This window comes from Maribacter dokdonensis DSW-8, from assembly GCF_001447995.1.
Lineage (GTDB): Bacteria > Bacteroidota > Bacteroidia > Flavobacteriales > Flavobacteriaceae > Maribacter > Maribacter dokdonensis.
Map to the genome: position 1 here is coordinate 1 of NZ_LDPE01000005.1, position 115,343 is coordinate 115,343.

At 36.3% G+C, this 115,343-nt stretch carries 107 protein-coding genes (1 of these 107 running past the window's edge); 62 read left to right on the plus strand and 45 right to left on the minus strand.

Going from position 1 to position 115,343, the window contains the following annotated elements; translation table 11 throughout:
• The 8 genes from I600_RS15740 to cls all read left to right on the plus strand — a co-directional run.
• Nucleotides 1-1,113: glycoside hydrolase family 5 protein (locus I600_RS15740; RefSeq protein ID WP_058105525.1), on the plus strand; the 1,113-nt coding region annotated here is incomplete at its 5' end.
• 224 nt (nucleotides 1,114-1,337) lie between these two features.
• The gene (locus I600_RS15745; RefSeq protein ID WP_236973430.1) at nucleotides 1,338-1,733 is read left to right on the plus strand and encodes a hypothetical protein; all 396 of its coding nucleotides are present in this window, start codon (nucleotides 1,338-1,340) and stop codon (nucleotides 1,731-1,733) included.
• Between the two features lie 93 nt (nucleotides 1,734-1,826).
• Nucleotides 1,827-6,212, plus strand: a complete 4,386-nt coding sequence (locus I600_RS15750) for a CusA/CzcA family heavy metal efflux RND transporter (RefSeq protein ID WP_058105526.1) — start codon at nucleotides 1,827-1,829, stop codon at nucleotides 6,210-6,212.
• Nucleotides 6,213-6,217: 5 nt separating this feature from the next.
• Nucleotides 6,218-7,405, plus strand: a complete 1,188-nt coding sequence (locus tag I600_RS15755; protein WP_058105527.1) for an efflux RND transporter periplasmic adaptor subunit — start codon at nucleotides 6,218-6,220, stop codon at nucleotides 7,403-7,405.
• Between the two features lie 9 nt (nucleotides 7,406-7,414).
• The gene (locus I600_RS15760) at nucleotides 7,415-7,831 is read left to right on the plus strand and encodes a Fur family transcriptional regulator (protein WP_058105528.1); all 417 of its coding nucleotides are present in this window, start codon (nucleotides 7,415-7,417) and stop codon (nucleotides 7,829-7,831) included.
• 34 nt (nucleotides 7,832-7,865) lie between these two features.
• Nucleotides 7,866-8,228: a DUF3703 domain-containing protein gene (locus tag I600_RS15765; RefSeq protein ID WP_058105653.1), complete on the plus strand. Its 363-nt coding sequence runs from the start codon at nucleotides 7,866-7,868 to the stop codon at nucleotides 8,226-8,228.
• A gap of 13 nt (nucleotides 8,229-8,241) precedes the next feature.
• Nucleotides 8,242-10,254 carry a heavy metal translocating P-type ATPase gene (locus I600_RS15770; RefSeq protein ID WP_058105529.1) on the plus strand — a complete coding sequence of 671 codons (2,013 nt, stop codon included), beginning with the start codon at nucleotides 8,242-8,244 and terminating at the stop codon, nucleotides 10,252-10,254.
• A gap of 348 nt (nucleotides 10,255-10,602) precedes the next feature.
• On the plus strand, nucleotides 10,603-12,012 hold the full coding sequence (gene cls / locus I600_RS15775; RefSeq protein ID WP_058105530.1) for a cardiolipin synthase: 1,410 nt from the start codon (nucleotides 10,603-10,605) through the stop codon (nucleotides 12,010-12,012).
• An 11-nt stretch (nucleotides 12,013-12,023) separates the two neighbouring features.
• Here the strand turns inward: cls and I600_RS15780 are convergent, their stop codons facing one another.
• From I600_RS15780 to I600_RS15795, 4 genes are all read right to left on the minus strand, one after another.
• On the minus strand, nucleotides 12,024-12,662 hold the full coding sequence (locus tag I600_RS15780; protein WP_058105531.1) for a hypothetical protein: 639 nt from the start codon (nucleotides 12,660-12,662) through the stop codon (nucleotides 12,024-12,026).
• A 314-nt stretch (nucleotides 12,663-12,976) separates the two neighbouring features.
• Nucleotides 12,977-13,816, minus strand: coding sequence for a universal stress protein (locus I600_RS15785; RefSeq protein ID WP_058105532.1), 840 nt, complete (start codon nucleotides 13,814-13,816; stop codon nucleotides 12,977-12,979).
• A gap of 64 nt (nucleotides 13,817-13,880) precedes the next feature.
• On the minus strand, nucleotides 13,881-14,729 hold the full coding sequence (locus tag I600_RS15790; RefSeq protein ID WP_058105533.1) for a universal stress protein: 849 nt from the start codon (nucleotides 14,727-14,729) through the stop codon (nucleotides 13,881-13,883).
• A 5-nt stretch (nucleotides 14,730-14,734) separates the two neighbouring features.
• On the minus strand, nucleotides 14,735-15,568 hold the full coding sequence (locus tag I600_RS15795; protein WP_058105534.1) for a universal stress protein: 834 nt from the start codon (nucleotides 15,566-15,568) through the stop codon (nucleotides 14,735-14,737).
• Nucleotides 15,569-15,681: 113 nt separating this feature from the next.
• Here I600_RS15795 and I600_RS15800 point away from each other — a divergent pair, with 113 nt between their 5' ends.
• A complete protein-coding gene (locus I600_RS15800) occupies nucleotides 15,682-15,981 on the plus strand; it encodes a thioredoxin family protein (RefSeq protein WP_082643004.1) in 300 nt (99 codons plus the stop codon).
• 27 nt (nucleotides 15,982-16,008) lie between these two features.
• Here the strand turns inward: I600_RS15800 and I600_RS15805 are convergent, their stop codons facing one another.
• The 3 genes from I600_RS15805 to I600_RS15815 are packed head-to-tail and all read right to left on the minus strand — an operon-like array spanning nucleotide 16,009 to nucleotide 18,579.
• Nucleotides 16,009-16,848, minus strand: a complete 840-nt coding sequence (locus tag I600_RS15805) for a universal stress protein (protein WP_058105536.1) — start codon at nucleotides 16,846-16,848, stop codon at nucleotides 16,009-16,011.
• A 23-nt stretch (nucleotides 16,849-16,871) separates the two neighbouring features.
• Nucleotides 16,872-17,717, minus strand: coding sequence for a universal stress protein (locus I600_RS15810; protein ID WP_058105537.1), 846 nt, complete (start codon nucleotides 17,715-17,717; stop codon nucleotides 16,872-16,874).
• A gap of 16 nt (nucleotides 17,718-17,733) precedes the next feature.
• A complete protein-coding gene (locus I600_RS15815; RefSeq protein WP_058105538.1) occupies nucleotides 17,734-18,579 on the minus strand; it encodes a universal stress protein in 846 nt (281 codons plus the stop codon).
• 141 nt (nucleotides 18,580-18,720) lie between these two features.
• On the opposite strand from I600_RS15815, the gene upp reads away from it, so the two are divergent.
• Nucleotides 18,721-19,380: a uracil phosphoribosyltransferase gene (upp, locus tag I600_RS15820; protein WP_058105539.1), complete on the plus strand. Its 660-nt coding sequence runs from the start codon at nucleotides 18,721-18,723 to the stop codon at nucleotides 19,378-19,380.
• A gap of 24 nt (nucleotides 19,381-19,404) precedes the next feature.
• Here the strand turns inward: upp and I600_RS15825 are convergent, their stop codons facing one another.
• Complete coding sequence (locus I600_RS15825) at nucleotides 19,405-19,863, minus strand: pyridoxamine 5'-phosphate oxidase family protein (protein WP_058105540.1); 459 nt, start codon at nucleotides 19,861-19,863, stop codon at nucleotides 19,405-19,407.
• A gap of 208 nt (nucleotides 19,864-20,071) precedes the next feature.
• On the opposite strand from I600_RS15825, the gene I600_RS15830 reads away from it, so the two are divergent.
• From I600_RS15830 to I600_RS15910, 16 genes are all read left to right on the plus strand, one after another.
• Nucleotides 20,072-22,330 carry an alpha-L-fucosidase gene (locus I600_RS15830; RefSeq protein ID WP_082643005.1) on the plus strand — a complete coding sequence of 753 codons (2,259 nt, stop codon included), beginning with the start codon at nucleotides 20,072-20,074 and terminating at the stop codon, nucleotides 22,328-22,330.
• A 267-nt stretch (nucleotides 22,331-22,597) separates the two neighbouring features.
• The gene (locus tag I600_RS15835) at nucleotides 22,598-24,745 is read left to right on the plus strand and encodes a VIT and vWA domain-containing protein (protein ID WP_058105541.1); all 2,148 of its coding nucleotides are present in this window, start codon (nucleotides 22,598-22,600) and stop codon (nucleotides 24,743-24,745) included.
• Nucleotides 24,746-24,981: 236 nt separating this feature from the next.
• A complete protein-coding gene (locus tag I600_RS15845) occupies nucleotides 24,982-25,539 on the plus strand; it encodes a hypothetical protein (RefSeq protein WP_058105543.1) in 558 nt (185 codons plus the stop codon).
• 24 nt (nucleotides 25,540-25,563) lie between these two features.
• The gene (locus I600_RS15850) at nucleotides 25,564-26,457 is read left to right on the plus strand and encodes an SH3 domain-containing protein (RefSeq protein ID WP_058105544.1); all 894 of its coding nucleotides are present in this window, start codon (nucleotides 25,564-25,566) and stop codon (nucleotides 26,455-26,457) included.
• A gap of 9 nt (nucleotides 26,458-26,466) precedes the next feature.
• Nucleotides 26,467-27,495: a hypothetical protein gene (locus tag I600_RS15855; protein ID WP_157490917.1), complete on the plus strand. Its 1,029-nt coding sequence runs from the start codon at nucleotides 26,467-26,469 to the stop codon at nucleotides 27,493-27,495.
• A gap of 43 nt (nucleotides 27,496-27,538) precedes the next feature.
• Nucleotides 27,539-30,571, plus strand: coding sequence for a sensor histidine kinase (locus I600_RS15860; RefSeq protein WP_157490918.1), 3,033 nt, complete (start codon nucleotides 27,539-27,541; stop codon nucleotides 30,569-30,571).
• 6 nt (nucleotides 30,572-30,577) lie between these two features.
• The gene (locus I600_RS15865) at nucleotides 30,578-31,327 is read left to right on the plus strand and encodes a LytR/AlgR family response regulator transcription factor (RefSeq protein WP_058105547.1); all 750 of its coding nucleotides are present in this window, start codon (nucleotides 30,578-30,580) and stop codon (nucleotides 31,325-31,327) included.
• Between the two features lie 121 nt (nucleotides 31,328-31,448).
• Nucleotides 31,449-31,898, plus strand: coding sequence for a hypothetical protein (locus I600_RS15870; RefSeq protein ID WP_157490919.1), 450 nt, complete (start codon nucleotides 31,449-31,451; stop codon nucleotides 31,896-31,898).
• A 321-nt stretch (nucleotides 31,899-32,219) separates the two neighbouring features.
• Entirely contained in the window at nucleotides 32,220-33,860 is a 1,641-nt protein-coding gene (locus I600_RS15875) for a TldD/PmbA family protein (RefSeq protein WP_058105549.1), read from the plus strand.
• A 25-nt stretch (nucleotides 33,861-33,885) separates the two neighbouring features.
• On the plus strand, nucleotides 33,886-35,202 hold the full coding sequence (locus I600_RS15880; protein ID WP_058105550.1) for a TldD/PmbA family protein: 1,317 nt from the start codon (nucleotides 33,886-33,888) through the stop codon (nucleotides 35,200-35,202).
• Between the two features lie 94 nt (nucleotides 35,203-35,296).
• Complete coding sequence (locus I600_RS15885) at nucleotides 35,297-35,917, plus strand: DUF4159 domain-containing protein (RefSeq protein WP_058105551.1); 621 nt, start codon at nucleotides 35,297-35,299, stop codon at nucleotides 35,915-35,917.
• Nucleotides 35,918-35,929: 12 nt separating this feature from the next.
• Nucleotides 35,930-36,934: an AAA family ATPase gene (locus I600_RS15890; protein ID WP_058105552.1), complete on the plus strand. Its 1,005-nt coding sequence runs from the start codon at nucleotides 35,930-35,932 to the stop codon at nucleotides 36,932-36,934.
• A gap of 21 nt (nucleotides 36,935-36,955) precedes the next feature.
• Complete coding sequence (locus tag I600_RS15895) at nucleotides 36,956-37,855, plus strand: DUF58 domain-containing protein (RefSeq protein ID WP_058105553.1); 900 nt, start codon at nucleotides 36,956-36,958, stop codon at nucleotides 37,853-37,855.
• A gap of 1 nt (nucleotide 37,856) precedes the next feature.
• Nucleotides 37,857-39,152: a BatA domain-containing protein gene (locus I600_RS15900; RefSeq protein WP_058105554.1), complete on the plus strand. Its 1,296-nt coding sequence runs from the start codon at nucleotides 37,857-37,859 to the stop codon at nucleotides 39,150-39,152.
• Nucleotides 39,152-41,389, plus strand: a complete 2,238-nt coding sequence (locus I600_RS15905) for a hypothetical protein (protein WP_058105555.1) — start codon at nucleotides 39,152-39,154, stop codon at nucleotides 41,387-41,389. Before I600_RS15900 ends, I600_RS15905 begins: the two co-directional genes overlap by 1 nt.
• The gene (locus tag I600_RS15910) at nucleotides 41,382-43,130 is read left to right on the plus strand and encodes a hypothetical protein (RefSeq protein ID WP_058105556.1); all 1,749 of its coding nucleotides are present in this window, start codon (nucleotides 41,382-41,384) and stop codon (nucleotides 43,128-43,130) included. Before I600_RS15905 ends, I600_RS15910 begins: the two co-directional genes overlap by 8 nt.
• A gap of 13 nt (nucleotides 43,131-43,143) precedes the next feature.
• Here the strand turns inward: I600_RS15910 and I600_RS15915 are convergent, their stop codons facing one another.
• The 5 genes from I600_RS15915 to I600_RS15935 all read right to left on the minus strand — a co-directional run bounded on the left by I600_RS15915 (nucleotide 43,144) and on the right by I600_RS15935 (nucleotide 47,155).
• Nucleotides 43,144-43,557, minus strand: coding sequence for a DUF6691 family protein (locus I600_RS15915; protein WP_058105557.1), 414 nt, complete (start codon nucleotides 43,555-43,557; stop codon nucleotides 43,144-43,146).
• Nucleotide 43,558: 1 nt separating this feature from the next.
• Nucleotides 43,559-44,119 carry a YeeE/YedE family protein gene (locus tag I600_RS15920; protein WP_058105558.1) on the minus strand — a complete coding sequence of 187 codons (561 nt, stop codon included), beginning with the start codon at nucleotides 44,117-44,119 and terminating at the stop codon, nucleotides 43,559-43,561.
• Between the two features lie 66 nt (nucleotides 44,120-44,185).
• A complete protein-coding gene (locus I600_RS15925; RefSeq protein WP_058105559.1) occupies nucleotides 44,186-45,205 on the minus strand; it encodes a cytochrome d ubiquinol oxidase subunit II in 1,020 nt (339 codons plus the stop codon).
• Nucleotides 45,202-46,515: a cytochrome ubiquinol oxidase subunit I gene (locus I600_RS15930; protein WP_058105560.1), complete on the minus strand. Its 1,314-nt coding sequence runs from the start codon at nucleotides 46,513-46,515 to the stop codon at nucleotides 45,202-45,204. Before I600_RS15930 ends, I600_RS15925 begins: the two co-directional genes overlap by 4 nt.
• Nucleotides 46,516-46,627: 112 nt before the next feature.
• On the minus strand, nucleotides 46,628-47,155 hold the full coding sequence (locus I600_RS15935) for a DsrE family protein (RefSeq protein WP_058105561.1): 528 nt from the start codon (nucleotides 47,153-47,155) through the stop codon (nucleotides 46,628-46,630).
• A gap of 178 nt (nucleotides 47,156-47,333) precedes the next feature.
• On the opposite strand from I600_RS15935, the gene I600_RS15940 reads away from it, so the two are divergent.
• Nucleotides 47,334-48,368, plus strand: a complete 1,035-nt coding sequence (locus I600_RS15940; protein ID WP_058105562.1) for a c-type cytochrome — start codon at nucleotides 47,334-47,336, stop codon at nucleotides 48,366-48,368.
• A 4-nt stretch (nucleotides 48,369-48,372) separates the two neighbouring features.
• Nucleotides 48,373-49,710, plus strand: coding sequence for an OprD family outer membrane porin (locus I600_RS15945; RefSeq protein ID WP_157490921.1), 1,338 nt, complete (start codon nucleotides 48,373-48,375; stop codon nucleotides 49,708-49,710).
• A gap of 42 nt (nucleotides 49,711-49,752) precedes the next feature.
• On the opposite strand, the gene I600_RS19010 is transcribed toward I600_RS15945, so the two are convergent.
• Nucleotides 49,753-49,959, minus strand: coding sequence for a YgaP family membrane protein (locus tag I600_RS19010; protein ID WP_071342453.1), 207 nt, complete (start codon nucleotides 49,957-49,959; stop codon nucleotides 49,753-49,755).
• Between the two features lie 238 nt (nucleotides 49,960-50,197).
• Here I600_RS19010 and I600_RS15950 point away from each other — a divergent pair, with 238 nt between their 5' ends.
• The gene (locus tag I600_RS15950; protein WP_058105564.1) at nucleotides 50,198-51,094 is read left to right on the plus strand and encodes a sterol desaturase family protein; all 897 of its coding nucleotides are present in this window, start codon (nucleotides 50,198-50,200) and stop codon (nucleotides 51,092-51,094) included.
• Nucleotides 51,095-51,107: 13 nt separating this feature from the next.
• Here the strand turns inward: I600_RS15950 and I600_RS15955 are convergent, their stop codons facing one another.
• The 4 genes from I600_RS15955 to I600_RS19015 all read right to left on the minus strand — a co-directional run bounded on the left by I600_RS15955 (nucleotide 51,108) and on the right by I600_RS19015 (nucleotide 54,499).
• Nucleotides 51,108-52,517: an MBL fold metallo-hydrolase gene (locus I600_RS15955; protein WP_058105565.1), complete on the minus strand. Its 1,410-nt coding sequence runs from the start codon at nucleotides 52,515-52,517 to the stop codon at nucleotides 51,108-51,110.
• Nucleotides 52,518-52,599: 82 nt separating this feature from the next.
• Nucleotides 52,600-53,400, minus strand: a complete 801-nt coding sequence (locus tag I600_RS15960; RefSeq protein ID WP_058105566.1) for a sulfite exporter TauE/SafE family protein — start codon at nucleotides 53,398-53,400, stop codon at nucleotides 52,600-52,602.
• A 69-nt stretch (nucleotides 53,401-53,469) separates the two neighbouring features.
• The gene (locus I600_RS15965) at nucleotides 53,470-54,102 is read right to left on the minus strand and encodes a Crp/Fnr family transcriptional regulator (RefSeq protein WP_058105567.1); all 633 of its coding nucleotides are present in this window, start codon (nucleotides 54,100-54,102) and stop codon (nucleotides 53,470-53,472) included.
• 7 nt (nucleotides 54,103-54,109) lie between these two features.
• A complete protein-coding gene (locus tag I600_RS19015) occupies nucleotides 54,110-54,499 on the minus strand; it encodes a DUF983 domain-containing protein (protein ID WP_082643006.1) in 390 nt (129 codons plus the stop codon).
• Between the two features lie 185 nt (nucleotides 54,500-54,684).
• Between I600_RS19015 and hemN the strand changes: the two genes are divergently transcribed.
• Both hemN and I600_RS15980 read left to right on the plus strand, forming a co-directional pair.
• Nucleotides 54,685-56,046, plus strand: a complete 1,362-nt coding sequence (gene hemN, locus I600_RS15975) for an oxygen-independent coproporphyrinogen III oxidase (protein WP_058105569.1) — start codon at nucleotides 54,685-54,687, stop codon at nucleotides 56,044-56,046.
• Nucleotides 56,047-56,083: 37 nt separating this feature from the next.
• Nucleotides 56,084-56,905 carry a universal stress protein gene (locus I600_RS15980; protein ID WP_058105570.1) on the plus strand — a complete coding sequence of 274 codons (822 nt, stop codon included), beginning with the start codon at nucleotides 56,084-56,086 and terminating at the stop codon, nucleotides 56,903-56,905.
• 85 nt (nucleotides 56,906-56,990) lie between these two features.
• Here the strand turns inward: I600_RS15980 and I600_RS15985 are convergent, their stop codons facing one another.
• The 10 genes from I600_RS15985 to I600_RS16030 all read right to left on the minus strand — a co-directional run bounded on the left by I600_RS15985 (nucleotide 56,991) and on the right by I600_RS16030 (nucleotide 68,081).
• A complete protein-coding gene (locus I600_RS15985) occupies nucleotides 56,991-58,445 on the minus strand; it encodes a vanadium-dependent haloperoxidase (protein WP_058105571.1) in 1,455 nt (484 codons plus the stop codon).
• A gap of 65 nt (nucleotides 58,446-58,510) precedes the next feature.
• Complete coding sequence (locus I600_RS15990) at nucleotides 58,511-59,002, minus strand: hypothetical protein (protein WP_058105572.1); 492 nt, start codon at nucleotides 59,000-59,002, stop codon at nucleotides 58,511-58,513.
• 27 nt (nucleotides 59,003-59,029) lie between these two features.
• Nucleotides 59,030-59,734 (minus strand): sulfite exporter TauE/SafE family protein, encoded by a 705-nt coding sequence (locus I600_RS15995; RefSeq protein WP_058105573.1) that lies wholly within the window; start codon nucleotides 59,732-59,734, stop codon nucleotides 59,030-59,032.
• A 3-nt stretch (nucleotides 59,735-59,737) separates the two neighbouring features.
• The gene (locus tag I600_RS16000; protein ID WP_058105574.1) at nucleotides 59,738-60,184 is read right to left on the minus strand and encodes a FixH family protein; all 447 of its coding nucleotides are present in this window, start codon (nucleotides 60,182-60,184) and stop codon (nucleotides 59,738-59,740) included.
• Nucleotides 60,185-60,292: 108 nt separating this feature from the next.
• Nucleotides 60,293-61,711, minus strand: coding sequence for a cytochrome c oxidase accessory protein CcoG (ccoG, locus tag I600_RS16005; protein ID WP_058105575.1), 1,419 nt, complete (start codon nucleotides 61,709-61,711; stop codon nucleotides 60,293-60,295).
• 47 nt (nucleotides 61,712-61,758) lie between these two features.
• The gene (locus I600_RS16010; protein ID WP_082643007.1) at nucleotides 61,759-62,715 is read right to left on the minus strand and encodes a cbb3-type cytochrome c oxidase N-terminal domain-containing protein; all 957 of its coding nucleotides are present in this window, start codon (nucleotides 62,713-62,715) and stop codon (nucleotides 61,759-61,761) included.
• Nucleotides 62,712-62,903 (minus strand): cytochrome c oxidase subunit IV, encoded by a 192-nt coding sequence (locus I600_RS16015; protein ID WP_058105576.1) that lies wholly within the window; start codon nucleotides 62,901-62,903, stop codon nucleotides 62,712-62,714. The genes I600_RS16010 and I600_RS16015 overlap by 4 nt, the downstream gene beginning before the upstream one ends.
• Nucleotides 62,904-62,908: 5 nt before the next feature.
• The gene (gene ccoN, locus I600_RS16020; protein WP_058105577.1) at nucleotides 62,909-65,113 is read right to left on the minus strand and encodes a cytochrome-c oxidase, cbb3-type subunit I; all 2,205 of its coding nucleotides are present in this window, start codon (nucleotides 65,111-65,113) and stop codon (nucleotides 62,909-62,911) included.
• Nucleotides 65,114-65,218: 105 nt separating this feature from the next.
• On the minus strand, nucleotides 65,219-65,398 hold the full coding sequence (gene ccoS / locus I600_RS16025) for a cbb3-type cytochrome oxidase assembly protein CcoS (protein ID WP_058105578.1): 180 nt from the start codon (nucleotides 65,396-65,398) through the stop codon (nucleotides 65,219-65,221).
• Nucleotides 65,399-65,687: 289 nt separating this feature from the next.
• On the minus strand, nucleotides 65,688-68,081 hold the full coding sequence (locus I600_RS16030) for a heavy metal translocating P-type ATPase (protein ID WP_058105656.1): 2,394 nt from the start codon (nucleotides 68,079-68,081) through the stop codon (nucleotides 65,688-65,690).
• A 118-nt stretch (nucleotides 68,082-68,199) separates the two neighbouring features.
• Here I600_RS16030 and I600_RS16035 point away from each other — a divergent pair, with 118 nt between their 5' ends.
• The 19 genes from I600_RS16035 (at nucleotide 68,200) to I600_RS16125 (ending at nucleotide 90,327) form a co-directional block, all read left to right on the plus strand.
• Nucleotides 68,200-68,889: a Crp/Fnr family transcriptional regulator gene (locus tag I600_RS16035; RefSeq protein WP_058105579.1), complete on the plus strand. Its 690-nt coding sequence runs from the start codon at nucleotides 68,200-68,202 to the stop codon at nucleotides 68,887-68,889.
• Between the two features lie 80 nt (nucleotides 68,890-68,969).
• Complete coding sequence (locus I600_RS16040) at nucleotides 68,970-69,824, plus strand: universal stress protein (protein WP_058105580.1); 855 nt, start codon at nucleotides 68,970-68,972, stop codon at nucleotides 69,822-69,824.
• Nucleotides 69,825-69,994: 170 nt separating this feature from the next.
• Nucleotides 69,995-70,672 (plus strand): ribose-5-phosphate isomerase RpiA, encoded by a 678-nt coding sequence (gene rpiA / locus I600_RS16045; RefSeq protein WP_082643008.1) that lies wholly within the window; start codon nucleotides 69,995-69,997, stop codon nucleotides 70,670-70,672.
• Between the two features lie 375 nt (nucleotides 70,673-71,047).
• Nucleotides 71,048-73,078, plus strand: coding sequence for a transketolase family protein (locus I600_RS16050; RefSeq protein ID WP_058105581.1), 2,031 nt, complete (start codon nucleotides 71,048-71,050; stop codon nucleotides 73,076-73,078).
• A 57-nt stretch (nucleotides 73,079-73,135) separates the two neighbouring features.
• Nucleotides 73,136-73,789 carry a fructose-6-phosphate aldolase gene (gene fsa, locus I600_RS16055; RefSeq protein ID WP_058105582.1) on the plus strand — a complete coding sequence of 218 codons (654 nt, stop codon included), beginning with the start codon at nucleotides 73,136-73,138 and terminating at the stop codon, nucleotides 73,787-73,789.
• Nucleotides 73,790-73,931: 142 nt separating this feature from the next.
• Nucleotides 73,932-74,879, plus strand: a complete 948-nt coding sequence (locus I600_RS16060) for a glycoside hydrolase family 43 protein (RefSeq protein ID WP_058105583.1) — start codon at nucleotides 73,932-73,934, stop codon at nucleotides 74,877-74,879.
• Between the two features lie 189 nt (nucleotides 74,880-75,068).
• A complete protein-coding gene (locus tag I600_RS16065) occupies nucleotides 75,069-75,791 on the plus strand; it encodes a hypothetical protein (RefSeq protein WP_058105584.1) in 723 nt (240 codons plus the stop codon).
• 308 nt (nucleotides 75,792-76,099) lie between these two features.
• The gene (darT, locus tag I600_RS16070) at nucleotides 76,100-76,690 is read left to right on the plus strand and encodes a type II toxin-antitoxin system toxin DNA ADP-ribosyl transferase DarT (protein WP_058105585.1); all 591 of its coding nucleotides are present in this window, start codon (nucleotides 76,100-76,102) and stop codon (nucleotides 76,688-76,690) included.
• Between the two features lie 5 nt (nucleotides 76,691-76,695).
• Entirely contained in the window at nucleotides 76,696-77,733 is a 1,038-nt protein-coding gene (darG, locus tag I600_RS16075) for a type II toxin-antitoxin system antitoxin DNA ADP-ribosyl glycohydrolase DarG (protein WP_058105586.1), read from the plus strand.
• A 219-nt stretch (nucleotides 77,734-77,952) separates the two neighbouring features.
• Nucleotides 77,953-78,432: a hypothetical protein gene (locus tag I600_RS16080; protein ID WP_157490922.1), complete on the plus strand. Its 480-nt coding sequence runs from the start codon at nucleotides 77,953-77,955 to the stop codon at nucleotides 78,430-78,432.
• Nucleotides 78,433-78,851: 419 nt separating this feature from the next.
• Nucleotides 78,852-79,304, plus strand: a complete 453-nt coding sequence (locus I600_RS16085; protein ID WP_058105588.1) for a hypothetical protein — start codon at nucleotides 78,852-78,854, stop codon at nucleotides 79,302-79,304.
• Nucleotides 79,305-79,610: 306 nt separating this feature from the next.
• The gene (locus tag I600_RS16090) at nucleotides 79,611-79,922 is read left to right on the plus strand and encodes a hypothetical protein (RefSeq protein ID WP_244745151.1); all 312 of its coding nucleotides are present in this window, start codon (nucleotides 79,611-79,613) and stop codon (nucleotides 79,920-79,922) included.
• A gap of 247 nt (nucleotides 79,923-80,169) precedes the next feature.
• Nucleotides 80,170-80,745, plus strand: coding sequence for a GrpB family protein (locus I600_RS16095; RefSeq protein WP_058105590.1), 576 nt, complete (start codon nucleotides 80,170-80,172; stop codon nucleotides 80,743-80,745).
• 155 nt (nucleotides 80,746-80,900) lie between these two features.
• Nucleotides 80,901-81,509 (plus strand): hypothetical protein, encoded by a 609-nt coding sequence (locus I600_RS16100; RefSeq protein ID WP_058105591.1) that lies wholly within the window; start codon nucleotides 80,901-80,903, stop codon nucleotides 81,507-81,509.
• Nucleotides 81,510-81,926: 417 nt separating this feature from the next.
• The gene (locus I600_RS16105) at nucleotides 81,927-82,895 is read left to right on the plus strand and encodes an MBL fold metallo-hydrolase (protein WP_058105658.1); all 969 of its coding nucleotides are present in this window, start codon (nucleotides 81,927-81,929) and stop codon (nucleotides 82,893-82,895) included.
• Nucleotides 82,896-83,005: 110 nt separating this feature from the next.
• Nucleotides 83,006-84,139, plus strand: coding sequence for an amidohydrolase (locus tag I600_RS16110; protein WP_058105592.1), 1,134 nt, complete (start codon nucleotides 83,006-83,008; stop codon nucleotides 84,137-84,139).
• A gap of 35 nt (nucleotides 84,140-84,174) precedes the next feature.
• Entirely contained in the window at nucleotides 84,175-85,728 is a 1,554-nt protein-coding gene (locus I600_RS16115; RefSeq protein WP_058105593.1) for an arylsulfatase, read from the plus strand.
• A gap of 224 nt (nucleotides 85,729-85,952) precedes the next feature.
• A complete protein-coding gene (locus tag I600_RS16120; protein WP_058105594.1) occupies nucleotides 85,953-89,144 on the plus strand; it encodes a glycoside hydrolase family 2 TIM barrel-domain containing protein in 3,192 nt (1,063 codons plus the stop codon).
• A gap of 49 nt (nucleotides 89,145-89,193) precedes the next feature.
• Nucleotides 89,194-90,327, plus strand: a complete 1,134-nt coding sequence (locus tag I600_RS16125) for a formylglycine-generating enzyme family protein (protein ID WP_058105595.1) — start codon at nucleotides 89,194-89,196, stop codon at nucleotides 90,325-90,327.
• A gap of 13 nt (nucleotides 90,328-90,340) precedes the next feature.
• Here I600_RS16125 and I600_RS16130 read toward each other — a convergent pair whose 3' ends face one another.
• On the minus strand, nucleotides 90,341-91,036 hold the full coding sequence (locus tag I600_RS16130) for a LytR/AlgR family response regulator transcription factor (RefSeq protein WP_058105596.1): 696 nt from the start codon (nucleotides 91,034-91,036) through the stop codon (nucleotides 90,341-90,343).
• A 221-nt stretch (nucleotides 91,037-91,257) separates the two neighbouring features.
• On the opposite strand from I600_RS16130, the gene trxB reads away from it, so the two are divergent.
• The gene (gene trxB, locus I600_RS16135; RefSeq protein ID WP_058105597.1) at nucleotides 91,258-92,235 is read left to right on the plus strand and encodes a thioredoxin-disulfide reductase; all 978 of its coding nucleotides are present in this window, start codon (nucleotides 91,258-91,260) and stop codon (nucleotides 92,233-92,235) included.
• A 70-nt stretch (nucleotides 92,236-92,305) separates the two neighbouring features.
• Here the strand turns inward: trxB and I600_RS16140 are convergent, their stop codons facing one another.
• The 7 genes from I600_RS16140 to I600_RS16170 form a co-directional block, all read right to left on the minus strand.
• Entirely contained in the window at nucleotides 92,306-92,752 is a 447-nt protein-coding gene (locus I600_RS16140) for a hypothetical protein (RefSeq protein WP_058105598.1), read from the minus strand.
• Nucleotides 92,753-92,883: 131 nt separating this feature from the next.
• Entirely contained in the window at nucleotides 92,884-93,924 is a 1,041-nt protein-coding gene (locus I600_RS16145; protein WP_058105599.1) for a pyridoxal phosphate-dependent aminotransferase family protein, read from the minus strand.
• The gene (locus I600_RS16150) at nucleotides 93,924-94,937 is read right to left on the minus strand and encodes a dipeptide epimerase (protein ID WP_058105600.1); all 1,014 of its coding nucleotides are present in this window, start codon (nucleotides 94,935-94,937) and stop codon (nucleotides 93,924-93,926) included. Before I600_RS16150 ends, I600_RS16145 begins: the two co-directional genes overlap by 1 nt.
• A 90-nt stretch (nucleotides 94,938-95,027) precedes the next feature.
• Nucleotides 95,028-95,750, minus strand: coding sequence for a head GIN domain-containing protein (locus I600_RS16155; RefSeq protein WP_058105601.1), 723 nt, complete (start codon nucleotides 95,748-95,750; stop codon nucleotides 95,028-95,030).
• A 107-nt stretch (nucleotides 95,751-95,857) separates the two neighbouring features.
• Nucleotides 95,858-97,651, minus strand: a complete 1,794-nt coding sequence (locus tag I600_RS16160) for a PspC domain-containing protein (protein ID WP_058105602.1) — start codon at nucleotides 97,649-97,651, stop codon at nucleotides 95,858-95,860.
• A gap of 2 nt (nucleotides 97,652-97,653) precedes the next feature.
• Complete coding sequence (locus I600_RS16165) at nucleotides 97,654-97,989, minus strand: PadR family transcriptional regulator (protein ID WP_058105659.1); 336 nt, start codon at nucleotides 97,987-97,989, stop codon at nucleotides 97,654-97,656.
• Nucleotides 97,990-98,200: 211 nt separating this feature from the next.
• Nucleotides 98,201-98,683: a DUF4870 domain-containing protein gene (locus I600_RS16170; RefSeq protein ID WP_058105603.1), complete on the minus strand. Its 483-nt coding sequence runs from the start codon at nucleotides 98,681-98,683 to the stop codon at nucleotides 98,201-98,203.
• 194 nt (nucleotides 98,684-98,877) lie between these two features.
• On the opposite strand from I600_RS16170, the gene I600_RS16175 reads away from it, so the two are divergent.
• From I600_RS16175 to I600_RS16190, 4 genes are all read left to right on the plus strand, one after another.
• Nucleotides 98,878-99,339: a DUF4442 domain-containing protein gene (locus I600_RS16175; protein ID WP_058105604.1), complete on the plus strand. Its 462-nt coding sequence runs from the start codon at nucleotides 98,878-98,880 to the stop codon at nucleotides 99,337-99,339.
• A gap of 5 nt (nucleotides 99,340-99,344) precedes the next feature.
• Nucleotides 99,345-99,854 carry a hypothetical protein gene (locus tag I600_RS16180; RefSeq protein WP_157490923.1) on the plus strand — a complete coding sequence of 170 codons (510 nt, stop codon included), beginning with the start codon at nucleotides 99,345-99,347 and terminating at the stop codon, nucleotides 99,852-99,854.
• Nucleotides 99,855-99,922: 68 nt separating this feature from the next.
• Entirely contained in the window at nucleotides 99,923-100,720 is a 798-nt protein-coding gene (locus tag I600_RS16185) for a TIGR00266 family protein (RefSeq protein ID WP_058105606.1), read from the plus strand.
• Between the two features lie 279 nt (nucleotides 100,721-100,999).
• A complete protein-coding gene (locus I600_RS16190; RefSeq protein WP_058105607.1) occupies nucleotides 101,000-101,653 on the plus strand; it encodes a DUF2461 domain-containing protein in 654 nt (217 codons plus the stop codon).
• On the opposite strand, the gene I600_RS16195 is transcribed toward I600_RS16190, so the two are convergent.
• Nucleotides 101,654-103,222, minus strand: a complete 1,569-nt coding sequence (locus I600_RS16195; protein WP_209439207.1) for a M81 family metallopeptidase — start codon at nucleotides 103,220-103,222, stop codon at nucleotides 101,654-101,656. It abuts the gene before it with no gap.
• 182 nt (nucleotides 103,223-103,404) lie between these two features.
• On the opposite strand from I600_RS16195, the gene nudK reads away from it, so the two are divergent.
• Nucleotides 103,405-103,986: a GDP-mannose pyrophosphatase NudK gene (gene nudK, locus I600_RS16200; protein ID WP_058105608.1), complete on the plus strand. Its 582-nt coding sequence runs from the start codon at nucleotides 103,405-103,407 to the stop codon at nucleotides 103,984-103,986.
• 23 nt (nucleotides 103,987-104,009) lie between these two features.
• Complete coding sequence (locus I600_RS16205) at nucleotides 104,010-104,510, plus strand: peptide-methionine (S)-S-oxide reductase (protein WP_058105609.1); 501 nt, start codon at nucleotides 104,010-104,012, stop codon at nucleotides 104,508-104,510.
• On the opposite strand, the gene I600_RS16210 is transcribed toward I600_RS16205, so the two are convergent.
• Complete coding sequence (locus I600_RS16210) at nucleotides 104,511-105,779, minus strand: D-alanyl-D-alanine carboxypeptidase/D-alanyl-D-alanine-endopeptidase (protein ID WP_058105610.1); 1,269 nt, start codon at nucleotides 105,777-105,779, stop codon at nucleotides 104,511-104,513.
• Nucleotides 105,780-105,924: 145 nt separating this feature from the next.
• Between I600_RS16210 and I600_RS16215 the strand changes: the two genes are divergently transcribed.
• Nucleotides 105,925-106,122, plus strand: a complete 198-nt coding sequence (locus tag I600_RS16215; protein WP_058105611.1) for a hypothetical protein — start codon at nucleotides 105,925-105,927, stop codon at nucleotides 106,120-106,122.
• Between the two features lie 73 nt (nucleotides 106,123-106,195).
• Nucleotides 106,196-106,618: a hypothetical protein gene (locus I600_RS16220; RefSeq protein ID WP_156894513.1), complete on the plus strand. Its 423-nt coding sequence runs from the start codon at nucleotides 106,196-106,198 to the stop codon at nucleotides 106,616-106,618.
• 98 nt (nucleotides 106,619-106,716) lie between these two features.
• On the opposite strand, the gene I600_RS16225 is transcribed toward I600_RS16220, so the two are convergent.
• The 5 genes from I600_RS16225 to I600_RS16245 form a co-directional block, all read right to left on the minus strand.
• Nucleotides 106,717-107,652, minus strand: coding sequence for a LysR substrate-binding domain-containing protein (locus tag I600_RS16225; RefSeq protein ID WP_058105613.1), 936 nt, complete (start codon nucleotides 107,650-107,652; stop codon nucleotides 106,717-106,719).
• Between the two features lie 80 nt (nucleotides 107,653-107,732).
• Nucleotides 107,733-108,152 carry a DUF2141 domain-containing protein gene (locus tag I600_RS16230; protein ID WP_058105614.1) on the minus strand — a complete coding sequence of 140 codons (420 nt, stop codon included), beginning with the start codon at nucleotides 108,150-108,152 and terminating at the stop codon, nucleotides 107,733-107,735.
• A 137-nt stretch (nucleotides 108,153-108,289) separates the two neighbouring features.
• Complete coding sequence (locus I600_RS16235; RefSeq protein WP_058105615.1) at nucleotides 108,290-108,775, minus strand: DoxX family membrane protein; 486 nt, start codon at nucleotides 108,773-108,775, stop codon at nucleotides 108,290-108,292.
• Nucleotides 108,776-108,877: 102 nt separating this feature from the next.
• A complete protein-coding gene (locus I600_RS16240; protein ID WP_082643011.1) occupies nucleotides 108,878-109,375 on the minus strand; it encodes a CIA30 family protein in 498 nt (165 codons plus the stop codon).
• A gap of 96 nt (nucleotides 109,376-109,471) precedes the next feature.
• A complete protein-coding gene (locus I600_RS16245) occupies nucleotides 109,472-110,083 on the minus strand; it encodes an FMN-binding negative transcriptional regulator (protein ID WP_058105616.1) in 612 nt (203 codons plus the stop codon).
• Between the two features lie 130 nt (nucleotides 110,084-110,213).
• On the opposite strand from I600_RS16245, the gene I600_RS16250 reads away from it, so the two are divergent.
• Nucleotides 110,214-111,047 (plus strand): alpha/beta fold hydrolase, encoded by an 834-nt coding sequence (locus I600_RS16250; RefSeq protein WP_058105617.1) that lies wholly within the window; start codon nucleotides 110,214-110,216, stop codon nucleotides 111,045-111,047.
• Between the two features lie 77 nt (nucleotides 111,048-111,124).
• A complete protein-coding gene (locus I600_RS16255) occupies nucleotides 111,125-112,261 on the plus strand; it encodes a M23 family metallopeptidase (protein ID WP_058105618.1) in 1,137 nt (378 codons plus the stop codon).
• 83 nt (nucleotides 112,262-112,344) lie between these two features.
• On the opposite strand, the gene I600_RS16260 is transcribed toward I600_RS16255, so the two are convergent.
• Together I600_RS16260 and I600_RS16265 are read right to left on the minus strand one after the other, a co-directional pair.
• Entirely contained in the window at nucleotides 112,345-113,193 is an 849-nt protein-coding gene (locus tag I600_RS16260; RefSeq protein WP_082643012.1) for an endonuclease/exonuclease/phosphatase family protein, read from the minus strand.
• On the minus strand, nucleotides 113,183-115,210 hold the full coding sequence (locus tag I600_RS16265; protein WP_058105620.1) for a S9 family peptidase: 2,028 nt from the start codon (nucleotides 115,208-115,210) through the stop codon (nucleotides 113,183-113,185). The genes I600_RS16260 and I600_RS16265 overlap by 11 nt, the downstream gene beginning before the upstream one ends.
• A 127-nt stretch (nucleotides 115,211-115,337) precedes the next feature.
• Between I600_RS16265 and I600_RS16270 the strand changes: the two genes are divergently transcribed.
• Nucleotides 115,338-115,343, plus strand: partial view of a glyoxalase superfamily protein gene (locus I600_RS16270; protein WP_058105621.1) — the 5' portion only. It continues 375 nt past the right edge of the window; only the first 6 of its 381 coding nucleotides appear in the window; the start codon lies at nucleotides 115,338-115,340; its stop codon lies off the right edge, out of view.

Here is a 115,343-nt window from a genome sequence, read left to right on the forward strand (position 1 = left end):
TTTTTAATTGGATGCTCTTCTTCAGAAAGTCAAGTCAAAGAAAGCTCAGCTGAAACTACAGATACCGTTGAAACACCCGAAGAAAATATAGTACAAGAAGAATCCATCAACGGAATTATGCGAGAAATGTCGCCAAAAGAATTTGTGTTGGACATGGGTTCTGGTTGGAATTTAGGCAATACTTTAGATACTGAGGATGTAGACGTAACAGCGTGGGGAAATCCTTTGACCACACAGGCTATGATAGATGAGATCGCTGCAAAAGGATTTAAAACATTACGATTACCGGTTACTTGGAGATTTCATATCGGTGCAGCACCAGATTATTTGATAGAGCCAGATTGGTTAAATAGCGTAGAAGAAATTGCAAATTTTGCTCTAGGTAATAATATGTACGTCATCATAAATATTCATCATGATGATGAGTGGATTGTGCCTACCTATGAGAATGCCCCTTCTGTAAAAGATAGGTTGATAAAAATATGGACACAGATAGCTAATAAATTCAAACCTTATGGAGATTATGTAATTTTTGAAACATTGAATGAGCCCCGTCATGAAGGATCTCCCGAAGAATGGGAAGGTGGTACCGCAGAAGGGCGAGATGTTGTCAACCAATATCATCAGGTAAGTGTAGATGCAATTAGAGCAACTGGAGGTAATAACGCTGTTCGAAAAATTATGGTTTCTACCTATGCAGCTGGAACCGGTGAAAATGTTCTAGAAGATTATGTAATACCCAATGATGATGAAAATATTATTGTATCTATTCATAGCTATTCTCCTTATTTATTCAGTCTTGCAGGAACTGATCCAACATGGGGTACAGATGAAGATAAGACGCAGTTAACCGAAGAATTTAATATAATTCAAGCTAAGTTTGAAAGAGAAGGTAGGGCAGTAGTTATGGGTGAATGGGGATCTACTTTTTCTAATAATGAGAGTGACCGTTTGGCTCATGCCGAATATTATGCAAACCTATGCGCAGAACGCGGTATTTGTCCCATTTGGTGGGATAATGGTAATGCCAGTGAATTTGGTATCTTCAATAGAAACACATTAGAATGGGTCTATCCGGAAATTGCAGATGCTATTGTTGATGCTACGAAGTGACACAAATAGAAAGTAATAGGGAAAATGCCCACAACAACATGCCAGTTTTTCTATAAGTGTGAAAATTATTAAGTATTGCTAAAGCCTAAGGAAGGGTATTGTTGTGCTTATTGTCCTTATGGAAAGGTTAAATGCCCGTCAATTCAGAAAAAGGAAAATGTCTGCGGATGATTCTTATGTTTGCACAACAGTTGCATTAATCAATTTGTAGTTTTGTAAAAATTATGAAAACACTTTTTTCTATATCTATGTCCTTTTTATTCCTTTTTCAAGGAATTAGCTTAGATATGGACTTTTGTGGACCTATCAAAGAAATTTCAAGCATTATAAATCATTTTCAAGAGCATAAGATATATGGTGACTCATTTATTGAGTATGTAGTGGAAGATTATTTGGATAATGATGTGAAAAACGAAACGCATCATAATGATAAAGATAATGATGATATACCAGTGCACTCACATCATCAATGTTGTCATCCGTTAGTTCTATTTGTTGCAAATGAAAATATAGTTACAACAAATAGGTTAAAGTTTGAAGAAGTAAAACAATTTAGCTTATATAAAGTAAATTTCAATTCAAGATTTCTGGAATCCCTTTTCCAACCTCCCAGAATTTAATAAAAATCTGCAAATGCAGATAATAATATTTACAGCTGTATAATAAACTAGTATATAGCCACTTCCTTATTTTAAATTTAACAATACTTTTATATGCTTAATAAAATTATTAGGTACTCTATAACCCATAAATTGGTTATAGGGCTACTCACATTGGCATTAATAATTACAGGAATATATTCCTTAAATCAACTTCCTGTAGATGCTGTGCCAGATATTACCAATAATCAAGTCCAAGTTATTACCAATTCGCCAACCCTTGCCGCACAAGAGGTGGAACGCTTAATAACCTTCCCCATTGAAATTACCATGGCAACCATCCCACAGATTGATGAAATTCGTTCGTTTTCTCGGTTCGGTTTGTCGGTTGTCACTATTGTTTTTGAAGAAGATGTTGATGTGTACTGGGCTCGGCAACAGGTAAGTGAACGTCTTGCAGAAGCACAATCTCAAATACCCGAAGGCATAGGCAAACCGGGTATTGCACCTTTAACAACTGGTCTGGGTGAAATATACCAATATGTTGTCACTACAAAACCGGGTTATGAAGATAAATACGATGCCATTCAATTGCGTACCATCCAAGACTGGGTTATTAAAAGACAACTTTTAGGAACCAAAGGTGTTGCTGATGTAAGTAGTTTTGGTGGCTATTTAAAACAATATGAAATAGCCATTCGTCCAGAACGTTTGAATGCAATGCAGGTTTCTATTTCCGAAATTTTTTATGCCTTGGAAAATAACAATCAAAATACCGGAGGTGCCTACATCGAAAAAAATGATAAAGCGTTATTTATTAGAAGTGAAGGGTTGGTTGGTTCTGTTAACGATATTGAAAATATTCTTATCAAACAAACAGAAAATGGAATCCCTATTCTGGTTAATGATGTTGCGAAAGTGCAAATAGGCTCTGCCATTCGGTATGGTGCAACAACTCGTAATGGTGAAGGTGAAGTGGTAAGTGCCATTGTGATGATGTTGAAAGGAGCAAATTCTGCACAAGTCATAACTGATGTTAAAGATAAAATTGAAATTATAAGTAAAACTTTACCAGATGGTGTTGTTATTGAGCCTTTTTTAGACAGAACGAAATTGGTGAATAGTGCTATTGGAACGGTGACCACAAACCTTGTTGAAGGTGCACTCATTGTAATTTTCATTTTGTTGTTATTATTGGGGAATTGGCGTGCGGGATTGATAACGGCATCCGTTATACCATTGGCTTTATTATTTGCCTTTAGTATGATGCACCTTTTTGGTGTTTCGGCAAACCTAATGAGCCTTGGAGCCATAGATTTTGGGTTGATTGTAGATGGCGCTGTTATTATTGTAGAAGCCACTTTATTCCATTTAGGGGCTCTAAAAATTTCGAGAAAGCTTACACAGAAAGAAATGGATGAAGAGGTCTACCAATCTGCTAGTAAAATTAGAAATTCGGCAGCTTTTGGAGAAATTATTATTCTTATTGTGTACTTGCCAATTTTAGCATTGGTTGGCACCGAAGGAAAAATGTTCGGTCCCATGGCGCAAACCGTGGGTTTTGCCATTTTGGGTGCTTTTATATTATCCTTGACCTACATTCCTATGGTATCTGCATTGGTGTTAAGTAAAAACACAGTACACAAAAAAAATATTTCTGATAGGATAATGGGTTTCTTATACCGTATTTACCAACCTATCCTAAAGGGGGCGATGCAAATTCGAATTATTGTTCTTGGAATTACTATTACACTTTTTGTTATTGCTTTTATGGTATTCAGGAGTTTGGGTGGTGAGTTTATACCAACCCTCGAAGAAGGCGATTTTGCGGTTGAAACCAGAGTCATGACCGGAAGTTCATTAAACAATACGATAAAGGCAACCACAAAGGCAGAAAAAATATTATTGGATAATTTTCCTGAAGTTTTACAGGTTGTTTCTAAAATTGGTTCGGGTGAAATTCCAACAGACCCCATGCCTGTTGAAGCTGCAGATTTAATGATTATTCTCAAAGACAAATCGGAATGGACATCAGCTTCAAACAGAGAAGCGTTGGCCAATAAAATGGCTGAAGCTTTAGAGGTGATTCCAGGCGTTACTTTCGGTTTTCAGCAACCCATACAAATGCGTTTTAATGAGTTGATGACGGGTGTACGTCAAGATGTAGCTGTTAAAATTTATGGAGAAGATTTAGACCAATTATCCTATTATGCCAACCAAATTGGTAAAATAGCTGGTACAGTAGATGGCGCAGTAGATGTTTACATTGAAGAAGTTACAGGCATACCACAAATAGTAATTGATTATGACCGAGGGCAACTGGCAAAATATGGTTTGGATATAAAATCTGTGAATAATACCATTCAAGCAGCGTTTGCTGGTGCATCATCTGGGTTGGTTTATGAAGGGGAAAAGCAATTTGATTTGGTTGTACGTTTGGAAGGCGACCAAAGAACTTCTCTTTCCAATGTCCAAAATTTATACATCAATGGCACTAAGGGACAACAGATACCGTTGCAGCAAGTTGCGAAAGTTTCCATTATAGATGGTCCCTACCAAATACAACGTGATGATACTCGCAGAAGAATCATCACAGCATTTAATGTTCGAAATCGCGATGTTGAAAGTGTTGTAGATGAAATCAGTAAAAAAATCGAGAGCCAGATTAATTTTGCACCTGGTTATAGTGTGAGCTATGGTGGACAATTTGAAAATTTGGTTGAAGCAAGACAACGCTTGTCCATTGCTGTACCAATGGCGTTATTGCTTATTTTCATTTTGTTGTATTTCACTTTTGGTTCTATTAAGCAAGGTGTTCTTATTTTCACTGCTATTCCATTATCTGCTATTGGAGGTGTTTTTGCACTTTGGCTGCGTGGTTTACCATTTAGTATTTCGGCAGGAGTAGGGTTTATTGCCTTGTTTGGGGTGGCCGTATTAAACGGAATTGTTTTAATAGCGGAATTTAATCGTCTTAAAAAGGAAGGCGTTTCAGATATTTTTGAACGTATTTATCAAGGTGCAAAAACACGCTTACGCCCTGTGATAATGACAGCTGCTGTAGCATCTTTAGGGTTTTTGCCCATGGCAATTTCCCAGACTTCTGGAGCTGAAGTGCAACGTCCCTTGGCAACAGTAGTAATTGGGGGTTTAATTACGGCCACTTTTTTAACACTTATCGTATTGCCCATTCTCTATTATTATTCAGAAAAAACAATCAAACTGAAAACTGATAAAACGATGATTTCACTGCTTTTTATCTTTTTTGCAAGTGTGGTTTCTATAAATGCGCAAACAACCCAAAATGTGAAAACGTTTGACAATCTTAATGCAGTAATTGAAATGACATTAAAGAACAACCCAAATATTAGAATATCCAAATTGCAAACACAGAAAGAGCAAGCCTTGAAAGGAGCGAGTTATGATATTCCAAAAACGGAGTTTGGTGTTGAATATGGTCAAACCAATAGTATAGCAGACAATGATACGCGTTTTAATATAAGTCAAACCTTTGCATTTCCAACGTTGTATGGGAATCAGAAAAAATTATCAAAAGCCAAAATAACATCGATTGAGCTTAATGAAGAGGTCGTGAAAAACGAATTGATAGCTCAAATAAAATCCGTCTATTATCAATTGTGGTACCTAAAAAATAAGCATAGCTTATTACAGCAACAAGATAGTATTTATGAAAAATTCCAGTATGCAGCAAATCTGCGTTTTAAAACAGGTGAAAGTAATGCCTTAGAACAAGCAACTGCCAATGCAGAAGTAGCAGATATAAAAATTGGTTTAAAAAATAACGTCTCTGAAATCAAAAACTACCAATTACGGTTGCAGAATTTGATGCAATCGGACAGTCTTATCGATATTAATGTTGGAAAATTAGAGATTGTTTCATCCTTGTTTTCAGAAGCATTAAATGATAGTTTATCTGTATCAAATAATCCTTTGGTCGCATTTTATGAATCAAAAGTGGAAGTTGCAGAAAGAGAACGTACAGTACAATCGGCAAGAATGCTACCTGATATTACCTTAGGTTATTTTAATCAATCCTTTATTGGAAATGGAGATACGGAAAATGGTATGCCAATGGTGTTTGATGCAGCAGACCGTTTTACGGGGGTGCAACTGGGGTTAAGTTTTCCTATATTTTTTAAATCGCACACCTCAAAGATTGAAGCTGCTAAAATCCAAAAAATGGAAAGCGAAATACAATTGGAAGCGGTTACAAATTATACTAAATCACAGTTAGAAGCAGCCTTGGAAACATTAAAGAAAGATCAAGGTAATTTAAGTTATTATCAACTTAATGCATTACCTCAAGCTGAGTTGTTATTGAAAAGCTCACAGCGAGGATTCCAAGAAGGAGCCATTGAATATATAGAATACATACAAGGAATAAACAGAGCTTTAGCTATACAAAGCAAGTATCTAGATTATATCAATCACTATAATCAAACATTGATAAACATTGAAAAACTGATAGTTAATAATTAAAAAACATGAAAAATATAATATATAAGATAATTCTGTGTAGTTCGCTGATATTCACAATTGGGTGTAAAGAAAAAAAAGGGGTTGTTGAAAAAACCAATAAAGTTAAAAATGAGAATATCGTTGAGCTCACAGAAGCACAATTAGCACAAACTGAAGTTATAGTTGGTAAAGTTGAAAAACGAAAAATAGGTCACGAAATTTCAGTTAACGGTATGATAGACGTACCACCACAAGGGAATATTTCTGTAACTGTCCCTTATGGTGGGTTTTTAAAATATACTGAAATGCTTCCAGGAAGTAGAGTAAAAAAAGGACAAGTAATTGCGACCGTGGAAAACCCTGCATTCATTGATTTTCAAAGAAATTATTTAGAAGCATTAGCAAATGATGAATATTTCAAAGCGGATTTTGAACGCCAACAAACATTGAACGATGCCGAGGTGACATCCAACAAAATTTTTCAAAGAGCTAAGAGCAATTACATGACTAATAAGGCCAATGTTCAAGCTTTAGAAAGTAAGTTACGGTTAATAGGGATAAGCCCATCGAGCGTAAAAGAAGGTAAGATTTCTTCAGTTATCAATGTATATTCTCCAATTAATGGTATTGTTCGAGATGTGTATATCAATACCGGAAAATATTTCAATCCACAAGATGTTTTGATGGATGTTACTGACGCATCTGATTTGCATGTAGAACTCAAAGTTTATGAAGATGATATACCGCTTATTAGAATTGGACAACGTATTCGGTTTAGATTGGCAAATACACCTAATGAATGGATGGAAGCCAAAGTGTTTCTAATAGGTAATAATGTACGTGATGATAGATCAATTACAATCCATGGTCATTTACAAGAAGTGAATGAGAACTTATTACCTGGCATGTTTATCAATGCAAATATTGAAGTGGAAGCTTTAGAGCAAAATACTGTTCCGGAAGAAGCCATTGTCAGGTACAACGGCAATCATTATATTTTTAAATCTTTAAGTAATCGAAAAGAAGGTGAACAATTAATGAATGATTTTGAGATGATTGAAATTAACAAAGGCAATGAAGAAGACGGTTTTGTAGCCATCACAATTGGGGATACAACCAAAGACATTTCCAAAATGAACATTGTATTAAATGATGCTTTTACTCTTTTGGCAAAGGCAAAAAATGGAGAAGAAGAAGGTGGGCATGGACACTAATTTTTTAATATGAAAACAATTATAAAACTATTAGAGTCAAAAGATATACGGGTAACGGCAATGCGCATATTAATTTATAAGTTCCTTGTAAATAAGGATGTTGCTGTAACGTTGAGTGATATGGAGTCTGCTTTTGTTAAGGCAGACCGGACAACTTTATATAGAACTCTAAAAAAATTCGAAGAAAATGGAATTGTTCATCAAATTGATGATGGTACTGGTATTACTAAATATGCAATTTGTGTAGTAGGCTGTAACTGTGATGTTGAAAAAGATTTACACTTACATTTTCACTGTAATGTTTGTAATAATACAATTTGTCTAACTGAACATAAAATACCACACATTAATTTACCAAGTGGTTTTAATGCGGAGAATGTAAATTTAGTTGTAAAAGGAATTTGCGATAAATGTAGTGGACAGTAATGTAATTTCTGAACATATTTTAATTAATAATATTATGAAATTTAATTATAAGATAACAAGGCATTTAAAAATAGCTTATGATAAAGAAATTAGTTTATATAAAGAATTTCTAGGTAATAAAGATTATGCAAATGCATGGCATCATTTAGAAAGAAGTCATATAATAGGTCAATCTTATCCAATAGAACATACCTATTCACATTGGTTAATGCTAAAGTTTGGATTAAAGCAAAGGAACAGTAAGGAAGTATTTGGTCAAATAATTAGATTATTTGTTGGTGGTTGGAAATCATTTATTGATCATGTGCCGCTTGGCAATACAGGAGGTGCCAATGTTCCACCATTAAAACGAATGAATATTCCCAAGGATATAAACAAGCTATTTCAGACAAAATGAAAAATAAGGATGCATGAAAAAAATAACTACGGAAACAACAGGGGAACATAATCACGAGAATCCTGATAATCATGATCACGAACATGACGGAATTTTAGGAAAGAACACTGAACTTTATTTTGCCATTTTAAGTGGAGTAACTTTAATAACTGGATTTCTAATAGAAAAGTTTTCTGAGCTTTCGGAGAGTGTTCCATTCGTACTCTATATTTTATCTTACATTTTTGGAGGATATTTTACCTTAAAAGAGGCCATTACTAAAATTGCCAAGGGCGAATTTGAAATTGATTTCCTTATGCTTGTCGCAGCCGCAGGAGCTGCCTATTTAGGTGAATGGGCAGAAGGTGCCCTGTTGCTGTTCCTTTTTAGTCTGGGTCACGCTTTGGAAAACTATGCTATGGGAAGGGCAAAAAAATCCATTGCGGCATTGACTAACCTGGCGCCTAAAACAGCATTGTTAAAGAAAGATGGCGACACTGTTGAAGTGGGTATTGAGGAGCTAAAGGTTGGTGATATTATCGTGGTACGGCCCAATAGCAAAATATCTGCCGATGGTGTTATTGTAAAAGGAAATAGTAGTGTAGACCAGTCACCAATTACAGGAGAAAGTGTTCCAGTAGATAAGTTACCCATTGAATATCCAGAGAAGGAGTACACCTCAAAAAGTGATATACCTGATGAAAACCGTGTGTTTTCAGGAACTATTAATGGTAATAATACGCTTGAATTAAAAGTAATTAAAGAAGCTAAAGACTCTACATTAAATCGTTTGGTTACAATGGTTCAAGAGGCTCAGAATCAAAAATCGCCCACACAATTATTGACTGATAAATTTGAGAGGTATTATGTGCCGGCAGTAATCATACTGGTAATAGCGCTCAACTTTGCTTTTTTGCTTATTGACGAAACTTGGAGTGAAAGTCTTTACCGTTCATTAGCAGTATTAGTAGCGGCAAGCCCTTGTGCTCTTGCAATTTCTACCCCTTCTGCTGTATTAAGTGGAGTAGCCAGAGCCGCGCGTGGCGGAGTTTTGATAAAGGGTGGCAGGCCATTGGAAGATTTAGGAGAACTTACCGCTTTAGCCTTTGATAAAACTGGAACCCTAACGGAAGGAAAACCAAAACTTACCGATATTGAAAGTTTTGGAAATATTGGACATAAAGAGTTGTTAGAAATAGCTGTTGCCGTAGAGGAATTGAGTGATCATCCTTTGGCGAAGGCTGTTGTAAGGGATGGATCGAAAAAGCTTGGTAAAGACATTAAGATACCGGATGCAGATGATTTGGAAGCCGTTCAAGGAAAGGGTATAAAAGCTAACTATCAAGGAAATACTATTTACATAGGCAATTTAGAACTTTTTGAAGATATTCATAATGGTGTTCCAAGCGAAGTTTCGGAAAAGGTAAGAAGACTTGAGGGGGAAGGAAAGACCACTATGCTAATAAAAAGAGATGATGAATTTATAGGTATGCTTGGGCTAATGGACACGCCTCGAGAAAAAGCCAAGGAAACCCTTGCTCAGTTAAAGGAAATTGGTATTAAAAAAATGATAATGCTAACCGGTGATAATCAGAAAGTGGCAGATGCCGTAGCTAGGGAAATTGGGTTAACAGAAGCGCTTGGAAGTCTACTTCCGGAAGAAAAAGTAGAGGCCATCAAAAAACTTGCACAGCAGGAAAATAAACTCGCAATGATCGGTGACGGCGTTAATGATGCTCCAGCCATGGCTAACAGTACTGTTGGTATTGCCATGGGTGCAGCAGGTAGTGATGTAGCTTTAGAAACGGCAGATATTGCCTTAATGGCAGATAAGTTAGAAACACTTCCTTTTGCAATAGGTTTGAGTAGAAAAGCAAAGTCGGTTATTAAGCAAAATTTGTGGGTTAGTTTGGGGGTGGTAGCACTGTTAATCCCTGCAACTATAATAAGTTGGGCTAGTATTGGCATTGCCGTAGCTATTCATGAGGGCTCTACGCTAATTGTAGTTATCAATGCGTTAAGGTTATTGGGCTACAAAAATAGATAATATGTTAATCTCTCAGGATACATTTAATTGTCGTCTAATTTTAAAAGAGACTTTGTTATTTGGCTTTCCTGCTGTACATTCCAATTTCCCTATAGCTTCATATGTGAAATTTTAGGAGTTTTATCAGAATGAGGTATCGTATTTTATTATCTCCTTGTGTATAATCCACAATAACTTTTGAGGGTTCATACAAGTTATATTGATCATATTCAATTATATAGCAATGGACAAAAAAGAAAAGCGAGAAATTGTTAGACTAATATTTATCATATTTTCTTTGAAAATTGAATCTTATTTTGCGCATTAATAGCAGTCTGGACTTTGATGGTTAGTAAAATGGCATAAACGATGTGGACTTCAATATTTATAGGTATTTACGTAGTTGTGGCATTTACTATTGTGCTGTCAATTTTACTTTACGGGGCAAAACCAACAAAAAGTTTGGCGTGGCTGCTTGCAATATTTGCTATACCCATTGGTGGAATTTTCCTTTACCTCTTGTTGGGCAGAAACAGAAGAAGAGATAAACTAATTGAACTGGAAAAAGACCTTTTTAACAAACAACCTAAACCTAGTCATCAGCATGTGAATGAATTCAATGGTAGGTATAAAAAATTGATGGCGCTAAATTATAGGAATTCACATTTTCCGCCTACTACGGGCAATGACCTAACTATTTTAAAAGACGGTAAAACAACCTTTGAGACTATTTTTCATGCTTTGGAATGCGCCACCAAACGAATTCATATTCAATATTACATATTTGAAGAAGGTGATCTAGCATCTAGGTTGTTAGAATTGTTCGAGAAAAAAATAGCTGAAGGTGTTGTAATAAGGTTAATATATGATGGCATTGGTAGTTTCTCATTGAGTAAGAAATATCTAAAGGAATTAATTAAAATAGGGGTAGAAGTTTATTCTTTTCTACCTTTTAAGTTCGGTAGATATTTTTATTCCCTAAACTTTAGAAACCACAGAAAAATTATAGTAATCGATGGTGAAATTGCATTTACAGGAGGAATAAATATATCTGATAAATACCTTAAAGGGCAGGTTGGTTTGGGTAAGTGGCATGATATGCATTTAAAACTTATTGGTGCTGCTGCAACGCAATTGGACCAAGTATTTATGACAGATTGGTATTTGGTTAGTACTAAACTATTGCAACCCATTCAAATACCGGAAAAGACAAAAGAATTAGTAGTGCAAAATGAAATGGTACAAATAGTTGCAGGCGGACCGGATGATGATTTTCCGGCATTGGAGCAAACCTATTTTACCATTGTTAACATGGCAAAAGAATATGTGTATATTACCAACCCTTATATAATACCAGGTCAGGCATTGATAAGAGCTTTACAGACTGCGGCTTTAAGTGGGGTAGATGTTAGGTTACTGGTATCTGAGAATGCAGACAATAAAGTAGTAAGTTGGTCTGTACATTCTTATTTTGAACTTTTCTTGAAAGCTGGTATAAAAATCTATCTATTTCCAGATGGTTTTTTACATAGTAAAATAATGGTAAGTGATGATGCGGTTTCATCTATTGGAACGGCAAATTTAGATGACCGTAGTTTTGAACAGAATTATGAGGTCAATGCTATTATGTACCACAAACATATGGCCGAACTTTTGAAAGAGGATTTTTTACAAGATTGTAGTATCAGTAATGAATTGATTTACGAAGAATACTTAAAAAGAAAGTGGACCAAGAAATTACAGGAAGGGATAGGCAGGGTACTTAGTCCGTTGTTCTAATATATTAGTATTTATTCTATTTGGGAAGTAAAGACCAAATCCTGGTCTTCCATAGCTATAATAACCATTTTTACATAGTCTTTTATTGCCTTTTCAATATTATCGGGTTCTGTTATTTCAATAATGCCACGCCAAATCATGGCTCTTTCCTTTCCTTCGCAGATACAATATAAGGTAGTCTCTGCATGGTAAACAGTAAATTTTTCATAGTAGTTGTCATCGTAATAAATACCTTGGTGTTCTAAGTAATCGTCATTGAACCTAGACTGGTGGTCATCCCATCTGGAAATAGATTTTACAAAGCTTTCACGATTTTCAGAGCCTGTGATTTTGGTCAAAAGAATAGCATCAAAATCCTTATCTAGTAAGCTCTGTTCAACATTGTCCAATTCGGTTTCGGTTTTACGAGAATCTGTAAGTGATAAGTCGAAAATATCAATACTTCGCCATGCTTCAACCCCTCTTTCAGAAAATTCATGCTGTAGTTTGGTTTCAAAGCTTTCCCTGTTATTTTTATCTTGTGCCATGCCAACTATAAGTACTTTATTGGCGTTGAAAAGTACAATATCCGGATTTTTCCAATTTTCAACTAAACTGATAGATGAGCAGCCCATCAACATTAAAGAGAACAAAACCATAAACTTTTTCATGACACAGTATGTTTTATTTCTGTCGAAGGTACTTTATATCCAAGGTTGTAAAAATGACCATTGTCAGTTCTATTTTATAGTACAGCAGCTTATAAGACTGTTTTATAGAAATAGGTTAATACTTTCTTCTAGTTTTGGAATATGGCAGTTCCATCGTTGGCATTTCTAAATCTTACAACAAATATTTTTGAATAAAAAACCGCCAATGAAAAGAATTCTTTGACGGTTTGGTTTTAGACATTAACCAACTAAAAATGTCTAAAATGCTTATATGATTTTCATTTTTTGGTAAATGTAAATACCAAAGAAACGTATTAATGTAATGCTAAAATGGGTACATCGCTGTCGTAACCAATTTCTTTAATCAATGGTTTAGAAAAGACACTACCAAAAAAGAAATGTTTTCGGTTAATGAAAGACACCATATCACTTTCTCTACTTTCAACAAAAAGCTGTATACCCTTGCCCAAATTCTTCTCTTTTAAGGTATGAAATTGATGTTTAGTCTCACTTAAAATAGATGATAATAATTGTTTATTGCTTAATTGGGTTTCTGTAAGTTCTTTATTGTTTTCTAAATGCAATACGGCAATTTCGGCATTGTGCATATTAGCCAATTCTATAAGGTATTTAAACTCTGGTCTTTTATAGACATCTTTAAAATCTGTTGGAAAAACTATCTCTTTAGGCGACATGAACGATACATGTTCTGGTATGGCTAGTACTGGACATTCTCTAATTTTCTCCATGGCCATAACGGTATTACTGCCAAATAGGACACCTTTAGAGCCTGTAGCCCCTTTGGTTCCCATTGCGACCAAATCAATATCTTTCTCTTTTATGTTTTGCTTAATGGCTTCTGACAGAAAGTTCGCTGTAGATTCTGTAAAATAATTGTGTTTAAAGTTCTCTTCATGTAAGCCAAGGGTGTTGATCAGTTTATCAAATTTCTTTTCTGATTCCTGTTTTGCTAGTAGGTATTCTGCACTTCCTTCTTCAGGTATATTTAGACTATTGGTCGTATATTTTTCAAAACTGAACACGTTTAGAAAATAAAAGTCACAATTAAGTTTTGCATACAGATCAATGGTGTACCAAATGGCATTAAGGGCATTTTTAGAAAAATCCGTAGGTATTAAAATACGCTTGTTCATTATGGAATGATTTAGATGGTTCAATAAATATATGCGCTAACCATTTGATTCACTATGACATATATCAGTCCTGTACAGGTAGTATTAAAAACGGAACTGTAGCATAGATACTTAAATCCATTATTACAGGTTCATGTAAAAAACGTTGAAAAAACCTTCTACGGTGATAAGACATTGCCAGCATATTTATTTCTCTTTCAACTATAAAATCTTGAATAACATTGGCTTTGTCTGCGTAGTTCCAGATTTCATCATAACTATGTGGTATGTGAAGCAAACATTTATCCAGTAATTTCTGATTGGAAATTTGCTTTGAAGACATTATTTCTTCTTCATTGATATGAAGAACCGCTACCGAGGCGTCTGTAATGGCTGCAATGTTCAATAACATAGATAGCGTACTTTTGGTACATCCTTTTTTATAATCGGTCACAAAGGCAATTTCTTTTATAGGTTTAAATGAAATTTCTTTGGGTATTGCCAAGATTGGGCACTGTGTAATGGTATTCGCGATCTGTATGGTATTACTGCCCTTAAACAGTTCCTTGGCTCCTGTTTTTCCTTTATTGCCTAAAACGATAAGGTCAATTTTGTAATCCACCAATGTTTTTGAAATTAAAGTAGACAGACTTCCTTTGCTTGAAATGGTTTTGAATAAATGCTTGTCGTTAGCTGTGTCCAAAACAATTTTATGAACGGTTTTAGTCAGATTTTCATTTGAGTTGGCTTCAAGCTTTTTTAAAACTTTCTCACCTGTAAATAATGCATTTTTGGCACTGACCACAATGTCATCATATGCATTGACCAGGTAGAAAGTACATTGGTTTTCGGCAAAAATCTGTGTTGCATAAAAAAGGGCATTATACGCTTCATTGGAGAAATCCGTTGCAACAAGTATATTTTTAATTTTCATAGCTTTTATTGTGGAATTACCAAGAATGGAACGGTTACATGAAAGCCTATTTTCTTAATGACAGGCTCAATGAACAAACGCTCAAAAAAGGTGTGTTTGTTCTGTATCATTACCAATAAATTTATTTTTTGTTTGATCTGAAATTCATTGATGGCAGCTATAACTTCATTACTGGGTACTTCATGAAAAAAGCCACTTTCGGATAACACTTTGGCAAGTTGTTCTTTATTTTTTTCTTGTATCGGATTTAATTCATCGCCGGTGTAAACATGCATTACATTTACCAGAGAGATATGAGAATGGGTAATTTTCAAAAGTTGTTCCAAACTTTTCTTGTCTAGCCATACCTCAAAATCATTGGGAAACAGTATCTGTTCTGGAGCTTCATATTCAAAGCCTGAAGGAATGACCAAAACTGGACATTTTGCATTTTTAATGACATGTACGGTGTTGGTGCCCAATAATATTTCCTTTGCCCCAGAAGCACCTTGCGTACCCATGACAATGATATCTATTTGTTCTGCCTCTACGGTTCTAGTGATTTCGCTAGAAAGTACATTCAGAGCAGAATGGGTGATAAAAGTGTGAAGGGGATTATTAAATTCCTTTTCTAATGTATTTTTTAGTGCTTCAAGATTATCTTGCGAGTTCTGTTGCACAATATCTCCAAGACCAATTTGCGCCGGACTCCCCATTAAATATTCTGTATGATATACCGGCGGCATGTAACTGTTCAATAGAAAAAATGTGCATTTAAGATCTTTGTATAGTGTTAGGGCATACCGTATAGCGGTCAATGCGTTTTCAGAAAAATCTGTAGGTAGTAAAATACGTGTCATAATACTATAATTTAATAGAATAAAGTTACCTTCATTAGGTAGATTATAGTATGATATTCGTCAGTATTGAAAAGTATTTAATTGGTTATTATATAGTATAAAAGTAGTATGTAATGAGAAAACTTTTTAAAAAGACCATAGCCTCGGAAAATCCCACATTGGTGTACTTTTTTGCATCTTGGTGTGTACCCTGTAAACTTATGAGGCCAACAGTGGAGAAAATAGTAGAAGAAGGGGCAACAGCGATCAATAGTCTTGAAATAGACGTAGAGCTAGAAAAGGCAATTGTAAAAAAATATAAAATTAAGGGTGTACCTACCTTGGTATTGTTCAAGAACGGTTTACCCATGTGGAGGCATACAGGTGTTATGCCCATTGAGGATATTAGATTGGCAATAAATGAATATCGTTAAAGTACTTTTGCTATAAAACCTTCTTTGTTACTCATGTATAACCAGAAATGGTACTTTGGTATGGTAGCTAATTTTTTCAACTGTTGGCCTAAATAGAATTCGTTCTAGAAAATTAAGATTTTTTGCCACCATGATTACCATATCAAGATTTCTGCTCTCGGTAAAACATTGTACTGATTCGTCTATGCTTTTTCCTGTGATATTATGATAGGTACAAACATTATCCTTAAAATAATCTAATATGAAATTTTTGACTTTAGTTTGATTTTGGCTCAACGCTTCATTTGCGCCAGAAATATAAAGTAAGCGTAAGGCAGATCTTTTTAGAAGAATTATATCTTTTATCGTTTCCAAGACTTTGATATCGTAAGCGATATTTAAATCTGAGGGAAAACCAATTTCCTGAATATTTTCATAACATGCATTTTCAGGTACAGCCATTACATTACAGGGAACTTTGGTAATTACATTACCGGTGTTACTACCTATGGATACTGATTTAAGTCCCGTGGCACCTTTTGTGCCCATAATTATTAAATCGATTTTGTTATTGATCACCAAAGTCTTTAGTTCATTAATGAGAAAACCATATATAGCCTGAACTTTAAAATTATGTTTTGCATTTAATGGAAGTTTTTCAATTCTCTTTAATAGATGCTGTAATTTTTCTTTAGGCTCTGCAAGTATGGTTTCTTCTAAAATATCTGGTGAAACATATAATGCAGCTTCTCCGCTAGAATTGGTATTTATAGCGTTGATGTGCACAAGATGAAAGGTACATTGCGTTTTTTTGAAGAATGTAATTCCGTATAAAATAGCGTTCCAGGCATTATCGGAGAAATCGGTAGGGATTAATATGTTTTTCATGGTGACCGTTTAATTTTAACTAATTAGTATTGGGGCAAAAACAAAACCGGAATTTTAGAATGAAACGCAATTTTGTTGACAACCGGTTCTCCTATAACTTTCTCCCAAAATGTATGTTGATGTCTAATTAAGCTAAGAATTGCGGCATTATTGTTACCTACATATTCATCAATACTTGTAGATATGTTTATGACGAACGGTATGTTACTGAATTTATATTTTTGACCGGTGAGTCTTTCTCTAAGTACATCTTTATGTAATTCTTGATTGTCGTTTAAATTAAACTCCAAAGCAACATGTACAATTTCAATAGAAGCTTTCCATATTTTAGAAAGTTCTAGAATAGGCTCTAATACACTTTTCTTATAAGCTGAACTATAATCCGTAGCAAAGATTACTTGGGTCAAGTTTTGAAAATTATGTCCGGTAGGTACCGTAAGTATAGGAATGTTCTTGATATGCTTTAAGACTTTTACGGTGTTGCTTCCCAAGAAAACCTCTTTGGCACCGGTAGCACCTTGTGTACCCATTATTAAAAAATCTATATCATTTTTATGGATAACGTTCTCAACCGAGGTTTCTAAGTTTCCCGGTTTTGACAAGGTCGTAAATTGATGTTTTGGATTTTTATGGTTTGTGTTTAAATAGGATAGTACTTCTTCTAATTCTTGAGCCGAGTATTTTGAAAGTGAATCATATATTGCTCCAAGTCGTTGCTGACTTTTAGCACCCATAAGATTTAAAGGGGTAGGCTCGTAAGCATGAAGTAAATAGAAGTGGCATTCGACTTCTGCATATATTTTCAACGCGGTAAAAATGGCGTTCCATGCATTATCAGAGAAATCCGTAGTAATCAATAAATTTTTCATGGCTATAGAAGATTAGTTATCGAGAAAGGTTTTGCATGACCAAAAACGGAATGGTTGGTGAAAGACCAATTTCATCAATAGTAGATTTATACAGCATATCTTCCAGAAAGGAGTGTCTTGAATTTACCATGACCAAAAGGTCCATTTTATGATCGGTAATATAAGTTGAGATGGCTTTGGCTCTATTTTCTACACCTTTGGTCACAAATGATAACCTGGCGTGAGGTAATGATTCTTCCAAGAATTTTTTATTGTCCAACTGCCTGTGGCTTAAATCAACAAAATCAGAAATATATAAACTATGAACTTCAGCCTTAAATTCTCCCGCTAAAATATCCAGTAGCTTCAATTCTCTTCGTTTGTACGGTATCATGTAATTACTGGGGAAAAGTATTTTTTTAGGTTGGCTATAATCATATTGGTCTGGGACTGCCAAAACAGGGCATTTTACATATTTAAAAACTTGTACGGTATTGCTTCCATAAGTTATTTTAGAGCTGGCGGTTTTACCTTTGGTACCCATTATGATAAGATCAATATTTTTTAAATCGGCAAAGTTGTTCAAGGCATCTACCAAAGATTCAAAAGCGGGTACTGCTTCATATTTATGTAAAGGGTTATGCGTTTTAGTTTGGGTTTCGGTAACAAGTTTGTTCAGTTTATCCTCAGAATCATCAACAATAATCTTCTTCTGTTTCTCAAATGTTTCTGCATCTACCTTATGATAAGGTCCGTAAACTTCATCGGCATACGCATGTAAAAAGTAAAAATTTGCGCGTTCGCATTTAAACACATTCAATGCATACGAGATGGCGTGATCGGCATTGTTAGAGAAGTCAGTGGGTATGAGAATATTTTTCATAATTCATCTAATTGATATTTTAAATGTAAAATCAACAAAGAAGAATACCTATGATAAATATCAGTAGTACTATGTTTTGTATTGATAATGATATGCCGTTTTTCATCAAAATGGGTATTTTTGATCGTAAAACCAGTAAATATGACCATTCATAATTTAGGAGACCAAAATTCAGTTCTCAATCAGTTTATTTCGGAAATACGTGATGTACAGATTCAAAAAGATCCCATGCGATTTCGTAGAAATATAGAGCGCATAGGAGAGGTGCTAGGTTATGAGTTCAGTAAAGAGTTGCTTTACAGTTCTAAAGATATAGAAACTCCGCTTGGTAATAAATCTATGCATTTAAGTCAAGATCAAGTCGTTATATGTTCTATTTTAAGAGCAGGTTTACCATTGCATCAAGGGCTTTTAAATTATTTTGATGCGGCTGAAAATGCGTTTATATCTGCCTACCGTAAACATGAAAACGGCGAAGATGAGTTTGAAGTCGTGGTCGACTATTTCGCAGCACCGTCTCTAGAAGGTAAGGTATTGGTGTTAACAGACCCTATGTTAGCTACCGGTAGAACTTTGGAAAATGTGTTAAAGGGTTTAAAGGACCATGGCACACCCAAACAAATTCATATTGTTTCTGTTATTGGCTCCCAGCAGGGTATTGAGTTTGTACAAAGTGTTTTCCCGGCACAGACGCATTTATGGATTGCGGCAGTAGATCCGGAATTGAATGCCCGTGGTTATATCATACCTGGTATTGGTGATGCCGGTGATCTGGCTTACGGACCTAAAATAGAGGTATAACCGTTATTGGCGTTCGTGTTAAAATTAGCACCTACTTCTTAACTTTCCGGTCAGTTCGTTAATATTGACACGAAATACGATCGGGGCTTCTTCGGCATCAATTTTTGCAGAAAACTCACTTATATATTTTGGTTGCTCACCGTAAATGGTTGCTATTACTTTTTTAACGCCATCAGAAAATTCATGTAGCATATGTTTGGCATCAATTCTAGAGAGCTCCTCAAAGGTACCCTGAACTAAAACGGACTTCCAATTTGCTATGGAAGCTATTTCATCAACTCCCAAGCAAACCTTGGTATTCTTTCGCATTTCTTGAATTTTGTGTCCCTCGCTAGAGTAGCTGGTAATGGAATGCGTGTCAGGATCGTAGTAAAATGTTATGGGCACAATGAATGGGCATCCTCCTGATAAGTATGAAAGCCTGCCAATGTAGTTTTGTCCTAATAACGCCTTACATTCTTCTTGATTCATATTTCTTCTCATGACCAATTGTTGTTTGTTGATACAATAAAAGTATACATCATTGATTTAGTGGCACATGATATTGGTCAGTTGATCATTAATTTAAAGTGTATTGCAAAAATAGTATTGAATAACGCAAATTAAGCATCAGTTTCGCTATGAATATTAAGCTAGATTTGAAATTCATCACGTAAATTTTAATGACCAAACAACAATCAAAATTTTATCAATGACTAAGTCAACATTAACTAAAACATTATTTAAAATTGTTTCACTACTGTTAGTAGTGGCTTCTTGCATAGAGAATCCCAAACCAGTTCTAAACCTTGCTACAGCGAATACCATTGAGATAGATGGTGATGATTCAAAAGATTCCGTTATTTTAAAAGCAGCTCACGTTATACCTTCAAAAAATCAATTGAACGCATTAAAAGATGAGTTTATAGCATTTGTTCATTTTGGACCAAATACATTTACAAAACTGGAGTGGGGCAATGGTATGGAAAACCCATCTGTCTTCAATCTAGAGAACTTAGATACGGATCAATGGTGTAGTGCAATGAAAGATGCGGGGATGAAAAAGGTAATCATTACCGCAAAACATCACGATGGTTTTGTATTGTGGCAAAGTAGATATACTGAGCATGGGGTTATGTCTTCACCTTTTAAAGAAGGGAAAGGTGATGTTCTTAAAGAACTTTCAGTATCATGCAAAAAATATGGTATTAAACTAGGGGTTTACTTATCGCCTGCAGATCTATATCAAATAGAACATAAAGATGGATTATATGGTAATTTAAGCGAATATACGACACGAACTATTCCTAGACCAGTACAAGGAAGACCGTTTGAGAATAAGACAACTTTTGAGTTTGAAGTTGATGACTACAATGAATATTTTTTAAATCAACTCTTTGAATTGCTTACTGAATACGGTCCAATTGATGAGGTTTGGTTTGATGGTGCTCACCCAAAACGTAAAGGCGGTCAACAATATAAGTATAGGGACTGGAAAAAGCTTATCACGGCATTGGCACCAAATGCAGTAATATTCGGTAAAGAAGGAACACGTTGGTGCGGCAATGAAGCCGGTGCAACCAGAGACACGGAGTGGAATGTAATACCATATACCGAAGACCCAAGAACAATGAATCTATTTGCAGATATCACCGGAGAAGATGTTGCTAGTGTTGATAAGCTAATGGAAGGTAAGTACTTACATTACCAACCTGCAGAAACAAATACTTCTATTAGAGAGGGTTGGTTCTATAGGAATGATGATGAACAAAAAGTACGAAATACAGATGATGTCTTTGATATATATGAGAGATCAGTTGGTGGTAATTCAATTTTTTTATTGAACATTCCACCAAATAGAGAGGGGAGATTTTCAGATGAAGATGTAAATGTTTTAAAAGAAACGGGTATTCGAATTAAAGAAACTTATGGTATTGATTTATTGGAAAATGCCGATGGTCCGGTAGAATTATTAGATGAAGATGAAGACACTTTTTTGGCGCTTGATAATGATAAATTAATGCTAGAATTTACACTTCCAAAAGGGGTGAAGATCAATAGATTTGCTATTCAAGAAGATATTAAAAGACATGGTGAACGAGTATCTTATCATGCCTTAGATGCATGGGTAGATGGTATGTGGAAAGAATTGGTCGTTAGCACCAACATAGGCTATAAAAGAATTTTGAGATTTCCGGAAGTAACAACGAATAAATTGCGGTTACGAATATTAGATTTTAGGGCAATTCCTGTGCTACAAAAAGTGACTGCTCACTATTATAAAAGTAGACCACCAATTTTAGATATGCATCGCTCGGAATTGGGTATGGTTGATATCGCTCCAAAAATGTCGGATTTTAAATGGAAACCCCACGGTGAAAATGCAAGTGGTAATTTAACCAAAGGAATGAAAATTGTATATACGACCAATGGTGAAGCGCCAAACGAATCTTCTACTGTGTTTAGTAAACCCTTTGCATTTGCAAATGGTACGGTTAAGGCGGCAGCAATTATGAACGGAGAATTAGGAAGTGTTACTGAATTGAGTTTTGGTATGCTTAAAGATAATTGGAAGGTTCTTAATACCGGTAGTTCTAAAAATGACCATAACGCAGAAAAGTTATTTGATGAGGATATAGAAACGTACTGGCAGTCTAATGAGAGTGGTGTAAATAACCATTTTGTAGCATTGGATTTAGGCGAAGAAACTGAAATTACCGCTTTTAAGTATACACCGCCTACTACTATTTCGACAGGTATGATCGAGAAAGGGATTATGTATATTAGTAAAGACGGTATAAAATGGCAAGAAAAAGAAACTTTTGAATTTGGTAATTTAATCAATAATCCAACGCCAAGATTTTTCGAATTTAAAAATTCGTACTCTACCAGGTATGTAAAGTTTAAAGTAGTAGAAATTGCAGGAAGTAATTCTTCAGCAGCAATAGCTGAACTTGATTTTTATAAGTAAACCAAATTCGTTTTGAAAAAAGGATGTTACCTATTATAGTCAAGTAGCATCCTTTTTTTATTATTAATTAAAACAAAGCTATTCTGAATATTTGTTTATCGGAAAAATGTAAAGTACATATTGAGAAAATAGAAAAACCAAAATTTAAAGTTCGTTAAGCCTAATTTTACGAATTCTAGATAATACCCAACGAATACTAAAAGCCACCCTTTTTAGCGATTGTTCACTGTTAGATTTGACATCAAATAATAATCTAATACAACGATCATGAAACTACTTTACACCTTTTTACTATGCGCAATCTGCTTTACAGGTTTTTCCCAAGATACTGACAGTCCGTATTTATTGGTCTCTACCAAGAACGCCATTATACCTTTAAAATCTTCCATAACAGAAGCATATATAGCGGGTACCATTGCCCATGTTAGGGTTACACAAGTATATCAAAACAAAGGAACGGAGCCTATAGAAGCCAAGTATGTGTTTCCACTATCTACACAGGCGGCGGTTCATAAAATGCATATGATAGTTGATGACCGACTTGTAGTTGCCAAAATTTTTGAAAAGCAAGAAGCTAAAAAAGTATACGATGCCGCCATTGAAGAAGGTAAGCGAGCTGCAAAGTTAGAGCAGCATAGACCCAATGTATTTCAAATGAATGTGGGTAATATTATGCCTGGCGATAAAATTACGATCGACATTTACTATACCGAAATGTTGGTGCCTGTAAATGGCGAATATCAGTTTGTAGCACCTGCCGTAGTGGGTCCACGATTTACTGGGGAAAGTACTGAAGCAGAAGGTAGTTTTACAATGCCATATACGGCAAAAGGTATTGCAGATAGTTTTGATTTCGATATTTCGGTTAGGCTAAACGCAGGTATGATCATTCAACATGTCAATAGTGCATCACACGAAATTATAGTGGAATATCCTGATGCGAAAACAGCCGAGATTGTACTATCCGAAGAAAATAAAAATCCGTCGAACAGAGATTTTATCTTAAAATACAATTTAAGGGGCAATCAAATACAAACCGGATTATTGTTGTACGAAGGCGAAGAAGAAAGCTTCTTTTCTTTTCAAATGGAACCTAACAAGAATGTGGTTTTAGATGATATTCCATCACGTGAATATTTGTTTATCGTTGATGTATCGGGTTCTATGAACGGGTATCCTTTAGAAGTATCGCGAACCTTAATGCGTAATCTTTTATGTGGATTACGAATGACGGATACGTTCAATGTTCAGCTATTTGCATCAAGTTCAACTATGTTTAGCGCAGTGCCTGTAGAAATAAACGAGCAGAATATAGAGGCGGCAATTCGGTTTTTATCGGAAGGTCAAGGCGGTGGAGGCACACAATTGTTAAGTGCGCTGCATACAGCATATAAACTGCCTAGAAAAGATATGGGCATAGCAAGGTCTATGGTGGTCATTACCGATGGTTATGTTAGCGTTGAAAAAGAAGCCTTTGAACTTATACGTAACAATCTAGACCAGGCCAGTGTATTCACTTTTGGTATCGGTTCTAGTGTCAATAGGTATTTAGTTGAAGGTATGGCAAAGGTTTCTAACAGCGAATCGTTCATAGCCACAACGTCAGAAGAAGCTGCAGAAGTGGCTAAAGACTTTGCAAATTATATAGCAACTCCATTATTGACACGAGTAAAGATTGAATCCAAAGGGTTTGATATGTACGAACTTGCCCAAAAGAGCATACCAGATGTATTTGCAGCAAGACCGGTTGTGGTTCACGGCAAATATAAGGGTAAGGCAGAAGGGAAAATAATCGTCACCGGTTACCAAGGTAAAAAACGCTTTAGACAAGTGTATAATGTAACTGACGGGCAATTAAGCAAGCAGAACAAAGCCTTGGGTTATTTGTGGGCTAGAAAGCGAATAGGGGAATTGGATGATTACAAGAAGCTATTTAATGAAGATGTGAAAGCTGAGGTGGTGGCACTAGGACTCAAATATAACTTGTTAACGAATTACACCTCTTTTGTAGCGGTTGATGAAGCCATAGTTAATAAAGACGGTACGTTGACGAAAGTAAAACAGCCGTTGCCAATGCCAGATAACGTAAACAATTCTGCCGTAGGAGCAGAAGCTGAGGTCAAAGAAACCAGCAAATTCAAACGTACGTTCAATATAATTTTTAAAGACGAGATCGCAAAGAATGTAAAACGACAGTTAACGATGGAATTTAAAGTGATGTATGCCAAATTAGTTTCGGAATACTTAAAAAAGTATGAAAGTCTGCGTATAAAATTCAATGCTCAAGGCAAGGTTATACGTGTAGAAAAATTTGAGAATGGCAGCTGGACAGTTGATGAAAGTATGCTGTTGGATTTTGAAAAAATAAGTTTAAAATCCGTTAAAAAAGAAATCACATTAACATTGAAAAAATAAGTAGTTAGTTTTGGTTAGTTGGTTCTCCGAAAGGAGAAGAAAACCTGTAAGATGTCTGTCATTTTGCAGGTTTTTCTTTTGCATTAAATTGAAGAAAATACATGTTGGAACCTGAATAAAAACCAGCTGTTCAACGAATTCTAGATGAATAGCTACGAATACTAGAACGCCCATATAAAAGCCCTGACTCCGTAGTAATTTAGTAGTGTAGAAAGAAAACAACTAAAATAATTATCATGAGAAAATTCATCTTTTTTGCGTTCGTAATTTGTGTTTGTGCCACTAATGCACAAGAGTTTAAACTAACCAATACCTACGATGTTACTAACCAAAGAACCGTTGGGCAAGAGGAAGAAGACACCTGGGCGGTAGATCTCATTGAAACCAAAAATCCAGAGAAGACTATTGCCACATTGAATATTGCAGATTTTGGTTTGTTAGATGAAATAAGAATCTCGGTTTTACAAGAACCGGCATTAGAAGGAATCACCGAAATTTTGAAAATAACCCTTGAGTATAATGCATGTTGCTCAAGTACAGAAGAGTTCTATTATTTGCTTAGTGAAGATGGGGTCATTGCCCTACCAAGCATAAAAAATGAATATGCCTACGAACCTATTTCAGACATACATTACATATTTCCTAACCAGTCTTTTGGCAAGGAAGGAACTATTCTAAGAGCCGCATTACAATACACGGAAACATATACGATCAAAGACATAAAAGTGCTAAGAAGCATTGCTTGGAACGACGATGATTTTGATACAGAAGATGCTATAACAGCAATTAATTAGTAATAACCCTTAAAATTTAAAATCATGAAAAATGTAAAGAAAAGTGTCCTGTTCATTTGCTTATTTGTAGTTGCAAATTTATTTGCGCAAAGTGTTGAACAAGTAGAATTTGAAATTATGGATAAAGAAATTCCAGCCGAAGAATTAACCTATGAGTATTTATTGGCACACAAGGTATTTCTTCGCGAAAAGCCATCGGTACGCAGTAAAAAAGTAACCTTGTTAAATATTGGTACTAAAATGGTGTTGTGGGAAAAGAGTCTGTATTCCAAAGAAATAGACGGTATCAAAAGCCATTGGTATAGAGTAACCACAGGAGACCAGACCGGATGGGTTTGGGGCGGAATGATAGCGCAGAAATCCTTTGGTAGTATTGCGGACAACCAGGTGAAGTTTGTGTACGGTTATGAAAGCAGTACAACAAACGAAGCAGGTATTACGGAGGTGAAATACCAATTACGTGCCTTTAAAAACGGTCAGCAATTAGATAAAATGGTGTTAGATAGTTTGTCTGCTATACCGGCTCATATTGAAAACCACGGTAGTCTTGGTTTGTTCAATGTAGAAGATGTGATTACAGTAGATTTAGCCGATGCGGATACCGGTTACCAAGTAGGTAAAAGCTATGTGTTTTGGAACAATGGAAGGTTTAAGAAAGTAGCAAGTTTAATTGACTATGCAGATAGCAATTATTTAAAGACAGAACATTTTGTTTTTCCTTCGGATATGCAAGGAGTTAAGAGTACCATTTTGTTAAAAACAACGATTACAAAGAACATAAAATCCTTAGATGATGCTTTGGCTCAAAACAATGTAGAATTCATTACTACGCCGTATATATGGAACGGTTCTAAGCTAATAAAAAAGCAAGAAAACCGTGAAATAGAAGACAATGCCGTAGTAAGTATAGACTTTTAAAATAAAGAAATGATGAACAAGTGTTTTATTATCGTATTGGTGAGTGTGCTAATGCTTGGTGGCAAGAAGCCGTTTTCGCAACAGTCGGAAACGGCACTTGCTTTACCGAACATAAGCATTCAAGAATCTATCGTATTTATAGCTGGTTTTGATGAGAGTGACAATACCTATTACAGCAATGCAAAACAGTATTTTCAAAAACAGGGAATGCCTATTGTAGAGGGTTTGCATACCATCAATGAGATAATCGCTTACATCAACAAAGCAGGGGAAAACCAAGTTATCTTTAAAGAAATTCACGTAGTAAGCCATAGCAATGCCTGGTTAGGAATGTCCATGAGAATTAAGGAAAATGGCGAACGCATTACCGTAAAGAGTTTAGAACATGCAGTTAAGGAGTATAACATAGAAAGCATTTGCAAAGAATATACGGGCAATACCAAGATTATTTTTCATTCATGTGGATTGGGCGAAAACAAAGCATTGCTAACAGAATTGAAGGATGTTTTTAAGGCAGACCAAGTAAGTGCATCGCCCTATTTTAATGTATTTGGGGGTAAATATGCAGAACATTATTTGGCAAAACCTTACTATGGGTATTACCCAACGGCAGAGTCTAAAGGACCAGCATTTCTATCCCAAGAATTTAGAGAAAACTACCCAAATGTACATATAGATTGGTTAACTGCTTTAACCACTAGACAAGAGTCTTCATTTGGTGAGGCTTATAGTTTTAAATTTAATATTCCGGTAGAATGGGAATTTACTTTTGACAACAGCAACGATATGCCTAAATTGGCAGATAAGGAAGCTATCATGGATTGGGTTTCAGAATCCCCAGAAATGGCGGAGGTATTGTTTGCCTTGCAAATTCCGATAGAAAAATTTCGTTGGAGAAGTTCGGTAAATGGTAATACGCTAATTATAAAAGGAAAAACTACGGTACTGTGCGTATTGGCACCTATTTTGCAGTCTAATGGTGCTAATGAGTACCAAAATGTGTCGGTAGAAGACCGTTCGCTTTATCAAATATTATAGTAGCATTGGCGTTAGTTTAATACATAAAGGAAATCCGTTTTTTTTGAATCTGATTATTAAATACTTTTTGATTGTTTGCTGTTGTTTTGGAACAATACCATTATTTGCGCAAAACAGTCAGCTACGGTCATATACCATTGCAGATGGTTTACCGCAATCACAGGTATATGATATTGTACAAGATGATATGGGCTACTTGTGGCTAGGGACTCAAGGTGGCGGACTGGCAAATTTTGACGGAGAAATTTTTGAAGTATGGAATGAAAGTGATGGCTTGCTTTCTAATTATATAGATGCACTTTACACCGTTAACGACTCCTTGTTTATTGGAACAAAAAAGGGACTTTCCATAAAGGTAAAAAACAACTTTGTTAATCTAGAAGCTCCGCAAATACTTCAATTTTTTCCAGTTGATGGTCAGTTGTATTTAGCGACTAAAAATGGACTCTATACCTACAGCAAAAATAAGCTAATAAGCAAGGTTAATTTCAATTCAGAAATTGATAATAGTGAAATCAATTCGGTTTTTTTTGATGGAAATTATTACTGGCTTGCGAGCAACAAAGCTTTGTGGAAGTTAAAAGAATTGGGTAACAACGCTACCGAAATTATAAAAGTTGAGAAGAATAATTTCAAGTCGGTCATAGCACATAACAACCACATCATTGCAGCAACTTTTGATGATGGTGTCTTTATAATCGATAAGGCTACAACTGATAATCGCTTTTTAATGCCGGAGCCCTCACGTATAAATTCCATGTCAATTCAAAATGAAGATGAGTTGTGGATAACTACAGATAATGAGGGAGTTACCATTGTAGAGACCACAACATTTTCAGAAATAAAAAGATTGAATACTGCCAGTGGTTTGGCAACACCACACATAAGAAAGGTCATAAATGACGATAACGGCAATATTTGGATCGCTACATCAGGTGGCGGATTCTACAAGTATTTTCAGAACAATTTTAAACATTATGATCAAGGAACAGGCTTAAAGGGTAATCGCATTTATGCGGTACATAACGCTCCGGACGGAATATGGTTTTCCACTTCGGAAAAAGGCTTGGCGAAAATTGATTCCGAAGGCATTCACCCATTGCCAAACGAGAGTACCTTTTTTGATGTAAAAATCAAGACCATAACTAGTGATACCAAAGGCAATATTTGGGCAGGGTCAGATAATAGAGGCTTGCTTTTTAGAGAGACCAAGATGGTTGACAGTTTGGTGTTTTCATCGAGCGAAAATTACTTCATACAAATGGATACCGTTTCGGTAGAGCGCACGGCAAATCATATCATTGATGAAAGCAAAGGATTTCCTTCCGATTGGGTTAGAACCGTAATTGCAGACGATGATTACATATGGGCGGCAACCTATGCCCATGGTATCGTGAAATTCAAGTACTATTCAGATAAAGATAGCATGTTCATTGCCAAAACCTTTTCTAGTAGAGATGGTATTACAGATATGCTCATAAAAAGCATGGTAAAAGCTGCCGATGGTAAACTTTGGTACGCAACCCAAAAGGGTCATTTAGGGTATATAGAAAATAATAAAGTGACAACTGTAGAAACAGGCTTGGAAGAACAAACTGCAATCGGTTCCATTTTGTTTCATGATGATACTATTTTCTTGGGAACTTCAGGTAAGGGAATTTGGTATGCCAACAGTTCGAATCCGGTAAATTTTCAGCAGCTAAAGGGGAGTAAACGCTTATCGTCCAATAACATATATCAGCTTATTTTTGATGATCAAGGCAACCTGTGGGCAGGTTCTGAACGCGGTGTAGATAAAATAGAACTTAGTGCAACGAACGAAATTGTAGATATCTATCATTTTGGTAGAAACGACGGATTCTTAGGTATAGAAACCTGCTTAAATGCGGTCGATAAAGATGAGGATGGCAATTTGTGGTTTGGTGCTATTTATGGGTTGACCAAACATATCCCCAGTGAAAGTAAAAAAACAGCGGCTGCACCAAAAGTATATTTTACGGGAGTAGAAGAGCGGTATAAAAGCATTGATTCCTTGATCTTAAAAGATTGGACGAATACGAGCAAGGTATTACAATTAACTCCCGATCAAACCCAGTTGGGTTTTTCCTTTAGAACGGTAGATGTTGATCACCCAAACGAAGTAGCGTATAGAACTCGGTTAGATGATAATGAGTGGAGCCCTTGGGTAAAGGAGAATAAGCAAAATTTTGCAGGTTTGGCGTATGGCGCACATACCTTTTCGGTACAATCCAGAAATTACAGATGGCAAGAAAGTGAACCTATAGCATTCCGTTTTTTTATTGATAGTCCGCTTTACCAAAAAGACTGGTTTCAATGGTCGGTTTTGGCATTGGCGGTGGTACTGTTATTAGGCTTTGGTTGGTGGTATATACGTAAGATAAAGGCAAAAAATAGGGCGGAACAGGAACGCTTGAAAACACAAAACTATTTGTTGACCTTAGAGCAAAAAGCGCTTCAGTTACAAATGAATCCGCATTTCATTTTTAATGTTTTAAATGGTGTAAAGGCAATGGCAGGCACCAAACCAGATAAGATGGATGCTACCATAAATAGTTTTGCCATACTGTTACGGGAAACACTACAAAATTCAAGAAAAGAGCATATCGGTCTAGACCAAGAAATAAAAGCATTAAAACACTACATAGAGGTAGAACAGTTAATGGCGCAAAAGCCTTTTGAATACTCGATAAAAGTTAAAACCACTCCCGATGCCGAAGAAATATTGATACCGCCCATGCTTATTCAGCCATTTGTGGAGAATGCTATACGTCACGGAATATTAAAAGGAGAAAAGGAAGGGAAATTGGAAATAGGCTTCACGACTTCAAAAACTCATTTACATTGTAGTATTATTGATAACGGATTGGGTATTTTTAAATCGCAGAACGAAAAGGTAAAAACGGACCATCAATCAATGGCATTGACCGTTACCAAAGAAAGATTGGAATCCATTGCAGGTAAAAACACCTTGCATATCAGTGAAATAAAAAATGAAGATGGTAGCGTTGAAGGTACCAAGATTGCCTTTAAAATACCCTTACTAACAGATTATTAAACACCTATGCATACAGCGATAATAGTAGAAGATATGATTGACGCCTTAACCCTTTTAAAAAGGGATATTGAGACGCAGCACCCAGAAATTGAAATTATCGCCACGGCGCAGAGTGTAGTGGAAGCTGCCAAAGTACTGCGTAAAAATCAGCCCGATATTCTGTTTTTAGATATCATGTTAGGTGACGGTACAGGCTTTGATATTTTAGAGATTTTTCCAGATTTAAAATCGAAGATCATATTTGTAACCGCGAGTGATGAGTTTGCTATACGTGCCTTTAAATTTGCCGCAATCGACTATGTATTAAAACCCTATTCCAACGAAGATTTAAGTTTGGCAATTGCAAGGGCAAAAGAGCAGTTACAGCCTAATAACGAGCGTTTGCAGATTTTAAAGGAAACTATTGAGGCTCCGGAGAAAAAGCCGAATAAGATATCGTTACATACACTAGATCAAATTATCATTGTCAGTCTAGACGATATCATTCGGTGTGAATCCGATAGTAATAACACCATTTTCCACCTTCAAGATAAACGCAAGATATTCGTAACAAAGACCCTAAAATACTTTGCCGATTTATTAAGCAGTCACGATTTTGTTCGTGTACACCAAAGTCACTTGGTCAACCTACAATGCATCAGTGCCTATATCAAAACAGATGGTGGTTATTTAATGTTGAAGAATGGAGAAAACGTACCTGTATCTGTCCGCAAAAAAACCGAGATTATTGAGATTTTAGATAAGATGCATAGGTAGGGGGATTATTTTAATAAATACTATTTCAATTTCAGGAATCACAATGAATTTTTACAATACATTTTATGTTTTCTTATTCTTTTTAATTTTTCAAAATGTTTATTCACAAGATACATTAGATATGAAAGAGGTTTACATTGAAAATGACTTGGTCTATAAGTATTCAGGCAACGTTCGGTTTACTGGAGTTGTGCAGTTAAAAAGAAAAAAAGATGAAGTTTATTTTGAAGAAGTGTATAATGATGGAATAATTTTATATGATTATCAATATATAAAAGGTTCAAACAGAAGATTGATTTATCAAACCAATTATAACCGATATAAGCCTTGGTCAAAAGAAAAAGAATATTATTATCCAAAATCGGGTAAATGGACTCAAATAACAAGCTATGACCAAAACGGGAAAAAGATCTTGGTTGAACAGTTTGAAAAGGAAGAACTAATTTACAGCTGTCAATATTCTGGTAAGAAAAAAGATGGGCAGGAGGTTTGTTATGATAAACATGGTAATAAATTGATAAATCAGTATGTAAATGGAAAAATCTTAAAGAAAAATGGATACAGAGAATAATTTTCTACACTTTACTTTTGCATTTAAAAAAGAACACTAATTACCTTTTTAAATATTCTTCCGAAGTACAAAAAATCACCACCCCATTTTTATATAATTCTCAAAAGCAGCATTAAAAGTTATATTTTATGTTAAGGTTAACATAATTGTATCTAAAGCCTAACTATTTTTAGGGAGCACGAATAATTCAGTTAAAAATATTTCTAGCTCAATCGCGAGAAGAACTCAATAAGGTAGTTCAATTTTCATATGATTAAGTTAGAAATAGTTGTTTTCTCAAAGAACAACGCTAACAACATTGAAACACTATAAAACTAACACATGAAAAGAAGAGATTTTGTACAGTACGCCGGGTTGGGTGCCGGAGCATTGATGATGCCATCATTATTGCTAGGTAACGACATCCCTACAGAGGCGTTACTGGAACCAGGTATGGATGCCTTGGTGAAAAAACGAATGGCAGATGTTGCCTTAAATACTGCCAAATCATTAGGCGCTACCTATGCAGATGCCCGTATTGGCAGGTATTTAAATCAGTATGTATTCACTAGGGAAGACAAAGTTCAAAACGTGGTCAATACAGAATCTTTCGGTATAGGTATACGTGTAATCGCTAACGGTACATGGGGTTTTGCCTCTACCAATAGTGTTACCGAAGATGGTATTAAAAAAGCGACGGAGCAGGCAGTTGCCATAGCAAAAGCTAACTCTAAAATTCAAAAAGAACCGGTGAAGTTGGCTCCCGTAAACGCATACGGAGAGGTGTCTTGGAAGACACCGATCAAAAAGGATTTTAAGGAAGTTCCGGTTTCGGAAAAGGTAGATCTTTTGCTAAGTGCAAATGCCGCTGCTTTGGATAACGGAGCAAACTTTGTGAACTCTGCCTTATTTATGGTCAACGAACAAAAGTACTTTGCTTCAACGGACGGTTCTTATATTGATCAGGATATTCACCGCTTGTGGCCAACACTCCGAGTAACTGCTGTAGACAAGGCTGCCGGTACTTTTAAGACTAGGGAGAATATGAGTGCTCCCGTAGGTATGGGCTATGAGTATTTAGACGGATTGGAATCTGAGAAAATTGATGGTCCTGCTGGATTGCGTTTATATAGAAACAGCTATGACATGGTAGAAGATGCCACTATCGCAGCAAAACAGGCAAGAGAAAAATTAACGGCAAAATCTGTTGATGCCGGTAAGTACGATTTGGTTTTAGAACCGAATCACCTTGGGTTAACAATACATGAGTCTGTGGGTCACCCATTGGAATTGGACCGTGTATTGGGTTATGAAGCTAACTATGCAGGTACAAGTTTTGCCTCATTGGATAAATTAAAATCGGGCAACTTTAAATATGGTAGCGACATTGTAAACCTTGTTGCGGATAAGACCCAAGTGGGTTCTTTAGGCGCTGTAGGTTATGATGATGAAGGTGTGAAAGCAAAAAAGTGGGATTTGGTACGAAACGGCGTATTGACAAATTTCCAAGCCATACGTGACCAAGCACATATGATCGGGGAAGAGGAATCTCACGGTTGTTGCTATGCACAAAGTTGGGACGATGTTCAGTTTCAGCGTATGCCAAACGTATCATTAGAGCCAGGTAAAGAAAAGTACTCTATTGCCGAAATGATAAAGGATGTAGAAAAAGGTATTTATATTGCTGGTAGAGGTTCTTACTCAATTGATCAGCAACGTTATAATTTCCAGTTTGGTGGTACTGTTTTTTACGAGATTAAAAATGGTGAAATTGTAGGTATGTTAGAAGATGTAGCCTACCAAAGTAACACCCAAGAATTTTGGAATTCATGTGTTAAGATTTGCGATAAGGATGATTACCGTTTGTTCGGTACGTTCTTCGATGGTAAAGGGCAGCCTTCTCAGGTGAGCGCTGTATCTCATGGTAGTTCTACTGCCAGGTTCAATGATGTAAACGTAATTAACACAGGTAGAAACATTTAATTGTTTCACTCTAAAAAGAACAACAATGGCAATTTATACAAAAGAAGAAGCAAGAAAAATATTGGAGAAGGCATTGAGCTTTTCCAAAGCTGATACCTGCGAGATTAATTTAAGCGGGTATAATAGTGGTAATATAAGATATGCAAGAAATACAGTATCTACATCGGGGTACAGTTCTAACCAAAGCTTGGCGGTACAGTCTAGCTTCGGTAAAAAATCAGGTACGGCAACTATTGATGAGTTCGATGATGCATCATTGGAAAAAGTAGTGAGAAGGGCTGAGGAGTTGGCACAACTTTCTCCTGAGAATCCGGAGTTTATGGAGCCTTTAGGTCCGCAAGAGTATGATGAATCAATCACATATAGCGAGTCAACAGCAAACATAACGCCGGAGTATAGAGCAGAAGTAGCCAGTAGCAGTATTGTACCTGCAGCTGCAAAAGATGTTACCGCAGCAGGATTTTTAAATGATTCGGCAGGTTTTAGCGCTATGATCAACTCTAAGGGGTTATTCGCTTACAATCAATCTACAGATTTAGAGTTTACAGTAACCATGCGTACCAATGACGGTACCGGTTCTGGTTGGGTAACAAGAGATTTTAACGATGTAGATAAGTTCGATGCTGAAGAAGCTGCAAAGACCGCAATTGATAAAGCAGTACTTTCAAGAGAGGCGAAAGCAATTGAGCCAGGGAAATATACGGTGATATTAGAGCCAGCAGCTTCGGCAGATTTATTACGTAACATGTTTCGTTCTTTAAATGCGCGTTCTGCAGATGAGGGAAGAAGCTTTATGTCCGCTCCTGAAGGTAAAAATAAGATTGGGGAGAAAATAGTGGATGAGCGCGTCAATATTTATTCAGACCCATTGCACCCAGAAGTACCTACAGCTACTTGGAACGGAGAGGGGCAACCTATAAAAAAGACAAGTTGGATTGAAAACGGAGTGGTTAAAAATTTGGCGTATGACCGTTTTTGGGCAAAGGAAAAAGGTGTGGAGCCAGTTCCTTTTCCGTCGAACGCAATTATGGCTGGTGGCGATGCCAGTTTAGAGGATTTGATCAAGAGCACTAAAAAAGGAATTTTGGTAACACGTTTATGGTACATCCGTAGCGTAGATCCACAGACCTTGTTATATACGGGACTTACCAGAGACGGAACGTTTTACATTGAAAACGGTGAAATTAAATATCCTGTAAAAAACTTCAGGTTTAATGAGAGTCCGATCATCATGCTGAACAATTTAGAAACGCTTGGAAAACAAGTACGTATCAACGGTAATTTAATACCCTATATGAAGGTGCGCGACTTTACGTTTACCAGTCTTTCAGATGCGGTTTAAGGCATCATAAAGCACTATAAACTGGTTGATTGTGACATTTCACATCAGCCAGTTTTCTTTTTTCAAGCGGAATAAAAACACTAATTATTTGCCCTTGAGCAACGAATTTTTCTTTACGAGATTACAGTATGAGTCCGGCGACTGGGATGTGGATCAGCGCATGCCATCCAATCTGTTGAACTCATTGGTTGAGTACACCACCTTGAAAGTAGATACGCAAGAAAAGATAATCACCTTGGCAAGCGATGATATTTTTAAGAGTCCGTTTTGCTATATCTCAGGTCATAAGTTGGTGGAGTTCACTAAAAAGGAAAAAGAGAATTTTGAGAAGTATGTGCGCAACGGAGGCTTTGTTTTTGCCGATGACTGCAATCATGATATAGACGGCTTGTTTGCAAAATCTTTCGAGCGACAAATGGAAGAAATATTTGGTCCGTCCGAATTAAAAAAAATACCCAATGACCATGAAATCTATACCATGTTCTTTGATTTTGAAGACGGTCCGCCCACCACATCGCAAGAGCTGAACGGCTGGGGCGATGATTTGGTGCATGATTATTTAAAGGCAATAGTCATCAATGGTAGAATAGGAGTGCTGTACAGTAATAAGGATTACGGTTGCGAGTGGGATTATGATTTTAGAAACAAACGTTGGTACAAAATAGACAATACACGGTTTGGGGTCAACATTGTCATGTATGCCCTAACCTCATAAACATATTTTTGAATGGATAAAGAATTACAACGCATTGCAGATGAGGTAGAAATGCTTTCCGGTAAATTAAGTGCCTTAAAGCAAGAAATCGGGAAAGTGATTATTGGGCAAGAAGAAACCGTATCACAATTACTAATCACGTTTTTAGCCGGTGGTCATGCATTGTTAGAAGGGGTTCCCGGTTTGGCAAAAACACTAATGATCAGGACTTTGGCAAATGCCATCGATTTAAAGTTTAAAAGAATACAGTTTACGCCGGATCTAATGCCTTCGGATATTATTGGGACAGAGATTTTAGAAGAAGACCATACTACGGGCAAAAAGTTCTTTAAGTTTAATAAGGGTCCTATTTTCTCTAATATTATCCTTGCGGATGAAATTAACCGTACACCACCAAAAACACAAGCTGCATTGTTGGAAGCTATGCAGGAGTTTGAGGTAACTTACGGAGATAAAACCTATCCGTTAGATAAGCCATTCTTTATTCTGGCTACACAAAACCCAATAGAACAATCAGGAACATTTGTTTTACCCGAAGCACAGCAAGACAGATTCTTGTTGTACATAAAAATAGGATATCCAACACAGCAAGATGAAGAAGCTATTTTAAAAGCGACAACGGGTACTTTTAAAAAGAAATTGAACCGAGTAATATCGGGTGATGATATCGTGCGTTTACAGCAGCTGGTAAGAGAGGTATCGATCAGTGATGCGCTCATCAGTTTTGTGAGTGATATCATCAGGGCAACCCGCCCAGAAACCACGACCGATGCGTATGTAAAAGACTGGGTAGATTGGGGTGCAGGTCCGCGTGCTGGTCAAGCTATGATTTTAACGGCAAAGGCTAATGCCTTGTTAGAAGGTAGGTTAGCGGTAACATTAGATGATATTAAAGCAGTGGCATTGCCCGTACTTAGACATAGGGTTTTAGTGAATTTCAGGGCAGAAGCGGAAGGCATTACGTCTGATAATGTGGCAACCCATTTACTGAGTGCCATTCAACTAAGAGGTAAATAATAACTCTCGATTATCGAGTTTATGGCAAAACAGGACTATCAAGATTTATTAAAACCAGAGGTCATCAATACAGTTGAGGGACTTTCCTTAATATCGCGCATTGTGGTAGAGGGCTTTACGGCGGGTTTAAATAGAAGTGCCAGTGTGGGTCCTGGAATGGAATTTAGTCAGTACAGAGGTTATGAGCCCGGTGACGATTTACGGCTGTTGGATTGGAAAATGTTGGCACGATCGGGCAGGTATTACATCAAACAGTCAGAAATTGAGAGTCAGGTAATCATTAAGTTTATTGTAGATACCAGTGCATCTATGTTGCACAAAGAAACCGAATTGTCAAAGGTGGATTTTGTTCGCGTGTTGGTGGCTACCTTAGCGTATTTGGCGCATAAGCAAGGTGATGCCGTGGGCTTATTCGCTTTAAATGAAAAAGATGCAGTTAGCATATATCCTAAAGCGGATAAAAAGCATTACAACAGGTTGCTTTTAGAGTTGATTAAACTCTCAAACACTGGAAAGTGGCCGGCAGCCCATATTTCAAACAAACGCATTCCGAACAGAGGAGGGAAGGAGCTAATTTTTTTCTTGACGGATATGTATGAAACCGGTGAAGAGATTTCAAAATTTATAAAGGGACTAAAATCTGCCAAGAACGAGGTGGTGGTTTTGCAAATTATGGGTGCTGCGGAAATGGATTTCAATTACGGTGCTAATATCACCTTTGAGGATTGGGAAACTGGGGCAAGAATAAAGGTAGATACGCAGCAGGCAAAAACCGAATACTTGATTGCTCTTGAAAACAGATTGAAATGTATAAAAGAAGAATTGCTGTCTAACGGAATAGACCATCATGTGTTTAGAATGGATGCACCTTTGGGCGAAGCGCTTCAGTTATTTTTAAAACAACGAAAAAGAATCGGTTAGTATGTCATTTGCACATCCTTCATATCTATGGGCTTTATTGGGACTTCTGGTTCCCATAGCCATCCATTTATGGAGTAAAAAGGAAGCAAAAACCATAAAAATTGGTAGCGTACAGTGGTTATCAGAATCAAAATCAAAACAATCTAGCAGTATTCAATTGAATGAATGGTGGTTGTTGGTATTACGCATAGGCATCATTTCGCTATTGGTATTGTTGATGGCAAAACCACAATGGCATTCAAAAGTGAGTACTACATCCCTGACCTATATTATTGAACCAGAGCTGGTACAGCATACTGGTTTTATGTCTCGCTTCAATGAAATAAGCGATGATCAAGAAATTAGACGGTTGCAAAAAGGCTTACCGTTAAAGGAAAATGAACAAGACATAACTACGCAGCATTTCTTACCTGATTATTGGGCTTTGACATCTGAAATGGATGCCCTGCATACCGATAGTATTGTTGTCTTTACCAAGGGTTTTGCAAAGGGATTAAAAGGAGCCAGACCAGAAACCAAGCATAAGATGCATTGGGTAGTCATTGATTCCGCATTAGCGAAAGAGACACCATTATTAGCCTATAAAAAGAAGAACGGTTTACAATTATTTTCCGGAAAGAGTACTCCGTTTGACACCAAAGTCAGCAAAAAAAATATCAACTTAGGCGATGAATTTACGCTTAGCAATAATGGGTATAGCTTAGTAATTGCAGGAACGAATCCGTCTAAGAAAATTCCTTTGTATGTTCAGAAACCCATTAAAATAGCTCTTCATTATACCGATAGTTTACAGAATGATAAGACATTTATAGAAGCAGCGTTAAAGGCACTTTCCATTTATTCGGATAGGGAGATTCAGGTGCAATCTAGCTTAGATACTGAAGTAGTATCGAACAAAGAAGTAGATGCGATGATCTGGCTGAGTGCAAAACCTGCTCCTAAAACGACTAAAAAGTTACTAGCTTTTAAAGAGGATGCGCTATCAAAATCAATGATAATTTCCGGTGTAGCCGAGCATATGTTCTATTTGACCAAACGCATAAACTCAGAGAATGCGGTAACGGAGCGATTAACGGAGCAATTGTTGCAAATGCTGGATATCAATGGTGAAGTTGAAAAATTTATAGCTGAGGTAGATCATCGTTCGGTAACTGCGGCAGAATTGGAAACCACAGTTATTGATACTAAGAAATACGAAAAGCAATTGGCAAGTCAGCATGTGAATCCGTACTTATGGTTTATACTTCTAGTATTGTTATTGGTAGAACGCTTTGTAGCATATAAACGCAAACAGTGATGGAGCAGGGTAAGTTGCATTTAGTCAAATTTCAAAAGCGATGGCAGTTATTGTCATACGCCGAGGCTGTTCTGTATGCCTTGGGCATTGCCGTGCTATGCTATTTTATTACTGAAACTGTATGGTTTGGCTTGGCATTATTTATTATTAGCTTATTATTTTTTGTCTTCATAAAAAAGCCTTGGAAGCATAATTTGAACGCTACCAGTTCATATATAGATGCTCACGTTTCAGAAGCATCCTTTAGTACGGGACTGCTGTTACAAACAGAGGACAATTTATCCAATTTAGCCAAGCTACAGCGCTATAAAGTATCGGAAGTATTGACACAAAAATTAGGTGCTATAACTCCGCCGAACGCTTTAAAACAAGCTTTTTTAGTGATGTTCGGCTGTATAGCTCTTGGTTTTATATTTCATAAGTTAAGTGTTTTTAATGGCGTTAATGAGGTATTGAACAATCCGAAAAATACCGGGCAAATTCAATTTGTGGCAACGGATAGTATACAAGTTAAAAGCAGTATACCGGCAATTGAAAAGCAGGAAATACGGGTTATTTATCCATCGTACACAAGATTGGGGAGTAAGACTACAGCAGACCCAAATATAAAGGCTGTTGCCGGAGCTAAAATTCAATGGAGGTTACAATTTGATGCCACAGTTGTAGCACCGGTATTAGATGTGATGGGCGAGTTAAAGCCCATGCAAAAATCAGAAACAGGTTATCAAGTGCAATTGCCTTTAACAGCATCAGGTTTTTATAGTTTCAAATTTCAAAATGAAGAAGGAACAGAGTTTACATCCGATTTATTTTCTTTGGAGGCTGTAGCGGATAATCCGCCAGAAATAGAGATTTTAGGATTGGAGCAATACACCTATTTTGATTTTTCCGATAAAAAATTGGTAGAACTGCAAAGTACCATTACAGATGATTTTGGAATTGATGAAAGCTATATTATTGCAACGGTAAGTAAAGGAACGGGAGAGTCTGTAAAGTTTAGGGAAGAAAAATTGAATTTTAAGGAAGCCATTTCAAAAGGAACCAAATCTATACGAGCCACCAAAACACTAGATCTGAATGCCTTGAAAATGGAAGGCGGCGATGAGCTTTATTTTTATATAGAAGCCTTTGATGAAAAACAGCCGAAACGTAATGTGGTACGTAGCGAAACGTATTTTGCAGTAATCAAAGATACTGTGGGAGAGCAATTTGGTGTAGAAGGAACTTTAGGCGTAGACCAAATGCCCGATTATTTTAGAAGTCAGCGACAATTGATTATTGACACTGAGAAATTAATAAAGGATAAACCCAGCATTTCAATTCAAGAATTTAAATCGAGAAGTAATGAATTGGGGTTTGACCAAAAAGCGCTGCGTTTAAAGTACGGACAGTTTATGGGCGATGAATCTGAGATGGAAGAAGCACCTGCCGTGATCGAAAGTCATGAAGAAGGTGAAGACCATGATCATGCTGAAGATCAAGAAAATATACTAAAAGAATTTATGCATGACCATGATGGTGATAACGAGCATAACTTGGTAGAACAGCATGGGCACGAACATGAAGAAACAAGCGAAGAACCAGAAGACCCTTTACATGATTACCTTCATAATCATGATGATCCAGAAGAATCTACCTTGTTTGAAGAATCGTTAAAAACCAAATTAAGAAAGGCGTTAAGTATCATGTGGGATGCCGAATTACATTTGCGATTGTATGAACCGGAGAAGTCATTACCGTTTCAATACGAGGCTTTAAAATATATTCAAGAAATTAAAAACAGTGCCCGTATTTATGTGCATCGCATAGGTTTTGATCCACCACCGATTAAGGAAGATAGCCGACTTACCGGTAAAATAAAGGACATTAAAAATTATAGTAAGAACGAAACTACTAGTGCAGATCTACCTTTTGAAGCCATTGAAAACGCAGTTAGCCGTTTGGAACAGTTGGTGCAAGGCGAACAGGAGTTTAAAGAGGATGATACTATACTCTTTACCGCTGCAGGCAATGAGCTGGCACAATTGGCAATAGACAACCCTGGTAAATATTTGCAGGTCTTGCAAGGCTTAAAAAGTATAGAGAACAACACAGGAAGAACCCTTGAAAATTACCGATTAGTTCAAAAAGGATTGTTACTGGCTTTGCCAAGTACCCCGCAGGTGCCCGGATCTGAAAAAGTGTACAGAGACGAAATCAATTCACTATTTCTAAAACAATTGGAAGTGTATGATTGATGGAATTTCGTTTGTACAGAAAGAATTGCTACTACCTATTATTTCAGGTGGTATATTGTTATTTGCTGCATTTATTTTTAAGGAATGGCAAACTCGAAACAAGGGCAGGTTTACTTTAAATGCTATAGTTGCATTTATAACGCTGTTCGCCTTAATTTTAATTATTTTAGAACCTAGCAAAGAAGTAGAAGTACAGCACAAGCAAGGACTACTTTTAACAGAGGGCTACCAAACGGCACAACAAGATAGTTTAGAGGCTATTTATGAGGGGATTCAAGTATTAGAATATAATCACAAGCAATCGGTTCGTAGGGCTTTAGATTCGCTCACAAGTCTGCTTGTTATTGGCGATGGAGTAGCACCCTATGATTTTTATAAGTTCGATAGTATTCCAACAAGTTATTTAGCTAACGAAATTACGCCAGGAATTACCAAGGTAAAGTTTAATGACCATCTTGTTTTAGGGGATGATTTAAAGCTAAACGGAACTTATGCTAAACCGAAGCCAGGTTCCATTTTAGTATTGCAAGATTCGCGAGGTAATGGTTTGGATTCTATACTTTTAAAAGACAAGAGTTCGCAAAATTTCTCTTTAAAAACAGTACCAAAAGTAAGTGGTGATTTTATTTTTCGATTATCCGAAAAAGATAGTGTGGGCAAGGTGTTAGCGTCGAATCCGCTCCCAATTACAATTCGTAAAAAAGAACCTATTCGTGTGTTGATCGTAAACACTTTTCCAACATTTGAAACAAAATACCTCAAGAATTTTTTAGCGGATCAGGGGTATGAAGTTACGGTTCGTAGTCAGTTGACAAAAGGCAAGTATAAGTTCGAGTATTTTAATACCAAAGCATCGCCAATTTATCAATTTACCGAGGGAAGCTTAAGTAAGTTCAATGTGGTTATTACAGATACCGAAACCTATTTCAATTTCGGAAAAACGGTAAAAAATCGCTTTGAACATAGGATACGTGAAAACGGATTAGGCTTGTTTATTCAACCAACCGAACTGCTGTTTAAACTTGGTATAGCAATGCCTTATTTTAGTTTTAAAAGCGATGGCGTAAATGAGGTGCAATTGCCCAATAGTACCGTTAACATAGAAAAATATCCATTTACATTTAATGAAACATTCGCTGTGAATGCTATAGATTCAAATGAACTTGGAAAATTATCGTATTACAAGCAATTGGGCTTGGGTAGAGTTGCAACCACAACACTGTTAAATAGTTATCAATTATTGTTGCAGGGAAAGGATCAAGCCTATAAAAGCATTTGGACTCAAATTTTAGATAAAATCGTACAACGAAAAGAACAGGCGGTAGCATGGCAATCGCAAACGGAATTGCCAAAAGTGGGCGAGCCTTTCTCTTTTGTATTACGTGCCGGTTTGGAAGATTTTCAGATAATAAATACTGAAGAAAAACGTATTCCATTGCTACAAGATGCAAGCGTATCTTTTAAATATTCGGGTACTACATATCCGAAGAAAGCAGGGTGGAATACTTTGGAAGTAGTAGGCGACAGTACCACTCAATTTTCCTATTACGTTTATGATGCCGATGATTGGAAATCTTTAAGTGCATCTCATAAAAGAGAAGCGAATACAAAACAGTTTGGCAATGCAATAAAAGAAAATAGGACAGTTATGGTGAACCGTCCTATATCGCTACTATTTTTTTATATCCTTTTTTTACTGGGGATTGGATGGTTGTGGTTATCACCAAAATTATCCGCCTAAAGTTAAATTAGTTTTAATGCGGTAGTTTGTCCTTTAGCAAACCGTAAACGAAAGTACCTAGAATAGCACTTGCAATTACGATTAAGATAGAAGAGTAACCAGCACCTACCAAAACATACATAGGACCAGGACAAGCACCTGCCAACGCCCATCCTAAACCGAATATGATACCACCGATCAAATAATTGGTCACACCTTTTCTTTTGGGATGCAAGTTCATTTCTTTTCCTCCAATGGCTTTGATGTTATTTCTTTTTATAATCTGAACGCCAACTACCCCTAGAACAAGTGCAGAGCCAATAATGCCATACATATGGAAAGAGCCAAACTGAAACATTTCATAAATACGAAACCACGAAGCAGCTTCAGATTTATACATGATGATGCCGAAAAATATACCTATGGTCAAATAACTTAAATACTTCATGTTAACTAAAAATTAGTGGGAATAAAAGGTGAATCATAACCAAGCCGCCAATAAAGAAACCAATCACGGCAATTAAAGAAGGCAACTGTAAATTACTTAGTCCGGATATAGCGTGACCACTGGTACAACCACCCGCATAACGCGCACCAAAACCAACCATGAATCCGCCTAAAATTAGCACGGCAAGTACAAATGGATCAGTTAAGTTTTCAGAGGCAAAAAGCTCCGTAGGTAAATAAGCTTCACCCGCGCTTTCAATTCCGTAATCCGTTGAAAGTTGTTGTGCAACTTCAGGATTTATTTTTACCGTATTGTTGGACATAAATTGAGAAGCGATAAATCCGCCAATAACAGCACCAAGAACAACAATTAGATTCCATCGTTGCGCTTTCCAATCGAACTTAAAGAAATCGGAATATTTTGCCGCTCCACCAATTGAACACATGGTTCTAAGGTTAGAAGACATGCCAAATTGTTTGCCTATGTACAGCAGTACAAACATGGTTAAGGCAATTAAAGGTCCGGCCACATACCATGGCCAAGGATCGTAAATCAAATTCATAGTCATATTTTGAAACGCAAAGAAATAGAATTTAAAACACTTGCTTGGTAACCAATGTTACACAAGTTAGCGCTCTAAGAGTTTGATCAATTTAAAAGATTTGAGTAAATGGAAAAGCCCCGGAATAATTAAGACACCGCCTACAAGTAAAGAAATGCCCAAAACGTTCATAACACTATCAGGAACAGGTTGATCATAAATGCTGATGCTACCTGTGGTAGTGAAAAGTATTTTTGGAAAATGAGTAATAGTAGCCGCAAATAGAATAAAGAATATTTGAATGCCTGCCAATGCCCTAGAAATGATTCTTCTACCGGATTTAATACTTTTCCATAGCGGAAACAATAAAATGCCGGAAACTATAATGGCAGAGATAGACCAGATGTTACTAATGAAATCTACAACAAAAGCGATACCTGACAAATACCCATATGCCAATGTTATAAAACCCAAAGAAACTACTACTATAGTTGCTATAGAGGCTTTTCTCATGTACATGGATTTACTGGTGTCATCTACCTCGCCAATTAGAAATACCGATGCCAAGAAAGCACAAAGGGCTGCATAAAAGAATCCCGTTAAAATGGAAAAAATATTGAACCAAGAGTGTACATAAACTTCCAAAAAACTATGGTTTTCCATTTGTGATGGATTAATAATGTCTCCACTGACCACGCCGCCCATGGTAAGGCCTAAGAATATTGGGGTAACTAGACTAGAGGTTTTAAACATCCAATCATATAAAATTTGAGAACTGTCTTTATAGGCATCATAATATCGAAATACAAAGGCAACACCTCTAAGGGTTATACCCAATAACACCAGGGTCAATGGAATATGTAGTGCGAGCACTAAAATGTTGTAGTAATGGGGGAAGGCAATCCATAGAATCACGATTAAAATAATAATCCAAATATGGTTGGCCTCCCAAACCGGACCCATTACTTGGTAGACGGTCTTCTTATTGATAGCTTGGTTTTCTTTAGAGGAGAACAACTCAATGATTCCCGCGCCAAAATCTGCTCCTGCCAGTAAAACGTAGAGCAATAAAGAAATGGCAAGAAAGGCTAGTACAACGTAGATCATGCTTCATTGGTTTTAACACTGTTCAAGAATTTAATTTGCCTTGCCATTAACCATGTTACCGCAATGGTCAATATGGTATATACAGCTATATAAGTGTACAAACTAAATACAATACCTGGCATTGGGGTAACGGCATCTTTGGTTTTCATAATGTTGTGTATGATCCAAGGTTGCCTACCAACTTCGGTAACGATCCAACCAGCTTCAAGGGCAACAAAGCCCAATGGAGCTAAAAGAGCAAACAACAACCAGAATTTTGGCATATTGAACCAAGATTTCTTTTTGTACTTGGCTACAAAAAATAGCATTCCCGCTATCATTAAAAGTGTGCCTAGTCCCACCATGGTCTGAAAAGCGTAATGGACCATGGCAACATTAGGTTGCTCATCTTTAGGGAAATCATTTAATCCTTTTACTTCGGCATTAAAATCACCAAAAGCAAGAAAGGATAGGGCATTGGGAATTTCCAGCTTGTACTTGACCTCTTGAGTTTCGTTATTCACAATTCCGCCAATATAGAGCGGAGCTCCTTTTTTGGTTTCGTAATGCGCTTCCATAGCAGCCAACTTAACGGGCTGCCTTTCTGCAATATCCTTGGCAGAAAGATCTCCGCTTAAGGGCTGTAGAATAGCAGCTATGGCGGCAAATGTTATGGCTATTTTAAATGCTTTCTTATGAAGCTCAACATTACGTTTTTTATAAACTTGGTAAGCATGAATACCTGCTACGGCAAAGCCTGTAGCCGTGAAAGCGGCTAAGGTCATATGCAAAGCTTGGGTAAACCATGCAGGATTAAATAGTGCTTTTACCGGATTTATATTTAAGAATTCGCCATTAATGTAATCAAAACCGGAAGGTGCATTCATCCAACCATTGGCGGAAACTACTAAAATACCGGACATTACTCCAGATATACCTACGATGATACCGGTGAACCAGTGAAAAGTTTCAGGAATTTTTTTCCATCCGTAAAGGTAAAATCCTAAAGCAACGGCCTCCACAAAAAATGCTGCACCCTCTAATGAAAATGGCATGCCAATAATAGGACCTGCATGTTTCATGAATTCAGGCCACAAGAGACCTAGTTCAAAGGAAAGTGCAGTACCGGATACGGCACCTGTAACAAAGAAAATGGCAACACCTTTTTGCCATGATTTTGTGAGTGTAAGGTAAATGGGATTGCGTGTATTCAACCATTTTTTGTGGGATACCACCATAAAAAATGGCATAACCATACCAATGCAGGCGAACACAATATGGAAAATAAGGGTAAACGCCATTTGTAGTCTTGCAGCATCTATATTTTCCATAATCCACCTGTTTTAAATATGGATATAAAGATACGAAACGGTGTGTTTTTCTTACGTTACAAAGGTTACCTAAATCAAAAGAAAAGTGTTAAAAATCCATATGATTCGCTGGTTATGGCATTAAGATATAACCATCTAATTGATAATTGGCCAGCACCATCATTGCAGAAAGACCAAGTTGTGTATTTGGGTTAAGATCTTCGGCTCCAATACCTCTAGAAGCTGTTGCTTGAGCGCAAACATAGAATTGTACTCCGTAGTCCTTTAAAAGCTGTATAACCTCTGCATTAGGGTTTTCTTTCTCATATTTCGCTTTATATTTTTCGTCGTTCAAAGCCGTGAATGTTGCACCACCATGTATGGCAGCAACAATATTTATATTGTCAGCGGAAACACCGCCCGAGCCTAACATGTTTATTAAACGGGCAATTTTAAAATAACCAATATTGGTACCATGCATTTCACGGTCATCCTTAAGGTCAAAAACGATGTTATATTTTTTAGAAGCATCGGGTTGAACTGCTACGTCCTTGAATTCTTTAATTTTTCCGTAACCGTTTATGATCGGGGTCGTCCATTCCTGAGCGGTAGTAAGTTGTATTGCCATAATTGTTATTAATAAAAGAAGCGCTTTTTTCATGTGTTTCGGTATTTATAATGATTGTAAACTGGTTTGAATCTAGAAGTACTAATTTCTACATTTTTGTATAGTAATGAAAGTAAGTTAATGTATTTAACGCAAGTGTAACTAGGGTTACTGTCATAATGGTGCAATAATTATAGATTCGTTATTTAAATTAGCGTTAGATTACATTTATATGGGTGATTTACGAATTTTGGCGAAACAACTTTTTAGGTTGTTTACAATTGTGTTTGTATTAATAGGTCTAATTTTTATTTGGCTTTTTACCTATGAACCCAATACTTCCGCTGGAGTTTCAAATGAAGGTGGAAAGGAAGAAGAAGTTGTTTGGCAACCTAAAAATCCCATTTCTGAAATAGAAAACATGCCTTTTGAAGTCAAAAAGGGATATTACCTAATATCGGAGACTTCAAGGTTTATGGGTCCTGGGGCAGCAAAAACCGAAGATAGGTATAGCGGTAACAACTTGGCATGTTCCAATTGCCACTTACAAAAAGGAGCCCAGGCAGGTTCAGGTTCTTGGGTGGGAATTTTAGAACGTTTTCCCCAATTTGGTGGTAGGGGCAATAAAATTGGAACTATAGAAGACCGTATTAATGGTTGTATGGAACGCAGTATGAACGGTAGAATGCTTCCGCCGGATTCAGATAAACTTGTGGCCATTGTTGCCTATATGAATTGGTTGAGCGAAGGCTTACCTGAAGATAGAAAGGCCGAGTTTAAAGGGTATCCAAAAATTAAGATTCCAAATGAAAAGGTAGATTTAGCAAAAGGTAAGCAAGTGTATACCAAAGAGTGTGTTATTTGCCATGGTGAAAATGGAGCAGGGGTTTTAAGTCTAGAGGATAACAATAGTTATACGTACCCACCATTGTGGGGAGAAGATAGTTTTAATGATGGAGCGGGTATGCACAGGGTAATTACGTCGGCGGAATTTATAAAGAGTAACATGCCCTATGTACAAGCCACTTGGGATAATCCTAAGCTAACCGATGAAGAAGCATACCATGTGGCGGGCTATATTAACAGCTTTAGCAGACCACATAAACTAAATACCGAAAACGATTATCCCGATAAAAAGCTAAAACCGGTATCTACACCCTACGGTCCTTGGGTAGATGATTTTACGCCCGAGCAGCATAAATATGGACCGTTTCCACCTATAATGGACTTCTACAAGGAGAAATACGGAATTACTAAAACAAAGTAGCCCCATGCGATTTGTATATCTGTTCATTATTTGTTTGCCTATATTTTCTATTGCTCAGGATTCTGTAGCAGTAAAGAAAATAGGAACCCTTTCAGGGCAATGGCGTACGTATTATATGATGACATCAAATAAGGGAGAGTTAAAAGACTTTAATGCTTTGGCAACCGGAGGTAAACTAAAGTATCAGTATAATTTATTGGAAAATTTAGAAATAGGCGCGGCATTGTATAATTCTACGAATTTAGGGTTACAAGATTTAACCATACCAGATCCCGCTACTGGCAGAATCAGTAGGTACGAAGAAGGGTTGTTCGATAGATTAGATTTGAATAACGATGCTGTTTTCTTACTAGGGGAATTATATGGGAAATATACATGGAACCATCATTCATTTGCATTGGGGCGAATGAAAATCAATACTCCTTTGATCAACCCCGAAGATGGCAGAATGATACCTACTTTGGCACAAGGTTTTTGGTATCGGTTTTATGCGGAAAAGGCAAAGTTTCAATTGGGCGTTTTAAATAAAATAGCACCGCGGTCAACCGGAGAGTTTTTTGATATAGGGGAAAGTATTGGTACCTATCCCGTAGGTAGAAATATTTATGGTAATACATCGGGGTATGGTGGTAATACTGAATCTGACTATGTATTAATGGCAAATGCTGAATTTAAGCTGTCAAAAGAATTTAGTGTAAATGTTTGGAACCAATATGTGGATAACGTCTTTAATGCTGTCTATATAAAACCTAAATTTAAAGTATCTAAAACTATTAGTTTAGAAGGGGAGTGGCTGCATCAAAATAAGGTAGGTGATGGTGGTAATACTATAGATTCTCTCAGGTATTACAATCAAAATTCATCGGACATATTAGGGTTAAAAATTGGGTATAAAAGTAAAGTAGGTTTACTATCATTAGGTTACGATAGAATATTGCCGGACGGTCAATTTTTATCACCTAGAGAGTGGGGTAGGGAAGACTTGCTCAGTTTTCAGAAAAGAGAACGTAGCGAAGGCTCAGCTGATAATCATGCACTAGTGTTCAACTATGTAAATACTTCTAATGTAATTGATGAAGAATTAAATCTAAAAACTATTTTAAGCATAGGAAAACATTGGAAGGGTAGCGTAACCGATGCTACTTTGAACAAATACGCATTACCAGATTACACCCATATTAATTTAGATGTTTTCTTTACGATTAAAAAGTTAAAACATTTACAACCAGAACTATTGATTACTTCTAAAATTGCAAATGGGAATATTCCGAACAACCCTAACCTATATTTCAATAAGGTTGATATGTTTCATTTAGATATAATTTTCAATTACAATTTTTAAACTATTCAACGGTATGGTAGTTAATGGTAAATATAATTAGCCCTACTTTCTCATTTTACAAGTATTTATCCCTAACAATGAATATAGCGGGCAAAAGCTTATAAAAGTAGTTAAGATTAAAACACCGGCCACTGCTGCCATTATATAGCCTAAAGTACCGGTAACAGTATCAGTATAGAACGTAGTCAACAATGCTACTGCGATAAAAAGTCTGATGAAACGGTCTGTGCTTCCCATATTTTTTTTCATAATATTAGTTTTAATGGTTTTTGATGTATTGTTATATGTAATGTTGTCCTAAGTTTTTAGACCTATATCAAAGGCAATGGTTATTCTAAATAACTACTAGCCAAAGTAGTATTAATTGAGCACCTTTGGTATGATATTCGTCATGTTCAAAATTGACCAAAAACAAGGAATTGTATTGTAACTTTGGTTACAGCACCATTAATATGAATAAGGTATTTTTGCAAAAAGTTAGAGGACAATGGAAGCATATGTAGAGGCCTTTTTAAATGCGATTACCGGAACGTTAAGTTGGACATGGAAATCTATCATTTTCAACGTTCCATGGTATCTAAACTATTTTTGGGGATTGATTTTGATTTCACTTATCGTCTGGATATTGGAAATTGTTTTTCCATGGAGAAAAAATCAAGGTGTTTTTAGAAAGGATTTTTGGTTAGATGGCTTTTATATGTTTTTCAACTTCTTTTTGTTTGCCATTGCCATAAGTGGAATTTACAAGATACTGGGGGTTTTCTTTGAAGATATAGGTATTAAAGCCAATAGTTTAGCACTTATAGATATCTCTAATTGGCCTATGTGGGGGCAATTATTACTGTTTTTTATCGTATTGGATTTTGTACAATGGTTTACCCATGTTTTGCTTCATAAATATGCATTTCTATGGAATTTTCACCAAGTGCACCATAGTGTAAAGGAAATGGGCTTTGCGGCTCATTTGCGCTATCATTGGATGGAGAATATATTCTATAAACCTTTAAAAACATTTGGGGTTATGATTCTTGGCGGTTTTGAACCGGAACAAGCTTATATTGTTCATTTTGCCGCTATAGCCATAGGTCATTTTAATCACTCTAATATTAAGATTACTTGGGGACCTTTAAAATATGTTTTAAACAATCCGGTAATGCATTTATACCATCATGCTTATGAACTTCCTCCAGGAACATATGGTGTAAATTTTGGAATTAGTTTAAGCCTTTGGGATTATATATTTAAAACCAATTACATACCCGAAGATAGTGGGAATGTAAGACTAGGTTATCCGGGAGATGACGATTTGCCCAAGAGCTTTTTTGGGCAACTGGTACACGGTTTTGCACCCAAAAAGAAAAGTCGGCCTACTAAGACCGACTAACTTTTTACTCAAATTATAATGTAGTCGGGCAAACAAATTCCGTTACGGGAACACCAGCTTCTTTTATTGCCGCAAATCCACCTTTGACATCAATGAAGTTATGTATACCTCTACTTTTTAAGATAGACGATGCTATCATACTTCTATAGCCACCTGCACAATGTAGGTAGAACAATTTATTGTCTGGAAACTTAGCTAAATGGTCATTAATGTAATCTAGCGGCGTATTAACAGCATCTATGATGTGTTCAGATAAAAATTCAGATTCTTTTCTTACATCAAAAACTGGAGGTTTCTCGGTCTCAATTGCTTTTTTAAGTCCGTCTGCATTAACCTGACTTACGGTGTCATACTCCATTGATGCATTTTTCCAAGCATCAAAACCTCCATCTAGGTATCCTAAGGTACCATCAAAGCCAACTCTAGATAATCTGGTGACCGCTTCTTTTTCCATACCTATAGGAGCAACTAATAAAATGGGTTGTTCTACATCGGCAATCAGGGCGCCCACCCAAGGTGCAAAACTTCCGTTCAATCCAATGAATATGGATCGTGGAACATGTCCTTTGGCAAAATCATCTTGATGGCGTACATCTAAAACAATGGCACCGGTTTCATTTGCTGCCGCCTCAAAAGCAGCTGGTGATAAAGCTCTTGTACCACGTTCCAAAACTTTTTTAACGTCCTCATAACCTTCTTTGTTCATTTTAACGTTCAATGGAAAATATTGCGGTGGAGGTAACAATCCGTCGATTACCTCATCAATAAACTCTTCTTTGGTCATATCCGCGCGCAAAGCATAGTTCATCTTTTTCTGGTTGCCTAGCGTGTCTACCGTTTCTTTCATCATGTTTTTTCCGCACGCAGAACCGGCTCCATGGGCAGGATATACAATTACGTCATCTGCCAGTGGCATTATTTTTTCTCTTAAACTGTCATACAAAAAACCTGCAAGATCACGCTCTGTAATTTCTCCCATTTTCTGTGCTAAATCTGGTCTGCCTACATCACCCAAAAACAAGGTGTCACCACTAAAAATGGCATGGTCTTTACCTTGTTCATCTTTTAGTAAATATGTTGTACTTTCCATTGTATGCCCAGGTGTGTGTAGTGCAATAATGGTAACATTGCCTAATGTGAACGATTCATTATCCTTAGCTATATAGGCATCAAACGACGGATTGGCCTGCGGACCATATATAATTTTTGCGCCGGTTTCTTTAGCTAACGTTACATGACCACTCACAAAATCTGCATGAAAATGCGTCTCAAAAATATATTTGATCTTGGCATTATTGGAATTTGCCTTTTTAATGTAAGGTTGTACCTCCCGTAACGGGTCAATTATAGCCACTTCACCATTACTTTCAATGTAATAGGCGCCTTGTGCGAGACAGCCTGTATATATTTGTTCTACTTTCATTGTACTATATATTTTGATTAATACCACAAAATTATCTTATGTAATGCAGGTGTACAGTGACATTGGTCACATAAGAAAAATTTTACCTAAAGAATTCCATGTAGAATATAAAAGCGGCCATTATTAATATGAAATAGCCAAAACCTTTCTTTAGTTTGTTACCGTCAATGAAATTGCTGAGGTAACTACCTATGAAAATGCCTATCAATGAAAGAAAGGTGAAAAGCGCTAAAAATTGCCAATCGATAGGCATAGTCATTGCATCACCTAATAAGAAACCCAACAAAGATTTTATAGCGATGATGATCAAAGAAGTGCCAACGGCAACCTTCATTTCAACGTTTGCTAAAATGACCAATGCCGGTATAATTAAAAATCCGCCTCCTGCGCCAATAAGTCCCGTAATACTGCCCACCAATAGACCTTCCAACAAAATTAGAGGGTAGTTATAGGTAACCGTTCCGGTATTCTCAATACAATTTTCTTTTTTTAGCATTGAGTAAGCTGCTGGGATCATTAAAATAGCAAATAGCCCAAACATGGCCATTCTACGTGTAAATTGAAAACTATCTATTTCGAATAAAATGTTAGGTAATGCCGGTACAACATAATGTCTTACCAAGGTTACACCTATAATGGCCGGAATACCAAAAACGATAGCGGTACGCCAATCTACGTAACCTTTTAAATGTTGTTTATAACCACCTACCAGTGCGCTTGCACCAACTATAAAGAGAGAATACGCAGTTGCAGCTTTTTCATTAATTGAAAAAAGATAGGCTAAAACGGGCACGGCAAGAATGGAGCCTCCCCCGCCAATAAGACCTAAAGATATACCAATAATTAGGGCGCTGATGTATCCTAGAATATGCAATACTTCCATGTAATTTATTTAGTAGCACAAAAGTAGAGCGGTGTGGAAACCTGTGCAGTAACAAAGGTTACAGAGGTATTATAAATCTAAAATTTTTAAATAGTTACGGTGTAGTTTTATTTTTCCCATTTCTTCCAACTTTTTTAAAAGTCTAGAAATTACGACCCTTGAACTATGTAGGTCATATGCAATTTCTTGATGGGTACTATGAATAATATCATCTTTTGTTACTCTGGCTTTTTCCTTTAAATAACCAATTAAACGTTCGTCCATTTTTTGGAACGCAATATTATCCAAGGTATTTAAAAGCTCATTTAATCTCTCATGGTAACTATTGAATACAAAATTTCGCCAAGACTTATATTTGGTAGTCCATTCTTCCATTTTTTGAATAGGCACCACGATCAGTTTGGTATCCGTTTCGGCTATGGCCCTAATTTCACTTTTATTATCTCCCATGCAGCAAGCCATGGTCATGGAACAGGTATCACCTTTTTCCAGATAGTATAGCAGTAGTTCATCGCCATCTTCATCTTCTCTTAAAATCTTAATAACACCAGAAATTAGTAAAGGCATACCCCTTACAAAGTCGCCGATCTCCATGAGTTTGAAACCTTCCGGCACTTCTTTGAACGTACCTACTTGAACTATTTCATTAATAAGCTCATTTTCGAATGTTTTACCATATGCTGCGGTCAAGTCTTGGATCATGTTCGTGTTAATTGATATTCTTAGCTATTTTCTTATCATAGGTAAAAAACATGTTTGCCCATATGGATTTTGAAACCGCCGCGATCCATGGCATTGTCAGTACTAGGACAACCACAATACTTATGAATAGGCTTACCAATGAAAGTTGTAAATTAAAAATCAAGGACAAAACATATGTTGCAACGGCAACGGCAATACCAACGGCATACGAAACATACATAGATCCGGTATAGAAACTGGGTTCTATGCTGTATTTTAACTTACACTTAGGGCAATGGTCTTTTACCTTGTTGAAATTACTTAATTTATAGGGATTAGCTTCAAAGAATTCCCCTTTATGGCATCTAGGGCATTTTAAAAAGAGGATACTGTACAATTTAGAGCCTTTTAAAAACATAGAAGTACTTTATATATCAAAACTATGATAACTGAATATGCTATACGGTAACATTGGTTACATAGCATGTTTTAAACTGTTTTAATGTTCATGAAAAGTTAGGGGTATTACTTTTCTATTGAACTGATATAAATCATATTTTTTGGTTTTTATGACGTGTATGTTTGTTATTAAATAAGATAAATATGTGCTCGCTTGTTCAAAAGTATAATATACCAGGACCCAGATATACAAGTTACCCTACCGTACCTTTTTGGGATGTAAATACCTTCTCAGGTAAGAAATGGGAAGAAACGGTGAAAAAAAGTTTTCATGCCAGTAATTCTTTGACCGGTATCAGTCTCTATATTCATTTACCGTTTTGCGAAAACATGTGCACGTTCTGCGGATGTCATAAGCGAATTACCAAAAGGCATGATGTAGAATTACCTTATATAAAATCGATCTTAAAAGAATGGAGTTTGTATAGGGCAATGTTCGATGAAAAACCAGTTATAAAAGAATTGCATTTGGGTGGTGGTACACCTACTTTTTTTAGTCCAGAACATTTAGTGTTTTTAATTGAGGGTATTTTAAGACACGCCGATAAAGCCTCTGATGCCGAATTTAGTTTTGAGGGGCACCCTAACAACACCACTAAAGAACATTTACAGGCATTATATGATGTAGGATTTAGAAGAGTAAGTTTTGGAGTACAGGATTACAATGAAACGGTTCAAAAAGCAATACACAGAATTCAACCTTTTGATAATGTAAAAAATGTTACTGAATGGGCTAGGGAAATAGGATATACATCAATAAGTCATGATATCATTTTTGGGTTACCGCATCAAAAACTTGAACATGTGATAAATACTATTGAAAAGACCAAGGAGCTTAAACCGGACCGTATTGCTTTTTATAGTTATGCACATGTTCCCTGGTTGGCAGGTAATGGGCAAAGAGGCTATAATGAAGAAGATTTACCGACTGGTGATGAAAAGCGAAAACAATATGAACTTGGCAAAGAACTCTTGTTAAAATTTGGCTATCACGAAATTGGAATGGACCATTTTGCGCTTGAGACCGATAGTTTATATCAAGCGATGGAGAAGGGAAGTCTACATAGAAATTTTATGGGCTATACAAGTTTTAATACCCATTTAATGGTAGGCTTAGGAGCTTCTAGTATAAGTGATAGCTGGTTTGGTTTTGCACAGAACGTGAAAAATGTAGAGGAATATCAAAATCTGGTGGAAAATGATATTATACCGTTATATAGAGGACATATTTTAACGGATGAAGATCAAATAATTAGAAGGCATATCTTAAATTTAATGTGCCAGTTTAAAACAACTTGGACAGCCTTTAAACTATATCTACCGCAAATGGATGACATTCTAGATCGACTTAAAGAATTGGAGGAAGATGGAATTGTAACCGTTAAGGAAAATAGTTTAACCATAACAGAGAAGGGTAGACCATTTGTGCGAAATGTGTGTATGGCATTTGATTTGCCTTTACAAAAGAAAAAGCCAAATACTCGGTTGTTTTCAATGACCGTTTAAATATATCGCCGTCAGTTTAATTACTAAATACAAAATCATGAAAAAAATTATAGTACTTACAGATTTTTCAGAACCTTCGGAAAACGCCTTAAAAGCTGCTGCGGATCTGGCTAAAAAGCATGATGTGGAACTTTTTGTGGTGCATATGTTAGAGCTTAACCAAGCCATATTGACCTCACCGGATGGTATGTATATAGAACAGACCGTCTTTTTAGTAAAACTGGCAGAGAAAAACTTGGAAGAGTTTCTACAAAAACCATATTTAGACGGTATAAAAGTGACACCGGTCATTAAACATTATAAAGTTTACAGTGAGTTAGACGCTATTGCAGAAGAACACAATGCAGATTTAATAGTAATGGGCTCTAATGGTTCTAGCGGATTTGAAGAAATATTCATTGGTTCAAATGCCGAAAAGGTAGTTAGAAATGCTACTGTTCCGGTATTGGTCATAAAAGGTGAAGTAAATGGCCTAAGCATTGATAGATTTGTATTTGCCTGTGATTTCAATGACGATAACTTACCGGCTTTTCAAAAAGCCAGAGAGTTTGCAGACATGATCAATGCTAAAATGGAAGTAGTGTTCATAAATACGCCTAATGATGCCTTTATGAGCAATAGGGATGCATATCAAAAAATAAATAAGTTTCTTACGAAAGCGAATGCCGCCGTTCAGGTTGAAATCTACAATGACTATAGTGTAGAGCAAGGAATCTTAAATTATGGTAATACCATTTTAGCAGATGCCATTGCAATGCCTACCCATGGTAGAAAAGGAATTTCACATCTGTTTAATGGCAGTATAGGGGAAGATGTTGTCAACCATGCAAGAATACCCGTGATTACCTTTAAAATATAGCAGCTAACCAAAGCCTATAAGCAAAATCAACCCCAAGGAAATTTATCTCCTTGGGGTTGATTATTTATATACGATAGATGATGGTTTAGTTTCCTAAGTGCTCATTGTAAAATTTCCAAGCTTGCTGTGCAACATCTCTCCCTAATTTTAACCCTGCAACATTATCCGCTTGTATATGATAACCGCCCATTACCCTAGATATGCCCGCCATATTTGCAGCCTCGGTAAATGTAGGAAAGGTAATGGTCACGGGTTTTCCATAATGCGCCGTATCTATTTCGGTTAAGCTACCGGGAATTTTTTCCACAGACTCTCCAAAGTAATCGTTACCGGTAAATAAACGTAACACTTCTGCGCAACCACCGCTAATGGTGCTATGACCGGAAGTATAACTTGGAAATGGTGGACAAAGAAAAATATCTGGGGAATAAGGCCTCCATTCCTGTCCGTTCATTTCAATTATTCCTTTACCTGGTCCGCCCCAAGCTTTTATTTTTTTATCCTTATAGTACTCATGTACTAGGGCATAAGGTCTTGCGTAATCATAGAACATTTTTGAATCCCAAGAAGCAATAAAAGCATCCATCGCCGTAATTTCCGTTAAGAAATACATTTTTACATCTTGGTCTAATGTATGATTGTCGCGACGAGAAACGTCTTGTGCAAATTTAAGCCAGTGTCCTGCCTGTTGCACAGATTGGGGACCGTCTCGCATAAATTCCACCAGAGCTTTGTCCTCATCAGAAAGGTTGGCTTGTAAGTCGACCACTTCTTTTACTTCTTCTTTTAATTGCTCTGAACCAACCATTGGTGGTGGTCCCGGTCTAAATTGATCAGCAGATGACATAGTGATTGGTTTAACCTTTTGCCAATATGGTGTAAGGCATCCTGGGGCATATTGACCACCGTTACCATCGGAGAAATATTTTGGTTGCCAACGGTTGATATCGGTACTTTCATCTGCGGTATTTACTGGGCTATAATGGGTATAGTCAAAATAAGCTTCTCCGTTAGAGCCTTCCACTTCACCATATTGGTTGCTGCCATCATTTTTTCTTGCATCTATTACAGCTTTGGCAGATAAATTACCAATACCCTCAGGCGTTGTTGGGTCTGTAGAGGTATTGTCAGGATCTAAACCTAATTGAACCATGAATTCTCTGAACATTTTGGTATCGGAATAGTAGTATTCTTTCATAGCACCAAAAGCAGCGTAGCTTATTGCTATTTCTTTGTTTTTAAGGGTCTGTTCGGTTAAAGGCCTTCTATCAATATTGGTCAAGTAAACAGGAATGGCATTTTCATCATATCTAGACCAGGCATCAAAGATAGAAGTAAAGATCAAACCCAAGTAGCGAGATGTAATGGTAGGCCTGGGTTTAAATTTCTCTGTGTCCGATGCGGTGGCATCCAAAGCCATTTTTCCCCATTTATAGGCTATATTGTCAACACCCTTTGGTTCTTCAGGTTTTTCTTGTGCGAAATTGATGGTAGCGGATATCACGATAAATGCTACCGATAAGAGTAACTTACAATTCATTCTTGTAGTGGTTGGTTGTTTTTTTGGTGTTTTAAATATAATAATGAGTTTTCAACCATTAAAATTTAAGCTGTAAGAACATTCTGCATATAATCAAATAATTGCTGCATTTGAGGTTGTCCTTTCTTTTTACCGCGTCTACCTGCAAAATAGAGAACAAACCACAGCGCAATAAGTACTATCATGATGATGATTTGAATATGATATTCTTTATATAAAGATGCACTGGAATATGCCCATATTGCTACAATGATAAACAGGGTTGCAATGACAAAGTGAACAAACATAAAGAAGGTCCATAGGGTTGGGTTAGGTCCAAAAATGCCATATAATTTACAACTGCCATCATCCTTATCCTCAAATTCTAAGTGTAGTTGTGGCGACCAAAAATGATTTTCCCTTTCATTGAGTTTGATAAAAATATGTTCGCCCAATCTCTTGACAAGAAAAGGAGGTTTGGCGGCATGTTCAAATTTAGATATTATAAATTCCTTAGGTTTGGTCACTTGCATTTGAAACCTTGGGCGAAGCACTATTTCGTTCGGTAGCGGTTTCATAAGATTCAATTTATTTGGTTATCGTCATTAGTTATGACATTCTATAGCACTAGATACCAATTGGGTAACTGGAGCAGGGGATACATAAGGAATACCCAAGCCAAGACCTCTAAGAATAAAAAGCGCACCAATAATAATTACAAATACGGGAATGGCTTTTTGCACTTTTTGTCTAATGCCTCCTTTTAATAAGTTGCTAAAATAAATGGCAGCCGTCATTAGCGGTAAAGTACCAACGCCAAAAAGCATCATATATAAACTGCCCTGCAAAGCATCACCCATGGCAATAGAACCAAAAAGAGCCATATATACTAGACCACATGGTAAAAAACCATTTAGAAAACCAATGGTTAAAAATGTATCGGGCGATTTCTTTTTAAGCTCTTTGCCCAATTGATTTTTAACTTTTGATATGACTTTGTAAATAGGTTTGGACAAGTTGTACTTGTTGAAAGTTTGATACGGAATCAAAACGATCAGGATCATTATAATACCAATAGCAATAGAAAGTTTCTGTTGTATACCAAAGATGGAAAGCCCTTTACCTAATAGTCCAAATACAAGACCTATGATGCCGTAAGCCAATAGACGACCAAAATGATAGATAAATATTTGTCCGAATTTTTTATAATTATTTGTTCTATCTACAGGAAGCATAAAGGCAATGGGTCCACACATACCTACGCAGTGCAAACTTCCCATAAGACCTAGTATAAGGGCAGATAATAACATGGTTTATAAGGTTATACTTTCTTTATGTAAAAATTCTTTACCGGCATATTCCCAGAAAATTTTTATATCCCAACGACCTTCCAACAATTGATTGTCCGGTATGAGCAATTGTGAATTGGATAAACTAATGGGCAAATTAAAATCCAAATTCTTGTTGGAAGGTCTATAAAGGGATACGATACCATTGATATTGGTATCATTAAATCCATCGGGAAAAATAACGAGTAAACCCTCTGGAGATTTTTTGAGTCTTATTTGTGACGACGCTGCACGTGCGTTGGTCTCCGCATCTATTTCTTTTTGATAGCCAAGCTCTGCTTTATAATATTCTTCTGTCACCAGATCATGGTTGGCATCATGACTTGTGGTCATTTTAACCACAAAAAACATAATAAAACTAATGAAAGCTATAATAGCTATTACAATACCGGTACCCCAATTTATTTTCATGATGCTATATTTTTATTGGCACCGCTAAAGGGTATAATACCCCGAAGCTTGCCTCGAATTTAAAAGTTTGTATCTTTTGAATGCCTCATGAACTTGCCCTGAGGTGTTTTACTTATAACTACGTGGTGCTAAAAAACGAGCCGTAGTAGTCTCAATTAACTTATCGTTACTATATACCCCAATTTTAAGGTTGTTCTTATCGCCGCTAAGCGCAGATGCATTAATTTCTATGAACAAAGTACCTTCAGCAAGGGCTTCTGGTTCAACATCAAAATTCTCATGTCTAACCAGTTTAATTTCTCCTTTGGGAGAGATGAGTTCAAAATGAACATTTTCAACCGCCTTTGTGGTTTTGTTCAACAATTTATAGGTGTAAACATTGCTAATGATGTTTCCTTCCTTATGTTCATATAGCTGCCCAGGTAACCTTAGAATATTTGCTTCAAGGTCATTTCTTAAAAACATCATACCAATAAGAACACCTGTTAAAATCACCAAAACAGCGGTATATCCTTTTAAGCGAGGCGTAAATTTGAACTTTTCCTTTTTGGTAATCTCATCTTCACTGGCATAACGTATTAATCCCTTGGGCAGGTTTACCTTTTCCATGATCGTATCGCACTCATCTATACAAGCAGTACAGTTAACACACTCTAGTTGTGTTCCGTTTCTAATATCTATACCAGTTGGGCAAACGTTTACACATTGAAAACAGTCAATACAATCCCCATGGCCCAAAGCTGTTCTATCTTCATTTTTACGCCATTTTTTTCTACCGTTTTCAGCTTCACCACGTTTATGGTCATAGGCAACGACAATAGATTTATTATCTAATAAAACTCCTTGCATACGACCGTATGGACAGGCAATGATACAAACCTGTTCTCTAAACCATGCGAATACAAAATAGAATACCGCGGTGAAAATCAATAATGATACCATGGTACTAATGTGCTGTGCAGGTCCGTCGGTAATGTATTGAATCAAGCGATCACTACCTATTAGGTAAGCAAGAAATACATTGGCTATAATGAACGATATAATAAAAAAGATGAACCATTTTAAAACGCGTTTACGAATTTTCTCGGCATTCCATTCTTGTCGGTCTAATCGCATTTGAGCACCACGATCACCATCTATCCAATATTCAATTCTACGGAAAACCATTTCCATGAATATGGTCTGTGGGCACATCCATCCGCAGAATATGCGTCCAAAAGCAACGGTAAATAGAGCTATGAAAACTACACCAATAATCATGGAGATAACAAAAAGGTGAAAGTCTTGCGGATAAAACGGAAATCCAAAGATGTTGAATCGTCTTTCCAGCACATTGAACATTAAAAATTGGTTGCCGTTTATTTTGATAAAAGGAGACGCGATCAAAAAGGTAAGTAAAACGTAGCTTACATACTTTCTATACTTATACAGTTTGCCACTGGGTTTTTTTGGAAATACCCAAGCCCGTTTTCCATCTTCCTTTATGGTTCCTATAGAATCCCTGAAGTGATCTTGATCTTGTGACATTTTATCTTTTTAACAGCATGTACAAGGCATTTCCCTTGCACTAAAATTTAGTTCATAGTTACCGCAGCCGAGTCGATTGCAACTTCTGGAGCAACAACTTCTTCTGTACTATTTTCAACGGGGGCGTTAGGGTCTTCCCAAATATCACCTTCGGGTGCCTTGGGGTTTGCCGGTGTGGTACCTTGAAAACTTAATACATAACTAGCTACTTGCGCAATTTCAGCAGGTTTCAGGTTTTGTTTCCAAGCGATCATACCCTTACCATCACGACCACCTTCAGATATGGTATTGAACACATTTTTAATGCCACCGCCAAGAATCCAATGGTTGTCGGTTAAATTTGGACCAATACCACCGCCACCATCAGCCATATGACACGCAACACAGTTACTTTCAAAGATGCCTTTACCTGCATTTAGGTCTGCCGCATCGGTCAATAGTTCAACAGTACTGGCATCAACAAGATCTTTAGCGGTTTTTTTGTACGCTTCAATTTCTAATTGGGCGGCAGCCACTTCTTGCTCGTATTCAAGGTCTTGGTCATAATCGTTAAAGACATGAAAGCGAGCCAAGTAAACTACCCCAAAAACAATAGAGGCGTAGAAAAGATATACCCACCAAGGGGGTAAATTGTTATCTAATTCACGAATACCATCATAGTTATGGTCAAGAATAATTTCTTCTTCTGACTCTATTGGCTTGCTGCCCAACATTTTGGCATACATTTTTTTACCCCAGGTCCATTCCCACTTTTTTTCCTTCTCTGCCAAGTATCTTACTTTAGCTTCATCATCTAAAGTATTATAAAGCACATTTTCAATAGCTTGAACAATGAAGGCAATCGCAATTAATAGCAATAAGATAAGTGTCATAAAACCGAACATTAAAGTAGGGTAGGCTATAAAAGCCGGCTTATCGCCACTATCAATATAAATTTCCAAAAGTACGATGACCAAGAAAAAGGCCACGGTTATTCTCAACCACCAAGCTGTAGTATTTTTCATATTTCGTTATTTAGTTGGTTATCTTCTTCTAAAGGCAATTCGCTAACTTCTTTTATGTATGATTTTGATGCGGTTATGACCCACCAGAATAACAATGTGAAGAACACAAAGAAGATCAGTAATGATATCATGGGGTAGGTAGCTACACCATCAATAGTTTCCATGTAACCTTTTACAAATTTGAACATGACTTTTAGTTTTTGTTATCAGATAATAATTCTCCAGTTTCCTTCACTTTTATATCCGTACCCAAACGTTGTAGGTAAGCAATTAGGGAAACAATTTCACGATCTCTCATTTCTATAAAATCCTCTCCATTTTCTGCAGCATATTTTTTATCGGCTTCATAAGTCTTTGCAAAATCAGGATCGCTGTACAGGTTTTTTTCAATTTGTGTTGCTTGCGCATCCATTGAAGCTTCTGCACTTGCAATGTCTTCATCTGTATAAGGAACACCTAAACTGACCATAGCTTCCATTTTTGCTTGTATATCGCTTCTGTCATGCTCATTTCTAACCAGCCAAGCATATGCGGGCATTATAGAACCAGATGAGGTGCTTTGTGGATCGTACATATGGTTTAGGTGCCAGTTGTCCGAGTATTTGCCACCAACCCTTAATAGATCCGGTCCTGTACGTTTACTACCCCAAAGGAACGGGTGGTCATAAACAAACTCCCCAGCTTTGGCATACTCACCATAGCGTTCCACTTCACTTCTAAATGGACGTACCATTTGAGAGTGACAGCTAACACAGCCTTCACGAATGTATAAGTCACGACCTTCCAATTCTAAAGGTGTATATGGTTTTACACTTGTAATGGTAGGTATGTTGGACTTTACCAAAATGGTAGGTACAATTTGAATAATACCTCCAATTAATATGGCAATAGTAGCCAGAATGGTCAATTGAATTGGCTTACGCTCTAACCAAGTATGGAAGGTTTCGCCAGCGGTTCTTCTTTTAGATACACGTGTAAGTGCAGCAGCTTCGGCTAGTTCATCTTCAATAACGCTACCAGCTTTAATAGTGCGTACTACGTTGTATATCATTACAATTGCACCAACAATATAAAGGCTACCACCAATGGCACGCATCCAATACATAGGCATGATTTCGTTTACGGTTTCTAGAAAGTTACCGTAGACCAAAGTACCATCAGGATTAAAATCTTTCCACATTAGGGCCTGTGTAAATCCGGCAACGTACATTGGTAAGGCATACAGTATAATACCAAGTGTACCGATCCAGAAGTGGAAGTTGGCCAATGGGGTAGAGAATAATTTCTTCTTGGTCATTTTTGGTACTAACCAATAGATCATTCCAAAGGTCAAGAAACCGTTCCATGCCAACGCACCTACATGCACGTGGGCAATAATCCAATCACTGAAATGGGCAATGGCATTTACGTTTTTAAGTGAAAGCATGGGACCTTCAAAAGTTGCCATACCATAACCAGTGATAGCGACCACCATAAATTTTAGAACAGGATCAGTACGTACCTTGTCCCATGCTCCACGTAAGGTCAATAGTCCGTTGATCATACCACCCCAGGATGGAGCCAATAACATGATAGAAAAGGCAACACCTAAGTTCTGAGCCCAGTCTGGCAAAGCAGAATATAATAGGTGGTGCGGACCTGCCCATATATAGATAAAAATTAGCGACCAGAAGTGAACAATAGACAGTCTATAGGAGTAGACAGGTCTGTTTGCCGCTTTAGGTACAAAATAATACATAAGCCCCAAAAATGGTGTAGTCAAAAAGAAAGCAACCGCATTATGCCCATACCACCATTGTACCAATGCATCTTGCACACCTGCGTAAACAGAATAACTTTTTAATGCCGTAACCGGTAGTTCTAAGCTATTGAAAATATGGAGTACCGCAACAGTAACAAACGTAGCCAAATAGAACCAAATAGCCACATAAAGGTGACGTTGTCTTCTTTTGATCATGGTACCTATGAGGTTAACACCAAAAGCGACCCAAACAACGGCTATGGCTATATCTATTGGCCATTCTAGCTCAGCGTATTCTTTAGAACTGGTATACCCTAAGGGTAAGGTAATGGCGGCGGCTACAATAATCAACTGCCAGCCCCAAAAGTTGAATTTGCTCAAAAAATCGCTATACATACGAGCTTTCAACAAACGTTGGGTAGAGTAGTAGACACCCGCATAAATCGCATTACCTACAAATGCAAAAATGACGGCATTGGTATGTAAAGGCCTTAGACGACCAAAGCTTAACCATGATATGCCGTCGGTTAAATTAGGGAACATGAACATAAAGGCTAACAATAAGCCTACGGACATACCCACAATACCCCAAAACATGGTTGCATAAAGGAAATTTTTCACGATTTTGTTATCGTAATAAAACTGCTGTACTTCCATAATTATACTTGTTTATTTAGTTGGATTTTATTTTTATTAAATGGAGAACAGCGAGAAAAGAATTTAGAGAATAGACTCTTATTTATTTTCATATGTTCCACCCGTTCATTTATTTACTTCACTCTTCACTTTCTTTGGCTTTACCAATTCATCCTCAAAAAGCATTCTTACAGAAGGTGTGTAAGCATCGTCATATTGTCCTTTTTTGACCGATACGATAAAGGCGGCAAAAAAGATAATTGCGACCACTAGGCTAATTGCCAATAAAACATAGATTACACTCATACCAATCTTAATTATTCGGTAAATTTAGGGGGGTAGGCTACCTTAGAAAATGACAATTGTCATACTTTGATTTTTTTCTTAAAAAATATAAAAGGGGAGAAGGATTTATTATTAACATTAGCTATTTAAGGTATTGATAAATAATGTTTTACGTATTTTTTATTGAAGTTTGAAATAGTGGGTGTTATCATCAAAAAAATAAAGGAATGTAGTATGGCAAACCTGTTCATGAGTTTTGTCTGTACATACCTTGAAATTATTTAAGTACACGTATTTTTTTGGATTCAGATTAAGACAATTTTCTACCAATAAAGTTTGTCATGACTGTAGTAAATGCAACAATACTAATAGAGCTTAATGGCATAAGAATAGCGGCAATTACTGGTTCTAACTGTCCGGTTACCGCAAAATATAAGCCTACGCAATTATAGAGCAGCGATAGCATAAAACTCATTTTAATAATACGTATCGCTTTTTTAGATGCAAGCATATAACTGTACAATTGTTGAAATTTAGAAGCGTCTAAGATGGCATCACACGCGGGAGAGAAGACATTGATGTTTTCAGATATGGCAATACCTACATTACTTTGCGCCAATGCGCCGGCATCATTTAACCCATCACCAACCATAAGCACCTTTTTGCCTTGTTCTTGCAATGTTTTAATAAAAGCTAATTTATGCTCTGGTTTTTGATTGAAGAATAAGGGGGTAAGTTTGGGTAACAAAGCTTCCAATCTAGTTTTTTCTCCCTCATTGTCCCCAGATAAAATTGCCAGGTTCAAGGTCTGCGACATATTCTTGAAAGTAGTAGATAACCCTTCACGATATTGGTTTTGAAAAACATACCTGCCCTTATAATCGTTATTGGTACTAATATACATAGAGGTATCAAGCATATTTTCAGGGATTGCTTTGCCAACAAAATTTGCCGAACCAATTTTCATTTTTATGTTTCCCTTACTACTTACAAGTCCTTTGCCAATATGCTCTTCATACTCATCTAAGGTGATGATATTCTGTTCTTTAAGCAGATCATATAAAGATCTGCTTAAAGGGTGGTTAGATGCTCTTATGGTATTCTTTAAAAGAGATTCTTCTTCTGCGGTCAAAGGCATGCCTTCATAATAAGCAGTGCTTTTTTGACTAGTGGTTATGGTTCCTGTTTTATCAAAAATGGCAGTATCTATTTTGGCTAGTTGCTCAATGGTCTGGGTATTTTTAATGTAGAATTTTTTCTTTCCAAAAATGCGCAGCATATTTCCTAAGGTAAAAGGAGAAGCTAAAGCAATGGCGCATGGGCAAGCAATGATCAATACCGCCGTAAATACGTTCATGGCCTTAGTAGGGTCATGGAATAACCAAAAGGTGGTAGATACAATAGCAATAGTAAGTACAGCAATGGTAAAGCGCTTACCAATACTATCGGTCAGGTTTTGAAAAGTGGTGGTTTTATCTGTCTTAAAAACGGCATTGCTCCATAATTGTGTAAGGTAACTTTGCGAAACGGATTTTAAGGCTACCATTTCAATAACACCATTTAACTGTTTTCCACCGGCAAATAATTGTTCGCCAATTTCTTTATTTACAGGTTCAGATTCCCCAGATACAAAACTATAATCAATTTGTGCACTGCCGTATACTAAGGTGCCGTCTACAGGGATCATTTCTTCGTTTCTGATCAATATGCGATCCCCTTTTTCAATATTTTGAACAGGCACGGTTTCCTCTGTTCCGTCTGTGTTCAAACGGGTAATGGCAATAGGAAAATAGGACTTATAATCTCGCTCAAAAGATAGAAAACTATAGGTTCTTTGCTGAAAGAATTTGCCAAGTAAAAGAAAGAAAACCAACCCTGTAAGAGAGTCAAAAAATCCGCTACCCAGGTCAAAAGCAATATCAAAAGTACTTCTGAGAAAAAGCACTAGAATGCCTAAAGCAATGGGTACATCAATATTTAAGAGTTTGGCACGTAGCCCTTTAAAAGCCGATACAAAATAGTCCCATCCGGCATAAAAGACTACAGGTAATGAAAAAACGAACATCATCCACCGAAAAAGACCTTGATACTGGTTAAGCCAAAATTCACCACCGGAAGCCGCACTGGAACCTAGGTCAAAGTATTCGGGGAAAGATAAAAACATAACATTGCCAAAAGCAAAGCCTGCAACCCCAAGTTTGTATATAAGGCTTCTATCGGTCGCTTTCTTTTTTCCTTCAAAATCCTCTAAAGATATATATGGTTCATATCCAATTTTTGCCAATAGTAAAACTAGGGACTTTAATCCAAACTCTTTTGTATAGGTAACCCTAATGGTTTTCTTTGGGAAATCTACTTGAGAGTTCGTTACATTGTTGTTCAGTTTGTTCAGGTTTTCCAAAATCCAGATACATGAACTACAGTGTATTGTGGGTATATAAAGATTAACGATCTGTATGTTGCCATCATTAAACTCTAGTAGTTTGGTTATGATATCTTCATTATTCAAAAAATCATATTTGCCTTCTATGGCTTTTGGTGTAGAACCGGCCGCTTCTTGCAATTCGTAATAATGGGAGAGGTCGTTAGATGAAAAAATTTCATATACGGTCTTGCAACCGGTACAACAAAAAGACTTTTCTTCAAAAGTGATCAGTTGCCTATCACAAGGATCTCCGCAATGAAAACAAGTATTAACCTTCATAATCATTAACCAATTAAGTATACAAAGGTGAAAACCAATCACTTTTTAAAACATGATAATTGTCAGTTCTTAGCATAATTGGCTTGTTTAATTTTGTGTTATATTAAATTGTATAGCCATGGAAAGTAGATGTGAGAACTGTATTATAAGACAATTTAATTCGCTACGAGCATTGAGTAAAGAAGAGCTAAAAAAGGTCTCCAATGCCAAAATTTCCAAAAAGATAAAAAAGGGAGATGCATTGTTTTCAGAAGGGCAAAAGTTAGATGGCGTTTACTGCGTACGTAACGGTGTTTCTAAGTTGTCCAAGCTTAGTAGCAACGGGAAGGAGCAAATAGTAAAATTGACCAATAGGGGCGAAATAATGGGACAACGTTCTGTAATTGCAGAGGATTATACCAATTTGAGCGCCACGGCGATCAATGATATGGAGGTTTGTTTTATTCCCAAAGAAATAATTACGACAACTTTAAATACCAATCCATATTTTTCTTTAGAAGTGTTACGGCATATGGCGCACGATTTAAAAGAGGCAGATGATGTCATTGTAAATATGTCTCAGAAGACCGTAAAACAGCGCCTTGCAGAGGCATTATTGTATTTGAGACAGAACTATGGCGAAGACGAAAACGGTTTTCTGTTACTCACGTTAAGTAGAGATGATTATGCCAACATTGTAGGTGCCGCAACGGAATCTTTGATTAGAATGCTATCCGATTTTAGAAAGAAAGGGCTTATTAAAACCGAAGGTAAAAAAATAGGTATCGTAAACGATTGTGCCTTAAAAGAACTCATAGACGGGTTTTAAAATTTATATGATCTGATAAATGTCATAGTTTCTAGGGACCATGACATCTACATTTATCTTCATATTGATACGTTCTACTCATGAAAAACATTCTAATATCTACAGATTTTTCTTTGGCCGCATGGAATGCTACCGAGTTTGCACTACGTCTTTTTGCCGATACTACATGTACGTTCTATTTTTTAAATGCGTATACCCCAGAAATTTACAGTAATAGATTAATGGCGGGTAATGCTGTTGTAGAAGCCAAAGTTTGTACTGCACAGAAAGCATCGGAAAAGGGACTTTCAATGTTGCTGTCACGTGTTAAAAAGCAACATGGTAATCACCGTCATACCTATGTAAAAATCCCAACATTTTCATTGTTGATTGAAGAAGTGAAAGAGGCCATAGAAAAGTATGCTTTAGATTTTATAGTAATGGGCGCAACAGGAGAAGAAGAGGACCCTTCTTGTTTAATGGGTAGAAATGCGGTAAGGATTTTGGATAATGTACAAAATTGCCCTGTTTTAGTAATACCAAAAAAATTTACGTTTAGGGACCTAGCCAATATTGCCTTGGTGTCAGATGCAAATTATTTTTATAAGGGAAACGAATTGAATTCATTGTTAGAAGTATGTAGCGGTTTTAATAGCAGAGTTCATATTCTTAATTTTCAGAAATCTAATGATCATTTGAATACCCTTAAAAAATTGAATTTGTATACCATAGATAAAACACTACATAATGTATCACATGAATTTTACAATATATCGGTTAAGGACGCTTTATCTTTTACTTTAAGTACTTTCATTGATCAAAATAATTGTCAATTGGTTGTGGTATTCAGTAGTAATCATGAGTTTATGAAAAACCTGAGGCTTAATTATGTCATTGACAAGGCACATTTTTGTAAAGATGTGCCTATACTTTCATTAAAATCAATTGAAAATTGATGGCTGCTTTCAAATGATGAAAATAGAAAATCTGTAGTAATGTTTTTGCAATTGGTGTAGGGTGAATTCAAAAGCACTAAAGTTTTTTTTAGAACAAATGAACAATCACGGGAACATCGATCATTTATAAATATCTTTAGCGAAAATAACGAACCTAAATACCATTATAAGTGAGCGCGGTAAACGAGAAAAAAGTAGCAGCATTAGAGGCGGTAAAATTTATTGAATCAGGAATGAATGTAGGTCTAGGTACCGGATCTACGGCATTTTTTATGATTGAAGCCATTGGTGAAATGGTGCAGAACGGATTACACATCAAAGCCGTTGCAACATCTAACGAGACTGAAAAATTAGCAAGAAAACTAGGTATTGATGTCATTACCTTGGCAGAGGCAAAGCGGTTGAATGTTACCATTGATGGTGCGGATGAGGTAGATCAAGACTTTCAGTTGATCAAAGGCGGTGGAGGTGCATTGCTGCGCGAAAAAATTGTGGCACATAATTCCGATCTTAATATTGTTATTGCCGATTCTTCTAAAAGTGTAAAAAAACTAGGTAAGTTCAAATTGCCTATAGAAACCATTCCCTTTGCAACACAGCTTATCATAAAGGAACTTGAAGGCATGAAACTTAGTCCCGTTCAACGTTTAAAAGATGGTGAGCATTATAGAACGGACGAAAACAACGACATTATAGACATAGATATTTGGGATGCCGATGTTAAACTGACGACCTTAGAACAGCAATTAAAGACCATACCCGGTATAGTAGAAACAGGATTGTTCTTGTCCACTACCGATATTGTTATCATTGGGGAAGGGGATCAAGCAGTTGTCAAAAAGAGATAACTGCATTTTAGGGGTACAGAAAACGCTAAAATTGTTATAATATCCAGATTGTAAATATGCAAACCTGTGAAAGTCATTTAATGATTTCACTAGTGCAGGCATTCTTTGAATTTTGCTATTCCATTTATCAAAACATAAGTGTTTTATTTTGAGGGGATAAACCAAAAAATACATCAAGAGGCACGTGAAAAACTCTTCGAAAACCCTTTCGAAAGAGTTCAAGCATCAATCTATCGAAGTTTAGCCGTTTAATAGTTGAGTGCTATAGAATTATGTTGTGCAAATAATTTTAATTAGAGCCCTATATAAAGTATCTTTGAGGAGATTTAATAAGTTTTGAATTTAACACGAACCTGAAAAATAATCTAAAATATAATGAACAAGGAACTAGATCAATTAGCGGCCGATAATATTAGGGCATTAGCTGTAGCGATGGTAGAAAAGGCAAACTCTGGGCACCCAGGTGGGCCAATGGGAGGAGCAGACTACATGCACATTTTATATACTGAATTTTTCAACTATGATCCTTCTGATATGAAATGGCCTTTTAGAGATCGTTTCTTTATGGATGCTGGTCACTTATCAACATTGATGTATGCGCAATATTACCTTTTGGGGAACTACTCAAAAGACGACGTATCCAATTTTAGACAATGGGGATCGGTAACACCTGGTCACCCTGAGGTAGATGTGGCAAGAGGTATTGAAAATACATCTGGTCCATTAGGTCAAGGGCATACTATGGGTGTTGGTGCAGCGGTAGCGGCCAATTTCTTAAAAGCACGTTTTGGCGATTGGATGAACCATAAGATCTATGGCTTTATTTCCGATGGTGGTGTGCAAGAAGAAATTTCTCAAGGTGCAGGTAGAATTGCTGGTCACTTAGGCTTAAGTAATTTTATCATGTTCTATGATTCTAACGATGTTCAATTATCATCTAAAACAGATGAGGTAACTTCTGAGGATACTGCAAAGAAATATGAAGCATGGGGATGGAAAGTAGTTACTATAGACGGTCACGATCATGAGCAGATCAGAAAAGCGTTGACAGATGCCAATGCAGAAACCGAAAAGCCTACCTTGATCATTGGTCAGACCATAATGGGTAAAGGTTGTGTAACTGCAGATGGAACTCCGTACGAAGGGTACACCGAGTTACATGGTAAGCCAATTGGCGATACAGGAGCTGATTATGAAAAGACTTTGGTGAATTTAGGAGCCGATGTTGACAATCCTTTTGATATCTATTCAAAAGTAGAGGAATACTACGAAGGGATCATCAATAGAAAGAAAGATGAAGCTCAGGCAAAGAAAAGGGAAATAGATGCATGGCGTTCAGAAAACCCAGGGTTATCTGCTAAGTTAGATGGTTTCCTTGAAGGAAAATTACCTAAATTGGATTTCAGTTCTATAGCTCAAAAAGAAGGTCAGGCAACAAGAGCGGCATCTTCTAATGTTTTGGCATACTTGGCACAGAACGTAGAGAACATGATCGTATCTTCTGCAGATTTATCTAACAGTGATAAAACGGACGGGTTCTTAAAGAATACAAGTATTTTAAAGAAAGGTGATTTCTCCGGAGCCTTCTTACAGGCAGGTGTAGCGGAATTGACCATGGCAACTATGGCAAACGGTATTGCCTTACATGGTGGGGTTATGGCGGTAGTGGCCACATTCTTTGTGTTTTCTGATTATATGAAACCAGCCATTCGTTTAAGCTGTATTCAAGAATTACCGGTGAAGTTTGTTTGGACACATGATGCCTTTAGGGTAGGAGAGGATGGCCCAACGCACCAACCAATAGAGCAAGAAGCTCAAATACGTTTATTAGAGAAATTAAAGAACCATAGCCATGAGCAAAGTTTTGTAGCATTGCGCCCGGCAGATTCTCAAGAAACGAACGTAGCTTGGAAAATGGCCATGGAAAACCAAAAGACGCCAACAGGTCTTATCTTGTCCAGACAAGGTATAGGTGATGTACCTGCCAAGAGCGGTAACCGTTATGAAGAAGCTTTAGGAGCGGAAAAAGGAGGTTACTTGGTACAAGAAGTAGCTGATCCAGATGTAATATTAATTGCTAACGGTTCTGAGGTATCTACTTTAGTAGCGGCAACCAAATTATTGGAAGAGAAAGAAGGCTTGAAAGTGAATATCGCTTCAATACCTTCAGAAGGTTTGTTTAGACAACAATCAGAAGCATACCAAGAAAAAATTATTCCGCCAAACAAGCCGGTATTCGGTCTTACGGCAGGTTTACCTGTAAACTTGGAAGGTTTAGCAGGACCAAATGGTAAAGTATTCGGTTTAGAGCACTTTGGGTACTCTGCACCGGCAACCGTACTTGATGAGAAATTTGGGTTTACCGGGGATCAAGTATACCAACAAGTAGTAGATTTTTTAAAATAAATAATCTTTAAAGCATTGCTTTAAGGACATTGATTATAAATTTAAAATTAGTAACAGATGAAATTTTTTATAGATACAGCAAATTTAGACGAGATCAAAGAAGCTCAGGATATGGGTATTTTAGATGGTGTTACCACAAACCCATCTTTAATGGCTAAAGAAGGCATTACAGGTGCCGATAATATTTTGGCACATTACAAGAAAATATGTGACTTGGTAGACGGTGATGTTAGTGCTGAGGTAATTTCTACCGATTTTGACGGAATGGTTGAAGAAGGGGAGAAGTTGGTTAAAATTAGCCCACAGATCGTAATTAAGGTACCTATGATCAAAGAAGGTGTAAAAGCGATCAAGTATTTCTCTGATAAAGGATACAGAACTAACTGTACCTTGGTATTCTCTTCAGGTCAAGCTTTATTGGCTGCAAAAGCAGGAGCAACTTATGTATCTCCGTTCATTGGTCGTTTAGATGATATCTCAACGGATGGTTTAGGCTTAATAGCGGATATTCGTTTGATCTATGATAACTACGGTTTTGAAACTGAAATTTTAGCAGCATCTGTACGTCACGTAATGCATATTATTGACTGTGCTAAGATTGGTGCCGATGTTATGACCGGTGGCTTAGGTGCAATTACAGGACTTTTAAAACACCCATTGACAGATAGTGGTCTAGAGAAGTTCTTGGCAGATTACAAAAAAGGTAACTAAAGTGTAGAACGTTATCTCATTGATATTAAAAACCATCACTGAAAAGTGATGGTTTTTTTGTTTTATATTAGTTGTGATATAAAAGATATATGTGTAATTGTGCACATATACAATTGTTATGTAACAATATGACAAAGAACCTATGAGAAAATTAATATCAATACTTTTTCTACTCATCTTATTTAGTTGTTCAAAAAAAGATTCTGAAATATATTTATTTTCATATTTTAAAGGGAATGGAGAAGACGGATTGCACTTAGCCTCAAGCGAAGATGGTTTAAAGTGGGAGGCTCTTAATAACGATAAATCATTTCTTGAGCCAAACATTGGTAAAGATAAATTGATGAGAGACCCGTGTATTGTAAAGGGAGGTGACAATAAATTTCACATGGTATGGACGGTAAGTTGGAATGAAAGAGGGATTGGTTATGCTAGTTCTACAAATTTAATAGATTGGTCAGAACAGAAATATATTCCTATAATGCACCATGAACCAGATGCCGTAAACTGTTGGGCACCTGAATTATTTTATGATGAAGCTTCTGAGTTATATTTAATATGTTGGGCTACCACAATTCCTGGAAGATTTCCAGAAACAGATGATTCAAACGGTAACGGAAGAAACCATAGAATGTACTACACCACTACCAAAGATTTTGTTGATTTTAGTGAAACTAAAATGCTATACGACCAAGGTTTTAATGTAATAGACGCTACTATACAAAAGGAAGATGACACCTATATAATGTTTCTAAAAAATGAAACAAAACTCCCTAAGGTTGAAAAGAATATTCGAATAGCAACTAGTAATACCCTCACTGATAACTACTCCGAAGCTTCCGAACCTATAAGTCCCAATTGGGTAGAAGGACCAACTGCAATAAAAATTGAAAACAGATGGATTGTATATTACGATATGTATACTGAAAAAAAAATGGGTGCAGTTAGTTCTTCAGATTTAAAAGAATGGAAAGATATTTCAGATAAAATCAGTTTCCCAGAAGGCACAAGACACGGAACCGTATTTAAAGTGAAGGAGAGTATATTGACCGACATAATATCGTTACATAACAATGGCTATAGCAAATAGGGCATTAAGTCCTATATTTAAAGGCTTGGGCTTATTTATTAAGTCCGCCAAATCTTTTGGATTTGGCCATTAAAAAAGAAAAAATAATTACAAAACAAAAAGCTCTGGCTCGCAGACCAGACGGAAACGAAAAGTTTCCTTGCCTGCCCTACTTGCCATAGCCTAGCCGTTAGCATTAATTACGAACCGATGAATATTTTTAACAAAATGCGAGATTTGATTGACAGAAAAAAAGCTGTTAATGAAATCTATGACGATATTAAAAATTTGGACGAGGTTTTACTTGAAAAACGGATTGAGATATTTAAAGAAATTGTTACACCGAAATTTGCTGAAATTGGACTTAATAATTGGAACGGAAAATATTTATGGTATAGCGACTTTAATAGTGAGGGAATAAAACACGTGATTGAATATAATGTGTTTAAATATTATGGAGGGTCTTTTTCTTTTGGTAATTGTTTCAATTTTGTTCCAACCATATCAGGAAAGAAATTAGTCAATCATAGAACGGATAAGTCAACTAAAATAATTTACTTTAAAAGACTTGAAGGATGGCAAAAGAAAATGGAAAAAAATAGTCCAATTAATCCTGACAAAATCAGTACTGTAAATGAACAAAAATTCAGAGAAAGTTTGGACAAAGTATTAGCAGAAAATATTCCAAAACTTAAACTTTGGTTTCAAGAGAAAAAGACTATCGAAGAGAATATTTCGGGACTTTTATATGATATTAAAAAACCTCCCTTTGAAATAGGACAAAGAATAATATCGTTCGAGTATATTTTAGGTTTTATATATAAACAAAAAGGTGATATTGAAACTGCTAATAATTGGATTAATAAGCATTTTGAGAAATCTCTAAATAGTGAATCTGAAAAGGAATTAATAACTCAACGAATAAATAACTAATGCTAACACGGTGTATAAAACATAGCTAATAAGTGCTAAACTGAAAGGTTTGTGTATATTTAGAAAGTCCGCCAAATTTTTAATTTGGCTTTTAAAAAGAAAAAAATTAAAAACAAAATATAAAAGTTCGGCTCTGTGTTAATCCGAAAAGTTAGAGTCTTTTTACACGCTACGTTTCATACACAAGTCCGTTAGCATACATACTGAAAATAATTTACTCATTCATAATAACATCTTATAAAATATGTAACTTGTCAAATAAAGACTTATTCCTATAAATGGATTTGACTAAAGCATATATTTTTCGAATGACTCATATTGAGAATATTCCTCATATAATTGAAAATGGAATTACTCACAAAGATTCAGATAATTCAAATAAGAACTATAAACCTATTGGAGATAGTAGTCTCATTAGGACTAGAGACCATTTCCTAATGCCCAATGGTCATTTACTTGGCGAATACATTCCTTTCTATTTCGGTTTAAGGACACCAATGTTATACGTCATTCAAAAAGGTTATAATGGAGTCAAGGCTATACATCCAAGAGAAATAATTTATTGTATTAGTAGTGTTCAAAAAATAATTGATGAAAATTTAGATTTCATCTATACAGATGGACATGCAACAGATGGATTTACCAATTACTTTTCACAAAAAGATATTTCAAATATTGAAAATCAAGTTGATTTTAAAGCAACTAATGCAAAATTTTGGAAAGATGAAAATGACTTGGATTTAAAAAGAAGAAAGGAAGCTGAGTTTCTAATAAAACAAGATTTAGTATATGATAATATTCTTGGTTTTGCTACATTTGAAGATAACTCTACCGACAGACTTTTAGAACTAGGAATCAATAACAATAAAGTAGTCACTAAACCAAGTTTATACTTTTAAAAATCATGATTGAATATTTAACTGGTAATTTGTTTGACAGTAAAGCTGAAGCCCTAGTTAATACGGTTAATACTGTAGGCGTAATGGGAAAAGGCATCGCTCTGCAATTCAAGAAATTATTTCCAAATAATTACAAGCTATATAAAAATCTTTGTGATAAAAAAGAATTCAAAATAGGTCAATTAATTGTGACAAGAGACCAAAATGTAATTACAGGCGAAAAAATCATAATAAATTTTCCAACAAAAAAACATTGGAAAAGTCCATCTGAATATGAATACATTGAAAAAGGATTAGATGAACTTATTCGAGTTATTAAAGAAGAAAATATAAAATCCATTGCTTTACCACCATTGGGTAGTGGAAATGGAGGATTACAATGGTTCAAAGTTAAAGATATTATTAATGATAAACTTTCAAGCATTGAAAATTGTGATATATATGTTTACGAACCAAACAATAATGTAAAAGAGGTTTTAAAAAAAGAGCGAGTAAAATTGACACCTGCAAGAGCAATGCTTCTTTTTATGTTGTTCGAATTAGTTAAAAATGGAGAGTTTGTATCTGAATTTGCAAGCGAAAAATTATGTTATTTTTTACAAAGGTTTGGAGCACAAAAACATTTCAATTTAACGTATTCTGCAAATTTTTATGGTCCATATTCTGGAAAAGTAAAACATGTTTTAAATTACTTAAATGGCAGTTATGTAATGGGTTATGCAGGTAAAGACAAAAAGCCATTTGAACAACTTAATTTATTGATTGATTCTGAAAAGGAGGTTAATGATTATATTAATGAAAATGTAGAATTAAAAGATATTGTTGAAAAAACTAGTGGATTTTTAACTAGTTTCTATTCTTCATTCGGATTGGAACTTCTATCAACCGTTGATTATATATCTCAAACTTATAACACTACTGATAAAAATTATATTAAGGAAAAACTGAATAATTGGAGTGACAGAAAAAAGACTCTCTTTTCTGACAACAGGTATGTTGACATTTCCATAAATCATCTTAAAAAATCTCAGCTAATAAACTAGTATCAAAGTACGTATGGTAACAAAACCTATAAACAATACGGGCTTCAGGCTTAAATAATAGGCTTGCATATTTTTATGATGACCGCAAAATTTTTGGGATTTTGCTTTTGAGCGGGGGAAAAGAAAAAATCAAAACAAAAAGATTTCGCTATGTGCTCGGCGGAAAGCAAACGCTAGTTTACTCCCGTACTGTTCATAGCTAAACCGTTGTAAAACATTTTGAGAAACCTGTTAACTTACATATTGACTTTTGCGATTTGTTTCGGATGTTCTGAAAAGAATACAGAATGGAACTCTGAAAAGAACGCAACAATATTCTTTGGCTCAGAACCGAAAAATGAAAAATTCACTCTGACTTTTAATAAAACTGATAAATCTCTGAATTATAAGTACGTTAATCAAATTGACACATCAAAAACGATATCAATAAGAAAAAGCACAGATTCAGATTCTTTTCTTTTCGGATTTGAAAAATTTAAAAAAACTAATAAAGAACCTTTTAGAAATAAAAAAATTAACGGTTTAGAATTTGACTATTACGATTTGGAAAATCCTGTAACTGACGGGACTGGACCAATATTATTTAATTCAAAATATGGAATTCTTGCAATAAATAATGTTTTTGGACCAACTATTATATTTCTTGATAAAAAAGATAATATTCTAACGGAACAAATAATTGGCAAACTGAATGAGTAATTCATAATTAAAAAAGATGACAGAATTTATAATTATATTGATTTTAATATTACTCTTTGGAGCGTTTTTGTATTGGGCATACTTACCTGATTATAAAAGAAATCCGAAAGAATTTTGGCGAACATTAATCGGAATGCAATTGGAATGTTACTTGGAGGAATTGGATTTACAGATTTGAATGAAAAAATAAAAAATTGGGCTTTGAAAAAAAGCGAAAAAAATGATACCGGAAAATAAAAACGTGTAACAACAATTTACTGAGAATCAAACTTAAGACGTGTATAATTCATTGCTAGTTATAGCCTACTTACGAAAATCCTCGCAGATTTTCTATTCGGTTTTTATTTGCTAAATTACGTGCTAAACCACGCAACAAACCATATACAACAACGTTGTAAACAATTTAAAGAAATATAAATATGAGTTATGATTTGATGGTATTCAACCCTAAAGTTGCACCAAAATCAGAACCCGAATTTTTGGAGTGGTATAAGAAACAAGCAGAATGGGAAGAAGACCATGATTATGATGACGTTAAAGTAAGTTCTGATGAGTTACGGAATTGGTTTACGGAAATGATAGAAGAATTTCCAGCCATGAATGGACCTCATTCTCCTCCTGATAGAGACGAACTAATGGACAATGGTGATGATACTATTACAGACCATTGTATAGGCAAAGACGTAATCTACTCTGCGTTTGCATGGTCTGTCGCTGAAAAAGCTTATCCAAAAATGTTGGAACTAGCGAAAAAACATAAAGTGGGATTTTTTGACGCAAGCGGAAATGGTATTATTATGTTTCCAAATGAAAATGGGATTTTAGAGTCAATTAGTAAAAAAGACTCAAAACCTTGGTGGAAATTCTGGTAGTAAAAAACTGTTTACAAAAAAACCTCTAAACAATACCAACTTAGGTTCTAAACGCTAAGGTCTGAGTATATTTATAATGTCGCGAAATCTTTGGGATTTCGCTTGACACAAGAAAAAATAAAACCAAACAATAAGCTTTAGTTTCGTGTTGTAACGCAATGGGAATCGCTTCTCTAAAACCGCACTACGCTTAGTTAAACCGTTGGCAACAATATGAAAAAACTTATTATTCTTTGTTTATTATTAACTGGATTGACTTCCTGTGGGCAGGATTTGAAGTGTGCAGACTTTAAAAACGGAACATTTATGACTCCGGGAATTTCAAATTTTCCGTACCAAGGAACAATTATTCGGAGCAATGGCAAGCAAATAGAGTGGTCTACTCAAAGTTCGGACACAACATATATCAACATCAAGTATTTGGACGACTGCAACTACGTAATGACCTACAATACGGAATTAAATGAATTAGACGAATTGGAAAGATTAATAAATGATTCGGGTGGTGTTCAAGTAAAGGTTCTGGAAATAAAAGGAGACACTCTATTTTTTAATGGTCTTTTACAAAACGACACTCTTCGATTTGAACAGCCAGGCCTGATGATTAAACTGGAATAAATACTATTGCCAACACAGCCTAAACGTAATGCGGACTTTAGGGCAAAACGAAAGGTCTGTGTATATTTATAAAGTCGCTAGATTGAAAATTACACCTGAGAGAAATATTCAAATTTAGTTTTGGAAAAAAGAAAATGGCAATTAAGCTAGGAGCTTTAGCCTCATGCGTAGACGGAAGATAAGTACAAAAACACCTACTACTATTCATAAATTAACCGCATTACAAATTCTAAGAACTTAAGAATTAATGAAAAGGACATTAAATGATTTAACTAAAGAGGATTGGAATACACTTTTTCCGATAGCATTGGTGGACCATAATCCTGAATGGAAAAACATTTTTGAAAACGAGAAAAAACGGATTTTAGATAAGGTTGGTAATGAAAAGATTTTACGTATGGAGCATTTTGGGAGTTCATCAATTCCTTCGATAAAATCCAAACCATATATTGATATAATGATTGAAATACCTAAAGCATATTTGTTTGATGAAAATTTAATTGAAGAATTTACGCAGTTGGGCTACGCTCATTTTAAAGTGCCAGCAAGAGAAGATATAGAGGAATATTCATCATTTGGAAAAGGATATAATCTGGACGGCAAAAAGGAACAAATTTTCCATATTCATATGTGCCCGAAAGATAATGTGATGTGGAAACAAATAGATTTTCGAGACTATCTGAATACCAATAAAAAACGAGCGAAAGAGTACGAAAATCTGAAACTTGAGCTAGCCTCTAAATTTAAAAATGATAGAGGTTCTTATGTATTGGGAAAAACCGATTTTATTAAAGAAACATTAGAGTTGATAGGGAACAACTAAGTGTGCAACGATCAATAAACTCTACGAAGGCAGGTTGAACTAAAATAAAATCCATTCCGTATCAATGAAGTATACTCTAAACTTAAAGTAAACCTAGTTTAACTACTTACTTAATAAAGAAAAATAACTGTAAAGTCCATAAACTTAACTTATAAATGATACAATTCTTCTTAAGGCTCAAACATTGGCAACTCTTCATTGTAATGTTAGGTCTTCCCATAATATATCAATTGTACTTCATATTTGAAATTTTCGGAAGTCGTACACATCCAATGGAATTAGTAGGAGAAGAAGGTGTTACCCAAGTGCTTAATGAGCGTTATTTTCATTTTGATTTTTTACCTTATGTACTAACCTTGTTTAGTCTAGTGTTTTTTGGTTGGTTTTGGTCAATAGCAATTGGACTTCAAAAAAACATACCTGTCGATATTGAAATGAAGGTTAAGAGGTTTAAAGCCTTTTTCATAATTCCATTGGTCTATACTATTGTTTTTATGATGTTTATAGGCGGTCTTTTTTCTGGGATGTTTACTTATGGTTTTTCAAATAGTACTTGGTTCTTAGTTATTATTCTGCCACTTCATTTATTTTCAATGTTCTGTATTTTCCATACTATATATTTCGTGGCTAAAACAATAAGAACCGCAGAGCTTCAAAGAGTTGTAACTTTTGGCGATTTCGCTGGAGAGTTTTTTCTGCTCTGGTTCTATATCATTGGCATTTGGATTATTCAACCAAAAGTAAATAGGTTAAATCCTGAATAACACAGCCTTGTATTATACGTCGGAATTCAAATTTCACATGGTTTTTTAGACTTTATTTTAAAGCTGTTGGGCTTTTCCATATGAGCGTAAAGTAACCAAATCAGCTAATACTAATTGGTCACTAATGTTCAGTGTTAGTAACTTATCTTTATGTTTTAGAAAAGTATATGCTATCCTTGACTGTTTTAAACTTGCTTTTCGGTAAGCGGGATTATGGTATCACTGAATTGAAAATTAGAAGTGAACGAAACAATCAAAATTTGGCTTAGTAAAAAAATAATTTTAAATCAGCCTGTTAGGAATCTTGTGCAGTATTTTTGAAAACACTTGGATTGGAGATTGATAGCCATTATTCATATAAAATAAATAGTCTACTATTTTAACCAAGTATGATTTTGGTACGGAATGAAAAATAAAATGAAAAAGCATATTTTAATTTTAGCGGTATTACTATTTATTTCCTGCGCAGATAAATCAACACCAAAACAGACTGTGCAACAGGTGAAAGCCAATGCTATAGAAGAAACCGCTATTGTGGTTCTTGGCAATGTTCAAGATGCCGGGTCGCCCCAAATTGCTTGTAAAAAAGAATGCTGCGCTGATTTGTTTGAACATCCAGATTCTCAGAGAAGGGTGGTGTCATTAGGCTTGGTAGACGCTGAACATCATAAGTCCTACATGTTTGAAGCTACCCCGGACATTGCCCAACAAATGAAAATGCTAACTCAATTTAATGCAAAGGGCACTAATGAGGTAGTAAACGGAATTTTCTTGACCCACGCACATATTGGTCATTACACAGGTTTAATGTATTTAGGTAAGGAGGCAATGGATGCCCGTGAAACTCCGGTCTATGTTATGCCTAAAATGGAAGATTTCCTTTTGAACAATGGACCTTGGGATCAGCTTGTAAAAAGAAAAAATGTGCAACTGCATAAAATGGTTGAACAGGTTGCTATACAACTATCTGATAAAATAAGTGTAACTCCCATAGTGGTACCACATAGAGATGAGTATTCAGAAACGGTGGGTTATCATATTAAGGGTCCAAATAAAAGTGCACTGTTTATTCCGGATATTGATAAATGGGATAAGTGGGACAAGAATATTATTGAGGAAATACAAAAAGTAGATTATGCATTTTTAGACGCCACATTTTACAGTGGGAAAGAAATTAATAATAGAGATATTGGCGAAATTCCACATCCTCTTATCATTGAAAGTTTAGAGAAGTTTAAAGAGTTGACCGACATGGAAAAAAGCAAGATTGTTTTCATTCATTTTAACCATACCAACCCGTTATTAAATCCGGAAAGCGAAGAAAGTAAATTTGTGCTTGAGCAAGGTTTTAAAATTGGAAGACTTAATGATGTTTTCAAGTTGTAGTAGTAAATGATGATTTTGATATTTTCATTTAGAAGAAATTTTTAATAACTAATACACCTTTTAAAGTAAGTTAGTTTCTGTAAATTTTAGTTTATAAGTAATTTTAATCTATGATCGATACTTTGGTTCTTCTTAGAAAACAATTACATGAAAATCCTGAGCTTTCAGGTAAGGAACATGAAACGGCAAATCGTATTGTTGAGTTTGTAAAAGGTTTCAATCCTACTCAAATCATTGAAGGTGTAGGAGGTACAGGGGTTGGCGTTGTTTATCAATTTGCAGAAAGTGGACCTACGGTTGTAATTAGGTGCGAGTTAGATGCTTTACCTATAGTTGAGGAAAATACATTTAATTACCGTTCTAAAAATAGTGGAGTTTCGCACAAATGTGGCCATGACGGTCATATGACCATTGTTGCCGGTTTGGCGCCATGGTTGAAAGAAGCAACCTTTAAACGGGGTAAAGTAGTGCTGTTGTTTCAGCCTGCAGAGGAAACCGGTAAAGGCGCGGCAAACGTCATTGAAGATAGCAGGTTCAAAAACTTAACAATAGACTATGTATTTGCCTTACATAATTTACCAGGTAGTAAAATACATTCAATAACGGTAAAGTCGGGTTATTTTACGGCTACCGTACAAAGTATGAGTATTCGGTTTAAAGGAAAAAAAGCCCATGCTTCAGAGCCTGAAAATGGGGTGAATCCCGCATTGGCAGTTTCAGAGTTAATTAAAAGTATTGCCCACTTTTCAGAGCCAAATGCTCATAAAGAAAACTTTGCCTTGTGTACGCCCATTTATATGAATTTAGGGGAGAAAAACTATGGCATTTCCGCAGAAGATGCTGAAATCCATTACACCATACGTACATGGAGTGGTGAAAATATGACCCAGCTAGAAAATAAAATTAAAAAGGCGGTGAATGCCATTGCCCAATCGTACTCGCTTCAATATACTATAGAATGGTTTGAATATTTTCCGGCATCCAATAATGATGACACATGTGTTTCTTTGATTAAAAAAGTAGCGAAGCAAGAAAACCTTTATATAAACCAGCATGTAAATTCCTTGAAATTCGGAGAAGATTTCGGATGGTATTCCCAACAATATAAAAGCGCTATTTTCGCTTTAGGGGCAGGTGAGGAGCATCCAGCATTGCACCATGCTAATTATGATTTTCCAGATGAATTAATAGCAACCGGCATACAAATGTTTAAAGGGATGATAGCAGAGGTTTTGGATAAATAGGTATCTTTAAAACTACCAACACCAAACGATCCATCATGAAATATGTAATTATAATTGCTATTCTTCTTATATCGTGTAAAGAAGATAGTAAAACAGCCGCGCCCACAGAACAAAAACCTAATATTATTTATATTTTGGCCGATGATCTGGGCTATGCAGAAATTGGTGTCTTTGGTCAAGAAAAAATTGAAACTCCTAATATAGATGCCTTGGCAAAACAAGGCATGATTTTTACACAGCATTATTCAAGTGCCCCGGTATGTGCCCCGGCAAGGTATATGTTTCTTACAGGTAAACATGCGGGTAAGGCATTTATACGTGGTAATGATGAGTGGAACGATCGTGGTGATGTTTGGAACTATAGGGCAATGGCTAAGGACTCAACTTTAGAAGGTCAACGACCGGTACCAAAGGGTACTAAAACCATTGCCAATTATTTGCAAGATAAGGGGTATAAAACCGCGTTAATTGGAAAGTGGGGCTTGGGGGCTCCACATACACATTCTATCCCTAATGAAATGGGTTTTGATTTTTTCTACGGATTCAATTGTCAGCGACAGGCGCATACCTATTATCCGCTGCATTTGTACAAAAACAGAAACCGTGTGCATTTGGCGAACGATACCATTGCGCCAAGTACACCTTTTCCAAAAGGATTAGACCCAAAGAACCCAGAAAGTTATAAAGACTATACGCTTACCGATTACGCTCCAGACTTAATGTTTAAAGAGCTTACAGGCTTTGTAAATCAGCATAAGGAAAATCCGTTTTTCCTGTATTGGGCAACGCCAATACCCCATGTGGCGTTACAAGCACCACAGCGTTGGGTAGATTATTACAAAGAAAAGTACGGCGCAGAGGAGCCTTATTTATCCGGTAACGGTAATGGGTACTTTTCACATCAAAATCCACATGCTGCCTATGCGGCTATGGTGTCTTATTTTGACGAGAATGTGGGTAAATTGGTACAACAATTAAAAGACGAGGGTATATATGAAAACACTTTGATTGTTTTCACTTCGGATAACGGTCCAAGCTACGCTGGTGGTGCAGATCCAACATTTTTTGAAAGCGCAAAACCTTTTGACGGGGAATATGGGAAAGGCAAAGGGTTTGTCTATGAAGGCGGTATACGTGTGCCAACATTTTTTACTTGGCCTGGTAAAATCAAGCCTGGTACTACGAGCGATCATGCATCTGCCCATTATGATATGCTGGCAACATTTGCAGATATTATTGATTATGAAACACCAATAGATACGGATGGCATTAGTTTTATGCCCACCTTATTGGGAGAAAAGGCACAAGCTGAGCATGAATTTATGTATTGGGAGTTTCCGGAATATGGCGGACAAATTGCCATTAGAATAGGAGATTGGAAAGTAGTTCGGCAACATTTAAAAGATGATGAGCAGTCAACATTCGAACTTTATAATCTAAAAGATGACCCTACTGAAAAGAACAATATAGCCGATAAGCATCCTGAAATTTTAGAACAAGCTGCAGCAATATTTAAAAGGGAACACACAAAACCCGAAACCGAACGTTTTCAAATACCTCTTTTAGAGAACGGATTGTTAAGCGAATAGAAAACTGTCTTCAGAAATCTTACCATAAAATAAAACATCAATTTATATGCATTTTTAAATCCACAAGTTTAGTTGTATTTTGCAAGGATGGAATTTAATGTAGTACATAATTATGTGTGTATTAAAATGTGAATTTCATTGATTGAAATCGGTATAAATGCGAAATCTTTATTATATGAGTGATTTTGCAAATATTGAAACTAACAAACTTGAACAACTAAAACATGAAAAACGGTATTAAAATTTGCGTACTCGGCATCTTTTTATTCACTGCATTTTTAAATGCACAAGCTCCAAAATGGGAAAATCCGGAATGGGAGAATCCTGAAATATTTCAGATCAACAGAGAAGAGCCTACGGCATCGCTTTATCGCTATGAGGACGTGAAATCAGCTTTGGCAAATGAAAGTTGGGAGAATTCTTTAAACTATCAGTCTTTAAATGGAGAATGGAGTTTTAATTACGCGGCAAGTGTACCGGAAAGACCTATATCGTTTTATAAACCGGATTATGATACCTCTGGGTGGAACAAGATAAAGGTTCCGTCTAATTGGGAACTGGAAGGTTACGGTATGCCCATATATACGAATGTGGTATATCCGTTTCCAAAGAATCCGCCATTTATACCTCACGATATTAATTCCGTTGGTAGTTATAAGCGTCATTTTGAAATTCCTGAAAACTGGGAAGATAAAGAAGTGTACCTGCATTTTGGAGCCGTAAGCGGTGCCATGTACGTATACTTGAACGGGCAAATGGTAGGGTATAGTGAAGGCAGTAAAACTCCGGCAGAATTTCATATCAACAAGTATTTAAAAGAAGGTAAAAATGACCTTTCCGTACAGGTGTTACGCTGGTCTGATGCCAGTTATTTAGAAGATCAGGATTTTTGGAGGTTAAGCGGTATAGATAGGGATGTTTATTTGTATGCAACCAATAAAGCTACTATCAAAGACTACACGGTGGTGGCAGATTTAGATGAGACCTATACGAACGGTAAATTCCGTTTAGACCTAGAATTGGCAAATACCGGTAAGAAACAAAAAGGTACTCAAGTAGAAATTACATTATTGGATGGAGCACAAGAAGTCTTTAAAGTAAACCAAAGTTTAGATGTCGTTGAAGGAATTACTACGGTAAAATTTGCTCAAGAAATTCCTAATGTAAAAACATGGAATGCTGAAAAACCTAATCTTTATGCACTACTTTTTACATTAAAGGATAAAAAAGGCAATGTTACCGAAGCCATCAGTTCAAAAATCGGATTTAGAAAAATTGAGATCAAGAACAATCAATTTTTGGTGAACGGTATGCCCGTATTGATCAAAGGTGTAAACCTTCATGATCATGATGAAGTAACCGGGCATGTGATCAGTGAAGAGGTTACGTTGAAAGATATGGAGGTGATGAAGCAAAACAATATCAATGCTATTCGCTGTAGTCATTATCCTAAAAACGAATTTTTCTATAGAATGGCAGATAAATATGGTTTTTATGTAGTTGATGAAGCCAATATTGAAATTCATGGTATGGGAGCAACCAATCAAGGTTTGGATGGTGATGAGGCTGCAATTGCCATTCACCCTGCATATAGACCTGAGTGGAGAGAAATGCATTTAGATAGAACGATTAGAATGTTTGAACGCGATAAAAATTATACTTCTATAGTAACTTGGTCTTTAGGAAACGAAGCCGGTAACGGTCAAAACCTTTTTGATACGTATGATTGGTTAAAGGCACATGATACAACAAGACCTGTACAGTACGAAGGAGCTACAAATTTCTCTAATACTGATATACAGGTACCTATGTATGCAAGAATACCTGAGACTATAGCCTATGCGGAGAACGACCCCAAAAGACCATTGATTCAGTGCGAGTATGCACATGCCATGGGCAACAGTGTTGGTAATTTACAAGATTATTGGGATGTTATTGAGAAATATGATGTTTTACAAGGTGGCTTTATTTGGGATTGGGTAGATCAAGGTCTAAAGGCTACCAATGAGAATGGTGAAGCGTTTTATGCTTTTGGGGGCGATTTGGGCGGAGCGGAATTACAGAACGATAACAACTTCTGCTTGAACGGTTTGGTTGATCCTGACCGTTCTGCACATCCGGCTTTATATGAAGTGAAAAAAGTATATCAATATGTAAAGTTTACATCGGAGAATCCAAAAGCGGGAAAAATCAGTTTAAAGAATATGTATGATTTTACAAACCTGTCAGAATATAATTTTTCATGGAGATTGTTGGAGAATGGGGTAGAAGTAGGTAAAGGAAAGATTGCCGATGTTGATATTGCTCCTTATCAAACTAAAGAGGTGCAAATAGAATTGCCAGAATTAGCAAATGCCACTTCTGAGTATCATTTGAATGTATATATGACCACAAAGCAAGAAAGTGCATTAATTCCTGAGCACTATCTATTGGCTTACGAACAGTTTCAATTGACAGATTTTAAACCATCTGTTTTTAAAGAGAATATTGACGGATTAAAATTGACCAAGAAAGAAGATATCATTACCGTTACAGGTGACGGATTCAAAATAGGTTTTAATAGTAAGGACGGAACATTGTCATCCATAGATTACGGACAGGGTAATTTGCTGCAAAAGGGACCTGCCGTTAATTTCTGGCGCGCACCCAATGATAACGATTATGGCTACAATATGCCAAAACTTTTAAAGCCTTGGAAAGATGCTACCAATACTCAAAATCTATTGCGTTTAGAAGTGAATTCCAATGAAGGAAAGAAAATTATTGATGCTGTAAAGTTAACCACTAATCCGTTTAAGATTAGAAATGATTTTAAGTTAAATGCTACATACGGTCTACCATCGGTAAATGGAGAAGTACAGTTAACCTACACTATTAATGCGAAAGGTGAAATTTTGGTGAGCACACAATTGACAGGTATTAAGGGCGATTTGCCCATTTTGCCAAGATTTGGTAATAACCTGATTATTGATAACAATTACGATCAGGTAGCATGGTATGGTAGGGGAGAACACGAAAACTACCAAGATCGTAATACATCCGCTCTGGTGGGCGTATATGACGCAAAGGTATCTGATCTGTATTATGAATATATTCGTCCGCAAGAGAATGGCAACAGAACGGATATTAGAACTTTGTCTTTTGAGAACAAGGACGGGAAGGGTATTAAAATTACCGCACCAGATCTATTCTCGTTTAGTGCGCACCATCAATTGAATTCAGATTTTGATGAAGGAATGGAAAAAAGGCAGCAGCATACGTTTGATATCCCTACAAGAGATTTAATCAATATAAAAATTGATTATAGTCAAATGGGTGTAGGTGGTGATAATAGCTGGGGAAACCTGCCGCTAGAAGCATATCAGATCAAACCGGAAAACCTTTCTTTTGATTATGTAATAAGTCCAATACGTTAAAATCTTATTATTGATCAGAATTTTAAATAGTAGAAAGTATATTTAGACCATGAAGAAAAGCATGCATTATGTAGCCTTGATTCTTTTTGGTGTGTTGATGGTCAATTGTAAGTCGGAAGCCAAGAAAGACAGAATACCGCAAGAAGAAAAAATCGAGATTGAAAAGCCTACACCGGTAATAGATCATACGGTATTGAATGAAAAACCGGAAGGAGTAACTGCTCCTATAGGTATGGTTTGGGTGCCGGGCGCAGTTTTTAAACAAGGTGCTGTTAACAATGATAAAATAGCAATGGATCATGAAAAGCCGGCAATCGATGTAATGGTAGATGGCTTTTTTATGGACGTTACCGAAGTAACCAATGCACAATTTTCTGCATTTGTAAAAGCAACAGGCTATGTAACGGTCGCAGAAAGGGGAATTGATTGGGAAGAATTGAAAAAGCAAGTACCGGCAGGCACAGAAAAACCGCACGATTCCATATTGCAGCCTGGTTCATTGACTTTTAAAAAAGCAAAATCTTCAGTGCCTAATCTTTATGATTTTTCCCAGTGGTGGAATTGGACCATTGGCGCAGATTGGAAACACCCTAACGGACCAAAGAGTTCCATAAAGGGAAAAGATGATTACCCGGTGGTACAGGTTTCATACGAAGATGCATTGGCCTATTGCGAATGGGCAAATAGGCGCTTGCCTACAGAGGCGGAATGGGAGCTGGCATCAAGAGCGGGCTCATATGGTACCATTTATAATTGGGGCGATGATGTATCCGTTCTGGCGGAAAAAGCGAATACGTGGGAAGGAGAATTTCCTGTTGAAAATACCATGGCAGATGGTTTTGAACTTAGGGCTCCCGTAAAATCATATCCGCCAAATGCATTGGGATTATATGATATGGCAGGTAATGTGTGGGAATGGACCAGTGATTGGTATAATACCGATTATTACAAAGAAGCTAAGTCTTATAATACGGTTTTGGTAAACCCCAAAGGAGCAGAAAGTCCGTACACACCAAATAACCCACTTGCAAAAGAAAGAGTGATCAAAGGAGGGTCATTTTTGTGTAGTGCATCGTATTGCGCAAGTTACCGTGTATCTGCAAGAATGGGGTCCAGTATGGATTCCTCATTAGAGCATACAGGTTTTAGAACGGTTGCAACTGCTGAAATGCTGAAAGAATAGAAAAATACAGTTTTTAATCTAAGCAGTTTAACAGTTGATCAAGTTCAACAATTTTTGCACGGCTAATAGGTATTTTCTTGTTTTGAATTTCGATGAATTCATGGTTATAGCGCTCAACCATTTTTAGGTTGACGATATAAGATTTGTGAATTCTTATGAACTTATCTGCCTCTAGTCTATCGTTAAAAGCGCTCATTGTAGATAAGATAACATAATTACGCTCTTCGGTTACCACCTTTACATAATCGCCCAGTGCCTCAACGTATAAAATTGCGTGCACGTTAAGTTCAACTTGCTTAAGGTTGTGCTTTACGACCAATTTGCTTTCCGGCTGTTTCTTTTTAGCAGATTTCACCTTATCTATGGCCTTGGTAATGGCAGCCTCAAACCGATCGGTGCTATAGGGTTTCAATAAAAAATCGGTTACATTAAAATCAAACGCTTCAAGCGCATACTTTTGATCATGGCTGGTAATAATTACCTGGGGCTGTATGGTTAGTCCAGATAAAAACTCAAAACCGTTCATGTCCGGCATTTCAATATCAAGAAATAATAAATCAATTTTTGACTTATTTATTTCCTTTAAAGTTTCCGCATTGGCGCTGGCAGCGTGTATTAATTTTAAATGCTTACTTTTTGCAATAATTTGTTCTAGAAGCTTCCTTTGGGTAATGGAATCCTCTATAATAGCACAGTTAAAGGTCTTCATTCAATAATCATAAAAGTTCTACGATACTTACGTTAAGAATGGGGGAAGGTTCATTTTTCTAAAGATTAATATTAATTTAAACTTGGAAAAACAGCCGAAAAATAGTGAATACTTATCTTCATTGCTAATAATCGTATAAAAACTTTTGATAACTATATTGTAAGTTTCTAGCTCAAAAACCTACTTTTGTTATAGAAAATTTAATAGAACCACTTGATATTATGTCTGATAAAATAGAACGTGTAAAAACATTGATTATAGGGTCTGGACCTGCAGGTTATACAGCAGCAATATATGCTGCACGTGCAGATTTAAAGCCTGTTATGTACACAGGAATGGAACCTGGAGGTCAATTGACCACCACGACTGAAGTTGATAATTTTCCGGGATATCCAGAGGGTATAGACGGTCCTACTATGATGGTACAGTTGCAACAACAAGCAGAACGCTTTGGTACAGAGGTTAGAATTGGTATGATTACTTCTGTAGAGTTTTCAAAAGAAAAAGGCGGTATTCATAAGGTTGTCGCAGATAATGATAAGGAAATTGAGGCTGAAACTGTTATTATTTCAACAGGGGCTTCCGCTAAATACTTAAACTTGCCAAGTGAGCAACGCTTACGTGGTGGTGGAGTATCCGCATGTGCCGTTTGTGACGGTTTCTTCTATAAGGGACAGGACGTTGCAATTGTTGGTGCAGGGGATACTGCGGCAGAGGAGGCTTCTTATTTGGCCAATATCTGTAATAAAGTAACTATGTTGGTACGTAGAGATGAAATGAGAGCTTCTAAAGCTATGCAACATAGGGTAAACAGTATCAAGAATATTGAGGTACGTTACAATACTGAGGTTGATGAGGTTTTGGGTGAGCAAGTTGTAGAAGGTTTACGTATGGTGAACAATCAGACTGGTGAAAAGGAAGAAATTGCAATTACCGGTCTTTTCATTGCTATTGGGCATAAACCTAATACAGATATCTTTAAAGGTCAATTGGATATGGATGAAACGGGTTACCTAATTACCAAAGGTAAGTCTACGATGACCAATTTACCAGGGGTATTCGCTAGTGGCGATGCTCAGGATAAGGAATATAGACAAGCTGTTACAGCTGCTGGAACCGGTTGTATGGCAGCGCTAGATGCTGAACGCTATTTAGCCTCTATTGGTTCTGTTGAAGAAGCAGTAGCCGATAAATATTAAGAACTATTCAATAATATTTTAAAAGAGCCCGTTCATGTGAACGGGCTCTTTTATTGTTTACCAAATGTGGTTAGTCTATTCTAACGTAGTTTTCAGAAAATGTTCTGTTGCCTTCTTCATCAAGGCTTATTTGGCTGAACCTGTCATCGGTAAGTTGTAGTTCAAAAGTGAAAATACGCATGGTATCCATAGCTTGGATCATTTCATTATCACCGTATTCCAAGGTTTCCATTAATCTGTCATCGGTAATTTTATAAGTGCCATAGCCGAATCTTCCTATTTTGTCTATAGGAACATACCTTGTCCACATAATTTTACCATTATAGTACATTTTAACCTGTCTATATCCGTCAGCCGTGGGCACGGTATCAATTATTTGTTGACCATCGTAATTATAAAAACTTTCAAGTTCCCATGTGCCTTGTATGGTATGCATGTAGTTGTCGTTTATGGAATTTGTTGAAGCGGCTGAGACCAATACCAGCATCAACAATACCAATCCTAGTAATTTTTTCATAGTGGTAGCGTGTTAGTTAATAAAAGAGTTGAATGTGTATTAAAAAGATACGAATAATTTTCAGAATTTGATAAAAATAATATCAAATAATTATGAATAATATATTGAAAATTAAGTAATTGTAGTAAATACTATGATTGTGTAGGGAAAGTGTTAAGAATATTGCAAAGACTTATAATGTCTTTTTGGGTATGGGAAGCACTTAAAACTATACGGCTCATTAAAGAATCGTTTTCTGTAGGATACCTGAAATTTGTAACTATGATGTTGTTTTCTTGTAAATATTGGGCGAGTAATTCATTTTGAAAATTAAAGGTAGGGTGCCCTTTTGCATATACAAATAGCGAAGGGTCAACGATAGTTTTTAGAAACAAATGGATATGTTGATCCAGTTGTTTCCTTTTGTTCGATATTAATATATTGGCATCTTTTATAGTAGCTAATGATGCTGGAGTGGCAGGGCTGGCACCTCCATAAAATGAGGTGTTTTTCAAATTTTCTATTGTTTTGTTACTCCCAAAAATGGCGCCTGCTTGTATGCCAAAACCTTTACCTAAAGAGCAAGAAGCTAATAGTTCCTTTGGCTGTAACGTTTGTAAATAACGATAGCTTCCGCCACCTTGCTCTCCTGTAATTCCTATTCCATGAGAATCATCTACTACTAGAATGATATCCTTCAGCGGTAGTTTTTTAAGAAAGTTGTAGTCAGGGAAATTGTCGCCATGAAAATCAATACTATCCAAAAAAAGGACTGGTGTTTTGCCAGTGTTTTTATGAATAGCCCCTTCAAGTTCTTGCCAGTTTTTAAATACTTTTTGTTGATTTCTAATGAGTGCCGAGTGGGTGTTTGGTGCATAATACAAACTGTAGTTGATATTACTGAAATAGTCACATACAAGTTGCCCGGCCAAATAACCGGAAGACATGGTAACACAAGCCTCGCTGCCTGTTAGCTCTCTAAGATAGCTTTCAATCTCATCAAAAATAGAAATCTTAATATTAGACTTTCTTGAAGCACTATAGGATGTGCCGTATTTTTTGATGTTATTAATGAACAATGATTGAAACTCTTCATTGGTTTGAAGTCCTAAATAAGAAGTGCCTCCAAAATAGAGGTGTTCTTTACCATCTTTGGTTATCGTCCTTCCTGGAAATTCATTAATAGTAAGCATCAATCTAAAAGTTGAACACCGCTACCGGCTAAGTTTGGAAAAATTACTTTTCCTTCATCTGTTATTTGAACTCCAGTGGCAATATCACTTTTTAACAACATGGCGCCATCCATATCTACATAATCCAATTGCGGAATTAGTTGGGCTATTGCAGAAATACCAACGGTAGATTCTGTCATACAGCCTACCATTACCTTAATACCTAATTCTTTTGCCTTGCTAATCATACGTAGGGCAGGGGTTAGGCCTCCACATTTGGTCAATTTAATATTTATACCATTAAAATGCAGTGCACATTTTTCAACGTCGTTTTCTACAATGCAACTTTCATCTGCAATTACCGGTAGCACACTGTGGTGCATAACCTCTTCCATGCCAGACCAGTCGTCCGCTTTTAAAGGTTGTTCTAAAAATTCTACACCTAAATCTTTTAATAAAGGAGCATTATGTATGGTTTCCTCTGCCGTCCACGCACAATTGGCATCAATTCTAAAAACGGCATTTGTATGTTCACGTAACTCACGAACAATGGCAACATCATCACTTGTACCCAATTTAATTTTATAGATAGGCCATGGCACTTCTTGCATTTTGGCGAGCATTACTTCAATAGGAGCTATACCAATAGTATAATTTGTGGTAGGGTAATGATCATTATCGGTACCCCATAACTTATATAATGGTTTTCCCTGTAATTTTCCATACAGATCATGAGCTGCCAGATCAAGTGCACAAATGGCAAAATTAGATAAGCCTTTACCTACCAAAAATGAGTGAAAAAGTTCAGGTGTGGTAAAATTGAAATTTTCAATCTCTGAGGCTATGGCATTAATTTCATTGGTCATGCTCAGAACCGTAATTTTATAATATGGGTTAGCAGTGGCTTCACCGTAACCGGTTTTACCGTTCAAGGATAAGGTAGCTATTAAAGTATCTTGAAAATCATGAGATTCCCGTGATATGCTAAAGGTGTGCCTTAAGGGTAAAATGTATTTTTTTAGATGTACTTGCATAGTACTAATATACAGATAAGGATAGGACTAAAAAACGAAAACCCACTGATATTTCAGTGGGTTCCAATGTTGAATTGATTGATGAATTTTTTAGTACTTGTGAACACTGCCGGAAACCGATTTATTCTTCTGAACCGTTGGGTCTCCTTTATAAGAAATATTGCCACCGCTAGAGGCTTCAGCAGTTAAATTGTCTTTTACATCAATGCTAATATTGGCACCACTACTGGCATCGGCATTAGCGTTTGAGGTTGCTAAATCATTTGCCCTAACATTAGATCCGCTACTGGCATCTACATATACTTCATTAGCATTGCCCTCAAGTGAAATATTGGCACCGCTGCTAGCGTCTATATCCATATTGTTAGCTTGTACCATGGCATTTAATATGGCACCGCTACTTGCATCTATCTCCAACTTGTCCGATTTAATTTTATTTTCGGTAGTTAAGTGTGCACCACTTGAAGCATAAAGCCCTGTGACGTTGGGCATGGTAACGAATATCTTTTTGGTGGCACGACCAATGTTCTCTACACAATGAATTTTTAATTTACCGTTTTTGATATCGGTACCTATGAGGTCTATGATATTTTCATCTGCTTCTACAGCAATGTCAAAATCGCTTCCTTGTGAAATAAAAACTTCTAGACCTTCTGAGGCAGAAACTTCGGTGAATTCTTCGGTTATTTCCCTAGTTTCTTCTACTACTACCCCGTTGCCGGCTTCTCCAGTTCCAAAATTGATGTCAAAGCCACAAGATGAAAGTAAAAGGGCTAAAACAAAAGCTACTGTTATTCTTACTAATGTTGTCATGATTGTTTGTTTTTATGATTGTTATTTGATGATGTAAAAATGATCGTTTGTTACCTTTTCTACCACTATATGTTACTGAATTGTAGATTTAGGTATATGAACCGTAATTAATTGATACTATCGTTGGCATCTATTTTAACGCCATTTTCGTCTAACTTCATTTTAAACGATTCTCCATTATCGTTTACGTCAATGTTAATGCCATTTTCGTTAATGATGATCTTGCCTTTTTCGCCGTTATCGTTAATGTTGATGTCAATGCCGTTCTCGTTGATATTTATACGGTTAGAGCCATTGTGGTCTTCGTCATCGTTCATTTCAATATACTCAGGGCAATCAAGACATTCCAGTTCTCCGTTATTGTTCATTTTCCATAAGTATCCCTCTAAGCCGTCTGTATCCCTATCTGTATTTGCCGTGGTAATCCAGCTTCTAGAATTGGTTTGTTCATAAGTTAAGATGGTACCTACCGGTAAAAATATACTTACACGAACTTCTTGGTCTTTAAACTTAGGACCTTGCGTGGTCAAATAATCATTCAATGAGATGGTATTTCCGCTTACCTCATATTCGTATAGTATTTGACTTGCGATATCTTTTGCTTCTCTATTGGAAGGACCGTCAGCTTCTTTTCTGATCTGAACCCTAACTAACGAATCTTTGGATTTACGAATTCTAAACCTTACATCATCTGAAACCAATATTTTATTACCGGCCTCATCGTAAGAGATAAAGGTATCTCCCATATGCATATCCTTTTCATAATCGTACTCGTCAGTAGATACTAATCTAATGTTCAAAGTATCTGTAGGTATTACGTTCGTAATCTCATCTTCAATAGAAGTGCTACCGGTATAGGCGTGTGAAGCTGCTTCTCTTATACCAAAAATGATCAGTAGTATAATTGAAATCAACCATAATCCTAATAGCGCAAACTTGGCAACCGTTCCAATAGATTTTAAGTTGTTCACTAAAATTTTCAACCCTAAATACATTAAGAAAAAGAACGGAATTCCAATGGCAAAAAATGCTAGTAATGAAACTACCCAAATTGGCATGTTGGTAGAATTGACCACATTGTAAAAGTCAATGCCCGGTACATGAATTATGTCTAGTATACCCACGGTGAACATACCCACAATTAGACCAATTAAGGTGGTTGCACCAATAATTACTAAAAGTATACCAATGAATTTGCCAAAGATCTTAAATAGAAACATAACAATATCTCCAAATGTGTCAAAGATTGTTTTTCCTCCTTTTTTGACGGTATTGCCTACTTTTTCATAGTCAACACTTTTTACACGATCCGCAACGTCATCAAAACCCTCTTTAACTTTACGTTCAATATTGCTGATATTGACAGTTTCCCCGCTCATGTCCAATTTTTGGGCCGTAGTTTTAGCTTCAGGTATAAGAATCCAAAGTAAGCCGTAAATAAAGATAAAGCCGCCCCATGTGAAAATGGTCAAAAAGATCCAAAGTAGACGGATCCATAATGGGTCAATGTTGAAATAGTGTGCTAAACCGGCAGAAACCCCGGCAACATATTTTTTCTCGGTGTCTCTATAAAGTTTTTTCACCTTGTTCTGAGATGAAGCGGTTTTAGCCCTTGGCTCGTCTTCAAAGATATCCTCATCAACCATATAATCTTCTGGTTGTCCCATAATGGCAATAACTTCATCTACCTCTTTTTTGGTAATGACTTGTCTTTCGTTTTCAAGTTTATCATGAAAAAGCTCGGCAATTCTTGCTTCTATATCAGCAATGATCTCATCGCTACCAGGTGTATTGGCAAAAGATCGTTTTACCGATTCTAAATACCTACGCATTATATTGTATGCCTCTTCATCTATATGAAAGAGCATGTTCGCTAAATTTATATTTACTGTTTTGTTCATGATTAGCTGTTTTTTGAGTTGGTTACTAGGTTGGTTGCTTTTCTTAATTCGTCCCAGGTAGTATCCAGTTCCTTAAGGAAAAGTTTACCGGTTTCGGTAAGTGTATAATATTTTCTTGGCGGTCCAGATGTAGATTCTTCCCACCGATAGTTCAGAAGACCTGCATTTTTTAACCTGGTCAGTAGTGGGTAAATAGTTCCTTCCACTACTAGCATTTTAGCATCTTTTAGCGTTTTTAAGATTTCTGAAGCATACTTGTCTTCCCCATTCAAGATGGACAGGATGCAGTACTCCAAAACCCCTTTTCGCATTTGCGCTTTTGTATTTTCTACGTTCATAATGTCTTTTTGCTTTTTATGCAGTCCCGCTTTTGGAGGGGATTGCTCCATTGTTTCTGTCGTCTGCATAGGTTAACTGTTCGTTTTTTGTTCGATGAATAAACATGTTGATCGATTGATTGTTTTGACTGTGTTTAAACAGGTTTTAATTGATTGATAAATAAACTCCTACGGGTGTGATGAATACCCTGATATATATTGACTGATTCACTTATTTTATAAATTTAAAACTTAACGGATATTCAAAAACTTCGCCTTCATTGGTCTTAATCGTCGCAAGAATGGTATATACTATATTGATGATGAATAGGGCAGATTGTGCCAGTCCTAGTAACCCAACGGGTATCATCCATGGACCAAAAAAATCATCTGAGTCGAAATGAAAATTGATGTTATTGAAGCTATGAACGTTCACTAAGCCAAAATTGTCAAAGTCAAAAACATTAGGTAAGAATCCACCTAGGAAAAACGGAATACTTACCATACCTACAAGAATAGAGTAGAGTAATATGCTAATTTGAAAGTTCAATGCTTGTTTGCCATTGTGGTCCACAAACTCATATTCTTTTTTATTTGCCGTCCATAATACGAGCGGAATGATGAAGTTTCCGAACGGAATAAAGAATTTAGAAAACGTACTGGCATGTATTAGTGCAGAGAGGTTTCTTTCGTGTTTTGTTACTGATTCTGTCATGATTGCTTCGTTGATGATGATGATTGATTTTAATACTATGTAAAAGCCAATTACTTTGATTACCTATTAACTTCCTATGCAAATATATGTCTAAAAAAAGGTACTATGTAACGCATAGTAATAATATTTAACAATATTTTAACATTTTAGAATGGTCTAAATAAATACTACTTTTAGCAAAATAAATAGACAATATGGCGGTAACAGCTAGTAAATTCAATATGTTTTCATTTTTTAAACTACCTGCAGCTTGGTGGTGCGGAGTACGTTTAAGAGAAATAGATAAAAATAGGTCTGTAGTGACCGTTACCCACCGTTGGATCAATCAGAATCCGTTTAATTCTATGTTTTGGGCAGTACAGGGTATGGCTGCGGAACTATCTACCGGAGCAATGATGATAGACCAAATTGAAGCAACAGGAAAGAAGATTTCTATGTTGGTCGCTAATAATAAGGCTAACTTTTCTAAAAAAGCTACCGGTAAAATAACGTTTACCTGTGAGGACGGACACTTAATTAAAGAAGCTTTGGAAAAGACCATTGCAACAGGAGAAGGACAAACCATTTGGATGAAATCTGTTGGTGTTAATGAAGACGGGGTAATGGTAAGTACTTTTGATTTTGAATGGACGGTAAGGTTGAAACAGAAAAAGTAGTTTCAATGAAAAGAGCAATAAGATTCAAAGAGACTCAGAAGTTTACCCAATGGTGGTTGTGGTTGATCATACTTGCTCCAATACTATTATTTGTAATAGGTAAGGTAATAACTATTATAAGTTTATGTACAGCTCAAATTCCTAATGCTTCCGGTAATATTAGCATTTCATGGATATCGGGTAGGTTATCTATTGTTCAATTTATCTGCGTCCTGGTTTATATAGCTACCATATTATTTTTGGCATTATCAAAACTTAAAGTAGTGGTTTCAGATAAGGATATAAAAATTCGTCATCTATTATTTTTTAGTAAAGTCATTGATTTAAATGAAGTAGTAGAACAACAGATCGTTAATTATGATTTTGTAGGGTATGGTATCAGAAAAACTAAAAAGTACGGTACCGTCTATAATGTAAAGGGTGGGGAAGGAGTAGCTATTATACTTACCAATGGTGAAAAATACCTCATTGGCTCGCAAAAGACCGAAGAATTTTTAAAATCTCTTTTAAAATAATTCGGTTTAGTTGTAACAAAAGTACTTCTGCTAGCAACTAATTAGCATCAATCAAAAACAATATACACATGAACGCACACGAAATAGATTACGAGATTTTTGGAGAAGAAATGCAATATGTTGAAATAGAGTTAGATCCGCAAGAGGCAGTAGTAGCCGAAGCAGGAAGCTTTATGATGATGGATACCGATATTAAAATGAATACCATTTTTGGTGATGGTAGCAATCAAGATAATAGTGTTCTTGGTAAAATTTTCTCGGCAGGTAAACGTATGCTTACGGGAGAAAGTCTATTTATGACGGCATTTTTAAATATTGGTCAAGGTAAAAAACAGGTAAGTTTTGCCTCTCCATATCCGGGTAAAATTTTGCCAATTGACCTTTCTGAAATGGGCGGACGCTTTATTTGTCAGAAAGATGCCTTTTTATGTGCTGCAAAGGGTGTATCTGTCGGTATTGAATTTTCTAAGAGATTAGGTCGTGGACTTTTTGGAGGTGAAGGTTTTATTATGCAAAAACTTGAAGGAGACGGAATGTCCTTTATACATGCAGGTGGTACGTTGGCAAAGAAAACCCTTGGTCCTGGTGAGGTACTAAAAGTAGATACGGGATGTATTGTTGGCTTTACAAAAGATGTGGACTATGATATAGAATTCGTTGGTGGTATTCGTAATACGGTTTTTGGTGGTGAAGGTTTATTCTTCGCAACCCTTCGCGGACCCGGCACAGTCTATATTCAGTCCTTACCTTTCAGTCGTTTAGCAGGTAGAGTTCTAGCTTCTATACCAAGAGGAGGAAAAGATAAAGGAGAAGGTAGTATTCTTGGGACTTTAGGAGATATTGTTGGTGGTGATAACAGGTTTTAAGAATTATGGACAAGGTACAAGGTACAAAGAACAGAGTATTAAGTAGATAGTACTAAGTATTAAGAAAAAGAGTATGGACTAATTTATGAGGATATTTTGTAAAGTTCTGATGTATTATGTTTGAATAGGAAGTATGAAGCTCTAATTTGGATGTAAATTTGAATTTGAATTTGGACTTGAATTTGATTTTTGAGCTTGAGTTTGTATTTTAATTTTCCAAGAACCAACAAGTAGCAACCAACAACCAACAACCAGCAACGATCAACGATCAACGAGTATATGAGTTTCAAAAATCAGATAGACTTCTTAAAAGAATTACAGCAAAACAATTCAAAGGAATGGATGGATGCCAATCGTAAATGGTACAAACAGGTACGGGATGAATATATAGACTGGTTAAATAGTATGAATAGGAGACTATCGGATATTGATGACGAGTACTATGATACTCCAGGTAAAAAGGGAATAAATCGTATCAATAATAATCTTATGTTTCATCCCAATAAACCTATTTATAAAGACCATTTAGGAGCGGGGTTTGACAAGAAACCAAAAACTGCCGATTTCTATTTTGAGTTGGGTATAGACCGTTGCATTTTTGCGGGAGGATTATGGAGACCGGAGCCAAAAGTATTGCGTAGTGTTCGTGAAGCCATTGATTATGATGGAGAAGAATTGGTGAAAATATTAAATAAGAAATCTTTTAAAACCCGTTTTGGTGACCTCTATGAAGATGCTAAACTGACCAATGCACCTAAGGGGTTCGCCAAAGATCATAAACATATAGAATTGCTTAAAAACAAAACCTTTGCCGTATTCCAAGAGTTTAGTACTAAGGAAACCAACAAAGCTAAGTTTGATGATGAATTAATAGCAGCTTATAAAGAAATGCTACCATTTAGGCGTTATTTGAATAAGGCCATTACCGTGTAATTATTTCGCATCCGCTGCCGGAATCCACTTAGGTTTTAAATCAGGCTGTGCCATAGTGCTATCCAATGGAAACATAGGCCTTTTAATTCTCTTATAACCTAATCTATTTAAATCTTGGTCCACTCCGCCAGGAGTAAGTGCCATGGTCCAATCGCCACGCATATCATAAAGTTCAGGGACCAAGTAGCCAATTTTTACGACTACAATATCAGTGTTTTTAGGGTCCAAACCTAAATTGGTAAAATCACTTAAAAGATGGTAGGGTTTGCGTTTTTTGGTCACGATGACATCAATATTACCAACCTTAACAACTACTTCTATCTCAGCGTTTACATCACCTTCTTTAATAGCGGTAACGGTACCTTCTAACGTTAGGGGTCCTGCAAATCTATCATCGACGGCAGCGCCTGCTTCAGCTTTAATTTTACCACCAATTCCTATTTCTAACGCCTTTTCTACAAACTCAGGTCCTGGTATAGATGCATAAATAAGAGAGGTTCCGTTTTTAGACTTAAATTCCGGTCTGACCAAAAGCTCTTTCAATGTCCAAGTTACATCACCTGCACCACCAGCAGTAGGGTTATCGCCCATATCACTGATCATGTAAGGTTTCTTTTCACTGGCCAAAGCAAGTTTTAAGCTTTCGTCTAGCGTGGTAGTAGGTGCAACAAATTCAAATTCGTTACGCACATCCCAAAAATTTTGTGCCAATTTCTCTGCTCCTTCGGCAACTTTTTCCTTATCATCTCCGGTCACCATAACAACGGCGTGGTTACGGGGTTCATCTGCCCAGGCATAGCCGATCCATATGGCGGCATCAATAACACCTTCTTGATTGGCAACGGTAGGAACTTTTTCGTATAAACTCTTACCGGGCTCTATACGCGTACTTGTTTTTTCTCCGGGTAATAAAATAGGTACAGGTACCCAAGCCTTAAAGGCGGGTTTACCTTTGCCACTTTCAAGTCGGTCAATTAAATTAGTAACCGCTCTTCTTTTAGATTCAATAGCATCTTCATGCGGTGCCATACGGTAGCACGTTATTAAATCGGTATGTTTTGCCAATCGTTCAGATACGTTACCGTGCAAATCCATAGATGTAGAAATAAGTACACCATCACCTATTACTTCACGAATACGCATTATAAGGTCACCTTCAGGATCATCTAACCCAACCACGCTCATTGCGCCATGTATGTCAAAAAAGAGTCCGTCATATGGTTTGTTTTCTTCTAGCATTTTCAAACTTTTGCCAACCAAAGATTCGTAGGCTTCTCGCGTTACCGTTCCACCCGGTAGCGATTTCCCCACAAGTGTTGGTACCCATTGCGCTCTTTTTCTATTTATAGAATCTGGCTGTAAAAAGGGATATCTTGTAAAAACCGAATCACCTACTTTAGCATGAAAGGCTTCCTCCGTAGAAAGGGCAGGTGAAAAGGTGCTACTTTCAATGCCCAAACCGGCAATGGCAATCTTAGGTAAGTTTTTAGTTTCAGTATCTTTTTTTTCTTTATTGCAAGAAGTAGCTAAGCTAAGTAACAGAACAGCGTAAAGGTATAAATGCTTCAAAATCAAAGGTTGTTTGGTTTGTCATGAAAAGATACTGGTTCATAGGGCATATTAACAAGAGTTTTTGCTAAATAACCTTTTCTAAGCTATTAATGTAAGTATTGGAAAGACCTAGTTTATTTCTTCACATTTTAAAACGTACTGCTTTATCTTTATAATCGCAATTTAAAACGGCTATTGATTTGAAAAATGGAGGCATAAAGAATGTAAAAAGAGAAATACTTTCTGATAATTGGTATATTTTAAATAAATACACCTATGACTACCAAAAGCCAGATGGTAGTTGGGAAACCCAGGAAAGAGAGGCTTATGATAGGGGTAATGGTGCTGCCATTTTACTGTATAACTCTAAAAAAAAGACTGTGGTTCTTACCAGGCAATTTAGAATGCCTACCTATGTTAATGGTAATAAAGACGGAATGATGATCGAAGTTTGTGCCGGGCTTTTAGATGGCGATAACCCTGCAGATTGTGTACGAAAGGAAACTGAGGAAGAAACCGGATATAAGATCAATAATGTGGAAAAAGTTTTTCAAACCTACATGTCGCCCGGTTCAGTTACCGAAGAGCTGTTTCTTTTTGTGGGAGAATATGATGATAGTATGAAGGTAAGTGATGGTGGTGGCGCAGAAGATGAAACCGAAAACATTGAAGTCTTAGAATTGAATTTTGATGAAGCTATCACCATGGTTTCAAAGGGGGAAATTAAGGATGCCAAGACAATTATGTTATTACAATATGCAAAATTGAATGGGTTAGTTTAGGCACGGTTTATCGACAAATAGGTATGCAAAATCTCTTTAAAATAGGGTTTGGTGGTGGTTGCCATTGGTGCACAGAGGCCGTTTTTATGGCTTTAAAAGATGTACATAAGGTAGAACAGGGTTTTATAGCACCTAAAGAAGATCCTGAAAATTTTTCAGAAGCTGTAATTGTGTACTATTATCCTAATTTAATAGCGCTAAAAGATTTAGTTGCCATTCATTTAGATACTCATAGAAGTACCCAGAATCATTCAATGCGCCATAAGTATAGGTCTGGTATTTATTATTTTATGAATAATGAACAAGCTGTTTTGAAAGAGCTATTGTCAGCGTTACAATTGGAATTTAAAGAGCCGATTATTACAGGGATATTACCATTTGGGGCATTTAATGCCTCAGAAGAACGATTTCAAAATTACTATTTTAAAGATACCGAAAAGCCATTTTGCAAAACACACATTACGCCAAAAATGCAATTACTTAAAGAGAAATATGCAAAACATGTATCAACAGATGTTTTATGATCAATAGTTGTCCCTTAGTGTTTGTAGCATAAGTTCAAGTTGGGTTCTTTCGTCACTGGTAGCGTTTTTATAATGGTTATTCATAAAACTGAAGATAAGCGTTTTACCAGATTTTGTCAGTAAATAACCGCTTAAGCAGTAATTGTTGCTTAAACTGCCCGATTTGGCAAAAATATACGGTTGGTCTACACCTTTAAATCTATTCTTGAGGGTTCCTGATAATCCACCGGCAGGAAAAATGGAATATAATCGTTCTTTGGGTACAAGAACAAATAATTCGTTTAAAACGTGCACCATATTTTGTGGGGTAAACAGATTGTAGCGAGATAAACCTGAGCCGTCTACCCATCTTGGAGTTTGCGTTAATTGGTTTAATTCATGTTCTAGGATATATTCTCTAGCTAAATCACTATTCAAAGTATCCTTTAATGTAGAGGCAGCTAGAACCAATAATTGTTCTGCAATGAAATTATCACTTTCATGCATCATTCTAATGTAGAGTGAATCTGCCTGAATTCCAGGTAAAGTTTGTTTTGTTCCAATGGGCATTTTAGACCTGTTAAAAATAGGCTTGTTCAATGCTTGCTCTAAAATGGCTTTTGTGTTGAGGGTGTTTATAATAAAAGGTATTTCTAAAGTGTCAGCATAATTGGGTGGGTAAAAAAATAGGTTCGAAGTCTCCTTACGGTTTTTGGTATTTCTAATTTGTAAAATACTATCCTTAAAGTATGTAGGCGAAACCAAAAGTGATGTATTCTTGTACATCATTACCACATTGCCATACAGCGGAAAAGCGTTGCGCTCAGGTGAATAATAATACTGATAATCGTCCCATGCCCAACCTGGTCCAAATTTGGTATCCATGAAATTATCTGTTGCGAATACTAAATTCCTTTTACTTTTTAGAAATTTAAATGCGGTAGAATCTTTTAGATAAGGATGTAGGAATGATGGGTCGCCTGTGCCTTCAAAATACAAGGTGTCATTACGATCAATATATTGCAATGCAGGTATTTGGTCCGGGAGTGTTTTTATAGCGGTAAAAAGTGTGAAAATTTTGGTGTTGCTCGCAGGGGTAAAATACTTATGATCATTAAGGTTATAAATGGTGTCTTTAGAATTTGCATCAATTACTAAAACACCTGTGAACTGATTTTCATAAAAAGCGGATGTTAGACGTTGGTCTAAATTTTTCTTAATGAGAGATTTTTTTGAACCACAAGAGGATACAAGAAAAATAAGTACAATAATTAAAACCAAGTTTTTCATGAATTCGAAAGTACAAAATAGAAATCTTATGATACCCATAAAATTTTAACACGAAGAGTATTACTTTAACTTTTTGTATACAATATTAATTCTGTATTTCTGTTTACCTTTATGCAACAACAAAACCTATTAATCTAACAACAAAATGTCTAAGTCTATGCTAGAGTATAGTAAAACAGTACTTAAAAAGGTTAGTTTTGATACCTTGCTTTTTTGTAAGGAGTTAAAGAAAGCCTTAAAGACGTTATTACCTGAAGAGGTAGAAGAATTGAAAATCTGGTTAGAAAGTTTCATAACGGATAAACCAGAGTTAAAACAAAGTTTAGTTTATTTAAAAGCATAAGTAAGAGCCACGTAAAGTGGCTCTTTTTTTTTAAGCAACCAATTGGTGTTTTGTGAGTCTTATTTAAAAAAGTATGATGATTACTAGAATATTTGTTGCCATTAGTTTGCTCTTTTTAATGCAATGTCAAAATGATGACACGGAATTTGACAATACGCCAGTAGACGATACTAGTTTAGTGGGAGAGTGGCTTTTGACAGAATCTTACGTAAGTCCTGGTGGAGCTACCGAATGGCAAGATGTTGATGAGGGTTATCGGTATATTTTTGATGAATTCGGTAATTATGAAAGAACCAACTTTGATAAGGAGACTTTGAATACAGGTAGTTATGAAATAATAGCGCCAGAACTTTATTTGTATTTTATTACCGAAGGGGAAAAAGATACATTAGGTTTTACGGCAGATTTTAACAGTAGCAAGACTAGCTTAACACTTTCACCTTCTTACCCTGGCATATGCATAGAAGGATGTCTATACAGATTTATGAAACAATAAATTTATTGGCACCGCCAAAGGGTATAATATCCCGAGGCTTACCTCGAATTTATAAGTTAGTTTCCTTTGAGTGCCTCACGGGCTTGCCCTGAGGTACTTTACTTAGTGAGCGGACTAATAATCTTTACATCTTGAAATGCAATGGCACCGCGAACAATGCCAGTAATAACATCTCTTAAGGCTTCCGTAATTTGAACTTTAAGTTCCTTTTTATGGTATATTAGACTTACCTCCCTTGCCGGTGATGGGTCCTTAAAATATTTTAAATTCTTTTTCTTTGAACTGTCAAGCTCAAGTGTATTTAAATATGGAAGTAATGTCATACCTAAACCTTCATTAGATAAGTTAATAAGTGTTTCAAAACTACCGCTTTGTAGGCTAAAGTGTTCTCCTCCAATTTTTGGTGCTTTGCACAAATTTAGGACACCTTCCCTAAAACAATGACCATCCTGTAATAACAGTATATCTTCAATATCTAAATCATCCGGGGTTATTTTAGTGCTTTTGCCCAAGCGGTGCTCCATAGGAACATAGCCAACAAATGGCTCATAATATAAAGGTCTTTCTGTAATGAAATCTACTTCTAAAGGTGTTGCTGCAATTGCAGCATCTATGTGGCCATCTTCAATATTTTGAATAAGACTTTCTGTATTTTGTTCTTTGATGATTAGATTTACCTTGGGATATTTCTGAATAAAATTCTTAAGAAACATAGGCAATAAAGTAGGCATTATCGTTGGGATAATTCCCAGAACATAATCTCCGCCAATATATCCTTTTTCTTGCTCTACAATATCTTTTATACGTGCAGCCTCATTTACGATATTCTTTGCTTGATCTACAATTTTTTTACCCACTTCAGTAATGGTTATCGGTTTTTTGCTACGATCAAATAATAGTATATCTAGCTCATCTTCAAGTTTTTGTACCTGCATACTCAATGTAGGTTGTGTTACAAAGCTTTTCTCTGCTGCTAAGGTAAAATTCTTGTGCTCTGCAACCGCTAGAACATATTGTAATTGAGTAATGGTCATGTGTATAGTTTAAAGCTTTAAAATTACTAAAAACCATTATCATGACCTATTACAAGAACTATATGTAAGTTATTTTTATGTTAGAAACGCAACCTTAATTCAAGGTCTTCCGTGGAAACCGTAAATTTAGAATCTGCAAATGTCGGTGGGCCCATGGGCATTGAATTACCGCTCATGGCATAATCTTCCGTTGGCATTCCGTTAGTGGCAAAATCCATTCGGTTATTGTCGTTTTTATCGTGCAATACAGAAAATGCATAATCACCAGGTTGAATATTTTCAAAGGTCAATACCAATTCTCCAGCTTCCGCTTTGTCTTTACTTGTTTTTATGCCTTCTGCTTTCATAAAGGTGTCTTCATTATGAAGTCCGCTTAATACGTGTCCTTCACTGTTTAAAACATTTTCAATAACTACTGTTAATGTAATGCCTTCACTATTTTGAGCATTCATGGTTAAACTCATGGCTAATACGATAATAGAGAATAGTAACTTTTTCATTTTTAAAGGTTTTAAAGATTAATTGATTACTTCAAAGGTGCTTTAAACCTGTATTTTTTGAAAAAGTAGATTACCCAATTGTTTTATTGTAGCACCCAATTGTCGTAATTTAATGCCGATATAAAAATATCAACCATCTAGCGTTTGGTAATGAGGTAGTCTAATCCAAATTTCCCAGAGCCAAAACCCATAAAAAATAGACCTAAGCAGAAAAACATAAAAGTGGGCATAATGTTCCAAGATTGGTCCCACGGTCTAAATGCAATAGTAATGAACATTGTTGTAGTAATAAAAAAAGCTGTAATTCTGGTATTAAGACCTAATAACAGTAAAATACCGCCCAATGCTTCGGTTAAGCCGGCAGACCAAGCAAAAACTTCTGGCATTAAAGAAAATGGTAATCCAAAATCCTTGGTTAATTCTACAAACCAATCTGATACTTCAAATAATTGAAGGTTCATTGATTTAGGTGTCCAGGGAGTGCCAAATTTGTTGATGGCAAATACGAATGCGAGAAGATAGCCCGTAAATACCCTTGGAATTAAAATGAAGATATTTGGTAAGAGTGCATCTACTTTAAAAGGGACAATCAATCTCTTTAAAGATGTAAGTTGATAAATCATATTGTTGGTGGTTGATTATCTAAACTTACCTAAAAATTAGTAAAATAAAAATGACTAAAATCAACGGGGATTAGTTCATAATTTATTATTTTATTTGCTTGCCTAAACTATTTTAATACTATCTATTTTTAAGGTGAAGTCTTCGGCTACTCCGTTTTTTATTATAATGGCAATTTGAGCCAGAAAATCCCCATGGTAATTTGGCAGTTCTAAGTTATCGCCCCTAAATACCGCTTCCATTTCTTTAAAAGGTATTTGGATAGTTTGCCAATCTTTGGTAGTCTTAAAACTATAGCTATAAGTATGGCGTTGATGTTCGCCAGATTTACATCTAAAGGCATATTTTTTACCATCACCCTTTAATTTGATAACGAAAGATGAGTATTTTTCAACCGATATGCGATTTATATCATGCTTAATTAGGCAAAATCCGCCATTGTTTTCCAATGATACATGACCACTGAAAACACCGTTACCATCATCATCAATTTGAAGAAGCCCCATGGAAATACCACCCATAACTTCATCATTGACCAAATCCCATTGTTTTCGGTTGCTGGTTTTATTGAAATCAAAAATTGTTACTTCTTCACGCATCATAAGATATTTTAAGGGTGTTCAAATTCAAGTTAAAATTACTTGAAAGGCACAAAGGATGGCAACTCTAAAGGTTTAAATGTTAGCTTGAACACTAACTTATTCAAGCAATCTTTTTTTCATTTCTTCTGCAACCGCTTTTTCAGATGCACCTTGTTTTTCTAACTCAGAGATAATTTTTGGGTGGTCATGGCTTCTTCCTTGAGATAGTTTGTTTACAGCCTGTATATCATTGATTTCAATTTCAAAACCAATGATGCCAGTTACCTGTCTCATTGTTTTTTTAGACATGTTGTTCAGTGAAACAGGATATTCAGATTGTTGCTCATACTTATCTACTAGAGCATGTAGAGAGGTCAATAATTCATCGGATGTCTGAATTTTTACGGTACCATAAACATGTACTGCAATATAGTTCCATGTTGGTACTTCTTCTTGCTGGTACCAAGATGAAGAAATATAGCTATGCGGTCCATTAAAAATACATAACACCTGATCCCCGTTATTAAGGTTCTTGCTTTGTAAATTGGCTTTGGCAATATGTCCCACCAAAATGTCATTACCCATTTCATTTTTACTTAGTTCTAAAGGAATATGGGTTCCCCAAGGTTTACCTTCAATAGTATTGATCAAAATACCAAAACTGTTATTTTTTAAGAAATCATGTATTTCTTTGACGTCTGTGTTCTTATAGTGTTCTGGTATAAACATATGGTCTTAAATATATTGAATTCAAAAGATGGTTATAAATATCCGTTTTTTGAACCAATAATTTCACCTTTAACGCTAAGTAAATTCGTTAATCTTAAATATCTTAGAAGTGAATTTAAAATAGACATATATGCCCTTTATAACAAATACAAAAGCAAAAGAACAAGTAGATATATTTTATGAGGATTACGGTAGCGGACAACCGGTAATATTAATTCATGGTTGGCCGTTGAGCAGAAAATCATGGGAACAACAGGTTTGGAAAATAGTAGAAGAAGGTTTTAGGTGTATTTCTTATGATCGTAGAGGTTTTGGTACTTCTTCATCTCCATGGGATGCCTATGATTATTCTTCATTGGCAAGTGACTTAAACGCTATTATTGAAGAGCTGGAACTAAAGGATGCAATTATTGTTGGTTTTTCAATGGGAGGTGGTGAAGTTGTACGCTATTTAACGGATTATGGTCCTAGTAGAATAGCAAAAGCAGCATTGATCAGCTCTATTATACCATTGGTAAAACAAAAACCGGATAATCCATCAGGAGTGCCAGAAGATGCCTTGGAAGGTATTATTGATGCTCTTCAAAAAGATAGGGTGGGTTTCTTAAAGGAGTTCAGTAAAGGTTTCTACAATTTTGAAGAAAATAAAGGAGAAAGAATCAGTCAGGCGCAGTTAGACTATGATTTTACCATTGCCTCTTTTGCTTCACCTAGAGCTACTATACAGGCTGCGTTGGCATGGATGCATACAGATTTTAGACCAGAGCTTGAAAATGTTACCGTACCTACATTAATTGTACATGGTGATGCCGATGCAACAGTACCTATAGAAACTTCCGCAAAACAAGCACATGATGGCATAAAATATAGCACTCTTGAAGTAATTGAAGGTGCTCCACACGGGCTAAACGTAACACACCCTGACGAATTGAATGAAATTTTGATTTCTTTTTTAAAGAAGTAATTGAATGAAATAAAATGAAAATCGGACCCTGATAAGGTCCGATTTTTCATTTGTAATAATAGCTATACATAGAATAAATGAGTTTAAGTTCAAAAATCAAAGCATGTATTTTTCTACTGTTTATGGTAATGATTTATAGCTGTAAGCAAATAAGAAAAGTTACCGATGTCATTGTACAACCAACGGCAAGAGAGCTTTATGCACGAGAATTTGAAAATTTAGATTCGTTACGTTTTAATACCTGGCAACAGGCGTATAAATTGGCAAAAGCCGATAGTCTTCAAATACGCCTTCCTTATGCCGAGCAAGGTCAATATTTTAAAGATCGCATTACAGTTTATAGTTATAATATGTACTTGAATGAAGGCGAGGTATTGAATGTTGAGGTTGAGAACAATGTATTGGGAATACGAAGTTTTATTAATCTCATAAAGGTCAACCCAGATAGTAGTTTAACAGATGAATTTCATAATAAGTTGGGAGAACATCATGCGAAAGTGCCTATTTATGAAACCGGAATTTATAAAATTACCATTCAACCGGAATTGAACTCACAAGGAATGTTTTCCTTTCAAATGTATACATCGCCTAGTTTTGGTTTTCCCGTGCTCGGAAAGGACAATAAAGCCATTCAAAGTTTTTGGGGCGCGGTTAGAGGGGGTGGAGCACGTAGTCATGAGGGTATTGATATTTTTGCAGAAAGGGGAACACCGGTAGTTGCAGCGGTTGATGGTATGGTAAGCGCTACTGGCGAAAAAGGATTAGGTGGTAAACAGGTTTGGTTAAAAGCGGGACTCTTTGGTAAATCGCTTTATTATGCTCATTTGGATAGTATATTGGTATCAACCGGTAATAGAGTAACAATAGGTGATACTTTGGGCCTGGTAGGAAATACGGGAAATGCCCGTACTACTGCACCACATTTACATTTTGGAATTTATAAATCCGGTCAAGGGGCTATTGATCCGCTTCCGTTCGTGAAGAAGACAGAAAGACCTGATATAAAAAGGGTATTGAGCGCACCTAAATTTATAAAAGTATCGGCAGCAATTGCCAATTATAGAAATGCCCCAGAGGTTGTGGGCATAAAGTTAGGAGAAGTAAAACGGAATGATACCTTGTCATTATTAGGGTATACAAATGATTGGGCACACATAGAACTTTTAAGCGGGGATAAGGGATTTATTTACAAGAGTCTGGTATTGGAACTTTAGTTGAAAATACTTTTATATTGAAATACAAAGCCTCTTAATTTTAAGAAGAAGAGGCTTCGTATTATCTAATATGAAAGAAGTACTTATTTGTTCATGAAAAGCTTTGCAAAGACCGGTAGGTGGTCAGAGATATGTTTATTGTTTTCCATTCTATCATCAATATGTAGGTACTCTAAAACTTCAAAGTTTTCTACGAATATGTAATCGATACGATTAGTTAATATGCGCGAATGGTCAAAACCACTAAAGGTTCCCGTTGGTCCGTAAAAAGGTTTTTGAGCGATTGATTTTCCATCAGCCAAGGCATTTTGTAAAAATTGAATCGGTTTTTTCGTGGGATTCAAATTCAAGTCGCCCATAAGCACCACCGGAAGATGATCACCATTAACCTTCCTTATCTTGGATACAATGAGTTTTGCCGAGTTTTCACGGGCAACTGTACCTACATGGTCAAAATGCGTATTGAAGACCAAAAATTGCTTTCCCGTATTTAAATCTTCAAATAATCCATAGGTGCAAATACGTTCCATTGCGGCATCCCATCCTACAGATATTTTATTTGGTGTATCGGACAACCAAAATGTTTCACTTTTTAATAGTTTATATAATTTGGTGTTGAACAGAATAGGGGAGTATTCGCCTTTTTCTTTTCCGTCATCACGACCAACACCTATATAATTATAATTGGAAAGCTGTTCATCTAAAAACGTTAGTTGATGATGCAGAACTTCTTGCATGCCAATGATACCAGGGTCATAATATTGTAAAAGATCAACCATGGCAGCTTTGCGATAGTTCCAATTGTTTACCGTATCATTAACATTGTCGTACTTTATATTATAGGTAAGTACATTAATTTCTTGACCACAAAGGCTTGAAATCGACATGCATAATGCCAGAACAAAACTTATATATTCTATACTATTCCGCATCCTTGTATTTTTCAAACCAAGCTAGTACACTGGCAATTTTGGCTACTAAATTACTAGGTCTGTTAGCAATACCATGTCCTGCTCCGGGAATACGCACCATAGCCGTTTCAACACCTTCTAATTTAAGGGCAGTATAGAATTGTTCAGATTCTGCAATAGGCGTTCTATAATCTTCTTCACCCGTTAGTAACATGGTTGGCGTAGTAACATTGGCAACATACATTAACGGAGAACGTCTAAAATAGTTTTCCGGATCTTCCCAAGGTTTTTTGCCGAACCAATATTTAGAAAAGAAAGCGGCACCATCTGCATAGAGCACAAAACTTGTCCAGTTTATTACTGGTTTGGCAACCACGGCAGCTTTAAATCGGTCAGTTTTACCCACTATCCACGCAGTAAGTACTCCGCCGCCACTACCACCGGTAACAAATAGATTGTTGGTATCTATAAATCCTTTTTCAATGACGGCATCTACACCGCTCATTAAATCTTCATAATCGTGATTAGGGTAGTCGTGGTGAATTAAGTTACCAAACTCCGCTCCATAGCTAGTACTTCCCCTTGGGTTACTGTATAGCACAACATAACCAGCTGCAGCATAAGCTTGTATCTCGGCACTGTAAACTGAGCCGTAGCTAGTAAACGGTCCGCCATGAATTTCAAGAATAAACGGATATTTTTTACTTGGGTCAAAATTTGGCGGAGTAACCACCCAACCTTGTATTTTTTTCTGGTCATATGAAGATTCCCACCAAATTTCTTCGGTCTTGCCTAAATCACGAAAAGAGAAAAGATCGTCGTTTACAAAAGTCAATCGTTTAGAACCTTTTTTATCGGCAGCACCTAAATCAGACGGGTGTTCGGTATTACCTAACGTATAGGCAAATTTAGAGTTGTTAGAAACGGTAAAATCACCCGCGTTATAGGGTCTTCCCAATGACAACCCACCAAGACCTTCAACTAGAGTGCTTACATTACCGCTTAAGGTAATATGGCCTATTTTAGTAGCTCCTTCCGTATCATATTGAAAATAAAGACCTTTGCCATCATTTGACCACTGCACATTGGCAATATCCCTATCAAAATCACCGGAAATTAACCTAGGGTTGCTTCCATCGGTATTCATCACATAAAGATTGGTAATTTCATACCCCTGTAATTTATCATCTTTACCGGTGTAAGCTATTAACTTACCATCTGGAGAAACTGTAGGTGAATTGTCCGGTCCATATCTAGAAGTCAGCGGAGTTACCTCTGCTGTTGATAAGTCTAATTTATAGACCTCGCTATTGGCAGGTTCAAAAGCCTCATCTGGATTAAAATTTGCGGAGAAGTATAACGCTTTGTCATTTTTGGCCCATACGGGAGCACCATGGTCAAATGTTGTAGTCGTTAATTGCTTTGGCGTACCGCCATCAATAGATAAGGTGAAAATTTGAGTATGTCCGCCTTTAATATATCCTTGACCGTCACCCCTATAGTTTAATTTGTCAATATATGTTGGTGGGGTATTCCATTTGGCGCCTTCAGGCTTAGAAGGCATTTTTACGATAGATTTTTCAGCCTCTGGCACAAACATGGTAAAAGCTAAATAACGATCATCATGAGACCAGCTTACGGCACCGGGACTTTTAGGAGTATTCGTTAAAGGAGCAATTTCTTTGGTATCCATCCACATGAGGTATAATTTCATTTTGGAATCCTCTTTGTTCGATTTAAAAATGATTTTTTTACCGTCATGAGACCAGCGTGGATAGTAGTCGTTTTGGTTGCCAGTTGTCAAAGGTCTATTTTGTGAACCGTCGTAATTTATGATCCAAAGATTAGATAAATTCTTGTCGGTCATAATATCCTTGAAGTTTCTAACGTAGATTATTTTACTGCCATCTGGCGATATCTGAGGATCAGATACATACTCCATGTTAAATATATCGGTAAGCTCAAGATTTGAAGAAACTTGTGCAGTTACCGTTATTGAAAATAATAGGAGAAAGAGTGTTTTGGTAATAACTTGCATAGTGTTGAATTTGGTTTGAAATAATCCTATGAAGATAGCGAATTACTTAAAAAAATAGAACGACATGCATTAAGAATTGAGGAAGTATTAACATTAAATCCTTTAATCCTTTTTGTATTTTCACGGTATGGAA

Bases quoted from the DNA above. Each gene is read 5' to 3' on its own strand.
- I600_RS16110 (WP_058105592.1), top strand. From the start codon at position 83,006: ATGATCGATACTTTGGTTCTTCTTAGAAAACAATTACATGAAAATCCT.
- I600_RS15835 (WP_058105541.1), top strand. From the start codon at position 22,598: ATGAAACTACTTTACACCTTTTTACTATGCGCAATCTGCTTTACAGGT.
- I600_RS16205 (WP_058105609.1), top strand. From the start codon at position 104,010: ATGCAAAATCTCTTTAAAATAGGGTTTGGTGGTGGTTGCCATTGGTGC.
- I600_RS15920 (WP_058105558.1), bottom strand. From the start codon at position 44,119: ATGAATTTGATTTACGATCCTTGGCCATGGTATGTGGCCGGACCTTTA.
- I600_RS16015 (WP_058105576.1), bottom strand. From the start codon at position 62,903: ATGTTCAAATTTGTAAAAGGTTACATGGAAACTATTGATGGTGTAGCT.
- I600_RS15760 (WP_058105528.1), top strand. From the start codon at position 7,415: ATGAAAACAATTATAAAACTATTAGAGTCAAAAGATATACGGGTAACG.
- I600_RS16260 (WP_082643012.1), bottom strand. From the start codon at position 113,193: ATGCGGAATAGTATAGAATATATAAGTTTTGTTCTGGCATTATGCATG.
- I600_RS15790 (WP_058105533.1), bottom strand. From the start codon at position 14,729: ATGAAAATTAAAAATATACTTGTTGCAACGGATTTCTCCAATGAAGCG.
- I600_RS16240 (WP_082643011.1), bottom strand. From the start codon at position 109,375: ATGATGCGTGAAGAAGTAACAATTTTTGATTTCAATAAAACCAGCAAC.
- I600_RS16170 (WP_058105603.1), bottom strand. From the start codon at position 98,683: ATGACAGAATCAGTAACAAAACACGAAAGAAACCTCTCTGCACTAATA.
- I600_RS16120 (WP_058105594.1), top strand. From the start codon at position 85,953: ATGAAAAACGGTATTAAAATTTGCGTACTCGGCATCTTTTTATTCACT.
- I600_RS15905 (WP_058105555.1), top strand. From the start codon at position 39,152: ATGGAGCAGGGTAAGTTGCATTTAGTCAAATTTCAAAAGCGATGGCAG.
- I600_RS16100 (WP_058105591.1), top strand. From the start codon at position 80,901: ATGATACAATTCTTCTTAAGGCTCAAACATTGGCAACTCTTCATTGTA.
- I600_RS15830 (WP_082643005.1), top strand. From the start codon at position 20,072: ATGACTAAGTCAACATTAACTAAAACATTATTTAAAATTGTTTCACTA.
- I600_RS15945 (WP_157490921.1), top strand. From the start codon at position 48,373: ATGCGATTTGTATATCTGTTCATTATTTGTTTGCCTATATTTTCTATT.
- I600_RS15910 (WP_058105556.1), top strand. From the start codon at position 41,382: ATGATTGATGGAATTTCGTTTGTACAGAAAGAATTGCTACTACCTATT.
- ccoS (WP_058105578.1), bottom strand. From the start codon at position 65,398: ATGAGTGTAATCTATGTTTTATTGGCAATTAGCCTAGTGGTCGCAATT.
- I600_RS16130 (WP_058105596.1), bottom strand. From the start codon at position 91,036: ATGAAGACCTTTAACTGTGCTATTATAGAGGATTCCATTACCCAAAGG.
- I600_RS15995 (WP_058105573.1), bottom strand. From the start codon at position 59,734: ATGTTATTATCTGCCCTTATACTAGGTCTTATGGGAAGTTTGCACTGC.
- I600_RS16175 (WP_058105604.1), top strand. From the start codon at position 98,878: ATGGCGGTAACAGCTAGTAAATTCAATATGTTTTCATTTTTTAAACTA.
- fsa (WP_058105582.1), top strand. From the start codon at position 73,136: ATGAAATTTTTTATAGATACAGCAAATTTAGACGAGATCAAAGAAGCT.
- I600_RS16040 (WP_058105580.1), top strand. From the start codon at position 68,970: ATGAAAAACATTCTAATATCTACAGATTTTTCTTTGGCCGCATGGAAT.
- I600_RS15955 (WP_058105565.1), bottom strand. From the start codon at position 52,517: ATGAAAGTAGAACAAATATATACAGGCTGTCTCGCACAAGGCGCCTAT.
- I600_RS15800 (WP_082643004.1), top strand. From the start codon at position 15,682: ATGAGAAAACTTTTTAAAAAGACCATAGCCTCGGAAAATCCCACATTG.
- I600_RS16220 (WP_156894513.1), top strand. From the start codon at position 106,196: ATGATGATTACTAGAATATTTGTTGCCATTAGTTTGCTCTTTTTAATG.
- I600_RS15745 (WP_236973430.1), top strand. From the start codon at position 1,338: ATGAAAACACTTTTTTCTATATCTATGTCCTTTTTATTCCTTTTTCAA.
- upp (WP_058105539.1), top strand. From the start codon at position 18,721: ATGACCATTCATAATTTAGGAGACCAAAATTCAGTTCTCAATCAGTTT.
- I600_RS15855 (WP_157490917.1), top strand. From the start codon at position 26,467: ATGATGAACAAGTGTTTTATTATCGTATTGGTGAGTGTGCTAATGCTT.
- I600_RS19015 (WP_082643006.1), bottom strand. From the start codon at position 54,499: ATGTTTTTAAAAGGCTCTAAATTGTACAGTATCCTCTTTTTAAAATGC.
- I600_RS15880 (WP_058105550.1), top strand. From the start codon at position 33,886: ATGGCAATTTATACAAAAGAAGAAGCAAGAAAAATATTGGAGAAGGCA.
- I600_RS16165 (WP_058105659.1), bottom strand. From the start codon at position 97,989: ATGAACGTAGAAAATACAAAAGCGCAAATGCGAAAAGGGGTTTTGGAG.
- I600_RS15765 (WP_058105653.1), top strand. From the start codon at position 7,866: ATGAAATTTAATTATAAGATAACAAGGCATTTAAAAATAGCTTATGAT.
- I600_RS15865 (WP_058105547.1), top strand. From the start codon at position 30,578: ATGCATACAGCGATAATAGTAGAAGATATGATTGACGCCTTAACCCTT.
- I600_RS16060 (WP_058105583.1), top strand. From the start codon at position 73,932: ATGAGAAAATTAATATCAATACTTTTTCTACTCATCTTATTTAGTTGT.
- darG (WP_058105586.1), top strand. From the start codon at position 76,696: ATGATTGAATATTTAACTGGTAATTTGTTTGACAGTAAAGCTGAAGCC.
- I600_RS15935 (WP_058105561.1), bottom strand. From the start codon at position 47,155: ATGAAAAAAGCGCTTCTTTTATTAATAACAATTATGGCAATACAACTT.
- I600_RS15940 (WP_058105562.1), top strand. From the start codon at position 47,334: ATGGGTGATTTACGAATTTTGGCGAAACAACTTTTTAGGTTGTTTACA.
- I600_RS15900 (WP_058105554.1), top strand. From the start codon at position 37,857: ATGTCATTTGCACATCCTTCATATCTATGGGCTTTATTGGGACTTCTG.
- I600_RS16095 (WP_058105590.1), top strand. From the start codon at position 80,170: ATGAAAAGGACATTAAATGATTTAACTAAAGAGGATTGGAATACACTT.
- I600_RS15980 (WP_058105570.1), top strand. From the start codon at position 56,084: ATGAAAAAAATTATAGTACTTACAGATTTTTCAGAACCTTCGGAAAAC.
- I600_RS16225 (WP_058105613.1), bottom strand. From the start codon at position 107,652: ATGACCATTACTCAATTACAATATGTTCTAGCGGTTGCAGAGCACAAG.
- I600_RS15750 (WP_058105526.1), top strand. From the start codon at position 1,827: ATGCTTAATAAAATTATTAGGTACTCTATAACCCATAAATTGGTTATA.
- I600_RS15965 (WP_058105567.1), bottom strand. From the start codon at position 54,102: ATGATCCAAGACTTGACCGCAGCATATGGTAAAACATTCGAAAATGAG.
- I600_RS15805 (WP_058105536.1), bottom strand. From the start codon at position 16,848: ATGAAAAACATATTAATCCCTACCGATTTCTCCGATAATGCCTGGAAC.
- I600_RS16105 (WP_058105658.1), top strand. From the start codon at position 81,927: ATGAAAAAGCATATTTTAATTTTAGCGGTATTACTATTTATTTCCTGC.
- I600_RS15890 (WP_058105552.1), top strand. From the start codon at position 35,930: ATGGATAAAGAATTACAACGCATTGCAGATGAGGTAGAAATGCTTTCC.
- I600_RS15770 (WP_058105529.1), top strand. From the start codon at position 8,242: ATGAAAAAAATAACTACGGAAACAACAGGGGAACATAATCACGAGAAT.
- I600_RS19010 (WP_071342453.1), bottom strand. From the start codon at position 49,959: ATGAAAAAAAATATGGGAAGCACAGACCGTTTCATCAGACTTTTTATC.
- I600_RS16010 (WP_082643007.1), bottom strand. From the start codon at position 62,715: ATGAAAAATACTACAGCTTGGTGGTTGAGAATAACCGTGGCCTTTTTC.
- I600_RS15795 (WP_058105534.1), bottom strand. From the start codon at position 15,568: ATGACACGTATTTTACTACCTACAGATTTTTCTGAAAACGCATTGACC.
- I600_RS15825 (WP_058105540.1), bottom strand. From the start codon at position 19,863: ATGAGAAGAAATATGAATCAAGAAGAATGTAAGGCGTTATTAGGACAA.
- I600_RS16265 (WP_058105620.1), bottom strand. From the start codon at position 115,210: ATGCAAGTTATTACCAAAACACTCTTTCTCCTATTATTTTCAATAACG.
- cls (WP_058105530.1), top strand. From the start codon at position 10,603: ATGTGGACTTCAATATTTATAGGTATTTACGTAGTTGTGGCATTTACT.
- I600_RS15875 (WP_058105549.1), top strand. From the start codon at position 32,220: ATGAAAAGAAGAGATTTTGTACAGTACGCCGGGTTGGGTGCCGGAGCA.
- I600_RS16210 (WP_058105610.1), bottom strand. From the start codon at position 105,779: ATGAAAAACTTGGTTTTAATTATTGTACTTATTTTTCTTGTATCCTCT.
- I600_RS16065 (WP_058105584.1), top strand. From the start codon at position 75,069: ATGAATATTTTTAACAAAATGCGAGATTTGATTGACAGAAAAAAAGCT.
- I600_RS16030 (WP_058105656.1), bottom strand. From the start codon at position 68,081: ATGAAGGTTAATACTTGTTTTCATTGCGGAGATCCTTGTGATAGGCAA.
- I600_RS16245 (WP_058105616.1), bottom strand. From the start codon at position 110,083: ATGTTTATACCAGAACACTATAAGAACACAGACGTCAAAGAAATACAT.
- I600_RS15870 (WP_157490919.1), top strand. From the start codon at position 31,449: ATGAAAGAGGTTTACATTGAAAATGACTTGGTCTATAAGTATTCAGGC.
- I600_RS15815 (WP_058105538.1), bottom strand. From the start codon at position 18,579: ATGAAAAATATTCTCATACCCACTGACTTCTCTAACAATGCCGATCAC.
- I600_RS15915 (WP_058105557.1), bottom strand. From the start codon at position 43,557: ATGAAGTATTTAAGTTATTTGACCATAGGTATATTTTTCGGCATCATC.
- I600_RS15845 (WP_058105543.1), top strand. From the start codon at position 24,982: ATGAGAAAATTCATCTTTTTTGCGTTCGTAATTTGTGTTTGTGCCACT.
- I600_RS16090 (WP_244745151.1), top strand. From the start codon at position 79,611: ATGACTCCGGGAATTTCAAATTTTCCGTACCAAGGAACAATTATTCGG.
- I600_RS16250 (WP_058105617.1), top strand. From the start codon at position 110,214: ATGCCCTTTATAACAAATACAAAAGCAAAAGAACAAGTAGATATATTT.
- I600_RS16085 (WP_058105588.1), top strand. From the start codon at position 78,852: ATGAGTTATGATTTGATGGTATTCAACCCTAAAGTTGCACCAAAATCA.
- I600_RS16000 (WP_058105574.1), bottom strand. From the start codon at position 60,184: ATGAAAATAAATTGGGGTACCGGTATTGTAATAGCTATTATAGCTTTC.
- darT (WP_058105585.1), top strand. From the start codon at position 76,100: ATGACTCATATTGAGAATATTCCTCATATAATTGAAAATGGAATTACT.
- I600_RS16125 (WP_058105595.1), top strand. From the start codon at position 89,194: ATGAAGAAAAGCATGCATTATGTAGCCTTGATTCTTTTTGGTGTGTTG.
- I600_RS16235 (WP_058105615.1), bottom strand. From the start codon at position 108,775: ATGATTTATCAACTTACATCTTTAAAGAGATTGATTGTCCCTTTTAAA.
- I600_RS15930 (WP_058105560.1), bottom strand. From the start codon at position 46,515: ATGGAAAATATAGATGCTGCAAGACTACAAATGGCGTTTACCCTTATT.
- I600_RS15780 (WP_058105531.1), bottom strand. From the start codon at position 12,662: ATGAAAAAGTTTATGGTTTTGTTCTCTTTAATGTTGATGGGCTGCTCA.
- ccoG (WP_058105575.1), bottom strand. From the start codon at position 61,711: ATGTCACAAGATCAAGATCACTTCAGGGATTCTATAGGAACCATAAAG.
- I600_RS16180 (WP_157490923.1), top strand. From the start codon at position 99,345: ATGAAAAGAGCAATAAGATTCAAAGAGACTCAGAAGTTTACCCAATGG.
- I600_RS16230 (WP_058105614.1), bottom strand. From the start codon at position 108,152: ATGAAAAAGTTACTATTCTCTATTATCGTATTAGCCATGAGTTTAACC.
- trxB (WP_058105597.1), top strand. From the start codon at position 91,258: ATGTCTGATAAAATAGAACGTGTAAAAACATTGATTATAGGGTCTGGA.
- I600_RS15850 (WP_058105544.1), top strand. From the start codon at position 25,564: ATGAAAAATGTAAAGAAAAGTGTCCTGTTCATTTGCTTATTTGTAGTT.
- I600_RS15960 (WP_058105566.1), bottom strand. From the start codon at position 53,400: ATGGAAGTATTGCATATTCTAGGATACATCAGCGCCCTAATTATTGGT.
- I600_RS15895 (WP_058105553.1), top strand. From the start codon at position 36,956: ATGGCAAAACAGGACTATCAAGATTTATTAAAACCAGAGGTCATCAAT.
- I600_RS15925 (WP_058105559.1), bottom strand. From the start codon at position 45,205: ATGATCTACGTTGTACTAGCCTTTCTTGCCATTTCTTTATTGCTCTAC.
- I600_RS16155 (WP_058105601.1), bottom strand. From the start codon at position 95,750: ATGACAACATTAGTAAGAATAACAGTAGCTTTTGTTTTAGCCCTTTTA.
- I600_RS16145 (WP_058105599.1), bottom strand. From the start codon at position 93,924: ATGCTTACTATTAATGAATTTCCAGGAAGGACGATAACCAAAGATGGT.
- I600_RS16215 (WP_058105611.1), top strand. From the start codon at position 105,925: ATGTCTAAGTCTATGCTAGAGTATAGTAAAACAGTACTTAAAAAGGTT.
- I600_RS16185 (WP_058105606.1), top strand. From the start codon at position 99,923: ATGAACGCACACGAAATAGATTACGAGATTTTTGGAGAAGAAATGCAA.
- I600_RS16035 (WP_058105579.1), top strand. From the start codon at position 68,200: ATGGAAAGTAGATGTGAGAACTGTATTATAAGACAATTTAATTCGCTA.
- ccoN (WP_058105577.1), bottom strand. From the start codon at position 65,113: ATGGAAGTACAGCAGTTTTATTACGATAACAAAATCGTGAAAAATTTC.
- I600_RS15810 (WP_058105537.1), bottom strand. From the start codon at position 17,717: ATGAAAAATTTATTGATTACTACGGATTTCTCTGATAATGCATGGAAC.
- I600_RS16140 (WP_058105598.1), bottom strand. From the start codon at position 92,752: ATGAAAAAATTACTAGGATTGGTATTGTTGATGCTGGTATTGGTCTCA.
- I600_RS16115 (WP_058105593.1), top strand. From the start codon at position 84,175: ATGAAATATGTAATTATAATTGCTATTCTTCTTATATCGTGTAAAGAA.
- I600_RS16150 (WP_058105600.1), bottom strand. From the start codon at position 94,937: ATGCAAGTACATCTAAAAAAATACATTTTACCCTTAAGGCACACCTTT.
- I600_RS16190 (WP_058105607.1), top strand. From the start codon at position 101,000: ATGAGTTTCAAAAATCAGATAGACTTCTTAAAAGAATTACAGCAAAAC.
- I600_RS15950 (WP_058105564.1), top strand. From the start codon at position 50,198: ATGGAAGCATATGTAGAGGCCTTTTTAAATGCGATTACCGGAACGTTA.
- I600_RS16050 (WP_058105581.1), top strand. From the start codon at position 71,048: ATGAACAAGGAACTAGATCAATTAGCGGCCGATAATATTAGGGCATTA.
- I600_RS16255 (WP_058105618.1), top strand. From the start codon at position 111,125: ATGAGTTTAAGTTCAAAAATCAAAGCATGTATTTTTCTACTGTTTATG.
- I600_RS15755 (WP_058105527.1), top strand. From the start codon at position 6,218: ATGAAAAATATAATATATAAGATAATTCTGTGTAGTTCGCTGATATTC.
- hemN (WP_058105569.1), top strand. From the start codon at position 54,685: ATGTGCTCGCTTGTTCAAAAGTATAATATACCAGGACCCAGATATACA.
- I600_RS15985 (WP_058105571.1), bottom strand. From the start codon at position 58,445: ATGAATTGTAAGTTACTCTTATCGGTAGCATTTATCGTGATATCCGCT.
- I600_RS15785 (WP_058105532.1), bottom strand. From the start codon at position 13,816: ATGAACAAGCGTATTTTAATACCTACGGATTTTTCTAAAAATGCCCTT.
- I600_RS16160 (WP_058105602.1), bottom strand. From the start codon at position 97,651: ATGAACAAAACAGTAAATATAAATTTAGCGAACATGCTCTTTCATATA.
- I600_RS15990 (WP_058105572.1), bottom strand. From the start codon at position 59,002: ATGAAACCGCTACCGAACGAAATAGTGCTTCGCCCAAGGTTTCAAATG.